This window comes from Helcococcus sp. SA-HE-C1 (assembly GCF_985670335.1).
In genome coordinates this window covers 921373-1036715 of record NZ_OZ484652.1, presented here as the reverse complement: position 1 = coordinate 1036715, position 115343 = coordinate 921373, and the positions used below count along the sequence as shown (strand labels likewise).

At 28.3% G+C, this 115343-nt stretch carries 98 protein-coding genes, 2 tRNA genes, 8 pseudogenes and 1 other annotated feature (2 of these 109 only partly in view); of the genes and pseudogenes, 89 read left to right on the top strand and 19 right to left on the bottom strand.

Features of this window, described 5'->3' with window-relative positions; all coding sequences use genetic code 11:
- Window positions 1–789 carry the 5' portion of a ribonuclease H-like domain-containing protein gene (locus AC4KN9_RS05405; RefSeq protein ID WP_491017601.1) on the bottom strand. The gene continues 18 nt to the left of window position 1, outside the view, so only the first 789 of its 807 coding nucleotides appear in the window; its start codon is at window positions 787–789; its stop codon lies beyond the left edge, outside the window.
- A 59-nt stretch (window positions 790–848) separates the two neighbouring features.
- On the opposite strand from AC4KN9_RS05405, the pseudogene AC4KN9_RS05400 reads away from it, so the two are divergent.
- From AC4KN9_RS05400 to AC4KN9_RS05310, 19 genes and pseudogenes are all read left to right on the top strand, one after another.
- Window positions 849–1948: pseudogene (locus tag AC4KN9_RS05400) on the top strand (cysteine desulfurase family protein).
- Window positions 1945–3117 carry a tRNA uracil 4-sulfurtransferase ThiI gene (gene thiI, locus AC4KN9_RS05395; protein WP_491017600.1) on the top strand — a complete coding sequence of 391 codons (1173 nt, stop codon included), beginning with the start codon at window positions 1945–1947 and terminating at the stop codon, window positions 3115–3117. Before AC4KN9_RS05400 ends, thiI begins: the two are co-directional and overlap by 4 nt.
- A 21-nt stretch (window positions 3118–3138) precedes the next feature.
- Complete coding sequence (locus AC4KN9_RS05390; protein ID WP_491017599.1) at window positions 3139–4107, top strand: ABC transporter transmembrane domain-containing protein; 969 nt, start codon at window positions 3139–3141, stop codon at window positions 4105–4107.
- Window positions 4082–4879 carry an ABC transporter ATP-binding protein gene (locus tag AC4KN9_RS05385; protein WP_491017950.1) on the top strand — a complete coding sequence of 266 codons (798 nt, stop codon included), beginning with the start codon at window positions 4082–4084 and terminating at the stop codon, window positions 4877–4879. Before AC4KN9_RS05390 ends, AC4KN9_RS05385 begins: the two co-directional genes overlap by 26 nt.
- Entirely contained in the window at window positions 4872–6659 is a 1788-nt protein-coding gene (locus AC4KN9_RS05380; RefSeq protein ID WP_491017598.1) for an ABC transporter ATP-binding protein, read from the top strand. Before AC4KN9_RS05385 ends, AC4KN9_RS05380 begins: the two co-directional genes overlap by 8 nt.
- A 178-nt stretch (window positions 6660–6837) precedes the next feature.
- Window positions 6838–7317, top strand: a complete 480-nt coding sequence (locus AC4KN9_RS05375; protein WP_491017597.1) for a helix-turn-helix domain-containing protein — start codon at window positions 6838–6840, stop codon at window positions 7315–7317.
- Window positions 7318–7325: 8 nt separating this feature from the next.
- Complete coding sequence (locus tag AC4KN9_RS05370; RefSeq protein ID WP_491017596.1) at window positions 7326–8360, top strand: ABC transporter ATP-binding protein; 1035 nt, start codon at window positions 7326–7328, stop codon at window positions 8358–8360.
- Window position 8361: 1 nt separating this feature from the next.
- Window positions 8362–8724, top strand: a complete 363-nt coding sequence (locus AC4KN9_RS05365) for a hypothetical protein (RefSeq protein ID WP_491017595.1) — start codon at window positions 8362–8364, stop codon at window positions 8722–8724.
- Window positions 8690–9169: an ABC transporter permease gene (locus AC4KN9_RS05360; protein WP_491017594.1), complete on the top strand. Its 480-nt coding sequence runs from the start codon at window positions 8690–8692 to the stop codon at window positions 9167–9169. The genes AC4KN9_RS05365 and AC4KN9_RS05360 overlap by 35 nt, the downstream gene beginning before the upstream one ends.
- A gap of 35 nt (window positions 9170–9204) precedes the next feature.
- Complete coding sequence (locus AC4KN9_RS05355) at window positions 9205–9954, top strand: ABC transporter permease (protein ID WP_491017949.1); 750 nt, start codon at window positions 9205–9207, stop codon at window positions 9952–9954.
- A 2-nt stretch (window positions 9955–9956) separates the two neighbouring features.
- On the top strand, window positions 9957–10997 hold the full coding sequence (locus tag AC4KN9_RS05350) for an ABC transporter substrate-binding protein (protein WP_491017593.1): 1041 nt from the start codon (window positions 9957–9959) through the stop codon (window positions 10995–10997).
- Window positions 10998–11013: 16 nt separating this feature from the next.
- Window positions 11014–12051 (top strand): ABC transporter substrate-binding protein, encoded by a 1038-nt coding sequence (locus AC4KN9_RS05345; RefSeq protein ID WP_491017592.1) that lies wholly within the window; start codon window positions 11014–11016, stop codon window positions 12049–12051.
- A gap of 121 nt (window positions 12052–12172) precedes the next feature.
- Entirely contained in the window at window positions 12173–13000 is an 828-nt protein-coding gene (locus AC4KN9_RS05340; protein WP_491017591.1) for a tetrahydrofolate dehydrogenase/cyclohydrolase catalytic domain-containing protein, read from the top strand.
- The gene (trpS, locus tag AC4KN9_RS05335; RefSeq protein ID WP_491017590.1) at window positions 12990–13991 is read left to right on the top strand and encodes a tryptophan--tRNA ligase; all 1002 of its coding nucleotides are present in this window, start codon (window positions 12990–12992) and stop codon (window positions 13989–13991) included. Before AC4KN9_RS05340 ends, trpS begins: the two co-directional genes overlap by 11 nt.
- Before the next feature lie 8 nt (window positions 13992–13999).
- The gene (locus AC4KN9_RS05330) at window positions 14000–14473 is read left to right on the top strand and encodes a glutathione peroxidase (protein ID WP_491017589.1); all 474 of its coding nucleotides are present in this window, start codon (window positions 14000–14002) and stop codon (window positions 14471–14473) included.
- Complete coding sequence (locus tag AC4KN9_RS05325) at window positions 14473–14826, top strand: hypothetical protein (protein WP_491017588.1); 354 nt, start codon at window positions 14473–14475, stop codon at window positions 14824–14826. Before AC4KN9_RS05330 ends, AC4KN9_RS05325 begins: the two co-directional genes overlap by 1 nt.
- A 37-nt stretch (window positions 14827–14863) precedes the next feature.
- Window positions 14864–16555: a CAP domain-containing protein gene (locus AC4KN9_RS05320; RefSeq protein WP_491017587.1), complete on the top strand. Its 1692-nt coding sequence runs from the start codon at window positions 14864–14866 to the stop codon at window positions 16553–16555.
- A 544-nt stretch (window positions 16556–17099) separates the two neighbouring features.
- On the top strand, window positions 17100–19046 hold the full coding sequence (locus AC4KN9_RS05315) for a glycoside hydrolase family 73 protein (RefSeq protein ID WP_491017586.1): 1947 nt from the start codon (window positions 17100–17102) through the stop codon (window positions 19044–19046).
- A 263-nt stretch (window positions 19047–19309) separates the two neighbouring features.
- Complete coding sequence (locus tag AC4KN9_RS05310; RefSeq protein ID WP_491017585.1) at window positions 19310–19933, top strand: superoxide dismutase; 624 nt, start codon at window positions 19310–19312, stop codon at window positions 19931–19933.
- A gap of 65 nt (window positions 19934–19998) precedes the next feature.
- On the opposite strand, the gene AC4KN9_RS05305 is transcribed toward AC4KN9_RS05310, so the two are convergent.
- The 3 genes and pseudogenes from AC4KN9_RS05305 to AC4KN9_RS05295 form a co-directional block, all read right to left on the bottom strand.
- On the bottom strand, window positions 19999–21465 hold the full coding sequence (locus tag AC4KN9_RS05305) for a carbon starvation CstA family protein (protein WP_491017584.1): 1467 nt from the start codon (window positions 21463–21465) through the stop codon (window positions 19999–20001).
- A 141-nt stretch (window positions 21466–21606) separates the two neighbouring features.
- A pseudogene (gene ppdK, locus AC4KN9_RS05300) lies at window positions 21607–24260 on the bottom strand (pyruvate, phosphate dikinase).
- Entirely contained in the window at window positions 24253–25056 is an 804-nt protein-coding gene (locus AC4KN9_RS05295; protein WP_491017583.1) for a kinase/pyrophosphorylase, read from the bottom strand. Before AC4KN9_RS05295 ends, ppdK begins: the two are co-directional and overlap by 8 nt.
- 269 nt (window positions 25057–25325) lie before the next feature.
- Here AC4KN9_RS05295 and AC4KN9_RS05290 point away from each other — a divergent pair.
- The 9 genes and pseudogenes from AC4KN9_RS05290 to AC4KN9_RS05250 all read left to right on the top strand — a co-directional run bounded on the left by AC4KN9_RS05290 (window position 25326) and on the right by AC4KN9_RS05250 (window position 34060).
- Window positions 25326–27959, top strand: a pseudogene (locus AC4KN9_RS05290) (valine--tRNA ligase).
- Between the two features lie 33 nt (window positions 27960–27992).
- The gene (gene hpt / locus AC4KN9_RS05285; RefSeq protein WP_491017582.1) at window positions 27993–28532 is read left to right on the top strand and encodes a hypoxanthine phosphoribosyltransferase; all 540 of its coding nucleotides are present in this window, start codon (window positions 27993–27995) and stop codon (window positions 28530–28532) included.
- Window positions 28522–29265 (top strand): class I SAM-dependent DNA methyltransferase, encoded by a 744-nt coding sequence (locus AC4KN9_RS05280; RefSeq protein WP_491017581.1) that lies wholly within the window; start codon window positions 28522–28524, stop codon window positions 29263–29265. The genes hpt and AC4KN9_RS05280 overlap by 11 nt, the downstream gene beginning before the upstream one ends.
- A gap of 62 nt (window positions 29266–29327) precedes the next feature.
- Window positions 29328–29531 carry a cold-shock protein gene (locus AC4KN9_RS05275; RefSeq protein WP_491017580.1) on the top strand — a complete coding sequence of 68 codons (204 nt, stop codon included), beginning with the start codon at window positions 29328–29330 and terminating at the stop codon, window positions 29529–29531.
- A gap of 145 nt (window positions 29532–29676) precedes the next feature.
- On the top strand, window positions 29677–30558 hold the full coding sequence (hslO, locus tag AC4KN9_RS05270; protein ID WP_491017579.1) for an Hsp33 family molecular chaperone HslO: 882 nt from the start codon (window positions 29677–29679) through the stop codon (window positions 30556–30558).
- A gap of 1 nt (window position 30559) precedes the next feature.
- The gene (locus AC4KN9_RS05265) at window positions 30560–31216 is read left to right on the top strand and encodes a trimeric intracellular cation channel family protein (protein WP_491017578.1); all 657 of its coding nucleotides are present in this window, start codon (window positions 30560–30562) and stop codon (window positions 31214–31216) included.
- Window positions 31217–31260: 44 nt separating this feature from the next.
- Window positions 31261–31495: a binding site (T-box leader), on the top strand.
- Window positions 31496–31540: 45 nt separating this feature from the next.
- A complete protein-coding gene (locus tag AC4KN9_RS05260) occupies window positions 31541–32548 on the top strand; it encodes a methionine ABC transporter ATP-binding protein (RefSeq protein ID WP_491017577.1) in 1008 nt (335 codons plus the stop codon).
- On the top strand, window positions 32545–33198 hold the full coding sequence (locus AC4KN9_RS05255) for a methionine ABC transporter permease (protein ID WP_491017576.1): 654 nt from the start codon (window positions 32545–32547) through the stop codon (window positions 33196–33198). The genes AC4KN9_RS05260 and AC4KN9_RS05255 overlap by 4 nt, the downstream gene beginning before the upstream one ends.
- Before the next feature lie 10 nt (window positions 33199–33208).
- Window positions 33209–34060: a MetQ/NlpA family ABC transporter substrate-binding protein gene (locus AC4KN9_RS05250; protein ID WP_491017575.1), complete on the top strand. Its 852-nt coding sequence runs from the start codon at window positions 33209–33211 to the stop codon at window positions 34058–34060.
- A 68-nt stretch (window positions 34061–34128) separates the two neighbouring features.
- Here the strand turns inward: AC4KN9_RS05250 and uraA are convergent.
- From uraA to pepT, 3 genes and pseudogenes are all read right to left on the bottom strand, one after another.
- Window positions 34129–35396, bottom strand: a pseudogene (gene uraA / locus AC4KN9_RS05245) (uracil permease).
- A gap of 99 nt (window positions 35397–35495) precedes the next feature.
- Complete coding sequence (gene hemW / locus AC4KN9_RS05240) at window positions 35496–36635, bottom strand: radical SAM family heme chaperone HemW (protein WP_491017574.1); 1140 nt, start codon at window positions 36633–36635, stop codon at window positions 35496–35498.
- On the bottom strand, window positions 36628–37869 hold the full coding sequence (pepT, locus tag AC4KN9_RS05235) for a peptidase T (RefSeq protein WP_491017573.1): 1242 nt from the start codon (window positions 37867–37869) through the stop codon (window positions 36628–36630). Before pepT ends, hemW begins: the two co-directional genes overlap by 8 nt.
- A gap of 435 nt (window positions 37870–38304) precedes the next feature.
- Here pepT and AC4KN9_RS05230 point away from each other — a divergent pair, with 435 nt between their 5' ends.
- The 6 genes from AC4KN9_RS05230 to AC4KN9_RS05205 all read left to right on the top strand — a co-directional run bounded on the left by AC4KN9_RS05230 (window position 38305) and on the right by AC4KN9_RS05205 (window position 44502).
- Window positions 38305–38865, top strand: coding sequence for a hypothetical protein (locus AC4KN9_RS05230; RefSeq protein ID WP_491017572.1), 561 nt, complete (start codon window positions 38305–38307; stop codon window positions 38863–38865).
- 211 nt (window positions 38866–39076) lie between these two features.
- Window positions 39077–40375: an ABC transporter permease gene (locus AC4KN9_RS05225; protein WP_491017571.1), complete on the top strand. Its 1299-nt coding sequence runs from the start codon at window positions 39077–39079 to the stop codon at window positions 40373–40375.
- 9 nt (window positions 40376–40384) lie between these two features.
- Window positions 40385–41023 (top strand): ABC transporter ATP-binding protein, encoded by a 639-nt coding sequence (locus AC4KN9_RS05220; RefSeq protein ID WP_491017570.1) that lies wholly within the window; start codon window positions 40385–40387, stop codon window positions 41021–41023.
- 11 nt (window positions 41024–41034) lie between these two features.
- Window positions 41035–42411, top strand: a complete 1377-nt coding sequence (locus AC4KN9_RS05215) for an ABC transporter permease (protein WP_491017569.1) — start codon at window positions 41035–41037, stop codon at window positions 42409–42411.
- Window positions 42412–42523: 112 nt separating this feature from the next.
- Window positions 42524–43180, top strand: a complete 657-nt coding sequence (locus AC4KN9_RS05210) for a response regulator transcription factor (protein WP_491017568.1) — start codon at window positions 42524–42526, stop codon at window positions 43178–43180.
- On the top strand, window positions 43177–44502 hold the full coding sequence (locus AC4KN9_RS05205; protein ID WP_491017567.1) for a histidine kinase dimerization/phospho-acceptor domain-containing protein: 1326 nt from the start codon (window positions 43177–43179) through the stop codon (window positions 44500–44502). Before AC4KN9_RS05210 ends, AC4KN9_RS05205 begins: the two co-directional genes overlap by 4 nt.
- Before the next feature lie 82 nt (window positions 44503–44584).
- Here AC4KN9_RS05205 and AC4KN9_RS05200 read toward each other — a convergent pair whose 3' ends face one another.
- Both AC4KN9_RS05200 and AC4KN9_RS05195 read right to left on the bottom strand, forming a co-directional pair.
- Entirely contained in the window at window positions 44585–45337 is a 753-nt protein-coding gene (locus AC4KN9_RS05200) for an exodeoxyribonuclease III (RefSeq protein ID WP_491017566.1), read from the bottom strand.
- A complete protein-coding gene (locus tag AC4KN9_RS05195) occupies window positions 45334–46533 on the bottom strand; it encodes a glycosyltransferase (RefSeq protein ID WP_491017565.1) in 1200 nt (399 codons plus the stop codon). Before AC4KN9_RS05195 ends, AC4KN9_RS05200 begins: the two co-directional genes overlap by 4 nt.
- A 185-nt stretch (window positions 46534–46718) precedes the next feature.
- Here AC4KN9_RS05195 and AC4KN9_RS05190 point away from each other — a divergent pair, with 185 nt between their 5' ends.
- Window positions 46719–48488 (top strand): NPXTG-anchored protein, encoded by a 1770-nt coding sequence (locus AC4KN9_RS05190; protein ID WP_491017564.1) that lies wholly within the window; start codon window positions 46719–46721, stop codon window positions 48486–48488.
- Between the two features lie 307 nt (window positions 48489–48795).
- A complete protein-coding gene (locus AC4KN9_RS05185; RefSeq protein WP_491017563.1) occupies window positions 48796–49491 on the top strand; it encodes an aldose epimerase family protein in 696 nt (231 codons plus the stop codon).
- A 35-nt stretch (window positions 49492–49526) separates the two neighbouring features.
- On the opposite strand, the gene murC is transcribed toward AC4KN9_RS05185, so the two are convergent.
- Window positions 49527–50909 (bottom strand): UDP-N-acetylmuramate--L-alanine ligase, encoded by a 1383-nt coding sequence (gene murC, locus AC4KN9_RS05180; protein WP_491017562.1) that lies wholly within the window; start codon window positions 50907–50909, stop codon window positions 49527–49529.
- Between the two features lie 460 nt (window positions 50910–51369).
- Here murC and glmU point away from each other — a divergent pair, with 460 nt between their 5' ends.
- The 12 genes and pseudogenes from glmU to AC4KN9_RS05120 all read left to right on the top strand — a co-directional run bounded on the left by glmU (window position 51370) and on the right by AC4KN9_RS05120 (window position 68217).
- Window positions 51370–52743 (top strand): bifunctional UDP-N-acetylglucosamine diphosphorylase/glucosamine-1-phosphate N-acetyltransferase GlmU, encoded by a 1374-nt coding sequence (gene glmU, locus AC4KN9_RS05175; protein ID WP_491017561.1) that lies wholly within the window; start codon window positions 51370–51372, stop codon window positions 52741–52743.
- A 14-nt stretch (window positions 52744–52757) separates the two neighbouring features.
- Window positions 52758–53726: a ribose-phosphate diphosphokinase gene (locus tag AC4KN9_RS05170; protein WP_491017560.1), complete on the top strand. Its 969-nt coding sequence runs from the start codon at window positions 52758–52760 to the stop codon at window positions 53724–53726.
- Entirely contained in the window at window positions 53726–54301 is a 576-nt protein-coding gene (gene pth / locus AC4KN9_RS05165; RefSeq protein ID WP_491017559.1) for an aminoacyl-tRNA hydrolase, read from the top strand. The genes AC4KN9_RS05170 and pth overlap by 1 nt, the downstream gene beginning before the upstream one ends.
- A gap of 1 nt (window position 54302) precedes the next feature.
- Complete coding sequence (gene mfd, locus AC4KN9_RS05160) at window positions 54303–57779, top strand: transcription-repair coupling factor (protein ID WP_491017558.1); 3477 nt, start codon at window positions 54303–54305, stop codon at window positions 57777–57779.
- A complete protein-coding gene (locus tag AC4KN9_RS05155) occupies window positions 57766–58770 on the top strand; it encodes a peptidylprolyl isomerase (protein WP_491017557.1) in 1005 nt (334 codons plus the stop codon). Before mfd ends, AC4KN9_RS05155 begins: the two co-directional genes overlap by 14 nt.
- 102 nt (window positions 58771–58872) lie before the next feature.
- Window positions 58873–59154, top strand: a pseudogene (locus tag AC4KN9_RS05150) (HU family DNA-binding protein); the annotation flags it as partial.
- A gap of 562 nt (window positions 59155–59716) precedes the next feature.
- Window positions 59717–60970, top strand: coding sequence for a group II intron reverse transcriptase/maturase (gene ltrA, locus AC4KN9_RS05145; RefSeq protein ID WP_491017113.1), 1254 nt, complete (start codon window positions 59717–59719; stop codon window positions 60968–60970).
- 219 nt (window positions 60971–61189) lie between these two features.
- Window positions 61190–61462, top strand: a complete 273-nt coding sequence (locus tag AC4KN9_RS05140) for an ArsR/SmtB family transcription factor (RefSeq protein ID WP_491017948.1) — start codon at window positions 61190–61192, stop codon at window positions 61460–61462.
- A complete protein-coding gene (locus AC4KN9_RS05135; RefSeq protein WP_491017556.1) occupies window positions 61446–63500 on the top strand; it encodes an efflux RND transporter permease subunit in 2055 nt (684 codons plus the stop codon). Before AC4KN9_RS05140 ends, AC4KN9_RS05135 begins: the two co-directional genes overlap by 17 nt.
- Window positions 63497–65896 (top strand): hypothetical protein, encoded by a 2400-nt coding sequence (locus tag AC4KN9_RS05130; RefSeq protein WP_491017555.1) that lies wholly within the window; start codon window positions 63497–63499, stop codon window positions 65894–65896. The genes AC4KN9_RS05135 and AC4KN9_RS05130 overlap by 4 nt, the downstream gene beginning before the upstream one ends.
- A 212-nt stretch (window positions 65897–66108) precedes the next feature.
- Window positions 66109–67324: pseudogene (locus AC4KN9_RS05125) on the top strand (IS256 family transposase).
- Between the two features lie 491 nt (window positions 67325–67815).
- Window positions 67816–68217, top strand: coding sequence for a DUF3021 family protein (locus tag AC4KN9_RS05120; protein WP_491017554.1), 402 nt, complete (start codon window positions 67816–67818; stop codon window positions 68215–68217).
- A 381-nt stretch (window positions 68218–68598) separates the two neighbouring features.
- On the opposite strand, the gene AC4KN9_RS05115 is transcribed toward AC4KN9_RS05120, so the two are convergent.
- Both AC4KN9_RS05115 and AC4KN9_RS05110 read right to left on the bottom strand, forming a co-directional pair.
- Window positions 68599–69804 carry a MalY/PatB family protein gene (locus AC4KN9_RS05115; protein WP_491017553.1) on the bottom strand — a complete coding sequence of 402 codons (1206 nt, stop codon included), beginning with the start codon at window positions 69802–69804 and terminating at the stop codon, window positions 68599–68601.
- Window positions 69805–69825: 21 nt separating this feature from the next.
- Window positions 69826–71655, bottom strand: a complete 1830-nt coding sequence (locus AC4KN9_RS05110) for an ATP-dependent helicase (RefSeq protein ID WP_491017552.1) — start codon at window positions 71653–71655, stop codon at window positions 69826–69828.
- A 95-nt stretch (window positions 71656–71750) separates the two neighbouring features.
- Between AC4KN9_RS05110 and AC4KN9_RS05105 the strand changes: the two genes are divergently transcribed.
- The 9 genes and pseudogenes from AC4KN9_RS05105 (at window position 71751) to AC4KN9_RS05065 (ending at window position 80244) form a co-directional block, all read left to right on the top strand.
- Complete coding sequence (locus tag AC4KN9_RS05105; protein WP_491017551.1) at window positions 71751–72101, top strand: DUF722 domain-containing protein; 351 nt, start codon at window positions 71751–71753, stop codon at window positions 72099–72101.
- Between the two features lie 356 nt (window positions 72102–72457).
- Entirely contained in the window at window positions 72458–72808 is a 351-nt protein-coding gene (locus tag AC4KN9_RS05100) for a PRD domain-containing protein (protein ID WP_491017550.1), read from the top strand.
- Between the two features lie 4 nt (window positions 72809–72812).
- The gene (locus tag AC4KN9_RS05095) at window positions 72813–73175 is read left to right on the top strand and encodes a DUF2620 domain-containing protein (protein WP_491017549.1); all 363 of its coding nucleotides are present in this window, start codon (window positions 72813–72815) and stop codon (window positions 73173–73175) included.
- Between the two features lie 8 nt (window positions 73176–73183).
- Window positions 73184–74476, top strand: a pseudogene (locus tag AC4KN9_RS05090) (YhfT family protein).
- Between the two features lie 43 nt (window positions 74477–74519).
- The gene (locus AC4KN9_RS05085; protein ID WP_491017548.1) at window positions 74520–75401 is read left to right on the top strand and encodes a phosphotriesterase family protein; all 882 of its coding nucleotides are present in this window, start codon (window positions 74520–74522) and stop codon (window positions 75399–75401) included.
- A gap of 2 nt (window positions 75402–75403) precedes the next feature.
- Entirely contained in the window at window positions 75404–76498 is a 1095-nt protein-coding gene (locus tag AC4KN9_RS05080) for an aminotransferase class V-fold PLP-dependent enzyme (protein WP_491017547.1), read from the top strand.
- Between the two features lies 1 nt (window position 76499).
- Entirely contained in the window at window positions 76500–77654 is a 1155-nt protein-coding gene (locus AC4KN9_RS05075; protein WP_491017546.1) for an alanine racemase, read from the top strand.
- Window positions 77647–78861 carry a phosphopentomutase gene (locus tag AC4KN9_RS05070; protein WP_491017545.1) on the top strand — a complete coding sequence of 405 codons (1215 nt, stop codon included), beginning with the start codon at window positions 77647–77649 and terminating at the stop codon, window positions 78859–78861. Before AC4KN9_RS05075 ends, AC4KN9_RS05070 begins: the two co-directional genes overlap by 8 nt.
- A 42-nt stretch (window positions 78862–78903) precedes the next feature.
- Window positions 78904–80244, top strand: coding sequence for a serine hydrolase domain-containing protein (locus AC4KN9_RS05065; protein WP_491017544.1), 1341 nt, complete (start codon window positions 78904–78906; stop codon window positions 80242–80244).
- 41 nt (window positions 80245–80285) lie between these two features.
- Here the strand turns inward: AC4KN9_RS05065 and yhfZ are convergent, their stop codons facing one another.
- Both yhfZ and AC4KN9_RS05055 read right to left on the bottom strand, forming a co-directional pair.
- Window positions 80286–81206: a GntR family transcriptional regulator YhfZ gene (gene yhfZ, locus AC4KN9_RS05060; RefSeq protein WP_491017543.1), complete on the bottom strand. Its 921-nt coding sequence runs from the start codon at window positions 81204–81206 to the stop codon at window positions 80286–80288.
- A gap of 116 nt (window positions 81207–81322) precedes the next feature.
- A tRNA-Lys gene (locus tag AC4KN9_RS05055) sits at window positions 81323–81398 on the bottom strand.
- A 169-nt stretch (window positions 81399–81567) separates the two neighbouring features.
- Between AC4KN9_RS05055 and AC4KN9_RS05050 the strand changes: the two genes are divergently transcribed.
- The 13 genes and pseudogenes from AC4KN9_RS05050 to AC4KN9_RS04990 all read left to right on the top strand — a co-directional run bounded on the left by AC4KN9_RS05050 (window position 81568) and on the right by AC4KN9_RS04990 (window position 92196).
- A tRNA-Gly gene (locus tag AC4KN9_RS05050) sits at window positions 81568–81642 on the top strand.
- A gap of 123 nt (window positions 81643–81765) precedes the next feature.
- The gene (locus AC4KN9_RS05045) at window positions 81766–82395 is read left to right on the top strand and encodes a hypothetical protein (protein ID WP_491017542.1); all 630 of its coding nucleotides are present in this window, start codon (window positions 81766–81768) and stop codon (window positions 82393–82395) included.
- A gap of 79 nt (window positions 82396–82474) precedes the next feature.
- Window positions 82475–83797 (top strand): histidine--tRNA ligase, encoded by a 1323-nt coding sequence (gene hisS, locus AC4KN9_RS05040; protein ID WP_491017541.1) that lies wholly within the window; start codon window positions 82475–82477, stop codon window positions 83795–83797.
- A pseudogene (gene thrS, locus AC4KN9_RS05035) lies at window positions 83794–85711 on the top strand (threonine--tRNA ligase). Before hisS ends, thrS begins: the two are co-directional and overlap by 4 nt.
- Window positions 85712–85865: 154 nt before the next feature.
- A complete protein-coding gene (infC, locus tag AC4KN9_RS05030) occupies window positions 85866–86399 on the top strand; it encodes a translation initiation factor IF-3 (RefSeq protein WP_491017947.1) in 534 nt (177 codons plus the stop codon).
- A 9-nt stretch (window positions 86400–86408) separates the two neighbouring features.
- Window positions 86409–86600, top strand: a complete 192-nt coding sequence (gene rpmI / locus AC4KN9_RS05025; RefSeq protein ID WP_491017540.1) for a 50S ribosomal protein L35 — start codon at window positions 86409–86411, stop codon at window positions 86598–86600.
- 9 nt (window positions 86601–86609) lie between these two features.
- Window positions 86610–86960, top strand: a complete 351-nt coding sequence (rplT, locus tag AC4KN9_RS05020) for a 50S ribosomal protein L20 (protein ID WP_491017539.1) — start codon at window positions 86610–86612, stop codon at window positions 86958–86960.
- 114 nt (window positions 86961–87074) lie between these two features.
- Complete coding sequence (locus AC4KN9_RS05015) at window positions 87075–88430, top strand: TrkH family potassium uptake protein (protein ID WP_491017538.1); 1356 nt, start codon at window positions 87075–87077, stop codon at window positions 88428–88430.
- A gap of 8 nt (window positions 88431–88438) precedes the next feature.
- Window positions 88439–89089 (top strand): potassium channel family protein, encoded by a 651-nt coding sequence (locus AC4KN9_RS05010; RefSeq protein ID WP_491017537.1) that lies wholly within the window; start codon window positions 88439–88441, stop codon window positions 89087–89089.
- Window positions 89090–89275: 186 nt separating this feature from the next.
- Window positions 89276–89902, top strand: coding sequence for a TrmH family RNA methyltransferase (locus tag AC4KN9_RS05005; RefSeq protein ID WP_491017536.1), 627 nt, complete (start codon window positions 89276–89278; stop codon window positions 89900–89902).
- Window positions 89903–89910: 8 nt separating this feature from the next.
- The gene (locus AC4KN9_RS05000; RefSeq protein ID WP_491017535.1) at window positions 89911–90639 is read left to right on the top strand and encodes an ATP-binding cassette domain-containing protein; all 729 of its coding nucleotides are present in this window, start codon (window positions 89911–89913) and stop codon (window positions 90637–90639) included.
- Entirely contained in the window at window positions 90632–91306 is a 675-nt protein-coding gene (locus tag AC4KN9_RS04995; RefSeq protein WP_491017534.1) for a methionine ABC transporter permease, read from the top strand. The genes AC4KN9_RS05000 and AC4KN9_RS04995 overlap by 8 nt, the downstream gene beginning before the upstream one ends.
- Window positions 91306–92196, top strand: a complete 891-nt coding sequence (locus tag AC4KN9_RS04990) for a MetQ/NlpA family ABC transporter substrate-binding protein (protein WP_491017533.1) — start codon at window positions 91306–91308, stop codon at window positions 92194–92196. Before AC4KN9_RS04995 ends, AC4KN9_RS04990 begins: the two co-directional genes overlap by 1 nt.
- 45 nt (window positions 92197–92241) lie before the next feature.
- Here AC4KN9_RS04990 and AC4KN9_RS04985 read toward each other — a convergent pair whose 3' ends face one another.
- Window positions 92242–92721, bottom strand: a complete 480-nt coding sequence (locus AC4KN9_RS04985; RefSeq protein WP_491017532.1) for a methylglyoxal synthase — start codon at window positions 92719–92721, stop codon at window positions 92242–92244.
- 104 nt (window positions 92722–92825) lie between these two features.
- Here AC4KN9_RS04985 and AC4KN9_RS04980 point away from each other — a divergent pair, with 104 nt between their 5' ends.
- The 11 genes from AC4KN9_RS04980 (at window position 92826) to AC4KN9_RS04930 (ending at window position 106038) form a co-directional block, all read left to right on the top strand.
- The gene (locus AC4KN9_RS04980) at window positions 92826–94310 is read left to right on the top strand and encodes a DUF1846 domain-containing protein (protein WP_491017531.1); all 1485 of its coding nucleotides are present in this window, start codon (window positions 92826–92828) and stop codon (window positions 94308–94310) included.
- Window positions 94310–95125: a diacylglycerol/lipid kinase family protein gene (locus AC4KN9_RS04975; protein WP_491017530.1), complete on the top strand. Its 816-nt coding sequence runs from the start codon at window positions 94310–94312 to the stop codon at window positions 95123–95125. Before AC4KN9_RS04980 ends, AC4KN9_RS04975 begins: the two co-directional genes overlap by 1 nt.
- A gap of 288 nt (window positions 95126–95413) precedes the next feature.
- Window positions 95414–96226, top strand: coding sequence for a F0F1 ATP synthase subunit A (locus AC4KN9_RS04970; RefSeq protein ID WP_491017529.1), 813 nt, complete (start codon window positions 95414–95416; stop codon window positions 96224–96226).
- 45 nt (window positions 96227–96271) lie between these two features.
- Window positions 96272–96634, top strand: coding sequence for an ATP synthase F0 subunit C (gene atpE / locus AC4KN9_RS04965; RefSeq protein ID WP_491017528.1), 363 nt, complete (start codon window positions 96272–96274; stop codon window positions 96632–96634).
- 18 nt (window positions 96635–96652) lie between these two features.
- Window positions 96653–97129, top strand: coding sequence for a F0F1 ATP synthase subunit B (locus AC4KN9_RS04960; RefSeq protein WP_491017527.1), 477 nt, complete (start codon window positions 96653–96655; stop codon window positions 97127–97129).
- Entirely contained in the window at window positions 97122–98855 is a 1734-nt protein-coding gene (atpA, locus tag AC4KN9_RS04955; RefSeq protein WP_491017526.1) for a F0F1 ATP synthase subunit alpha, read from the top strand. The genes AC4KN9_RS04960 and atpA overlap by 8 nt, the downstream gene beginning before the upstream one ends.
- A 4-nt stretch (window positions 98856–98859) precedes the next feature.
- Window positions 98860–99789, top strand: a complete 930-nt coding sequence (atpG, locus tag AC4KN9_RS04950) for an ATP synthase F1 subunit gamma (RefSeq protein WP_491017525.1) — start codon at window positions 98860–98862, stop codon at window positions 99787–99789.
- A complete protein-coding gene (locus tag AC4KN9_RS04945) occupies window positions 99773–100165 on the top strand; it encodes a hypothetical protein (RefSeq protein ID WP_491017524.1) in 393 nt (130 codons plus the stop codon). The genes atpG and AC4KN9_RS04945 overlap by 17 nt, the downstream gene beginning before the upstream one ends.
- A complete protein-coding gene (gene atpD / locus AC4KN9_RS04940; RefSeq protein WP_491017523.1) occupies window positions 100131–101180 on the top strand; it encodes a F0F1 ATP synthase subunit beta in 1050 nt (349 codons plus the stop codon). The genes AC4KN9_RS04945 and atpD overlap by 35 nt, the downstream gene beginning before the upstream one ends.
- A complete protein-coding gene (gene atpC / locus AC4KN9_RS04935) occupies window positions 101180–101593 on the top strand; it encodes an ATP synthase F1 subunit epsilon (RefSeq protein WP_491017522.1) in 414 nt (137 codons plus the stop codon). The genes atpD and atpC overlap by 1 nt, the downstream gene beginning before the upstream one ends.
- A gap of 467 nt (window positions 101594–102060) precedes the next feature.
- On the top strand, window positions 102061–106038 hold the full coding sequence (locus AC4KN9_RS04930) for a beta-N-acetylglucosaminidase domain-containing protein (RefSeq protein WP_491017521.1): 3978 nt from the start codon (window positions 102061–102063) through the stop codon (window positions 106036–106038).
- Between the two features lie 121 nt (window positions 106039–106159).
- Here the strand turns inward: AC4KN9_RS04930 and AC4KN9_RS04925 are convergent, their stop codons facing one another.
- Window positions 106160–107824: a hypothetical protein gene (locus AC4KN9_RS04925; protein WP_491017520.1), complete on the bottom strand. Its 1665-nt coding sequence runs from the start codon at window positions 107822–107824 to the stop codon at window positions 106160–106162.
- 136 nt (window positions 107825–107960) lie between these two features.
- Between AC4KN9_RS04925 and AC4KN9_RS04920 the strand changes: the two genes are divergently transcribed.
- From AC4KN9_RS04920 to AC4KN9_RS04910, 3 genes are all read left to right on the top strand, one after another.
- Window positions 107961–108200 carry a pro-sigmaK processing inhibitor BofA family protein gene (locus tag AC4KN9_RS04920; RefSeq protein WP_491017519.1) on the top strand — a complete coding sequence of 80 codons (240 nt, stop codon included), beginning with the start codon at window positions 107961–107963 and terminating at the stop codon, window positions 108198–108200.
- A 26-nt stretch (window positions 108201–108226) separates the two neighbouring features.
- A complete protein-coding gene (locus AC4KN9_RS04915; RefSeq protein WP_491017518.1) occupies window positions 108227–108496 on the top strand; it encodes a GNAT family N-acetyltransferase in 270 nt (89 codons plus the stop codon).
- A 138-nt stretch (window positions 108497–108634) separates the two neighbouring features.
- A complete protein-coding gene (locus tag AC4KN9_RS04910; RefSeq protein ID WP_491017517.1) occupies window positions 108635–108889 on the top strand; it encodes an HPr family phosphocarrier protein in 255 nt (84 codons plus the stop codon).
- 90 nt (window positions 108890–108979) lie between these two features.
- Here the strand turns inward: AC4KN9_RS04910 and AC4KN9_RS04905 are convergent, their stop codons facing one another.
- A complete protein-coding gene (locus AC4KN9_RS04905; RefSeq protein WP_491017516.1) occupies window positions 108980–109972 on the bottom strand; it encodes a polysaccharide deacetylase family protein in 993 nt (330 codons plus the stop codon).
- Window positions 109973–109993: 21 nt separating this feature from the next.
- Complete coding sequence (locus AC4KN9_RS04900; RefSeq protein WP_491017515.1) at window positions 109994–110434, bottom strand: PTS mannitol transporter subunit IIA; 441 nt, start codon at window positions 110432–110434, stop codon at window positions 109994–109996.
- Window positions 110435–110534: 100 nt separating this feature from the next.
- Here AC4KN9_RS04900 and AC4KN9_RS04895 point away from each other — a divergent pair, with 100 nt between their 5' ends.
- Window positions 110535–111263, top strand: a complete 729-nt coding sequence (locus AC4KN9_RS04895) for a copper homeostasis protein CutC (protein ID WP_491017514.1) — start codon at window positions 110535–110537, stop codon at window positions 111261–111263.
- A 66-nt stretch (window positions 111264–111329) separates the two neighbouring features.
- Here AC4KN9_RS04895 and AC4KN9_RS04890 read toward each other — a convergent pair whose 3' ends face one another.
- Complete coding sequence (locus tag AC4KN9_RS04890; protein ID WP_491017513.1) at window positions 111330–111800, bottom strand: PTS sugar transporter subunit IIA; 471 nt, start codon at window positions 111798–111800, stop codon at window positions 111330–111332.
- A gap of 209 nt (window positions 111801–112009) precedes the next feature.
- On the opposite strand from AC4KN9_RS04890, the gene nagE reads away from it, so the two are divergent.
- The 4 genes from nagE to tilS form a co-directional block, all read left to right on the top strand.
- Window positions 112010–113479 carry an N-acetylglucosamine-specific PTS transporter subunit IIBC gene (gene nagE / locus AC4KN9_RS04885; protein WP_491017512.1) on the top strand — a complete coding sequence of 490 codons (1470 nt, stop codon included), beginning with the start codon at window positions 112010–112012 and terminating at the stop codon, window positions 113477–113479.
- Window positions 113480–113616: 137 nt separating this feature from the next.
- Complete coding sequence (locus AC4KN9_RS04880; protein WP_491017511.1) at window positions 113617–113859, top strand: RNA-binding S4 domain-containing protein; 243 nt, start codon at window positions 113617–113619, stop codon at window positions 113857–113859.
- 2 nt (window positions 113860–113861) lie between these two features.
- Window positions 113862–114206 carry an FtsB family cell division protein gene (locus AC4KN9_RS04875; RefSeq protein WP_491017510.1) on the top strand — a complete coding sequence of 115 codons (345 nt, stop codon included), beginning with the start codon at window positions 113862–113864 and terminating at the stop codon, window positions 114204–114206.
- Window positions 114207–114212: 6 nt separating this feature from the next.
- Window positions 114213–115343, top strand: partial view of a tRNA lysidine(34) synthetase TilS gene (gene tilS, locus AC4KN9_RS04870; protein WP_491017509.1) — the 5' portion only. It continues 147 nt past the right edge of the window; 1131 of the gene's 1278 nt are visible here — the first part of the coding sequence; its start codon is at window positions 114213–114215; its stop codon lies off the right edge, out of view.

Here is a 115343-nt window from a genome sequence, read left to right as displayed (position 1 = left end):
TTCTGTTGGCACTTCAATATCAGAGATATATACATATCCTAATGTTTGATTGTCTATATATCCATTTTCTATTTTTATTTTTAGATCTATTTTATCTGAATTCCAGATTAATTCGTGATTAACGGAGGTGTAGTATTGGTCAATTTTTAATTTAGGAGCAGATAAATTAATTTTTAGATAGTTTTTATCTATATAAAGTTTATCAATTTTAAGAGTATAATCATATAGATAAATTATTTTGTTTTTTTCTATTGCCTCAACTATTCCTAGTAATTTTTCTGTATTTATAACATCGTATTTATTGTGAATTAATATTTTTGAAAGTTCAATATTATGAAGGTTATTATAAATGTGTTGATTTTCAAAATATTCAAAATTTTCAAATCTTTCAATTTCACCATATTTTTCAATTTCCTGAAGTGAAAAATTATTTATATCGGTTAAAAGTTTATTCTTAATTAAATATCTATAGATATCAAATTGGCTATTTTCAGTAAAACTATTTAGACCAAAAAACGCATATCTTGATTTTAAAAAAGGTATATCAAAGTTTTTTCCATTAAAACTTATTATATGTTTATTTTCTAAATACGGCTTGACTTTTTCTAATAATTTTTTTTCTTCAGAAATATTATCTATTGAAAATTGTAAAAAATTACCAATGTGATCTACTATACCTATAACAATAACATTTGAATTAATCCTAGAAACTCCTGTAGTTTCAATATCTAAAACTATTGAATTGTCATCTAAATATTTTATATCAATTTTTTCACTAAAAAAATGCATTTGGTGGCCTTTCGTATGTGCTATAATATATAAATATAATAACATAAGAAGGAGAAAAAATGATATATTTTGATAATGCATCGACAACAAAAATTGATGAAATGGTTAAAGTAAAGCTGTTAGAAGCTTATGAAAATTTTTGGGGAAATCCTTCTTCATTGCATAGCATGGGATTTAGTGCTGAAAAAAAGATTAAAGAATCTAGAAAGATAATCTCTAAAAAACTAGGTATAAATGATAAAAATATATATTTTGTACCGAGTGGTACTATAGCAAACAATGCAGTTTTAAATTCTTTTGATATTAAAGAAAAAAATATAGTTATTTCCGAAGTAGAGCATGCTAGTATTTACTATAAAAGCTTAAATATGAAGTATTGTCAAGTAAGGTATGTCAAGGTGGATAGTCATGGATTTATAGATGAGATGAATTTCTTAATAATATAGATGATAATACTGTGCTTGTTTCTATAATACATGTAAATAATGAGATTGGAACCATTAATGATATTAACCACTTAGCTAAAATTTCAAAAGAAAAAAATAAAGATTTGTTTTTCCATTCAGATGGGGTGCAGGCCTTTAACAAGATTGAAACTATATTAAATAATATAGATTTTTATACGATATCATCACATAAAATAAATGGGCCAAAAGGAATTGCAGCTTTATATATAAAAAATCCCCAACAATTTAAGCCTTTATATTTTGGTGGTAAGCAAGAACAAAGTTTATTTTCAGGTACTGAAAATAGTCAATCAATTATGGCTTTTGCAGAAGCTGTTAAACTGGAAAATAAATATTCAGAAATAGAAAAAATAAATAGATTTATTAGAAAAGAAGTTGAAAATATAAGAGATTCTCAGATATTTAGTCCAGAATCGTCTTGTTCTCCTTATATTTTAAATATAGGATTTGAGAGGATAGGTGGTGAGATATTGCTTCATTATCTAGAAATGGAGAATATATACATATCAACTGGTTCAGCATGTAATAAAGGAGAGAAAAGTAGAGTATTAAATGCAATAAATGTTTCTGATGAATACATAAATGGATGTATAAGGGTATCTTTATCAAAGGACAGTACAATGGAAGAGGCAGAAGTCTTTGTAAAAAAACTAAAAGAAAAAATAGAAGAAATTAGAAGGATAGTAAGATGAAATGGATGTTAGGGATAAGCTTTGGTGAGCTTATGTTAAAAGGTAAAAATAGAAAAGTATTTATAAATAAATCAAAAAAACAAATTCTAAAAGCCTTAAAAGATTTTCAATTGGGTCAAATAATCTTAGATCACGAAAAATTATTTATTGAAGTAATAAATAATAACGATATACCCAAAATGATAGAAAAAGTGAAGATGGTGTTTGGTTTATCATATGTATATCCATGTATCAGAATAGATAGGGATATGGAAAGTATAGAAAAAGCAATCATTAAAATTATAAAGGATGCAAATATAACTAAAGAAGTTACATTTAAGGCATTTTGTAATAGAGCAGATAAAACATTCCCATTAAACTCCATGCAGCTTGCGAGAGAAATTGGAGGAATGGTTTTAAGAAATTTTAATAATTTCAGTGTAAATCTTACAAAATATGATATAGAAGTAAATGTAGACATTAGAAAGCATGCATATGTTTATCTAGTTAAAACCCCCACAATTGGTGGATTACCAATTGGTACAGGAGGGAGAGCTTTATTGTTATTATCGGGAGGTATAGATTCTCCAGTTGCAGCATTTGAAATGGCATCTAGAGGTGTGGAAGTCGGTTGTTTGCATTTTCATTCTTATCCATTTACTTCGGAGAGAGCAAAAGATAAAGCAAGAAGATTGGCAGAACAACTATCTATATATATTGGAGATATTAATTACTATGAAATAAATTTATTAGAAATATATACTTCAATAAATAAAAATTGTTCTCCTAAATTTATAACAATTTTATCAAGAAGATTTATGATGAGAATTGCAGAAAAACTAGCTGAAAAATACAGATTCGATGGATTTATTACTGGAGAAGCACTAGGACAGGTTGCAAGTCAGACAATTCAATCAATTTCAGTTATAAATGAAGCAACAAGTTTACCGATTTTTAGGCCGTTAATTAATATGGATAAATCTGATATTATTGAAAAAGCTCAATGGATAGAAACTTATGACATATCAATAGAACCTTATGATGATTGTTGCTCGTTTTTTGCCCCAGATAAACCGATCACAAAACCGAAATTATCAGATATTTTGTTAGAAGAAAAAAAATTAGATGTTGAGTATTTAGTAGAAAAAGCAATAAAAACACTAGAAGGTGGCAAAATCACCTCAGAATAGTAAAGAAAATGAGAGGGCATTATGAAAAATATAAAATATATTTTTTGGTATATAAAAAGATATAAACTTCAATACATTATAGGGGTTTTGGCTATGATTCTAAGCTATATTTTTGTTCCAATTCCTATGTGGGTATTCGGGAGAGTAATAGATGCGGTAAAATCAGAAATATTAACAAAAGAAATTCTAATCAAATATATAGCTTTAATGGGGGGATCTTTAGTAATTTTATATATACTTGAGTATATATGGCACTATTTTATATTTGGTTATTCATTTCAATCTGCAAGAGATAGTAGAAGAAGACTTTTTAGTAAAATATTAAAACAAAATCCAGTTTTTTATCACAAAAATTCAGTAGGCTCTTTAATGAGTAAAGCAACACAGGATATATCCACAATACAGAGGTTAACAGGATATGGGATACTGACTATATTTGATGGTGTTTTATATCCAATAATATTAATACTAATTATGGGTATAACAGTATCTTGGAAAATGACACTATTTTCAATAATATTTTTACCTCTTTTAATTTTAGTTGTAGATAAGTTTGGTAAAATTTTGCATATATCATTCTTAAAATCACAAAAATTATTTGAAAGTCTTAACGATTCAGTAATGGAAAATATAACTGCGATTAGGGTTGTAAAAGGATTTTCAACACAAGAAGCAACACAAAAAAGGTTTGATAAAGCTGCAACAAATCTATATAATGAGCAAATGTTTCAAGGTAAGCTATTTGCTATAAATAGACCGGCATCCATAATAATTCCATCAACAACATTTGTAATAGCATTATTGTTGGGAGAAAAATTATTAGGAGATTCTCAATTAACTATCGGTCAAATGACATCATTTTTCCTGTATCTAAATATGTTAGTATGGCCAATGTATGCAATGGGGGATTTAATTAATATCCTGCAAGAATCAAGTGCCTCTTTAAAGAGATTAGAAAAGGTATATAGTTACAAAGAAGATTCTAGTTAATCGAGAGGGAGCTATCGAATATGATGGAGAAGGAGATATTGAATTTATAAATTTTGGATTTAAATATCCTGATGAAAACACATATTCACTACAAAATATAAATATAAGAATAAAAAAAGGTGAAACATTAGGTATTGTAGGGAAAATAGGTTCTGGTAAAACTACATTTGTAAAGCAATTATTGAGATTTTATGAAGTTAGAGAAGGATTGATTAAATTCGGAGATCGACCTGTTGAAGATTATACTATTTCATCAATTAGAGATAAGATGGGATATGTACCCCAGCAACATTTACTTTTCTCTAAATCAGTGTACGATAATATAAAATTTGGTAAAAAAAATGCAACACGAGAAGAGATAATGGAAGCTATTGATTTTGCTGATTTTACAAAAGATTTAGATACATTACCAAATGGATTAGAAACTATGATAGGAGAAAAAGGAATTTCAATATCAGGTGGACAAAAGCAAAGAGTATCAATTTCAAGAGCAATCATTAAAAAACCAGAAATTTTAATACTTGATGACTCTCTTTCAGCTGTTGATTCACTTACAGAACAAAACATTATAAAGAATATAGTAAGTAAAAGACAAGATAAGACAACTATTATAGTAGCACACAGATTATCAGGTCTTAAACATGCCGATAACATAATTGTACTAGATAAGGGGAAAATAATTGAAACAGGAACACATAATGAGTTAATGGAAAATAAAGGCTGGTACTATGAACAATATGAAGCTCAAAAGTCAGGAGGTTCAGATGAGTAAAAATGATAACGAAAAATTACAAGGTAGTTTTATAAAAGAAGATTATAAGACTAAGGCGAAATATAGAAATAAAAAGTTTTTAGAATATGTACTAAAATTTAAGGGGTTATTATTTTTAGTTATTTGTATAAGCTTGATAGCATCGATTGCTGATACTATCGGGCCGTATATAATTGGTCAAATTATCGATGGAGCATTATTTGACGGTATTGGAGCAAAAAACTATAGGTACTTCCTCACTTTAATTGGATTATTTGTATTAACTATAATAGCAAATTCGATTTTTTCGTATTTTGGAACGAAGCTATATTCGCAGTTAGCAAACTCGCTTGCAAGAATAATAAGAAAAGATACATTTAAGCATGTGTTATCACTTCCTGTTCAATTCTTTGATAAATACGCAATAGGTAAAGTTGTCAACAGAATTACAAATGATACTAATGATGTAAGGGAATTATTCAATTTATTATTTTCACAAATTTTAACGACAATACTTAGGATGATTGTTATATTAATCGGACTATTTACTCTAGATTTAAAAATAGCAATTCTTATTTTAGCAATCACTCCAATAGCGTATTTTGTGTTTTATGATTATTTTAAAAAAACAACAAAGTATCAAAGAGACCTAAAAAGGCATAGGTCAGACTTAAACGGAAATTTAGCTGAAACTATTTCCACAATGGAAGTAGTTCAAGCCTTCAATAAAGAGGAAGAAATTTATGAAGAATTTTCAATAATTAATGATGAAATCAACAAACAAGGTTGGAATTTAGCTACTCTATGGTCATATTCAGGATACAATGCTACAAATACGTTAGGGCATCTTATATCGATGATAGTTTTATTAGTTTTTGGTTTTACTTACTTAGATGGAAATCCAATTATATCAGCGGGATTAGTATTTATAGCATCACAATATATTCAAAGAGTATTTGGTTCATTAAATATGTTAATGAATCAAATGGGAAATCTTGAGGGGATGAAATCGGCCGCTAATCAATTATTTGAACTTTTAAGAATACAATCATATGAAGAAGGAACAGAAATTATTCAAGATATGAAAGGTCATATAAAATTTCAAGATGTAACTTTCGCATACAATGAAGATGAAAATGTGATACATAATTTAAGTTTTGAAATAGAGACGGGAACATCAGCAGCTTTTGTAGGTCATACAGGCTCTGGAAAATCTACAATTATGAATTTAATTTATAAGTTTTATCATATCAATGAAGGAGAAATTAGTATTGATGGACATAATATTGAAAAACTTAATATGGAGGAAATACGTAAGCAAATGGCAATAGTATTTCAAAATCCATATATATTCAAGGGTACAGTGTACGAAAATATTGCATTATTTGATGAAAAAATTTCAAGAAGTGATGCTGAGTTAGCCTTAATATCAGTTGGAGGAGAAAATATTCTTCAAAAAGAAGGAGGTATTGACGCTATAGTTAGAGAGTCGGGGGAAGGATTTTCAGCTGGAGAAAAACAAATAATATCATTTGCAAGAGCAATGGTTAGAAACCCTAAAATATTAGTGCTAGATGAAGCTACAGCAAATGTTGATACTGAAACCGAGACATTAATACAGTTTGGATTAAATAGACTCAAAAAAGGAAGAACAACCTTAATAATTGCACACAGACTTTCAACAATTAAAGATGTGGATAAAATATATCTACTTGAAAAAGGTAGATTGATAGAATCTGGAAATCATGATGAATTAGTAAAACTTGGTGGGGTTTATGCCAATATGAGTAAAAACTCTTAAAAAACATTAAAAATAACACTATATTTAACTTTTAGATGTTGTTTTTAGTGTTTTTTTTGATATAATAATAAATGTGTTTAATATATTAAGATTTTTATTTAATAAAGAAGGAGGGAAATATGGAAATAGGAGATAAAATAAAAAGCCTGCGAAAAAAAATGGATCTACTCAAGAAGAGTTGGCATCAAGAAGTGAATTAACAAAAGGCTTTATTTCTCAACTTGAAAGGAACCTAAATTCGCCTTCAGTAGATACGCTTAAAGATGTCTTAGAGGCTTTAGGAACTAATTTAGGTGATTTCTTCCAAGAAAAAGAAGATGAACAAATAGTTTTTACAAGTGATGATTATTTTGTTGGGGTAAATGAAAAAATGGGTCATTCAATGGAGTGGATAGTACCAAATTCGGTTAAAAATAATATGGAGCCTGTATTATTAACACTGGAACCAGAAGGTGAAAGTAAAATATATTCACCAAATGAAGGGGAAGAATTCGGATATGTATTGAAAGGTGAAATTAAGATTTTCTATGGTGGTAAAGAGTTTAAAGTGAAAAAAGGTGAAACATTTTACATATTTTCTGATGAAGAAAGATATATTAAAAATAGTAGTAAAGGAAAATCAAAAGTATTGTGGATATCAAATCCACCAAATTTTTAGGAGGTATTATGAAAATTATTGAAATAAATAATCTATATAAAGCATTTGGTGATAATGTGGTGCTTGATCATATAAATCTTTTCGTAAAAGAAAATGAATTTTTAACATTATTAGGGCCTTCAGGGTGTGGAAAAACAACAACTCTTAGAATACTTGGTGGATTTGAAGAGGCCGATTCCGGAAAAGTTATAATTGATGGTAAAGATATAAAAGGAATCCCCGCATATAAAAGAAATATTAATACAGTTTTTCAAAAATATTCTCTATTCAAACATTTAAGCATCGCTGATAATATTGCATTTGGCCTTAAATTAAAAGGTGTAGATAAAGCGATAATAAAAAAAGAAGTAGCTGAAATGTTGAGACTTGTAAACTTAGAAGGATTTGAAAATAGATCTATAGATTCTCTATCTGGTGGACAACAACAAAGAATAGCAATAGCGAGAGCCTTGATCAATAAACCCAAAGTTCTTTTACTAGATGAACCTCTTGGTGCTTTAGATTTAAAGCTAAGAAAGTCAATGCAAACAGAGTTAAAGAGAATACAGAGAAAAGTAGGCATAACATTTATCTATGTCACACATGATCAAGAAGAAGCGTTAACAATGAGTGACACAGTTGTTGTTATGAATGAAGGAAAAATCCAACAAATAGGAACTCCAATAGATATCTATAATGAACCAGAAAATAGATTTGTTGCTAAATTTATTGGAGAATCAAACATTTTAGATGCAATTGCAGTGGATGATTATAGAGTAAGATTTTTAGATACAGATTTTATATCTATAGATAAAGGTTTTGAAAAATATGAAAATGTAGATGTAGTTATTAGACCCGAGGATATTGTACTAGTGGATGCTAGCGAAGGAATGATTAAAGGAATCGTTACTGAACTAACATTTAAGGGTGTTCATTGGGAGATGATAATAGACGTCAATGGATATAGTTTTAAGGTACATTCAATCGAAAATAGAAGGATTGGAGAAGAAGTAGGATTTAATATTATACCAGATGCTATTCATGTAATGAAGAAAGGAGAATAATGTGAAGAAAACTAAAGAACTTGCATATCCATATTTATTATGGCTTGGGATTTTTATTGTCATTCCATTATTCTTGATACTATATTATGCATTTACAAATAATACTGGGGTTACATTTGAACATTTTGGAAAAATATTACAGCCTTCTACTGTAAAGTCACTCATAACATCATTTAAGATAGCTCTTATAACTTCGATAGTTGCGTTGTTATTAGGATATCCATTTGCATATTTTATATCAAAGCTAAATATGAATTATAGAACGGTAGCTATAATGCTGATCATGGTTCCAATGTGGATGAACTTTCTTTTAAGATTCATATGCTTGGGTGACTATTTTAGCTCAAAACGGTGTTTTAGATAATTTCTTAAAAATATTTGGAATAAAATATAAAAGTTTTCTATATACAGAGTATTCAGTAATTTTAGGTATGGTATACAATTTTATACCATTTATGATTTTACCAATATATACATCTTTAGAAAAAATAGACAATAATTTAATTGAAGCAGCACATGATTTAGGTGCAAATAATAGACAAACTTTTTGGAAAGTAATATTTCCAATGTCATTACCAGGAATATTTTCTGGGCTAACAATGACCTTCGTGCCTGTTATTTCAACATTTGAAGTTTCACAGCTTTTAGGTGGTGGTAAAGTTAATATGGTAGGTAATGTAATAGAAAGACAATTTACTAAAACAGGTGACTGGGGTTATGGATTGGCTATGGCATCTGTATTAATGTTAATAATTTTAATAACAATGTTATTTGATAAAGAATCTGTAGAAAGAGGAGGTGCAAAGTGAAAAAAAATAAGTCAAATGGTTTAGAGAAATTGTATATGACATTAATATTTTTATTTCTTTATGCACCTATAGTTGTTCTTATAGTATTTTCTTTTAATGATTCAAGAATTTTTGGTGCATGGACAGGGTTTTCATTTAAATGGTATGAGGCACTTTTCAAAAATACAGTAATATTAAATGCTGTAAAGACCACATTGATTGTAGCAGGGATTACAACGGTAGTATCTACAATAATAGGAACACTTGCAGCAGTTGGAATAATGGAGTTTAGAAGTAAAACAAGAAGAGTTTTATTAGGATTAAATGATTTGCCAGTTCTTAATCCTGATATAGTAATTGCGATATCTTTAATGGTATTGTATGGAATGCTAAATTTACAAAAAGGAATGTTGACATTAATACTTGCCCATATTGCATTTACAATACCTTATGTAGTTTTATCAGTAATTCCAAAAATTAAAATGATGGATAGAAATCTTGTAGATGCAGCAATGGATTTAGGAGCTACACCTTTACAAGCATTTTTTAAGGTTGTTATTCCTGAAATAAAATCGGGAATATTGGCAGGAGCTATGATGGCATTTACATTGTCATTAGATGATTTTGTAGTATCGTTTTTCACAACTGCACCAGGAATAAATACAATTTCAACAACAGTTTTTGCTATGACTAAAAAAGGTGTAAATCCATCAATAAATGCATTATCAGCAATAATGTTTATAGTAGTTTTAACATTATTAATATTGGCAAATATGCCTAAAAAATCTAAAAAAATTGGGGAATAATTATGAAAAAAAGAATATTAACATTACTATTATCTATATTTACAATAGTTTTAGCAGCGTGTGGTAATAATAAAAAAGAAAATAGCCTAGTTTTTTATAACTGGGGTGGCACGATGCATCAAGAAATCTTGGATGAATTTACAAAAGAAACAGGTATAAAAGTTACACTTGCAGAATTTGATGAAAATGAAAAACTTTATACACAGATAAAAAATGATAAAAAAGCATATGACGTAATAGTTCCATCCGATTATATGTTATCAAAAATGATTAGTGAAGGTATGCTAGAAGAATTAGAACTAGATAAAATTGATAATTTTAAGTATATCAATCCCGCTTTTAAAAATAAGGATTTTGATCCTGGAAATAAATACTCAGTACCAATGTATTACGGAACTTTAGGTATTTTATATAATAAAACAAAAGTAGATCCAGCTGATATGAATGGATGGAATGCTATTTTTAATAAAAAATATGAAAAACAAATTTGGATGTTAGACTCCTCAAGAGATACATTGGGTCCGGGATTCTGGCATTTGGGATATAGCTCTAATTCAAGAAATAAAAAAGAATTAGAAGAAGTTAAAAAACTAATGATTGAGCAAGGTAAATTAGTAAATGGATATCTTCAAGATGAAATAAAAACACATATGATTAATAATAATGGTGCTTTAGCAGTAACATATTCAGGTAAAGCAGCTGAAGCTATGGAATCAAACAAAGATTTAGCGTGGTATTTACCTAAAAATGCAAATTTATGGATTGATAATTTTGCTATTGTAAAAGGTTCTGATAAAAAAGAAGAAGCACAAAAATTAATCAATTTCTTAACAAGGCCAGAAATTTCAGCTAGATTGGCTAATTTACAGGGTTCACCTTCTGAAGAAGGGAAAAAACATGAGCCATTAAAGACACTTTCAAATAATCCAGTAAACTATCCTGATCCAAAAACATTGGAAAATCAAGAAGTATATAAAGATTTAGGAGATTTTTATTCTACATTTGAGCAAGCATGGGAAGATGTTAAGGCAAGTCAAAATTAAAAAAGGAGAAAAATAATTGAAAAAGAGATTATTATTGAGTTTAGCAGTATTATCAATTTTAGTACTAACATTAGTTGGATGTGGTAAAAAGAATGATGAAAAAGTTGTATTTTACAATTGGGGAAGTTTATTAAAACCGGAAGTATTAAAAAAATTTACAGATGAAACAGGAATAAAAGTAGTCTATGAAGAATTTGATGAAAATGAAAAAATGGATACAAAAGTTAAAAACTCACCAGGAGTTTATGATGTGATTGTACCTTCTGAATATATGGTAGAAAAAATGATAAAAGAGGGAAGATTAAAAGAAATTGATTACTCAAAAGTTGAAAATTTCAAAAATATTGGTGATGTATACAAAAATAAACCTTTTGATCCAAATAATAAATACTCAATACCAATGTATTACGGAACTTTAGGTATTTTATATAATAAGAAAAAAGTTGATGAAGCTGACTTAAAAGGTTGGGATGCACTATTTAACGAAAAATACAAAAAACAAATATGGATGCTAGAATCCTCAAGAGATTCTCTAGGCGTTGCATTATGGAAATTAGGATATAGTTCGAATACTAAAAATTTAGACGAATTAAATCAGGCGAAAGAACTTTTAATCAAACAAAAGCCATTAGTTTCTGGATATCTAAATGATGAAATCAAACAACACATGGTAAATGGAAATGGTGCATTAGGAGTTGTATATTCTTCAGAAGCTGGGGATGCAGTTGAAGAAAATGAAGATTTAGGATACTATGTACCAGAAAAATCAAACTTTTGGATTGATAATTTAGCAATATTAAAAGATTCTCCTAATTATGAAAATGCTCTCAAATTAATTAACTTCTTATTAAGACCGGATATTGCAGCTATGTCTGGGGATATTATGGGAACACCCAATATGTCTGCTAGGAAAATAGAACCAGCAAAATCTAAAGTAGATAATAAAATAATGTATCCAGAAAATTCATTATTAGAAAAATTAGAAGTATATAAAAACTTAGGAGATTTTACAGAAAAATTTGAACAAATATGGGAAGATGTAAAAGCTCATTAAGAATTAATATAAATATTAAAAAAAGATAAGATTTTAACTCTTATCTTTTTTTTAAGGGATTATATTATACTTTTTTAATTAAGGATTTTATATATGTTATAATATTAGAAATGAGGTGAAAATGATATTAAGCATAGATAGTCTATTAGAACAATTAAATATGGATTTAGGTAAAAAGGTGAAAAAATTAGAAAAAAAGCCTACTCTTAGTACGATTAGAATTGGTAATAATTCTGGTGTTATTTCGTATGAAAAATCAATATTAAAAAGTGCAAAAAATTTAGGTTTTGATATTGACACAAATGTTTTTGATGAAAATGATTCAGAAGAAAAAATAAGAAAATTAATTATTTCTAAAAATGAAGATAACAAAGTAAATGGTATATTAATATTTTCTCCAGCAAAAAATCATGATATAGATGAATATTTTAATCTTATAAGTCTGGAAAAAGATGTTGATGGACAAAATAGTAAAAGTATAATCAATTTGTTTAATCTGGACTATATAAACGTTGCAACTACAGCATTAGCAACATTAGAATATTTACAAAGTATAACAGATTTGAACTCAAAAGATATTTTAGTTATAAATAGATCAAAAATTATTGGTATTCCACTATCATTCATGTTGCAAAAAGAAAATGCTACAGTAACAATTGCTCATTCTAAAACTAAAAATATTTATGAAAAAATAAAAAATTCAGATATAGTGATAAGTGCAATAGGTAAGCCGGAAATATTGAAAATAGAAGATTTTAAGGAAAATGCTATAGTAATAGATATTGGGTATTCAATTGATAAAAACGGCAATGTAAGAGGAGATTTTGATTCAAGTAATTTTAAGGAATTAAATATAAAATATTTACCACCAATAGATGGGATAGGTAGAATAAATTCTAATATTATTTTAAGAAATACATATATTAATGAGGTGCGAAATGCAAAATAGAAAAACAGTTCTAAGCTTAATACAGCCAAGTGGAAATATAACATTAGGAAATTATCTAGGAGCTATAAAAAATTTTATACCATTACAAGATGAATATGACTGTTATATTGGAGTAGCTGATTTACATAGTATTACAGTTTCTCAAGTTCCAGCAGAGTTAAGAAAAAGAAGCAGAGAAGTTATAGCTATTTATTTAGCTTTAGGGCTAAATCCAGAAAAAGTTACACTATTTATTCAATCTCATAATGATGATCATTTAAAGTTATATTGGATATTAAACACTATGTCATATATGGGACAATTATCAAGAATGACACAGTTTAAGGAAAAATCAGAAAAGCAAGAAGAAAATAAAAATGCAGGACTATTTACATATCCAACATTAATGGCAGCAGATATTTTAATTTATAACGCTGACGTCGTGCCAGTTGGATTAGACCAGAAGCAACATTTAGAGCTAGCAAGAGATTTAGCAATAAGATTTAATAGCAGGTATTCTGATACATTTACTGTACCAGAACCCAAAATCAATTTGGAAACTCAAAAAATAATGTCATTAAGAAATCCTAAAAAGAAAATGAGCAAATCTGATGAAGATATTAACGCATCAATATTATTATTAGATGATATAAAAGTAGCTAAAAAGAAAATAATGTCAGCAGTGACAGATTCTAGAAATAATTTTGCATATAGTGATGAACAAGAAGGTTTAAAAAATCTTATAAATATATATGCTGCATTTTCAAGTTTATCAATAGAAGAAATTGTTGAAAAATATAAAGGTCAAGGATATGGAATCTTTAAGTCAGACTTAGCAGATATTATTGGAAATTTTCTTGAAGATTTCCAAAAAAAATATTATGAATTTTATAACGATAAGGAAAAGATTGATGATATTTTAAGACAAGGAGTTGAGAAGTCAAGAAGAAAAACTAGGAGAGTTATGAACAAAGTATATAGAAAAGTTGGATTTTTACAATTAGATAAATAGGAGAATATATGAAATTTTACGATTTTAATGCATTGAGTATAGATGGAAAAGATATTTCAATGAGTGAATTTAAGAATAAAATTGTTCTTATTGTTAACACAGCATCAAAATGTGGATTTACACCTCAATTTGAAGGTTTAGAAAAACTATATAATCAATATAAAGATGAAGGATTTGTTATATTAGGATTTCCTTGTAATCAATTTGGAAATCAAGATCCAGGAAAAGACAATGAAATTAAAAGTTTTTGTGAAATAAATTATGGTGTTACATTTCCTATGTTCTCAAAAGTAGAAGTAAACGGTGATGATGCTCATCCTATATTTAAATGGTTGAAAGATGAAAAATCAGGGCTTATAGTAGATGCAATAAAATGGAATTTTACAAAATTTTTATTAAATAGAAGTGGTGAAGTTGTTGATAGATTTGGATCAAATAAAAAACCTGAAAATATTAGGAAAGATATAGAGAAGTTATTGTAATGCTAACATATAAGCTAATTAAAAAAGATGATGATATCCTCACATATAAATATTTTCCTTATGGCAAAGATATAAAAGTTAATGGAGGAGTTGTTGAAATTAATATTAAAACAAAAAAATATAAAATTTTAGAAATTGCTGAATTAGAAGAAAAAAATATTTTAAGTGAGAAAGAAAAGCAACAAATATTAGAGCATATTAATAAACTTAGAAGAGAAAAAAAATCCCCTGAAGTATCTGATGATGAAAAAGAATTAATTTTCATTCCATACAAATTTTTAGAGAAATTTATAAATGAAATATTTAATAAAATAAAAATTAAAAATAATTTTGAAAAAGGGATAATATTATAATACAATAGAAAAAATTAAAATTGATTGGAGAAAAAAAATGAATAAAAGAATATTAACAATATTAATTATTGCATCATTGTTAACCGTAGGAAATGGAGTTGTTAAAGCAGAAAAAGGCACATATGTAAAAGGGTATTTAAGTGAAACTACTAACTTGAGAGATAAACCTTCAGGAAAGTTAATTGGTAGATTACATAGAAATAGTTATGTAGAAGGATATAAAACTGGAGATTGGATAAAATTATCCACTGGAAGATATGTATATGATTTTGGTTTGATAAAAGCAAATAGAATATTAGGATATATTTCTAGACCAACATACATTAGAGACTACAAAACCAATGAAATAGTTGGAGTGTATCAACTACTAGAAAAAGTTGAGGGAGTTAAAGAAGGGAACTGGATTCAATTTGAAAAAGATGGAAAACGTCTTAAAGTGTATGATTTCGGACTATTAAAAGGAGAAAAAGTAAGTGGATATTTATCAGAATCTACAAATATAAGAGAATATTCAACAGGAAAACTTGTAGATAGATATCCAACATTTACAAAAGTATCGGGTATCAAGGTTGGAAACTGGATTCACTTTGAAAAAGATGGAAAACTCTTAAAGGTATACGATTTTGGATTATTAAAAGGCGAACATGTAAGTGGATATCTATCAGAATCTACAAATATAAGAGAATATTCAACAGGAAAACTTGTAGATAGATATCCAACATTTACAAAAGTATCAGGTATAAAAGACGGAAACTGGATTCACTTTGAAAAAGATGGAAAACTTCTTAAAGTGTATGATTTCGGATTATTAAAAGGAGAACATGTAAGTGGATATCTATCAGAATCTACAAATATAAGAGAATATTCAACAGGAAAACTTGTAGATAGATATCCAACATTTACAAAAGTATCAGGTATAAAAGACGGAAACTGGATTCACTTTGAAAAAGATGGAAAACTCTTAAAGGTATACGATTTTGGATTATTAAAAGGAGAAAAAGTAGAAGGTTACTTAATTTATAGTACAAATGTTAGAACTAAACCAAATGGTAAACTAATTACAAAATATAGTGCAGGTTCATTTGTATCAGGTATCAAAGACGGAAACTGGATTCGATTTATTCATGAAGGAGAATTTGCATCTATATATGATTTTGGTCTAACTAAAAACAAGTTGGAATTAAAAAAACCTAAAGAAACACAAAAGGAAGCTGAAAAAGAAGTAGAAAAACCATCTACACCAAAAGAAACTCAAAAAGAAACACAAAGAGAAACTCAAAAAGAAACTGAAAAAGAAGCAGAAAAAGAAAAAGAACAGATAAGACAAGAATTTTTAGAGGAATTAAATAAATATAGAAGGAGTAAAGGTCTTGTTCCAGTTCAATATCACCCACAATTTCAAGCAATAGCTGATCTTAGGGCAAAAGAATTAGTGGAACATAACTACTTTGAACACATAAGACCGGATATGAAAACAAGCATATTTGATGCTAAGGCATATAATGGCTTAATTGATGGAAATAAATACTTCATAAACACTGAGAACTTAAGTAGATTAGGTGCAAGAGCAACGGCTGACCATACATTCAGTTTATGGAAAGCATCCCCTGGTCATAATGCTAACTTATTAAATCCACAAGCAAGATTATTTGGTTTAGGTATAGCAGTACATCCAGGTAAGGGTGTAGTATTCGTTTATATTAGTGGTTATGATCAATCAAAAATTTGATAAGTTTAAAATAAAATAAAAGATTAGTAAATATAAAAGTGGAGTTTACACTCCACTTTTACTTTAATATAAAGGATACTATGTATGAAACTATTTAGAAAAATTAAAAGAAAATAAAAAAAGTTAAAAGGTGGATATTTCACCCAATTAGATCAAGTAAATCTTATGCTAATAGAACAGTTAAGAAAACAAGTAGAAATTATTTAAAAGCAGTTATTATAGCTTATGTAATTACATTAATACCTCTGAACTACATTAATATTGCAAATGAGATAGAAAAATTTTAACCCTTAAAATAATAAATTAATCTTAGCTGTCTACACTCCATTCAAACACTTACTAACCCACATACCCTATCCAATTTAATATACTCCTACACACTCTATTTTAACTTCTAAGGCACTTTAATAGGATTAGATATACAAATAACATACCTAACACTATAAAAGCTCTTATAAAGTCAAATATGGTGTGATAAGATAAACAAATAAAAACCAATGACAAAAAAGAAAAAATATTATATAGTAAATTTAGGAGGAAAGAAATGAATAAAAGAATATTAACAATATTAATTATTGCATCATTGTTAACTGTAGGAAATGGAGCTGTTAAAGCGGAAAAAGGCACATATGTAAAAGGATATTTAAGTGAAACTACTAACTTAAGAGATAAACCTTCAGGAAAGTTAATTGGTAGATTACATAGAAATAGTTATGTAGAAGGATATAAAATTGGAGATTGGATAAAATTATCTACCGGAAGATATGTATATGATTTTGGTCTGATAAAAGCGAATACAATATCAGGATATATTTCTAGACCAACATACATTAGAGACTACAAAACCAATGAAATAGTTGGAGTGTATCAACTACTAGAAAAAGTTGAGGGAGTTAAAGACGGAAACTGGATTCACTTTGAAAAAGATGGAAAACTCTTAAAGGTATACGATTTCGGATTATTAAAAGGCGAACATGTAAGTGGATATCTATCAGAATCTACAAATATAAGGGAATATTCAACAGGAAAACTTGTAGATATATATCCAACATTTACAAAAGTATCAGGTATCAAAGACGGAAACTGGATTCACTTTGAAAAAGATGGAAAACTTCTTAAAGTGTATGATTTCGGATTATTAAAAGGCGAACATGTAAGTGGATATCTATCAGAATCTACAAATATAAGAGAATATTCAACAGGAAAACTTGTAGATATATATCCAACATTTACAAAAGTATCAGGTATCAAGGACGGAAACTGGATTCACTTTGAAAAAGATGGAAAACTTCTTAAAGTGTATGATTTCGGATTATTAAAAGGCGAACATGTAAGTGGATATCTATCAGAATCTACAAATATAAGAGAATACTCAACAGGAAAACTTGTAGATATATATCCAACATTTACAAAAGTATCAGGTATCAAAGACGGAAACTGGATTCACTTTATGAAAAATGGAAAACTTCTTAAAGTGTATGATTTCGGATTATTAAAAGGGGAGAAAGTAGAAGGTTATTTAATTTATAGTACAAATGTTAGAACTAAACCAAATGGTAAACTAATTACAAAATATAGTGCAGGTTCATTTGTATCAGGTATCAAAGACGGAAACTGGATTCGATTTATTCATGAAGGAGAATTTGCGTCTATATATGATTTTGGTCTAACTAAAAATAAGTTGGAATTAAAAAAACCTGAAGTAAAAAAAACTGAAAAATTAAAAAAAGATAAACCTATTAGAATTGAAAAAAATATTACTAAAGGAACATATTATCCAGTTTTTGAAAAAATTAAAGGATTCCTTACAGCTGAAGATGCATATGATCAAAAAAATCCAGTTACAGTATATGAACCTGGAAATTATTATGTATATAAAACAGAAGGAGATTTAATAAATATTTCAAAGGATAAAAATACTCCAGGTGTTTGGGTTAACTCGTTTTATAATAGAAGAGAAAAAAGAGTAAATAAAAAAAGTAATCCTAAAGAATTTATTAATAAAATAGCTCCTATAGCTAAAGTTATAGCAGATAAAAATGATTTATTCCCATCAGTTATGATTGCACAAGCAATTTTAGAATCAGGATATGGAACAACAGTTTTAGGCGAAACTCCCTATAATAATTTATTTGGGATAAAGGGCATTAACAATGGAGAATCAGTTGCTATTCCAACATATGAATTCACACCAAAAGGAGAAAAGTATCTTGTAATAGCTCCATTTAAAAGATACGAAACTTATTATGAATCAATTTTAGATTATGCCAACTTATTGACGGGTAAACATGATGTAAATTCATGGAGATATAAATTTTACTTCAAGGCTAGAAGATCTCAAAACACATCATATGAGGGAGCTACAGCACATTTATCTGGTAGATATGCAACTTCACCATATTATGGAGATAGCTTAAATGAATTAATTAGACAATATAATCTAGATAAGTATGATTCAGATAATTCAGTTGAAGTTCCAATAAAAGAATGAAAAAATCAAGATAATTATATAAAAACTGTAATCCTCAAGTAGTTTTAGGTTCAATTTGAGGAGAGCGGTTTTTCATGATAAAGAGGTCCTATGAGTAAAATATTATCTTATATAAATTTAGATAGAATAAAATAAAAATAAATGCTTAATTTAAAATTGCCTTGGATAGTTTTTTGTTTAATATTATATAATTGGGTATATGTATAATATATGTATTATAAATACATAAGAACAAATTATAAAAATATTCTAGGGAGGAATATATGACTTTTGAATTACCAAAACTACCATACGAGTATGATGCTTTAGAACCTCACTTTGATGCTCAAACAATGGAAATACATCATTCAAAGCACCATGCAGGATATGTAAGCAAATTAAATGATGCATTAAAAAAATATCCTGATTTAGATTATGATTGCCCAGTTGCTTTATTAAAAGATTTTAATAAGTTACCTGATGATATTAAAACAGCAGTTAGAAATAATGGTGGTGGACACGCAAATCACTCATTTTTCTGGGAAACATTAAGTAATGATGGTGGAGAATTACACGGAAAATTAAAAGAAGCTATCGAAGAAAAATTTGGATCATATGAAAAATTTAAGGAAGAGTTTTCAAATGCTGCAGCAACAAGATTTGGTTCAGGTTGGGCTTGGTTAGTAGTAAATGCAGATGACGAATTAGAAATTTATTCAACAGCAAACCAAGATTCTCCATACATGGATGATAAAAAACCAATCTTAGGACTAGATGTTTGGGAACATGCATATTACTTAAAGTTCCAAAATAGAAGACCTGAATATATTGAAGAATATTTTAATGTAATTGATTGGGAGAGAGCAGAAAAAACATTTGTAGAAAAATGTGATTGCTGTGACTTATAAAATATAATATAAATTGAAAAAAGTTGTCTAGTTTAAACTAGACAACTTTTTAATTTAGATGGTAATTATTTTTCGTAAGGTAAAATTTCATCTTTTTTAACCTTAACAACTTTATAAACAAACCAGATTACAGCTACTGTAATTATAGCAGCAAGAGGGTATGATGCGGTATATCCGCTTAATCCTAATCTTGCATCAAGTGATAAACCAATTTCTGCATGAAGAATATATGATGCAACTATAAAAGCGTAAAAGGCTGTTGGAATTAATCCTATTAAATAATTTTTACCGTGCATTTTCAAGTATATCGTAATCAATATTAAAGCAAATACAGCAGTTGTTTGATTCATAAAACCAAAATATCTCCATAATAAATTGAAACCATTAGCATTTGATTTAGCAAATATTAGTATAGCAATTGCTGGTACATAAAGTATACATGAAAGAATAATTCTTTTAATTGGTGATTTTTGATTAATATTGAATTGTTCAGAAACCATTAATCTTAAAGATTTAAAAGCAGTATCTCCACTTGTTATAGGTAGAATTATAACTGCAGCAACTGCAAATAATCCACCGATTGATCCCATAAATCTTCTTGATATTTCACCAACCATTAATGTAGCTTTTGTGTCTGCTCCAATTGTGTTATATACAACCATAGCTCCTGCAGCCCAAGCCATAGCGATAAAACCTTCAGCAATCATCATGTTATAGAAAGTAGATCTTCCTTCTCTTTCAGAAGTAACAGTTCTAGAAATAAGTGTTACCTGTGATCCGTGAAAACCTGACATAATACCACATGAAACTGTAATAAAGAAAACAGGTATAAATGAAGAGCCTAAAGGGTGCTTTGAAATAAAGTTACCTTCTGTAATAGCTACTAATTTATCTCCACCAGTAAAGATAACTCCAAAAAATATTCCGATAGCGGAAATTAAAAGTAAAGCACCAAAAATAGGATATATCCTACCAATAATTTTATCGATTGGGAATATTGTTGCTACTATATAATAAAGAATGATTGCTGCGTATACATAATATATAACATTCCCGTTTATGTCCATTCCAAGTAAATCTTTAACGATTAAGTCACCAGGTGTATATATGAATACAACACCCACTAGAAGTAAAAGAATCCAATTTACAAAATTATAAACTGTATTTGTTCCTTTTCCTATGTATTTTCTAATTAATTTTGGTACTTGAGCTCCTTTATTTCTCATAGAAATCATTCCTAAAAAATAATCGTGTGCTGCACCTGCAAGTACACACCCCAACGGAATAGTAATAAATGCGATGGGTCCAAATAAAATACCTTGAATAGGTCCTAAAACAGGACCTGTACCTGCTATGTTTAGTAATTCTATAAGTTGATTTTTCCATTTTTTCATACCAACGAAATCAACACCGTCAGCCTCTGTTATAGCAGGAGTTGGTCTATCATCAGGACCAAATACTTTTTCACAGTATTTTCCATATAAATAGCCCCCAGCTAATAAAATAATAATACCAATAATAAATAATATCATTGTATCCTCCTTGTTAATAATTAGTCACATATATATTTTAATACTATAAGCATAAAAAAGCAATACATTTTGTAAAAAAATTAACAATTACGTTAAAATGACAAAAGTGTCAAATTTACATTTGACACTTTGCTAATTATACTAATTTAATTCTAATATTTTAGTGATTTTTTCTTGTCTATTTTTAATTGATTTTTGTGCTGCAGCTAATCTTGAAATAGGAACTCTAAATGGAGAACATGAAACATAGTCTAATCCTAAATCGTCACAAAATGCTACTGAAGCAGGTTCACCACCGTGTTCACCACAAATCCCCAATTTAATATCTGGTCTAGTTTGTCTACCAAGTTTTACGGCACTTCTCATTAATTTACCAACACCTTTTTGATCAATAACTTGGAATGGATCTTTTTCGAAAATTCCATCATCTAGATATTGTGTTAAGAATTTGCCGGCATCATCTCTAGAAAATCCGTATGTCATTTGAGTTAAATCATTTGTACCAAATGAGAAAAATTCAGCAATTTCAGCAATTTCGTCAGCTATTAATGTAGCTCTTGGTATTTCAATCATTGTACCAATATGGTAGTCCAGAGTTTGTCCTTTTTCGTCAAATAATTTTTTAATTTCTTCCTTAATAGAGTTTGCAACTACTTCAAGTTCTTTTGCATCACCAGCAAGTGGTATCATAATTTCAGGAACTATTTCAATACCCTCATCTTTAAGTCTTAATGCAGCCTTCATAATAGCTCTAGCTTGCATTTGGTAGATTTCAGGGAATGTTATAGCAAGTCTTAAACCTCTGTGTCCAAGCATTGGATTCACTTCGTGTAACTCATCAATAACCTTTTTTTGTTCCAATATTGTTACACCCAATTCATTAGCAACGATAGCAATATCTTCATCTGTATGAGGAACAAATTCGTGCAAAGGTGGATCCAATAGACGAACTGTAACAGGCAAGCCTTCCATAACTTTGTAAATATCGTAAAAATCTTTTTCTTGAATAGGTTCAATTTTACCTAATGCTTTTACTCTTTGTTCTAATGATTTTGCAAGAATCATTTCTCTTACTGCGTTGATTCTATCTTCTGCAAAAAACATATGTTCTGTTCTACATAAACCAATACCTTGTGCACCTAAATCTAGTGCTTGTTTAGCATCGTGAGGAGTATCAGCATTTGCTCTTACATCAAGTCTTCTATATTCATCTGCCCATTGCATAAATGTAGCAAATTTACCTGATAATTCTGGATCTCTAGTTTCAACATGACCTAAATAAACTTTACCTGTAGAACCGTCTAAGGATATAAAATCATTTTCGCCTAGAATATGTTCTCCAATTTTAACTGTTTTTTCTTTTTCGTTTACAAATACCTCATGAGCACCAGATACACAACATTTACCCATACCACGAGCAACTACAGCTGCGTGTGATGTCATACCACCACGAGATGTAAGTATACCTTTTGCAGCATCCATACCTTGTAAATCTTCAGGAGAAGTTTCTGTTCTAACAAGTATAATTGGTTCTTCTTTAGCATTTCTAAGCATTGCGTCAGTTGCTGTAAATGAAATATATCCAGATGAAGCTCCTGGTGAAGCAGCTAACCCTTTTGTTAATAATTCAGCTTTTTCTAAGGAATCTTGATCAAAAGTAGGATGCAGCAATTGATCTAATTGAGTAGGTTCAATCATTTGTAATGCTTCTTCTTTTGTTCTCAACCCTTCATTTACTAAATCAACTGCAATATTTATTGCAGCTTCAGCTGTTCTTTTACCATTTCTTGTTTGTAAAATATATAAAGTTCCTTCATCAATAGTAAACTCTAAATCTTGCATATCTCTATAATGTTTTTCTAAAGTTTGTCCAGTATTGTAAAATTGATCATAAATTTCTGGCATTTGATTTTTTAATTCAGATATTTCTGAAGGAGTTCTTACTCCGGCAACCACGTCCTCACCTTGAGCATTAATTAAATATTCACCAAATAAGGCTTTTTCTCCTGTTGCAGGATTTCTTGTAAAGGCAACACCAGTACCAGAATTATCGCCACTATTACCAAACACCATAGTTTGAACGTTTACCGCTGTTCCTAAATCATGAGGGATATCATTAAGTTTTCTATATAGTTTAGCTCTTTCATTATTCCATGATGTGAAAACAGCTATTATAGCATCCAATAGTTGTTTTTTTGGATCTTGTGGAAACTCTTCTCCAACTTCTCTTTTATATATTTCTTTATATTTTTTTATAACTTCTTTTAAGTGTTCAGCAGGAATATCTTTATCTAATTGAACACCTGCTTTTTCTCTTCTTCCTCTAATACATCTTCAAAAAATTGTTTATTAACGCCTTTTGATACATCAGAGAACATTTGTATAAATCTTCTATATGAGTCATAAGCAAATCTAGGATTATTTGTTGTCTTAGCAAAAGCTTCAACGGATTCATCAGTTAGACCTAAATTTAATACAGTATCCATCATACCTGGCATTGAGATAACTGCACCAGAACGAACAGAAAATAGAAGTGGATTTTGTTTGTCGCCAAATTTTTTTCCGATTTTTTCTTCAGTTTTCTTTACATTTTTCTCTATTTCTACAATTAAATCATCCCAAAGGGTCTTTCCTTCTTCGTAATATCTTGTACATGCTTCTGTACTTACTGTAAAACCAAATGGTACGTTTATTCCAAGTCTTGTCATTTCTGCTAGATTGGCTCCTTTACCACCAAGAAGACTTTTCATCTCTTTTTTGCCTTCATCAAAGCTATAAACATATTTCTTATTCATTCTTAAATTCCTCCTTAGATTTTATATGATTTACAATTTTTTCAGATGTTTCTTCAATAGATATATGAGTAATGTCGATTTCTAAGCAATTAAGCTCTCTTGAAATAGAACTAGAGTATTCAAGTTCATGTATTACTCTTTCTCTTGTAGCATAGCTAGAATCATTAGCTATACCAAGAGATTTAATCCTTTCCTTTCTAATTTTAACTAGAACATCAGGATCCATAGTTAGTGCAAATACTCGACAGGAATTAATATTATATAACTCCTTTGGAATATCAATTTCTGGAACGAGAGGGATATTTGTCACCTTAAAACCAAGATTAGACATGTACATAGAAAGGGGAGTCTTTGAAGTTCTCGACACTCCAATTATAACAATGTCCGATTCGCAAATTGATTTTGGATTAGAACCGTCATCATTTGATAGGGCAAAATGCAATAGGTCATCATTAATAAATCTTTCTATAACTTTTCTAATATTTTCCCCATTGGAAATCTTAGAATATACCCCACCAAGAAACTTATAAATAACTGAGTACATATCAAAATATTCAATACGATTCTCAATGCAATATTCCTTTATGAAATCACTCATTTTAAGATTATCGAAAGCATAATAAATAACCTGATTATCTGCAAAAATATTTAATTTATTTAAGTCGTCAAAATTGTTTATTTGATCATATACTTTAATCTCATTTTGTTTTTCTTGTGAAAAATATATATTTATAAGAATATGAGTTAATGTTTTCGATTTCTCATTGGAAATAATCCAAACCTTTTCATTACGCATCTTTTTTCTCCAAAAATTAATTTACTATACATTTATTATATCAAGAATATTTTAATTGTCTAGTAAAATAGACGAATATATATAATACATAATCAATTATTTTTTTTTGTACTTCATCATATATTAAAAAAATCACAATATCAATGAAATTGATTTCAAAAAAAATCTTAAAATATAAAATCTTAAATATGAGATTTATGTATTTCTTGACTATAAATAGCCTAGATACTATAATTAATAGATAAATAAAATGATATGCAGGAGGAGAGATGAGAAATTTAGATAAAAATTATAATCCTAAATCATTCGAGGAAAGGATTTATAAAAAATGGGAAGAGGGGAATTATTTCAAAGCGAAAGTTGATAGAAATAAAGAACCTTTTACAATAGTTATGCCGCCGCCAAATGTAACGGGTAAACTTCATATGGGTCATGCTCTCGTAACAACCCTTCAAGATATCATAATAAGAACAAAGAGAATGAAAGGATTTGAAACTCTTTGGGTACCAGGAACAGATTATGCATCAATTTCTACAGAGGCAAAAGTTGTTGAAAAAATCAGAAATGACGGTCATACTAAAGAAGAACTAGGTAGAGATAAATTTCTTGAAGAAGCGTGGGATTGGACTAAAAAATATGGTGGGACAATCAATAAGCAGTTAAGACTGATTGGAGCATCTGCCGATTGGTCACGCTCAGCATTTACACTAGATGATAATTTATCAAAAGCTGTAGAAGAAGTTTTTGTTAAAATGTATGATGATGGTCATATATATAAGGGTGAAAGAATTGTAAATTATTGCCCGAGTTGTAAAACAACAATTTCCGATGCAGAAGTAGACCATATAGACAAACAATCTCATCTTTGGTATTTTGATTACCAATTTACAGGCGAAAGTGAAAAAATAACTATAGCTACAACAAGACCAGAAACTATTTTAGGTGACTTAGCTGTTGCTGTTGACCCAACAGATGAAAGATATATTGATAAAGTGGGAAAAACAGTTACATTACCATTTGTAGGTAGAGAAATACCTATCATTGCAGACGATTATGTAGATAAAGAATTTGGTACAGGAGCCGTGAAAATAACTCCATCACATGATCCCAATGACTTTGAAGTGGGAAAAAGACATAACTTAGGGCAATGTATAATCATGGAAGATGATGGAAAAATTTCTGAAGGTTATGGTGAATATTCTGGATTGGATAGATTTGAGGCTAGAAAATTAATAATTGAAAATGCTAAAAAAGAAGGTATATTAAATAATATTAAAGATTATAATCATGCAGTAGGTCATTGTGAAAGATGTGGAACTGTAATAGAACCATTAGTATCGGATTAATGGTTTGTTGCAATGAAGGATTTAGCAAAACCAGCTTTAGAAGCATATAAAAATGGAGAACTAAAAATAATTCCTGAAAGATTTGGGAAAATTTATGTTAATTGGTTGGAAAATATAAGAGATTGGAATATTTCAAGACAACTATATTGGGGACATAGATTACCTGTTTACTATAAAGAAAATGGTGAGGTCATAGTATCGAAAGAATACCCAGATGAAAGTATTCACGGTAAAGTTACTCAAGATGAAGGTACATTAGATACATGGTTTTCATCAGCTTTATGGCCGTTTTCAACACTTGGTTGGCGTGACGAAAATAGTGAAGATTTTAAATATTTTTTCCCAACAAATACATTAATTACAGGTTATGATATAATATTCTTTTGGGTAATAAGAATGGTATTTTCTTCAATATATAATACAGGTAAATTACCATTTGATACTGTATATTTAAATGGCATTGTAAGAGACTCAAATGGTCTAAAAATGTCTAAATCATTAGGAAATGGAATTGACCCTATTGATGAAATAGAAAAATTTGGTACGGATGCACTAAGATTTAATCTTGTAAGTGGAAATTCTCCAGGAAATGATATGAGATATATCGAAAAAGATGTTGAGGATAAGAGAAACTTCGCAAATAAATTATGGAATGCATCAAGATTTATTTTTATGAATATTGAAGAAGATAAAATTTATAAAATAGATAGGACAAAATTAACAATAGAAGATAAATGGATCATTTCAAGAATTAATACATTATCAAAAGATATCGATAGACTATTAGATCAATATGAAATTGGTATAATTGCATCAAATCTATATTCATTTATATGGTTTGAATTTTGTGATTGGTATATTGAATTTGTTAAGACTAGATTGTATGGAGAAGGTAAGGATAAAGATAATGTAATAGCGGTGTTATTACACGTACTTGATGAAATTTTAAGATTATTACACCCATATATGCCATTTATTACTGAAGAAATTTACTCATATTTACCAGATAAAAACGATTTAATCATAAAAGCTAAATATCCTGAATACAGTAAAGATAATAATTATGATTGGGAAGAAAATGCGATTTCTAAATTGATTGATGCGATAACTGCGATAAGATCACAAAAGAAAGAACTAGATGTTCCAAACAAATCAAGGTCAAAATTATTTATATATTCAGCGAATAATGAAACCAAAGAAGTGTTCAAAAAATTATCAGAAAATTTAATATCATTAGCCATGTTAAGTGAAGTAGAAATAATTGATGAAGATAAAGAAATTGAAAATGTTGCCATTATTATCCTAGATGATTTTAAGCTTTATTTATCACTTGAAGGTTTGATTGATTATGAAAAAGAATTAAAAAGACTGCAAGATGAAAAGAAAAATACCCTTTCAGAAATAAAAAGAGCTGAAGGGAAATTGAGTAATGAAAAATTTGTTTCAAAAGCTCCAGAGAAATTAGTGAATGAAGAAAAAGAGAAATTAGAAAAATATAAACAAATGCTTGAAGAGATTGAAAAGAGTATTAAAGATATCGAGGAAAAAATAAAATAAATTTGAATATTTTAATTGAAAGGTGAGAGAACGATGAATAAAAAGAAAGTGGTTTTATTTGATGCTGAAAAAATAAAAGAAACAGTAAAAAGACTTGGTGAAGAAATCACAGCAAAATATGACGAACCAATCGTTGCAATTTCATTATTAAAAGGCTCTTTTGTATTTGCTGCAGATTTGGTTAGAGAAATTAAAACGCCTACAATAGTAGATTTTATGACAACTTCCAGTTATGGAAACGATATGGAAACAACAGGTAAAGTAAAAATTTTACATGATGTTAGAACTGATTTGCAAGGGAAAAATGTATTAATTATAGATGATATTTGTGATTCAGGTTTTACACTTAAGGCGATAGTAGATCATGTAAAAGAAATGAATCCAAAGTCTATAAAGACAGTTGTGTTTTTAGATAAGCCTAGCAGAAGACAGACTGACCTTTATCCTGATTTTACTGGCCACGAAATTGACGACTTATTTGTGGTAGGTTATGGATTAAATTACGGTGACTATTACAGAAATTGCCCATATATTTTTGCATTTGTAAATTCAGAAGAAGAAAATGTACAATAAATTTTCAACTCTTTATGATACCCTTGTATTTGATATAGATTATGATAAATATGCAAACAATATTTTAGAAATATTAAAAAATAACAATATAGAAAGAGGACAAATACTTGAAATAGCTTGTGGTACAGGAAATATTACAAAATATCTTGCAAAATCAAAACATAATATTTTAGCGTTTGATTTTTCAGAAGATATGTTGAATCAAGCATATCCAAAACTTATTGATTATGAAAATATTAATTTAATTAAATATGATATGTATAAATTCCCTTATGAAATGTATGAATTTGATGCAATAATCACTTTGTTGGACGTTATAAATTACATAATAAATCCTAAAAAAATTAAAGAACTTTTTTTTAATATTTTTAATGGATTAAAAGATGGGGGAGTGTTTATATTTGATTTAAATTCTAAAAATAAATTGTTTAATGTTCTTGGAGATAATCATTTTATATATGAAAAGGAAAATATTTTTTACACATGGGAGTCTAGTAGGGATAGAAACTTAATAAATTTTGAATTAAATTTTTTTGTTAAAGATATTAAAACGGGTTTATATGAAAGAATTACAGAAAGACAAGTTGAAAGATACTACTCGATAGAATTTATAATTGGTCTACTTGAAGAAGTTGGATTTACTAATATTGAATATAAAGATGAAGATAAAGACATATATAATCCCAAAAAAACACAAAGAATATTATTTTCTTGTTTAAAACATTGTAATTAATTGTTTTTTATGTTATCCTTAGTTAATAGCAAGAGAAATTGCTAAAAGATATGGAGGAAAAAATGGCAAAAGGAACAGTTAAATGGTTTAACGCAACTAAGGGATTTGGTTTCCTTTCAACTGAAGAAGGACAAGATGTTTTTGTACACTTTTCTGCTTTAGAAGATAACGGCGACTTTAGAACTTTAGACGAAGGTCAAGCAGTTGAGTTTGAAATCGTAGAAGGCGAAAAGGGTCCACAAGCTTCTAATGTAGTAAAATTATAATTATATTTGAATTTTTGGAAGTATCCCCTCGAAAGAGGGGTTTTTAATTTTAAATATTTTTTAAATAGAAGTTTCCTCTTTATACATATAACTGATATTTATGATATACTTTTTTAAGATACAATGTAAATTATAGGAGAAAACTATGAAAAGTTATTTAACTAAAGCAATTGATAGAGAAAAGACTATGAGAATATATATTGCTGATACTACCGAAATTGTGAGAGAGATACGAAATATTCATAAATCTTCAGCAACAGGATCAGCGGCACTGGGAAGACTAGCAACTATTGCTGTAATACTAGGACTAACAACTAAAAACGAAAATGAAAAAATAACAATTAGATTTGACGGTAAAGGAGTTGGTGGTAGATTAACAGCAGTAGCAAATTCAAAGGGAGATGTAAAAGTCACAGCAACAAATCCACAAGCTGATGCACCTTCAAAATACCCGGGGAAATTAGATGTAAGTGCATTTGTTGGTACAGATGGGAATTTAGCAATTATAAGAGATTATGGATTAAAAGAACCATACACAGGATTTTCAAAAATTGTAACTGGAGAAATAGCTGAAGATATTGCTTCATATTTTTATTATTCAGAACAAACACCAACTGTAGTTTCACTTGGAGTACTGGTAGATACAGATTTAAGCATTAAGGCGGCGGGAGGTATCTTTATTCAAGCTCTCCCATCAATTTCTGAAAAAGAAATAACGAGATTGGAAGAAATAATAGCTAAATTACCACCAGTTTCAAAATTATTTGATGAAGGTCTTTCTCCAGAGAATATTTTAGATAAATATTTTAACTCTTTAGATGTTGAAATTATAGAAAAAGTAGAAATAAAATATAATTGTGATTGTTCAAATGCAAGAATTGAAGCGGGATTAATTTCGATAGGCTCAAAAGAATTAAAAGAAATCATAAAAGAAGATGGAGAAGCTGAAGTTATTTGTGATTTTTGTAAAACAAGATATCACTTTGATAAAGAACAATTAGAGAAATTATTAGAGGAAAGTAAATAAGATGCCAACTTTTATGTATGCTATTGAACTTATGGGAATAATTTCATTTGCTATTTCTGGAGCTTTAGAAGGTATAAAAAGCAAAACTGATATATTAGGTATTACCATACTTGCTGTTGTTACGTCGACCGGTGGTGGTATTATAAGAGATGTTATATTAGGTATTCATCCACCTTTATCTTTGGTAAATGGAGAGCCGGTAATTATTGCAATCATAACAGCATTTATAGTTTTCATTTTGCATAAGATAAATATGGCAGAAAGAATATTTTCTAGAAAGCAATATATAGATTTTTTAGTTTATGTAGATGCAATAGGCCTTGCTTTTTTCACAATAAACGGAATTAATTACGCACAACTACACAATCCAGAATATAGAAGTTTTTTATTGATTTTCATAGGTCTACTAACTGGTATAGGTGGTGGTGTGATTAGAGATACTCTAGTAAACAAGATACCCTTTATTATGGATAGACACATATATGCCTCAGCAGCAATATTTGGAGCGGTGGTATATAGATTATTAACAAGATATAATTTTATGCAAAGAAAAATTGCTATGATTATTTCGGTAATAATAATATTTTTAATAAGATATTTATCTTATAAAAAAGAGTGGAATTTACCTAAAGTTAATTTACCAAAAATAGAAAAATAAAAAGCTTGACAAAATACAATTAACAATATATTATTATTAGAAATAATATAACGTTGAATAGATGAGTAAGTAAGTATGCTTTTACAGAGAGTCTCAGTTTGGTGTGATGAGATAAAGAGGAATTACTGAATATGGTCTAGGAGTTAGAAAGGTCGAACGATATTTCTTTAAACCTTTCCGGTGACATCCGTTATCTAGTGTAAGATATGAATACGTATCGTAATGAAGGAAGCTTTTTGCTTTAAATTAAGGTGGTAACGCGGATTTTTCGCCCTTATGTGATGAACTCACATAAGGGCTTTTTTAATTTTTTGGAGTTAAAAGATGATAGAAGTAAAAAATTTAAGAAAAATATATAAAAATAAAAACAAAGAACTCTCGGCGGTAGATGATGTTAGTTTTAAGGTCGAGAAGGGAGAAATTTACGGAGTTATTGGTTTGTCTGGTGCAGGGAAATCTACATTGATTAGATTATTAAATAGACTTGAAGAACCTACATCTGGAAAAATAATTATTGACGGGATAGATATTACTAAGCTAAAAAATAAAGAGTTATTAGAAACTAGAAAATCAATTGGAATGATATTTCAACATTTTAACTTATTTAATCAAAAAACAGTTTTTGAAAATATTGCATATCCATTATACCTCATAAATTATAATAAATCAGAGATAAAAAATAGAGTTGAAGAATTACTAGAATTTACTGGTTTGAGTGATAAAAAAAATTCTTATCCTTCACAATTATCGGGTGGACAAAAGCAGAGAGTTGCGATAGCTAGAGCATTATCAACAAATCCAAAAGTGATATTATCTGATGAATCAACATCTGCACTTAATCCAAAAAATACAGAGCAGATATTAGATTTATTGAAGAAATCGGTAGAAAAATACAAAACTACTATTGTTATGATTACACATCAAATGGAAGTAGCAAAGGATATTTGTGATAGAATAGCTGTTATCGAAAAAGGGAAAATAATTGAAGAAGATACAGTTGAAAATTTATTTAAGAAACCTAAAACACAGACCACTAAAAATTTTATAAGAAAAATAGTTGAAGCAGAAGAAGACGAAGAAATTATACTTGATAATTTTATGGGTAGAGTATTTAGAATTACTTATTCTCAAGAAACATATAACAAGCCGATATTATCAGAATTATCGAAAGAATTCAACATTAATTTTAGTATAATATCGGGAAATATAAATAGACTTCAATCTACTGGAATTGGACATACGGTGGTGGAGTTTATAGGTGATGATGAAAAGCTTAAAAAAGCACTTGCAAGGTTAGAAAAATATGGAGTAGAAGTGGAGGAAGTTAAATGAGTGAAATACAAAGTTTGATTTTAGAGGCTACTGGTGAAACAGTGTATATGATAGTATTAAGTACATTTTTCACGTTATTAGTTGGCTTACCACTATCATTGATATTATTTTCAACTAGCAAAAATGGATTAGGTAAAAATTCAAAACTTTATACAGTTTTAGATTTTATAGTAAATATATTAAGATCTTTTCCATTCATCATATTAATAATTCTATTATTACCACTTTCTAAAATTATAGTGGGAACAAGACTTGGTACAACTGCCGCCATAGTTCCATTGACTATTGGTGCGATACCATTTCTAGCAAGGCTGTTCGAACAAGCTTATCTTACAGTAGATAAAGGAATAATAGAGGCGTGTAAATCAATGGGAGCGAGTGATTTTAATATTTTGACAAGAGTTATAATATCAGAGTCACTTCCACAACTAATAGCATCAGTTACAAACTTAATAATTACACTTATAGGATATTCTGCGATGGCAGGTGTCGTTGGGGGAGGTGGATTAGGTTCTGTTGCAAAAAGATTTGGATATGACAGAATAAATAACGAAGTTTTATTTTTATCGGTCATTGTAATTATTGCTCTTGTACAAATAATTCAATTTACTGGAACAAGACTAGCAAAAAAAGTAGATAAAAGAAAATAAGGAGAAAATTATGAAAAAAACTATTACATTATTATTGGCATTAACATTAGCATTTTTACTTGTTGCATGTGGAAATACTAAAAAAGAAGAAACTAAGAATGAATCAAAAACTGAAACAAAGTTAAAAGATAAAAAAGAAAACAAAAAAGTTGTTATTGGTGTGTCGCCAGTACCGCATAAAGAAATAGCTGAAGTAGCTAAGAAGATTCTGGAAAAAGATGGGATAGAATTGGAAATAAAAGAATTTGACGATTATGTAATACCGAACACAGCACTTGAAGAAAAATCATTAGATTTAAATTTTTTCCAACACATACCATACTTAGAAAACTTTAATAAAGATAGAGGAACACATATTGCGTTTTTAGGTGGAGTTCATATTGAGCCAATGGGAATATATTCAAAGACATTAAAGTCTCTAGACCAACTTAAAAATGGTGATACAGTAGTATTTCCAAATGATGCCTCAAATGGAGCAAGATCTTTACGTATCTTAGAAGATAATGGATTGATTAAGTTAAAAGATGGTATAGGATTAAATGCAACAGAGAAAGATATTGTTGAAAATAAAAAGAATTTAAAGTTTTTACCAGTAGAGGCGGCAACAATACCTAGAGCTTATGAAGATGCAGCTATAGCTATAATAAATTCAAACTATGCTTTAACTGCAGGATTATCACCTAAGAATGATTCACTAGCAATTGAAAAAACGAATAAAAACCCATTTGCAAATGGTATAGCAGTAAGAGAAGCGGATAAAGATAATGAAACTTATAAAAAAGTCCTAAAGGCTTTTCAATCAGATGAAGTAAAAAAATATATAGAAGATAAATTTAAGGGCGAAATTATTCCTGCTAAATAACAAAAATATTTTATCCCCCATAAAAATATAAAGAGTTGTCTATATTTAGACAACTCTTTATATTTTTTTTAGTTTATATCATTTGTTAATTTTAATTTTTTTAATATTGCTAATAAAGAAGATAATAAGACGGCGACAACAGACGCAAGTACCATTCCGCTTAATTGTATTGTCCCAAATTGAATGCTTAATCCAGACAAACCAGATACAAAAATTACTGATGTAAGTACTAGATTTTCAGATTTGTTATAATCAACTTTTTGGTCAACTAAGAGTCTTATACCTGAAGCTCCAATCATTCCATATAGTAAAAATGTAACTCCGCCTATTACATTTCCTGGTATAGTTTGAATTAACGCTGAAAGTCGCCAAAAAACGCCATTAGTATTGATATGACAGCGGCCCCTGCAATTACTTGTACGGAGTAAACTCCAGTAATCGCCATTACACCTATATTTTCACCGTATGTGGTTGTTGGTACACCGCCTACAAGTCCAGAAATAGCTGAAGAAAAATTATCGGCAAAAATGGATCTATGTAATCCGGGATCTTTTAATAAGTTTTTATTCACTATATTTGAAGTAACAACTTGATGAGATATGTGTTCGGAAGTTATTACGAGTATTACTGGGAGCATAGCAAGTATAGACTCCACAGAAAATTGTGGTATTTGAAATTGTGGCATAGTAAATAACGAAGCTTCTTGCACTTTAGTAAAATCAACCATTCCAAAAAATATTGCTGTAATATATCCTATTACTATCGCTACTAAAATTGGAATAGTTGATAAAAATCCTCTAAATACAACGGAACCTATCACTGCTGTTAATAAGGTTACAGCAAAAACTATCCAGTCAGCTTTTACAGAAGTTTCGGTCATTAAATTTGCACCTATTGCCCCTCCTTTTACGGTTATCCCTGCCAGTTCTAGTCCTATTAAGGCTACGACGGCACCCATTGCAGCAGGAGGTAGAACTACATCTATCCATTTTACTCCAAATTTATAAATAACAAATGCCAGTAAACATCCAATCAATCCGACCACTAAAAAAGCACCTTGAGCATATCTAAATCCTTGTGAAGCAATAATAGCAGTACCGGATGCTAAAAATGCAAAACTTGAACCTAAATAAGCAGGTGCTTTTTTCTTAGTTATCAAAATAAATAAAAGTGTTCCAATACCATTCATTAAAAGAACAATACCAGGGTTAATATTAAATAAAATAGGAACTAAAACCGATGCTCCAAACATGGCAAATGTATGTTGCAAAGATAAAGGTAATAGTAACTTTAGTGGGACTTTCTCATCAACTTTGTAGATTTTTTTGTTTTCCATTTTGACCTCCAATTTTTTTTCACTGAGAGATACTTTACTATAAAAAAATATGAATGTCAACATATATTTTAAGAAAAAAAAGAGAGAAAATAAATTCTCTCAATCTAAATCATACAAATCTCTAAACATTAAATTCCCATTATCTACGCCAGTTTCAGTAAATCTAATACTATCACCAACTTTTTCAATAACACCTAAATCTAAATATTTATCTAATATTTTCTTATATTTATTTTCAAAATCAATATTAAATTTTTTGTTAATATTTAAAACATTAAAACCTTTTAACATTCTTAGATTCAGCATTAAATATTCCTTCTCTCTAGTGTCGAGACTTAGAACTTCTTTTTCTTCAATGGGGAATCTCCCAGAATCAATCATTTCATAGTATGTCTTAAATCTTCTAGTATTCGTAGTTCTAATTAGATCTATATTGGCAGATGCCCCCATACCAACTCCTAGATAATTTTTTAGATTCCAATATTTTTGATTATGAATGGATTCATATCCTTCCTTAGAAAAGGAGGAGATTTCATATTGATTAAATCCATGTGATTTTAAGGTTTTGGTGACTAAATGATACATTTTCCGTTCTTCTATCGGGTCAAAAAGTTCAAATTTGCCCTCGTTTACCCACCATTCAAAGTGCGTTTTTTCTTTTAAAATTAATGAATAGTAAGAAATATGATTTACATCTAGATTTACAGCAATGGATAAATCATTTTTTAAAACATTAATATCTTGTTTAGGATTAGCCATCATTAAATCGATACTGATGTTTTTACAGCCAAGTTCTTTCATGATTTGCAATTTTTCAAAAACGGTTTCTTTTCTGTGAATTCTACCCATAATCCTTAAAACTTGATTATCAAAACTTTGTACCCCCATAGAAAATCTATTTATACCACTTTTTAGATAGGTTATAATCTTTTTTTTATTAACAGACTCGGGATTCAATTCAATTGTAATTTCACAATCTTCTTCAAGTATAAATACTTCTTTTATTGTGGAAATAATTTTAGACATTAAATTAGCATCAAGATATGAAGGAGTACCACCACCGATATATATAGTATCTAGTATATAGCCTTTTCCTTCGTACATTTGTATTTCTTTAATTAAATAATTTACATAGTCTAGTATTTCATCATTTTGATCTGTAAATGTTAGAAAATCACAATAGTGGCACTTCTTTTCACAAAAAGGAATATGGACGTACAGACCTACTATTTTATTCATTTTTTTCAAGCGTAGTACTTAACTTTGCGATTTCAATAATGACTTTAGCAGCTTTTTCCATAGATTCTATCGCAACAAACTCATATCTTCCGTGGAAATTTTCGCCACCGGCAAAAATATTTGGAGTAGGCAATCCCATAAATGAAATTTTTAATCCATCGGTTCCTCCACGAATAGGAGTAATATTTGGGGTTATACCAAGATTTTTCATTGCTTTTTTTGCTATATCAACACAGGTGAAATCATTTTCGATTATTTCGCCCATATTATGATAAGAATCTTCAATTTTGAAAGTAATTCTTTCTTTTCCGTATTTATTATTAATTCTTTTAGTGATAAGTTCAATATATTTTTTCTTATCTTCAAAAAGATTTTTATCGTGATCACGAATGATATAGATCATCTTTGCTGCTTCTTCATTACCATTTATTTCAGATAAATGATAAAAACCTTCATATCCTTCAGTATGTTCTGGTGAAGAATATTCAGGAAGTGCATTTTGAAATTCAATAGCAATTTTCAAGGCATTTACCATTTTATCTTTTGCAGAACCTGGATGAACGTTTTTACCTTGAATATTTACAATAAGTGAAGCGGCATTAAAGCATTCATATTCTAAGTCGCCAACAATACTACCGTCCATAGTATAAGCAAAATCACAATCAAAATCTTTCACATCAAATAAATCAGCACCTCTACCTATTTCTTCATCAGGACCAAAAGCTACACGTATTTTACCGTGTTCAATTTCAGGGTGCTGTAAAAGATAATGTCCAGCAGTAACAATCTCGGCAACACCAGCTTTATCATCAGCTCCTAAAAGGGTAAATCCATCAGTTGTTATTAGTGTCTGTCCTATGTATCTATTTAAACTTGGAAAATCTTTTGGTGAAAGTATATATTTACCTTCTTTGTCTAATTTAATATCTGATCCGTCATAATTTTCGTGAAACTGTGGATTAATATTTTCGCTTTCAAAATCAGCAGTATCTATATGGGAAATAAACCCAATTGTTGGAAGTTTCTTACTTGAAGTAGATGGAATAGTAGCTGTAACAAAATAGTTTTCGGTATTTAATTTAACATTTTCATAACCAAGCTCCTTTAGTTCTTCTACTAAATCGTTTTGAAAATGAATTTGATTATTAGAGCTAGGCACACTAGAGCTTTCTGGATTTGATTTAGTATCTTTTTTTACGTATTTTATAAATCTATCTATTAATTGGTTTGACATAGTTACTCCTTTATTTTTTATTTTATATTATATCACTAATCATATAATCTATAAAAATATTGTATTTTAATATAATTATAGTTTATAATTAATCTAACAAAATAATAAGTGGAAAATTTGTAAAAAAATTATTTTTTTTGTTATCGATAAATACGTTTTCCTTAAATAATGGAATATATTATAAATTTATTTTAAAATAAAAAATAGCAAATCGAAGATTTGCTAAATTATTCGCCAATGCGAGTCCATAAGGACGACATGAATAAATTTTTATTTGAACTCATGATGTAATTTCATATAGCTATTAAGCTGAAACCATTTAAATTTTTACTGATAATATTAAAAAGCTTTTTTATTCTATATTTTTATATTTAAGTACATACAAATTATATATTTCAAATAAAATCAATTATAAAGAACTATAAAGGAGTTAATATGTATATATTAGAACTAAATCAAGCAGGAATATCTACAGAAATAGCTTTGTTTGATAGTATCGAGCAGGGTCGAGAGTTTATATCTAGATTAAAAGGATATAATTGTGAAGAAATAGACGGTTTCTTATATGAAACTATATCATTAGAAGAATTTCCTAACTATCTAGAATTAGAATTTAACGATCATATTATCCCATTTTCAAAATTTATGTTTACTGAAAACTCTCAAATTGATGTAATTTGGAAAGAAATACCTAATTTGTCAACTAAAGGAAATGGTATGGTATCGAATGTAACAAGGATAGATGCGTATTCTATTGAAAACGAAGATGTTAAAATATACATAGAAAATCGTGAGCAAAGATATAAAAAAGTAAAAAAATATTTAGAAGACAAAGGATTTGAAGTGAGTAGAGCGTTTTTTGGTTCAGAAGATGGTGAAGCTATTTTATATAAAAGAAAAGACTCTGAAAATTGGCATTTTTTAATTCATTTAGATCCGAATTTTACTGAAATACTTGATATTGAAAAATTTGTTAAAGAAATAATATTAAAATAAGATAATTTTAAATCGATTCATTATACATATATAAACAAACAAGTAGTGATAATTATTTAGAAACGAGTTATAAACTGGCACCTAAATTCAATTTTTTAGGATGCCAGTTTTTTATTCCAAAATAAAATTCCATTTCATAAACATTTCATAAATCTGTTATAAGATGTCTAATATAAACAAATAAAAAATAAAGTTTAGGAAAGGAGTTATAATGAAAGTAATAGAAAATGCATTAGCATATGTTACACGAAAAAAGAATAGAACATTAATAGTTTTTATAATTCTATCATTGGTTCTTTCGAGTTTATACGCATGCTTAAATGTATTAAAATCAAGTGATGATTTAGAAAAATCTTTATATAAGTCATCAAATTCATCAATATCTATAACAAAAAAGGCTAAAGGAAATGAGAATGGCTATTTTAATCTAAGTGAGTTCAAGGGATTGGATAAAATAAAAGAAATAGATCATAACATTCCTCAATATAATTCTATAGCAAAACTAATTAGTGGAAAAGTAGTTGATGCAGAAGAAAAGATAAAAAGGGACGATATACCAGAAAATATGAAAAATGTAGTTGAAATAGAGGCTACAAGTGAAACTAAAAAGAACATTTTATTTAATAGTGGTGTTTTTTCATTAAAAGAAGGAAGAAATATTGAAAAAAATGATGTTAATAAAATTTTAGTTCATGAAGAATTTGCTAAAAAAAATAATCTAAAATTAAATGATAAAGTTAGCTTAGAACTAGTAAATAATAGTGATAGCTCAAAGAAAATACAAAAACAAGATTATCAAATTGTAGGTATCTTTAGTGGTAAGAAACAAGAAAAATTTACAGGATTGTCATCTGATTTTAGTGAAAATATGATGTTTACAGATTATGCATCAAGTCAGAAAGCTTTAAATATTTCTGATCAAAATAAAATAGTAAATAAAATAAGTATATTTACAGAAAGTCCAGAAAAAATGGATGAAGTAATAAGTAAGATTAAAAAGTTAGATTTTGATTCATCTAAATATAATATAGAGAAAGATAGCAACTCATTTAAGGAAGCTTTAGAATCATTAGATGGAGTTAAACATATCATAAAAATCATGACATATGCAATAGTTGTAGCAGGTGCGAGTGTTCTTTCATTGATACTTGTATTGTGGCTGAGAGAGAGAATATATGAAATAGGAATATTATTATCAATAGGCGTAAGTAAAATTAAAATTATAAGTCAATTTATTATAGAATTAATATTTATATCTATACCGACAATTATTGTATCCTTAGTTTTAGGAAATGTGATAGTTAAACAAATTATTAGTGGGATGATAAGTTCTGAAAATACAGAATCATTACCAAGCAACTTTATAAGTGGAGGATATAGTTTAGATACGTTAACTACATTTGTGAAAAGTTATGGATTGTTAGTGTTTATAATACTTGTATCAGTAATCATTGCTTCATCAATGATTTTAATAAAAAAACCGAAAGAAATTTTATCAAAAATAAGTTAGGAGAAAATCATGAATATATTAGAAATAAAAAATGTAACATACAGTTATGAGTCAAAAGAGAAAATATTATCTCTAGTAAATGAAAGTTTTGAATTAGGAAAATTTTATGCGATTATAGGTAAATCAGGGACAGGTAAATCAACATTACTTTCTTTACTTGCAGGATTAGATAAACCAAACAGTGGATCAATTTTATTTAATAACGAAAATATTGAAAAAAAGGGATATAGTTATCATAGAAAAAATAATATTTCTCTTGTATTCCAAAATTATAATTTAATAGATTATTTATCACCATTAGAAAATATTAGATTGGTAAATAGCAAAGCATCTGAGCAAATATTGCTTGAGTTAGGACTTGATAAAACTCAAATAAAAAGAAATGTTATGAAATTATCAGGGGGGCAACAACAAAGAGTTGCTATTGCAAGAGCTTTAGTTTCAGAAGCTCCTGTTATATTGGCAGATGAGCCTACAGGTAATTTGGATGATGCAACTGCTGGAGAAATAATTGAAGTATTAAAAAAACTTGCTAAAGAGAGAAATAAATGTGTTATTGTAGTGACTCATAGTAAAGAAGTGGCAAGTGCCGCAGATACAATATTAGAATTAAATAATAAGAAAATTAAAAAGACAAATAATATTTAAGGGGGACAGAAATGTTTAAAAATGCTTTTGCGTATGTCACAAGAAAAAGCTTAAAATCATTAATCATACTATTAATCATTTTATCAATGTCAGCACTTAGTTTAATAAGTTTATCAATAAAGGATGCAACTAATAAAGCTGCTGCAGAAACTTTCGGAAACATCACTAATAGTTTTACTATGGAAATAAATAGAAGAGTAAATCCAGGTACTCCAAGAGGTGGTGGAAATGTCAAAGGTGAAGATATAAAAAAAATAGTTGATTCTGGACATATTGATAACTATATAAAGAGAATAGGTAGTGTGGCAGATTTAGTAGATCACGATATTATAGAAACGCCAGAAACTAAAGCTAACCAATCAGCAGAAAGAGCTAAAAACTTCAAAAGAACAGTAATGTTAACAGGGGTTAATCAATCCGAGAAAGAAACTAAATTTGTTTCTGGAGCATATAAATTAGTTGAAGGAAAACACTTAGAAAATAACGATAAAAATAAGATTTTAATGCATAAAGATTTAGCTGCTAAAAATAATTTAAAAGTAGGGGATAAATTAAAATTAAAATCAAATTTATTTGATGCTGATAATGAAAAAGGTGCAAATGAAACAGTAGAAGTAGAAATTAAAGGTTTATTTGATGGACACAATAGTGGTGGTGTAAGTGCTGCACAAGAGCTTTACGAAAATACTTTAATGACAGATGTTCACACTGCAGCTAAAGTTTATGGTAATACTGAAGATACAGCAGTATATCAAGATGCAACATTCTTTGTAAAGGGTAATAGAAGTTTAGAAGATGTAATGAAAGGGCTTGGAAAGCTTGATATCAACTGGAAATCATACAGCTTAATTAAGAGCTCTTCTAACTATCCAGCATTACAAAAATCTATTTCAGGAATATACTCAATAGCAAATCAATTATTTGCAGGTTCAATAATATTTGCAGGATTGGTAGTAACATTACTATTATTCTTATGGATGAACTCTAGAAAAAAAGAAATTGCTGTATTACTATCATTAGGTATATCTAAGGCTAAAATATTTGGGCAATTTGCAATGGAATTACTTTTAGTATCTATACCAGCATATATAGGTTCATACTTCCTAGCGGTTTATACTGGTAAAATACTTGGAAATAGTATTTTGAAAAATGTTACTGGAGGTATTGCAAAACAATTATCAAAACAATCATCTTCTCAAAACTTAGGTGGTGGTGCTGAAGCTGAAGGATTTAATAAAACATTATCAAAATTAGATGTAATTATAAATCCTAAAACACTAATTTACGTAATATTATTTATGACATTAGTATTAGGAATCGCATTATTAATTTCTTCTTCAAATATTTTAAGAAAGAAACCAAAAGAATTATTAATAGATACAAAATAATATAAAAATATCGGTGTATATACACCGATATTTTTATATATTTGAGATAAATATAGGTTATAATTGAATATATAAAATAAAAGTTTTACTATCAATGTGTAAAGGAGGAATAATGAAAATACTTATAGTTGAAGATGACCCTATGATAAGAGAAGGGGTTTGTGAATATCTATCTGAATTTGGATATGAAATGATTGAAGCTAAGGATGGCAAAGAGGCCATTTTAAATTTTAATGCAGATGAATTTAATTTAGTTATATTAGATATTCAAATACCTATATTAAATGGACTTGAAGTACTAAAAAAAATAAGAGAAAAAAGTAAATTACCAATACTTATGTTAACTGCATTTAACGATGAAGAATATAAGATAGAAGCTTTTACTGGTTTAGCAGATGGATATATTGAAAAACCTTTTTCTTTACCAGTCTTAAAGGCGAGAGTAGATTCTTTAATTAAAAAGTACTTTGGAGATATAGAAATATTTAAGTACAAAGATACAGTAGTAAATTTCACTAGTTATACAGCTAAATATAATAATAAAAATATAGACGTGAATGCTAAAGAATTAGAAATACTAAAATATTTAATCAAAAATGAAGGTCAGGCACTAACCAGATCTCAGATTATAGACAATGTTTGGAAAGAAACTGAGGAGATACCATTTGATCGAGTAATTGACGTATATATAAAAGAGTTACGAAAAAAACTAGGATTAGACTGTATAACTACAATTAGAAATGTTGGATATAAATTGGAGAGAAGATGAAGAATTTAAGAGTGTTTCCAAAAATGTTTTTGCAAACATTTAGTATTTTAGCGAGTTTAATTATTTTAATACATTTACTTGTTTTCTTTATTTTTCCAAAAACATATTTAGAAACAAGAAAACAAGAAATTCAAGCTAAAGCAAATGAAATTTCTAATAATATTCAAGGTAAAGATTTAAAATTTATAGAAGAGTCTTTGGAATTTTATTCTAAAAGTAGTGAAATAACTGCGTTTATTAAAGGTAAAAAGAACGAAAATGAATTACACATAAAAAATAATAATAGTATAGATTTAAGAAGTTCTAATAATTCTTTAATAATAGAAGAGAGAAAAATAAAGCTAAATACTGGACAAGATATATTTGTACAATTTATATCGACTACAGATATGCAAAAAGATGCAAAAGATCTTAGTTTTAAGTTTCTCCCATTTTCATTATCTATTTCATTTTTATTTTCTATAGTTATATCGCTTATTTATGCTAAAGCTATAAAAAATAATATTCAAGAAATTAAAGATGTTACAGATAAAATGATGAGATTGGATAAAACCGCAATTTTAGATGTTAATTCAAAAAATGAAGTTGGGCAACTCAAGGGTCAAATTAATGATCTTTATAAAACTTTATTAAAACTAATTGATGATTTAGAAATTAAAAACAAGGAAGTATTAAAATTAGAAAAATTAAAATATGATTTTTTTAGGGGAGCTTCTCATGAGTTAAAAACACCACTTGCAAGCCTTAAAATTATATTAGAAAACATGAAATATAATATTGGAAAATATAAAAATAAAGAGCTGTACATTGGAAATTGTATTGATATAGTAGACGATTTATCGCAAAATATTTCTCAAATCCTGTCTATATCATCTTTAGAAAATTTAAAAAATGATGAAGAAATTGTTAAAATAAATGATGTATTGCAAGAAGTATTGAACAAGTATAGTTTAATAGCAACACAAAAAAATATAAAGTTTAATAATAATCTAGAAGATGAAAATATTTATATTGGTAAAACAGCAATTAAAATTGTTCTTTCTAATTTAATTAGTAATGCAGTGAAGTATACTGAAAATAATGGAATTATAAATATTGGTGTTGTAAATAATTTCTTATATATAGAAAATTCATTTGATAATGATTTAGATTTAGATAATATTTTTGAAGTTAATTTTGATCTAAACAAAGAAAATAGCAATGGTTTAGGGCTTTATATTGTAAGAAATATACTATTAAATTATGGTGTAAAATATCGAGTTGATAGAAGTGACATCGGAATAATTTTTTTTATTGAATTAAATACTAAAGGTTTAGATTGATTTATTAGAATAAATTATAATACTTATATAATTAACATAAGATAAATATAAAAAGACTCTAGGATGTCCTAGAGTCTTAATTTCATTTTAAATGCAATACAACTGGACAATGATCAGATCCGTGTTGTTCCATGTGTATACTTGCGTCAAGTATATTATCCTTAAAATCTTCTGAAACAACAAAATAGTCAATTCTCCATCCAACATTTCTTTCACGTGCTTTTGTTATATATGACCACCAAGTGTACATATCAGGAATTTCAGGATAAAAATATCTATAAGTGTCGATAAATCCTGCGTCTAATAGTTCGCTAAATTTACCACGTTCTTCATCTGTAAATCCTGCATTTCTTCTATTTGATGAAGGATTTGCTAAGTCAATTTCATTATGTGCAACATTTAGATCACCACATAAAACTACAGGTTTTTTTGTGTTCAACTTAAGTAAATAATCTCTAAAATCGTCTTCCCATACTTGTCTATAATCAAGTCTTTTCAATCCCCTCTTAGAATTGGGAGTATAACATGTTACTAGATAAAATTTTTCAAATTCGAGTGTGATTACACGACCTTCATTATCGTGTTCTTCCATATCAATACCATAATATACATTTAATGGTTCGTGTTTAGTAAATATCGCAGTACCAGAATATCCTTTTTTATTTGCATAATTAAAATATTGATAGTATCCTGGAAGTTCCAATTCCAGTTGGCCTTCAGACATTTTAATTTCTTGTAAACACATCATATTTGGTTCTTCTTGGTTGAAATAGTCCATAAAGCCTTTTTTCATAACAGCTCTTAGTCCATTTACATTCCATGAAATAAGTTTCATTTATTCTCCTTATTATCTATTTTTTGTTTATTAATATCGATAGCATCTCTATAAATAGCTAAAAGTTTTTCTGCTTGTTTCTTAAAATCATTTTCTTTTGAATATTCAATAACATTTTCTTTAAGTTTTGCTTGTTCCTCTTCTGAAAGATTTAAAACTTTATTAAATAATTCCTTAAAATCTTCCTTAGTTTCCCATTGATATCCATTTTTACCAGGTATTATTTGTTTTTCATTCGGTTTATCTAATTTGATAAGAGCAAATAAACCAGATGCCATTGCTTCAAGCATTGAAATAGAATGCATCTCAGATAGAGAAGCGGTGGTATAGTAATCCATTGCAAATAGATGTTTCGATATTTCTGTATTTGGAACAGGTCCAGTCAAAATAATTCTATCATCAAAACCATTTGTGCTAATTAAATCTCGTAGTTCATCTAACATAGGACCACCACCCACTATGAAAAGAACCGCCTTTTCCTCAGGTAAGTCTGTATAAATCCAATTTTCAACTAATTCCTGTATATTTTTTTCTTTACCAATTCTTCCAACAAAAACAAAAGCCTTTGTTTTCTCATCTAGATTATATTTTTTTCTAAATTCTTTTCTGAATTCTTCTTTTTCAGGGGAAGGTCTAAATTCTTCAAAATTAACGGCATTATCTAGTATTACTACACGCTTATCAAGACCTTGTCTTTCTATATATTCTTGTGCTTTAGGTGACGGACTTGTAATTATGGTTGCTCTTCTAGAAAATCTACCAAAATAATTTGCTGAAATATTTTGTGAAAATTCTTCAAAATATTTTAATCCAACATAGAATAAAAATTTATCATATTCACTATGTAGTGTATAAACTACTGGAATATTTCTTTTTTTTGCTACTCTTAAAGCTAAATTTCCAATACCAAATTCATTTTGAATATGGATTATATCCGGATTAAATTTAATAGGTATTTTTTTTCTCATGTTCCCAGCAGGTATAGCCAATCTGTAGTTATATATTTTTTTTAGTAATATACCAGGAACATAAACTACATTGTCAATTAATGTAGTTTCATCTAACTTTTCTGCTCCAACAGTAACTACTAAAACTTCATGTCCCATTTCTTCATATATTTTTTTTAATGAGGCTGTTTGTGTTGCTATACCATTTATATATGGTGGATATGTCTCTGTAAAAATCGCAATTCGCATATATTCCTCCTTGTTTAATTATTATATCATATCAAAACTTTATATAAAAAGTTTGTAAAAAAATTATAAAATTATAGTTTTATTAGATTATTCAGAAAATTTATTTAAAAATTGTAAAATACGGAAAAATATTATATAATTATCTAGACTAATGTCGAAATGTAAAATATACAAAGGAGAAAATTATGAAGAAAAATAAAGTATTAGCAATAACACTTACTGCTGGACTGCTGTTAAGTGGAAGTTATTTAGTTGATTCATCTAAAATTTCATACGCTGCAAAAACTGTACAAGAACTTGAAGCTGAAATTAATATATGGGAAACAACAATTAAAACTTACGAAAAAAATATTAAAGAAAATGAAAAAAAAATAAATTCATTAGAAGAGGAATTAAAAAATTCTGCTGATGATAAAAAGCAAGAGTTACAAAAGCAAATTGATAGATTAAAAGATAGAAATGAAAAAATAAAAGCATCTCTTGAGAGTGCAAAAGAAAATTTACCTAAAGCAAAAAAAGAAAAGGAAGACTTTTCTGATAATTTAGAATCAGCAAAATCAAGAGCGGTAGCAGAACTTGGTAATAAAAAAGGCTTGACTAATGAACAAAGAAAAGATGCAATAAAAGATGTAACAGATGCAACAACGATAGAGGATATTAGTAATACATTATATCAGGCAAGAGAAATTGAAAAAGTATTTGAAAAAGAATTGCAAGATGCAAGAGCAAAAGCGAATTATATTATAGAAGAAAACTTTAATGCAAACAATATTACAAAAGCTCAAAGAGATGATTTTAATAATAAAATTGAAGATGCTCAAACTAAACATCAAATAAATACTATATTAAGAGAAATTTATACAATATATCAAGAAAAAGAAAATGTATTACAAAAAGTAAAAAAACAAGCTAAAGTCATTGTAGATAGCAATATTGATGCAAAGAATATAACTACTGCACAAGGTGATACATTTAAGACAAGAATTGATAATGCGACATCTAAAGAAGAAGTAAATAAAGTATTATCAGACATTTATAAAGTATATCAAGCAGCAGAAAAAACATTACAAGAAATTAAAGAAAAAGCAAAAGTAATTGTAGATAGCAATATCAAAGAGAGCAATATAACAGAATCTGAAAGTAAAGCATTTAAGACAAGAATTGATATCGCTCTATCTAAAGATGAAATAAATAAAGTATTATCAGAAATTCATGAAAAATATGTAGCAGATCAATTAGCAGAAAAAACATTATCAGACGCAAAAGCAAAAGCTAAAGAAATTGTGGAAAATAATGTAGCAGCAAAAAATATAACATCTGCACAAGGAGATGCTTATAAAAATAGAATTGATAACGCTCCATCTAAAAATGAAATAAATAAAGTATTATCAGAAGTTCATAAAAAATATGTAGCAGATCAATTAGCAGAAAAAACATTACCAGACGCAAAAGTAAAAGCTAAAGAAATTGTAGGAAATAATGTAGCAGCAAAGAATATAACATCTGTACAAGGAGATGCTTATAATAAGAGAATTGATGATGCTAAATCAGTTGATGAAATTAATGAAATCTTAAAAGAAATTCATGAAAAATATGTAGCAGATCAATTAGCAGAAAAAACATTATCAGACGCAAAAGCTAAAGCTAAAGAAATTGTAGAAAATAATGTAGCAGCAAAAAATATAACACCTGCACAAGGAGATGCTTATAATAAGAGAATTGATAATGCTAAATCAGTTGATGAAATTAATAAAATCTTAAAAGAAATTTATGATATCTATAAAGCTGATAAAAAGGATAATAATGTTGTGAAACCTACTCCAGAAAAACAAAACTCATCACAAGGAAAAACCGAAAATCCTAAAACAGGCGTTTCTGGTATATCATTAACAGTAGGAGCTCTTGCGATGTCAGTGGCAGGTATATTAGGTTTAAGAAAGAAAAAAAATAAATAAATAAAATATAAATAGTTATATATATTATAATAGAGACTATATAAAATTTTATGTATAGAAACCTCCTGATTTGGGTAAAGAAAAACTAATCAGGAGGAATTTTTATGCCAAGAAGGAGATCAGAAACAGTATTAAAAAATTATTGGTATATTATTGTTGATGTATTAGGTCTTTAATACTAAGGAGAATTCTATAATTTTCTAATTATAAAGTTCATACAGTCCACAAAATTATATGTTTAAATATGCGAATAGATAATTTATAAGAATAAAAATAATTTAACATTTAATAAGTTGAAGGAGAGAAAATGCAAAAGATAATCAAAAATGAAAGTATAGAAATAGAAATTAATTCACTTGGAGCGTATATTGAAAGCTTAACATTTAAAAATATTCCAATAATTTTTTCAAGAAAAGAAATTAAAGAGAATGGAATATTAAAAGATAGGGGAGGTTCTCATATTTGTTTACCATTTTTTGGATTAAATGATAATTATGATCTACCAAGGCACGGTTTTGGTAGAGAAAGTAAATGGGAATTGATACATGAAAATGAAAATGAAGTTACATATGAATTAAAAAACTCTACATATGGGTATGAACATTTAGTTTCAAGATTAAGTTATATTATTCACGAAAATACAGTGATTACTAAATTGGTATTAAAAAATATTGGAAATAAAGAATTAGAAGTTAGCCCAGCGTTTCACCCATATTTTAAATTTGAAGATATGAAAAATGTGAAAATAAATAAAAATAAAATTTTATTTTCAAAAGAAGAATTAGAAGAATCTGTTTTTATAGAAGAAGTTTATGAATTAGAAACAGAAAAATATATTGTTAATTTCAGAAATAAAGATTTAAATAGGTTTGTGCTTTGGTCCAGTTTTTCAGAAAATTTTCTATGCGTGGAACCTACATATAATTTGCTTGAAAAAACATATATCTTAAAATCTGGAGAATCTAAGGAATTTAATTTTGCAATGATAATAAAATTAAAATAAAAAGAGGATTTAGTTTTAAAAACTAAATCCTCTTTTTATTTGATTAACATTTTTGCTAAAATATGAGGTTTTCCTGCACCTATTGTTATAACTAAATCATCTGAAGTAATTCTTTTTTGTAATTCTTTCTTTACTGTTTCAAAATCTGAAATATATTTTGCATTTACTCCATTTTTAACGATTTTATCTACTAAATCTCTAGAGTGAATATTTGGATTAAATTCTTCTCTAGCACCATAAATATCAGTGATAATAACTTCATCTGCACTAGAAAAAGCTTTTGAAAATTCGTTTAAGAATGATAATGTTCTTGAATACTGATGTGGCTCAAAAACAGTTATTATATTTTTATCAGTAAATGACTTTGCAGCTCTTAAAGTTGTATCGATTTCTACTGGATGATGAGCATAGTCTGTTATTATTTTTGCTCCATTATATTCTCCAATTGTTTCAAATCTCCTATGAAGTGCTTTATATTCTCTTAAAGCAGACTTAATAGTTTCTATATCTATACCGTTTTCATAAGATGCAATGATTGCAGCTATAGAATTATATACATTATGCATACCGATAATTTGTAATTGAAAATCTTCTACATTACCGTTTTTCATTTTTAAGGTAAAGGTTGGATATCCATTTTTATCAAATTCTAGACTTTTTATATGATAATTAGCATCTTTATTTTCGATACCAAAAGTAATTACTTCTCCAGGAATATAGTCTAAAAGTTTATGAGTATTTGTATTGTCAATATTAATAATAGCTTTTGAGTTTTCATCTAAATTTTTCATATATCCAATAAATGTATCAACAATATGATTTAAGTCCTTAAAATAATCTAAATGATCAGCATCAATATTCAATACGATAGCAGTAGTGGGATAGAAATTTAGTATATTACCCTTAAATTCGCAAGCTTCTGTCAAAAGTATATCTTCCTTACCAATATTTACATTTCCATCCATTTCATCTAAATCGCCACCTAAAAGAATTGAAGGTTCTTTCTCAGTTGATAACAAAATTTTAGCAATCATTGATGTTGTTGTTGATTTCCCATGTGAGCCGGATACTGCAATAGCTTTATCGTAATTTTTCATTAGGGCACCTAAAAATACTCCTCTAGTAATTACAGGATTTCCAGTTTCTTTTGCTTTTATAAGTTCTTCGTTAGATTCAGGGATTGCATCAGTATATACAAATAAATCTTGATCTGTAATATTCTCTTTTACTTGTTTGCTAAATACTTTAATTCCCTTTTCTTTAAGTACGGTCAATAATTCTGAATCCCCCATATCTGATCCAGATACATCATACCCTTGTGCATTAATAAGCATTGCAATACCACTCATACTCACTCCTCCAATGCCAATGAAGTGAATTTTTTTATATTTTTTTTCATTTAAAATAAAGTTAAACATCTCGAGTCCTTTCAATAATTTGCCCTAAAATTATATCATAAATAAATGTAAATATAAAATGAAAAAAATATTCGTTAAAAAGTATAAAACATAAAAATATACGATTTAAGTTATTTTCATGTACAACTTAAATGGAATCTATTTAGTAACTTTTACAAATATTTAGGATTAATAAAATAGTATTTTATTATTTTTATTCATACTAAGCTCTTTTCAATATACAATGTATACTATTTTTTAAATGATTATAAATATTTCTAGAATATTTGTAAGATTTTATCAAAAAGAAAGTTTGACAGTTAAATAGAAAAAATTATAGCGATTAGGTTTATTTTATTATCCTTGCAATTATAGTATAGTATATCGTATAATTTAGATGAAAATTAAGTATATAAAATTTATATCAATATAAAATTCATTGTGTGAATTTGTGTACAAAGAGATATGATAAGGGGTTATAATGAATAAAGTTATAATATTAGCTGCCGGAGAAGGAACGAGGATGAAGTCCAGGATTTCAAAGGTTTTACATAAAATATGCAATAAAACTATACTTTCATATATAATCGATGCTTCTAAAGATGCAAGTATTGAAGAAGTTATTGTTATAGTTGGTGAAAATCAAAAAGAAGTAGAAAAAGAATTTGGTAATGATATCACTACAGTTAAACAAGAGATTGGAAAAGATATTCCTTATGGGACAGGATATGCGATAAAATTAGCAAAAGAATATATTGGAGATGATGATAATATATTAGTTATAGTAGGCGATGTACCATTGATTAGAAGTGAAACAATATCTGGATTAATAGAGTATCATAATAAAAAGAGAAACGATGCTACCGTACTATCAGCAAAACTTGAGAATCCTTTTGGATATGGTAGAATTATAACTGATGAAGTTGGAAAGCTTATTAAGATTGTCGAACATAAGGATTGTAATGATGATGAATTATTAGTAAATGAAATCAACTCTGGTATTTTTATGTTTAAGGGTGATAAATTAAAATTTGCGTTGAGTAAATTAGACACCAATAACTCACAAGGTGAGATGTATCTTACAGATGCTATGGAAATTTTAAGGAATGAAAATTCCAATATTTCATCATATATAGTAGAAGATAGTAATGAAATAAACGGTATAAATACAAAAATTCAGCTATCTGAAGTAGAAAAATTAATGAGAAAAAGAATAAACGAATCATTTATGAACAGTGGAGTTATAATGGAAAATCCAGAAACTATAACCATTCAAAAAGATGTGAAAATAGGAATTGATACATATATTGAATCAAATGTAAAAATTATAGGTGATACAGAAATAGGTGAAAATTGCTATATTGGTATGAATTCAAAAATTATTGATTCGAAAATTGGAAATGATGTAAAAATAGAATCATCATTTATTGAAGGAGCAATAATGGAAGATGGCTCAGATATAGGACCATTCTCTCGATTAAGAAAGAAATCACATCTGAAGAAAAATGTACACATTGGCAATTTTGTAGAAGTGAAAAATTCAACAATTGGTAAAAATACAAAAGCAGGACATTTAGCATATATAGGAGATGCTGATTTAGGAGAGAGAATAAATGTATCATGTGGTGTAATATTTGCAAATTATGATGGACAAAATAAATTTAGAGCGATTGTTGGAGACGATTCATTTATAGGTTCTAATGTAAATATTGTGGCACCTATAAAAATAGAAAATAAATCCTTTTTAGCTGCGGGATCCACTATAACAAATGACGTAAAAGAAGGTTCTTTGGTTATTGAAAGATTAGATGAAAAGACAATTGAAGGTTATTACGATAAAAAATTTAGCAAATAATTTCTGGAGGAGAAATGAAAAGTTCATTTAACGAGGTAAAGTTAATTAGTGGTACATCAAATAGAAAGTTAGCAGAAGATATTAGTGAAATTTTAGATATGGATCTTGCAGATATTTCTATTAATAAATTTGCAGATGGGGAAATTGCAATTAAAGTTAATGAAACTGTTAGAGGTAGAGATATATTTTTAATTCAACCAACTTCAAAACCAGCAAATGAAAACCTTATGGAAGCTTTAATAATTATCGATGCATTAAAAAGGGCATCGGCTCATATAATAAATTTAGTGGTACCATATTATGGTTATGCTAGACAAGAAAGAAAATCTTCAGGAAGAGAGCCTATTACAGCAAAATTAGTTTCAGATTTAATTGAAAAAGCAGGAGCTGATAGAGTTGTAGCTATCGACTTACATGCCGCTGCTATACAAGGTTTCTTTGACGTTCCTTTAGACCATTTAACTGCTAGACCGGTAATCGCAGAATATTTAAGAAATGTAATTGAAAAAAGTGGAGATAAAAATTGGGTGGTAGTGTCACCTGATTTAGGAGGTGTGACAAGAGCAAGAAAACTTGCAGACGTATTAAAATTACCTATTGCTATAATTGAAAAATCAAGACCTAGGCCAAATGAATCAGAAATATTGAATGTAATCGGAGAATTTAAGGGTAAATCATGTATTATTATAGATGATATAATAGATACAGCTGGTACAATTACTAATGCAGCAGATACTTTATTAAAAGAAGGTGCTACAGAGGTATATATAGCTGCTACACATGGTGTGTTTTCAGGACCAGCAATTGAAAGAATTAAAAATTCCGGTGTTACGGAATGTATAATCACAGACACTATAGAACAACCAGAAGAAAATAGAATAGATAAGATTAAAGTTCTTTCAATGGCACCTTTATTAGCAGAAACAATTAAGAGTATTACAAATTATACATCTGTTTCAGATATTATGAAGGACTGGAAATAATGTATTTAGTAGTAGGCTTAGGAAATCCAGGTAGACGATATGAAAAAACTCGTCACAATGTAGGTTTTGACACTATCGATGTTCTTGCAAAATATTTTGGAGTAGAACTTAATAAGGCAAAATTTAGTGGAATATATGTAGAAACTAGATTTAACAATAAAAAAATAATTTTAGTGAAACCACAAACATTCATGAATATTTCGGGCGATTGTGTTTACCAATTTATGAATTATTATGGAATAGATACTCAAAATTTAATTGTTTTAGTGGATGATATAGATATTAAGTTTGGTACTGTTAAATTGAAAAAAAATGGATCTGCAGGGACGCATAATGGATTAAAATCTATTATTCAAAGACTTGAAGGCGACAATAATTTTCCGAGAGTTAAAATTGCAGTCGGAAAAAAACCAGATTACATGGATTTAGCAGATTTTGTAATGTCAAAATTTACTGATAAAGAGAGAAAAATCATAGATAAAGAAATAGAAATTGCAAAAGATGCAGTTATTCATATTATAGAATCGGGTGTTGATTTTTCAATGAATAGGATCAATCCTTTAGAAGTGGTATAAAATGAAAATTAATTCACATAAAAAACTTTTTGATTCAATAAATCAAAACTTTAAAACTATATATGCCTATGGAATAATAGAAGAAGCTACAGGTCATTTAATTTATAGTATATTCAATAAATTAGATAGACCTGTGTTTGTCTTGCTTGAAAATGATAGGAAAGCATTAGAATTGTACGAAAAATTAGAAAATCTTGATATAAATATAAACTATTTTCCAGCCTTACAAAGCAATTATCATTTAATAGAAGATTTTGATTATACAAATAAAACACATCGAATAAAGACGCTCATTTCTTTAGCCGAAAATAAAAATAGTGTAATAATCACGTCTTTATCGGCCATTTCTAGAAAATTAATGAATTTAGAAAAATTGAAATCAAAAAAAATAGAAATATCTATTAATTCTAAAATAAATTTAGCTGATTTTATCAAAGAAATTAGTGAAATGGGATACCAAAGGCGAAATATTATTGAATCAAAAGGTGAATTTGCGATTAGGGGAGACATTATAGATATCTATCAAGTTCATCAAGATAATCCTACTAGAATCGAGTTATTTGATGAGGATGTAGATTCTATAAGAAAATTTGATGTTAATACACAAATGTCTGTTGAAAGTATAAAGCAAATATTGATTTATCCTAATATAGAGGACTTTGTAGAGAAAAAAGATATTAAAGAAATAATAAAAAGAATTGATGATGATTTAGAGTTTTCTAGTTCCAAAATATCCGTAGAAAATTATAAAAAAATATCAAAAAAATTTGAAAGACTAAAAGAAGAACTAATTCTAGATAACAAAGTAGAAAATATAGATTTGCTGACTCCGTATTTAAATGACCGTAAAGAATTAATTTTTGATTATATGAGAAATGATTCTTTAATTATTTTTGATGATTTTAACAATATTGAAAATGTTTATAAAACATTTGAAGATTTAAGACTTCAAGAGATAATCGATAGATTTGAAAATGGACAGCTTTTGAATAGTCACGAAAATATTTTTTTTAAATTAAGTGAAATGATATCAAAAATAAAAAATTTTCAAAAAATTAATTTCACCCCATTATTAAAGACTATGAAAACCTTTAAGCCGAATAAAATTATAGAGTTTAAGATAAGAGAAACTCAATCTTACTTTGGGAAATTTAATGATTTCATTTTAGATCTTAAATTTAATGTTGAACAAGGATATAGTTATAATATTTTTATCGAAGATATAGAAAATGCAAAAGCATTTAAGAAAAGGCTTATTGAAGAGAAAATTGATTCTGAAATAATTGATAATGATTTCGACAAATTAAAAATAGTAAGCATAGTCACAAAATACCTCGATAAAGGTTTTGACTATTATGAAGATAGATTAAACTTTATTAGTTATTCTCAAATATTTAAAAAAGTTCATAAAAAGAAATCTAAGATTGTTAAAAATAAAGATATAATAAATTATTCTGATTTAGAATATGGAGATTTACTTGTTCATAATAACCATGGTATAGGAAAATATTTAGGAATAAAAAATATTGAATTGAACAATATAAAAAGTGATTATATTGAAATTCAGTATAGAGATGGTGGAAAACTTTTTGTACCAACTAGTGATATGGATATGATATCTAAATTTGTGGGTAATGCCGATAAAAAACCACAATTATCAAAGCTTGGTGGGAGTGAATGGAAAAAAGCTAAGCATAAAGCTAAAAAAGAAATTGAAGAAATAGCTGATGATTTGGTAGAGTTATATGCTAAAAGATCACAAATAGAGGGGCACAGTTTTTCGAAGGATACTGTATGGCAACGTGAATTTGAAGATGATTTTAAATATCAGGAAACAAACGCACAATTAAGAGCGATAAAAGAAATTAAAGAAGATATGGAATCTAATAAAGTAATGGATAGATTACTTTGTGGTGATGTCGGATATGGAAAAACTGAGGTAGCAATAAGAGCAGCATTTAAATCGGTAATGGATGGTAAGCAAGCAGTTATGATTGCTCCTACAACTATTTTAGTGAAACAACATTTTTTAACGATTAAAGAAAGATTTAAAAATTTTCCAATAAATATTGACTATTTATCAAGGTTTAAGACACCAGCACAAAAGAAAAAGACTATAGAAGGATTAAAAAGTGGAAAAATAGACTTCGTAGTGGGTACACATTCTTTGATTGCAAAAGACATTGAATTTAACAACTTAGGACTTTTAATTGTTGATGAAGAGCAAAGATTTGGTGTTAGACAAAAGGAAAAAATAAAAGAACTTACTCAAGATATAGATGTTCTAACTCTGTCTGCGACACCTATACCAAGGACTTTACAAATGTCTTTATCTGGAATTAGAGATATGTCTATATTGGATGAGTATCCAAAAAACAGATTACCAGTAAATACATTTGTTATTGAGTACGATCCAGTTTATATTAGAGAAGCTATTCTAAAGGAAATGTCGAGAAGTGGTCAAATATATTTCGTTTATAACAGAGTTAAGAGTATTCATAGGATGTATGAAAAATTAGTGAAATTAGTTCCCGAGGCTAGCATAGCACTGGCGCATGGTCAAATGAGTACTAGAGAACTTGAAAATGTACTAGAGGATTTTAATAATAATAAGTATGATATTTTACTTTCAACCACAATTATTGAAACAGGAATAGATATACATAATGTAAACACAATTATCATTTATAATGCGGATAGAATGGGTTTGTCGCAGTTATATCAATTAAAAGGAAGAATTGGTAGATTGGATAGAAATTCATTTGCTTACTTTACGTATAAAAAGGATAAAGTCTTGACAGAAATTGCTGAAAAGAGATTGAAAGCCATTAAGGATTTTAATGAATTAGGATCTGGTTATAAGGTTGCTATGAGAGATTTAGAATTAAGGGGAGCAGGAAATCTTTTAGGGGAGAACCAAAGTGGACACATTGAATCTATAGGATATGATTTATTTATACGGTTGCTAAAAGAAACAATAAATGAAATTAAAGGTATAAAAGCGAAAAAAGTAGATGTTAATGTAAAAATCGATTTAAATCTCGATGTATTTATTCCAAGTGCATATATTAAAGATTCAAATGAAAAAATTAATATATACAAAAAAATATCATCAATTGAAACAAAAGATAATCATTATGATATAATAGATGAGTTGATCGATAGATTTGGTGATATTCCAATACCAGTTCAAAATATTATTGATATAGCATATATCAAAAGTATGATGATTGAAAATGATATGGATTCTTTAATTGAAAAAGATGGATATGTAGAATTATCGTATAGTGATATTGAAATTTTTGATTTTGAAAAATTAAAAATTCTTTCGGCAGAATATAGGGGAGAGATGAAATTTAACCTAATTGGAAATCCTGTTATATATATTCCGTGTAATAAGAGGTATACATTCAAGTTGATGGAATTATTACAAATCATTACAAAAATAAACAAAGGAGAATTTAATGAAAAAAATTAAATTATTAAGTATTATAGTAGCATGTTCTTTATTTTTAGTAGCATGTGGCAACAAAGGTTCAGATAAAGAAGATAATAACCAGGGACCAACTTTAGAATCAAGTAAAGAGGAAAAGGAAAAAGAAAAGAAAAAAGATGAAAAACCAGTTAAAAGAACTGATTTAAGATCTAAAAAAACAAAATATCTTTCAGTAAATGGAAAAGAAGTTTCTTATGAACAATTTTTCAAATATTATGATTTTTACTCAGGAGTTCTTGCAATGAGAGAGAGATTAGGTAGTAACTTAGCTGACTTAATGATTAGAAATATTGTTATAGATAAAGCTTTAGCAGATAAAAATGTTAAAGTAACTGAACAAGAAATTAACGATGAAATCGATAAATTTAAGAAATCAATTGGTAGTGAAAATGACTTCAAAAAATACCTAAACTTATTAGGCATAAGCGATGAAGTATTTAAGGAAAATATGGCGAATAATGTTAAGACTCAAAAGCATAGACAATTATTTGAGAAAGAAACAAAAATTTCAGATGATGAAATAAAACAAGCTTATGAATCACAAAAAGATAAGTATGATTATGTAAATGCAAAACATATTCTAGTTGAAAATGAAGAAAAAGCAAAAGAAATATCAAAAAAATTAAAAGATGGTGAAGACTTCAAAAAATTATCAGATGAACATTCTACTGATAAAGCAGCAAAAGCCAAAGGTGGTGTATTAGGAAAGGTAACAAAAGATAAATTTGATAAAACCTTTGCAGAGGCTGCATTTAAGTTAAAAGCGAATGAAGTTTCTGATCCTGTTAAGACAAAGCACGGTTATCACATAATTGTTGTTACAGAAACAGGCGTTGGATTAGAAAAACATAAAGAAGATGTTAAAAAAGCATTAGTAAATCAAAAATATGAAAATAGCATTAATGAAATAGTTAAATCATCTGATGTGAAATTATATGATTATGATGGAAAAGAAATAAAAAATAACAACTAATAAGAGAATACACACGATTTTTTACTAAAATTCTTGAAATAATACGTATATATGATATAATGATGTTACAGTTAAAAAGCTGAAAATTATAAGGAGAAAAAAACAATGAACAAATCAGAATTAATTGCAAAAATTGCTGAAAAAAGTCAATTAACAAAAGTTGACTCTACAAAAGCATTAGATGCTTTATTAGAAACAGTTGAAGAAACATTAGTAGCTGGGGATAAAGTACAATTAGTAGGTTTTGGTACTTTTGAAGTTAGAGATAGAAAAGCTAGAGAAGGTAGAAATCCAAGAAACCCAGAGGAAAAAATTCATATTCCAGCATCTAAAGCACCTGTATTTAAAGCTGGTAAAACACTAAAAGAAGCGGTTAATAAATAATTATAATATTTAGAAGAGAAAAACGGTATTGAAATCAATATCGTTTTTTTTTTGGTATGACGGGCATGTCATCAATCTGTGGTGAAAGTCCACTAAGGGCGTAGTTGCCAACGAACCTCACAGTAATTCCCAAGGTTTGCACCGTGAGATGCAGGCGAGAAGAAGGGATAGCAAAATTGTAGCCTGACGAACAGAAACCTAATACTAAGGCTTGCACGGTGGACAAGCGGACCAAAAGTCGTGAAGTCCAAAAGGCAACCGTAAACCATGCAAGTAGATTAGGCAGGTAGACAAGGAAAGATTGATGGCTTATCCCGTGAGGTCTCACTAGCGAATAAGTAGTAACAACGAATAGTGAGAAGTCAGCAAAAGCCATAGTAGTATTGAAGCCTTTGTAATAGAGGTGGAGCGAAGGGCTGAATAATTCAAAGTCAAATGGACTTGCAAAAGTCTGTATCCATATCCGACGAGAAAATCGTACCAAAGACGTAACGGCGGAAAATTTTCACAGGAGTTAGGAGTAAGAGGATACAGAGCATAACAAAGAAAGGAGACAATCCAAATGTCAGAACTGCTAGAACAAATACTCAGTAGAGAAAACATGTTTGCAGCATTAAACAAAGTGAAAGCAAACAAAGGAGCAGGAGGAATAGATGGAATATCCACCGAAGAAATAGACCAACATCTCAAAAACAACTGGGTAGAAATTAGAGACAAAATTCGAAGAAGAAAGTATAAACCAAAACCGGTCAGAAGGGTAGAAATACCAAAACCAAATGGAGGTGTACGCAATCTAGGAATACCAACAGTAGTAGACAGAGTAATAGAACAAGCAATTGCACAAGTTCTAACACCAATAGCAGAACCACACTTTAGTGATAAAAGTTACGGTTTTAGACCAAATCGCAAAGCACAACAAGCGATAGTGAAACTTCTTGAATACTTTAACGACGGATACAGCTATATTGTAGACATAGACCTAGAGAAATTCTTTGATAACGTCCCACAAGACAAACTTATGACCTTGGTTCATAACCTCATAAATGACCCAAACACAGAATCCTTAATTAGGAAATATCTTAATGCGGGAGTAATGATAAAAGGAAATTATGAAGAAACACCCAAGGGAACACCACAAGGAGGAAATCTATCGCCCCTTCTAAGTAACATAATGCTAAACGAATTAGACAAAGAACTAGAAGCAAGAGGACTACACTTTGTAAGATATGCAGACGACTGCATAATAGCCGTAGGAAGTAGCGCAGCAGCTAACAGAGTAATGGCAACAGTAACAAAGTGGATAGAAAAGAAACTAGGACTAAAAGTAAATGCAACAAAATCCAAAGTTACAAAACCAATAAAACTAAAATATTTAGGATATGGTTTTTGGAAAGACAAAGCAGGATGGAAAGCAAGACCACACAAAGAATCAATCCGAAGGTTTCAAAGAAAGTTGAAACAGTTGACAAAGAGGAGTTGGTCAGTACCAATGACCTATAGAATCAACAGACTGAACCAAGTAATTAGAGGGTGGATAAACTATTTTAGACTAGGAGATATGAAGACGGTCCTTAGAAAGATAGATGAACGACTTAGAACAAGAATGAGAATAGTCATATGGAAGCAGTGGAAGACGAGTGGGAAACGCCTATGGGGACTTCGAAAGTTAGGAGTTCCGATGTGGATGGCAAAACAGTCAGTAGGATTTGGAGACCACTATCAAGCGGTTGCCAAAACCACAGGACTACATCACATAAACAAAGAAATCCTCGCAAAGCGAGGACTTCAAAGTTGTTTGGATTATTATTTGAATTAAACCGCTGTATGCCGAACGGCACGTACAGTGGTGTGAGAGGGGCTACATGTTAGCTCCTACTCAATCGTTTAAAAGTAAATTAATCTATGTGTATCGATAAAAATATGATATAATTATTTTTAAAGGTTTAAGAGTTTAAACATAAAAAAATATTAAGTACGGAGAACAAATGACAAAAGTATTAAAATTATTTAGAGATGGAATACCACTATTTGAAACATTGAGAGAAAAAAAAGACAGCAAATATTAAATGATTTAATATTAAAAGGGCCGATGATGGTAAATGAAATTACAGAACTATCCTCACTATCTAGGCCAGCAGTATCTCATCATTTAAAGCTCTTAAAACAGGTAAATCTTGTTAAAGTTGAAGAAGATGGAACAAAGAGAATTTATTCTGCTAATATTAGTTTAATTATTCCATATTTACGAGATTTACTAGCTGAACTAGAAAGCAAAATAGAGGAAGATGGTAATGGAAAAAATATCTAATTTTATAGTAAAGAAATATAAATTTGTAATTATATTTTTTTCTATATTAACAATTATTTCAGCAATACTTTTTCTAGGTCTGGAAGTCAACTTTACTTTATCGGACTATATGCCTAAAGATACAGTTTCTATGAAATCAATAGATAAGATGTCTAAAGAGTTCAAGGAACCAATTCCAAACTTAAGGGTAGTATTAAAAAATACCACAGTCGCTGAAACATTAAAATATAAGAGAGAAATAGAGAAACTTGAAGATGTAAAAACAGTAATTTGGTTAGATTGTTTAGAGAACACATCAAAACCATTAGAAGTAATAAATAAAGATATTCGAGAAACATTTTTTAAGGATAACAATTCACTAATACAAGTTGCCGTTAAAACTGATAATGCTAAAAAATCCTTAAATAGAATCAAGGAAATTTTACCTACAGATACAGCCTATACAGGAGAATTAGTTACAGAAGCCTCATCACAGGATGCAGTTTCAAGTGAAATAACAACTATTACGATGTTTTCTTTACCAGTTGCACTAATAATTTTGTTGTTTGCAACAAACTCATGGCTGGACCCAATAATTTTACTTATAACAATTGGTATTGCGATAGTTATAAATATGGGAACAAACATATTTTTAGGAAAAATCTCATTTATAACACAATCAGTAAGTAGTATATTACAATTATCGGTATCACTGGATTATGCGATATTTTTACTACATGAATACAGACATCAAAGACAATTTTATGAAGATGATGATATAGCACTTGCAAAGGCGATAAAAATATCATCGTCAGCGGTTGTATCTTCAGCACTTACGACAGTATTTGGTTTTATTGTTCTTGTTGCTATGAGATTTGGTATAGGTAAAGATTTAGGATTAGTATTGGCTAAGGGAGTATTTTTTAGTCTTGTATCCGTTGTTTTTTTAATGCCAGCATTAATGAAAATCACTAGAAAATGGCTAGATAAAACAACTCATAGAGATTTCTTGCCCAAATTCACAAGAGCCGCAAAACTTGTATTAAAATCTCGAGTTATTATAGTAATAGTTCTAGTTTTAGCTCCGTTGTTCTATATTGGACAAGCAAAGAATGATTTCACTTATGGAATGGATGAATTTAGAGAAGGCTCAAAGGAACAAATAGATAAAAAATACATTGAAAATATATTTGGAGAAAATCGACAAATAGTAATTTTAGTTAAAAGAGGAGATATTGGTAAAGAAAAAAAACTAATTGAAGAGTTAAAAACTAATCCTCTTGTTAGAAATGTACAAGCCTATACTGAACAGGTAAATTCAAGTATACCAACAGAAATTCCTCCAAAAGAGGAGATAAAAACACTCTTAAGTAAAAATTATTCTAGGATAATATTAAATACAAAAAGTAAGTCGGAAGGTGATGAGGCATTTAAATTTATAAATTATATTAGAAATACAGTCTCGAAATATTATGATGACTATGAATTAATAGGGGAGCCAGTAGTTTTAGAAGATATGAGTAATATAATTAAAAAGGATAATAGCCTTGTTAATTTACTTGCAATAATTTCTGTTGCATTAGTAATACTATTTAATTTTAAATCACTATCTATTCCTATAATATTAGTATTAGCAATTCAAATATCAATATGGATAAATTTGTCGATACCATATTTTACAAATACAAAATTGAGTTTCATAGGATATCTTGTAATTTCATCGATTCAATTGGGAGCTACAGTAGATTATGCGATACTTTATACAAATGAATATATGTTTTTGAGACAAACGAACAATAAAAAAGAAGCAGTAATAAAATCGGGAGAGAAGGTATATCGCTCAATAATACCTCCAGCACTTATTCTTATGAGTGCAGGAATTATATTATCTATAATTTCATCAATTACACTAGTTAGTGAATTAGGTACAGTTTTAGCTAGAGGGGCGTTATTATCTTTATTGATGGTAATTATAGTGTTGCCAATATTACTCCTTTTCTTAGATAAAATCATAGAAAAGACAACTCTATTAACGAAGTTTAAAAAGGAGGAAAAATGAAAATAAATAAAATAATTTCTACAATTTTAGCGAGTATATTAATATTTTTACCAATTATTTCAACATTTGCAAATGAAGACTTAAATACATTAAAAGAAGAAGTTGTATACGTTTCAACATCTCCAACAGGAGAGATTAAAGGTGTTCACGTGGTAAATGGGTTTGAATTAGAAAAAAAACAAAAAATAAAAGACTATGGAAAATATGATAATGTAAAGAATCTAACTTCTTTAGAAAAAATAAATAAAGATAAAGATAGAATTACAGTAGAGGCAGAAAGTGGTAAGTTTTTTTATCAAGGAGATAATCCTTCTAAAGAACTTCCATGGAATATTTTGATAGAGTATTATTTGAATGGCGAAAAAAAAAGTGAAAAAGAAATTATTGGTAAAAAAGGAAATATAAAAATAGTAGGAAAAATAAGTAAAAACTCTAAAGCAAATCCCGTATATAGTGAATATTACTTGGGACAATTAGCTATAAATTTAGATTCCGATAAAGTTATCGTAAAAGAAGCCAAAAATGCAACGATAGCATATCAAGGTAGTGTTCAGATATTAAACTATACAATACTTCCTGAAAAAGAATTAGAATTTGAAATATTGACTGAAAGCAAAGATTTTGAAATGCAACCTTTTAATTTTTCTGCTATACCATTTAATATGAATTTTGATTTACCAGACACATCAGAGTTAACAAACAATTTAAAAATACTTGAAGAAGGAATATCAAAATTAAACAGTGGAACTACCGACTTAACATTAGGCATTAAAGAAGTAAATAAAAACACACATATTTTATATAATCATCTTAAAGAGTTAAATTCCGGTTTAAACCAATCAGCATCTGGACAATTACTATTAACAGAAGGAAGCTTAAAGTTTCAAAAAGGATTATATCAATATTCACAAGGAATTAGAGAATTAGTTAATAAAATAGAAGAGATGGGAAACGGGCTAGGTTCACTAAAGACGGGGTTAGTTCAACTTCGTGATGGTAGTAGTCAACTAAGTGATGGTCTATTAGAATATTCAAAAGGTGTAGATCAATATGTAGATGGTGTAACAAAAGTTAGCGAAGGGCATAAAGAACTTACAAATGGTATTAAAAAAATGTCGGAAAAATCACAACCTTTAAAAGAAGGGGGATTGAAATTAGTAAATGGTTCACAGCAAATTTATGATGGACTTGAAATATTGGATAAACTGGATCTTGAAGAGCTTACCAATATTGAAGATTTAGAAAATTTAGAAAAGATTATTAATGTCACTCTTGAATTTTGGGATAAATCAGAGAAGTATGTGGATCAAATTGATTTAGATAAATTATTAGATGCATTAGTTAAAATAAATAAGAAAAATGCAGAAGCACTAGTCGAGTTGGAGAAATTAATTAAGGCAACTGATATAGATAATATACTTAAAAAGCTAAATATTACAGACGTTGAAAATGAAGATGTAAAAAAACTCTTAAAAGAAATAAAAGAAATACAGAACAAGATTTTGTTAGTAAGAAATAAAATTGAAGAAATAGCAAAAAATATAGAAGAGTCAGCGGATACAAAAGAAAAGTTAGAAAAACTTAAATATCAAATTATTGGAAAAAACGAAGAAATCAGAAGAAAATTAGAGTCATTAAAGAAAGCATTAAAAGAGTATGATAAAGATAAAGTGTACACAATACTTAAGGGACTTTCAGGATTTAGATTTAATTATAAAGAGTTTCATGACGGATTAGTTTCCTACACACAAGGTACCAATCAATTAATTAACTCAATATCAAGGGAATTACTTTCTGGTAGTGAGGAAATTGATGATGGACTTTCAAAATTATCATTAAATGGTAGTGTTTTAGAAAGTGGTATTGGTGAAATTATAAATGGAAGTGAAAAATTTACAGAGGCTCTAAATTTAATAATTTCACAATTAAATTTCAATAAACTAGATCAAGTTAATCGTTTAGAAAATGGTATAGAACAACTTGTATCAAACTATGCACTAATACATGATGGTCAAAAATCATTAAATTACGGATTAAATAGATTGAGTAATGGAATGAATTCCTATGTATCAGGTTTTTCACAATTTGATAAAGGAGTTGATAAATTAAAAAATGGAGCAGTTCAGTTAAATGAGGGAACTTCAAGACTAGAGTCAGAAACAAGTGGTATGAGCGAGGAAGCAAAAAAACAAATAGATGAAGCTATGAAGGCTTTTAAGAAAGAAAATTTCAAGTTGAAATCATTTGTTGATGAAAAAAATCAAAATATTAAACTTGTACAATTTGTATATGTATCAGATGCTTTGGTAAAAGAAAAAGAAGTACAAGAAGTACCTATGAAAAAAGAAATGACATTCTGGGAAAAAGTTTGGAATATTATATCTTTTTGGGATTAGGTTAAAATAAAACGGATTGTTAACTAACAAAAAAGTTAACAATATCCGTGGGTCTGTAAATAATTTTGTGTATCAACCTATTTCCTGATATTAAAGGGTATGGGTTGATACATTTTTGTGTCAATAGATATTCATTTCGAGACTGTAATAAATTTTGTGTATAAAAATCTTTCTGATTAAGGTAATATAAACTTAATCAGGAGGATTTTTTTATGGGAAGAAAAAGACCAGAAACAGCAAAAAGTAGATTAGCAAAACAATTAATAGAGTCGTACGATATAAAAAATGCACAAGATATACAAGAAGCATTAAAAGACTTGCTAGGAGAAACGATAGAAAGTATGTTAAAAGCAGAACTTGATGAACATTTGGATTATGAATATGGACAAACACAACTTTCAATAAATACAAGAAATGGAAGTAGTAAAAAAACAGTTAAATCCAGCATTGGAGAACTAGAAATAAATATACCAAGAGATAGAGATGCAAGTTTTGAGCCACAAATATTAAAAAAAATATAATAGAGATATTTCAAATATTGAAGCACAAATAATATCAATGTATTCTAAAGGTATGACAACAAGAGATATTTCATCACACATTAAAGATATATATGGTTTTGGAGTATCAGCAGGACTTGTAAGCAGCATTACAAATAAAATATTACCAACTATTGATGAGTGGCAAAATAGACCTTTAGATAAAGTTTATCCTTTTGTATTCATAGATGCAATACACTATCATGTAAGAGAAAATGGACCAATAGTAAAAAAAGCTGTATACATAGCTTTAGGATATAACATAAATGGGTTTAAGGAAATATTAGGAATGTGGATTGGAGAAAATGAAACATCTAAATATTGGCTAATGGTTCTAAATCAAATGAAAGATATAGGTTTGGAAGATATTTTAATAATATCAAGTGACAATCTACCAGGAATAAGTCAAGCAATAGAAGCAGTATTTCCAAAAACAGAAATACAAAAATGTATAATTCATCAAATAAGAAATTCAACAAAATTTGTATCATACAAAGATTTAAAAGACTTAATGAAAGACTTAAAAATGGTATACCAAGCAAAAAATGAGAAAACAGCATTACAAAATTTGGAAAACTTTGAAGAAAAATGGGCAAAAAAATATCCTGGATGTGTAAAAAGTTGGAAGAATAATTGGGCTGAACTTTCAACATATTTTAAGTATCCGCAAGATATAAGAAGATTAATATATACAACAAACTCAATAGAAAATTTTAATAGACAGTTAAGAAAAGTAACTAAAAATAAATCAATATTTACAAATGCTTATGCACTAGCTAAAAGTCTGTATTTAGCAATGGTAGATGCATCAAATAAATGGACAAGTAGAATGAATCATTGGGATTTAATAATATCTCAATTATCTATTTATTTTGAAGGTAGAATTTAATTTTCTTTGTTAAAAAATAACAAAACAAAAGGCAAAGTCAAGGGTTCGCTTCGCCGAAAATTCGCCCTTGACTGTGTCTTTAGTTTTGTATACCTAAAATTAGGAAAATTAAATTTGATAAATTTAAAATTTTATGTAACAATCAAATTGAAAAATAAAATATCTGATCAGAATTAATTTTTCAAAAAATATAAATATATCTTAATCAGTATTAGACTGATACACAAAACTATTTACATAACCAAAAATATTTGCATTTTAGCAAGTTTTTTTGTTATAATTATTAGTAAAATAAAGGCACAAAATAAAAATATTTTAGTGATTTAATTTTTTTGCACCTTATGAGTTTTGGTGCTGTGCTTTGTTTTCTTGCGGAACTTGCGTTCGGTGTAAAAGGATGGGATAATATTATTCTTCCTGGTAAAGCGGTTTTCGGAGCAATCTTTCTTTATGCTTCTTTCAATATATAGTTTGTGGGGGGAATTTAAAATATGCTACTAAAGAAATCAATAATACGAGGGATTATTCCCTTTCTAATCATGACGACTTTATCAATAGTCATGAAGTTCCAGGGTATCGACGTCTTTCAAGTGAGAAGTACCTTCATAGTAGGATTAATTATCACCTTTTTGGCTGCAACATCAGTCATATATGAATATGAAAAGTGGTCTATAAGAAAGCAGGCAATTGTTCACTTTCTAATCATGCTGGGGACTGTATTTCCATGCCTGCTCATTAGCGGGTGGTATGAGTTAAACAATACGCTGGATTACTTGAAGGTTTTTAGCAACTTCTTATTAACGGGTGTTGTACTCTTTTGTGTTATGTATTTTGTATTTACGAAGATTGTAGACAGAAAGAAAAAATCCTCTGATGATTATGAGGAAAAATAAGTTTAGCACAAGCAAGATATGATTATATAACGGTTCAGAAAAGAGCAAATCAACTATTTAAAAAAAATTATGCCTGTTAGATTTCTGATTTAGAAGTTAATCAGGCTTTTTATTAGGAAAATTAAATTTGATAAATTTAAAATATTATGTAACAATCAAATTGAAAAATAAAATATCTGATCAGAATTAATTTTTCAAAAAATATAAATATATCTTAATCAGTATTAGACTGATACACAAAACTATTTACATAACCTTCATTTCTTAAGAAATGAATATCTATTGATACAAAAAATGTATCAACCCATACCCTTTAATATCAGGAAATAGGTTGATACACAAAATTATTTACAGACCCAAAAAAGCTAACAATCCGTTTTTCTAGGCGTTAAATACAAATTCATCCATTCTTTTAACAGCTTCTTTTATTTTTTCAAATGGCAATCCTAAGTTTAGTCTTATCCCATGTGGAGCATTAAATGGTCGACCATCAGACCAACCTATACCATGATCATATCCCAATTTAAGTAATTGATCCATGTTTTTATGATTGTTTTTTAACCATTCTTTACAGTCCATAAATACAAGATAAGTACCCTGTGGTCTGGTGTATTCCACACCGTCAAAATGTTTTTCAATATAGTCACATACATAATTTATATTTTTTGATAATACATTATTCAATTCAAGATTCCATTCTAAGCCCTCTTCTGAATATGCTCCAAATAGAGCGTGCATTGAAAGTATATTCGGTGCGTTATAGAAGGAATCTAAGGAATTTCTTTCATACTCTTTTTTTATTTCTTGATTATAAATAATGCTATAAGCTATATTAAATCCAGCTAAATTAAAGCTCTTATTTGGAGAAAAAAGCCCTATCGTATTTTGTTTTAAGTATTTAAATCCATTAGCAGTCGGAATATGTTCAGTACCATTTATCATAATATCTGACCATATTTCATCACTAATAGCTTTACATTCATTTTTTTCTAAAACATCGGAAAGTTTTTCTAGTTCATCTTTATCCCATACACGTCCCATTGGATTGTGTGGTGAACAGATGATAGTTGTTTTAATTTTATGTTCTTTTATTTTTTTGTCCATATCTTCATAATCCATACGATATATACCGTTTTGATCTGCAACCAAATCACTTAATACTATTTCATATCCCAAAGATGATAAAATATCAATAAATCCAATAAAGGTTGGTCTATGCAATAATATCGAATCTCCTTTTTTATTAAGAGTTTTCAATGCGGATACTAGTCCTCCTAAAAGTTCATTATCATGAGTGATATGTTTTTTTTCTATATCATTAGTATTTTTTCTTGCTTTATGCCAATATATAATTGAATCATAAAATTTATCAGGGATATTAAAATATCCATAAATCGGATGACTAATTCTATCTTCTAATGACTTTTGAATACTAGGGGATACTGCGAAATCCATATCAGAAACCCACATCGGTATAGTTTCAAAGCCATCTTTAGGTTTATCTGGAGCTCCCGAATTGCCTATTCCATCATAGGACTTAGAATCTTTTCCTTTTCTATCAATAATTGTTGTAAAATCAAATTTCATATTCACCTCTTTTTATTAATTTTATACATTTTTAATTATTTCATCTATAAAAATAGACCTGTCTACATCTAAAGTATGTAATTTATTGGGAGAAAATAAAGTTAATTTGTGTTTGGCACGAGTTATACCAACATAAAATAATCGTCGTTCTTCCTCTAAATATTCATCTTGTAAAGACAAGCTACCGGCTTGTGAAGGAAACTCTTTATTAATCAAATCAATTATATACACATTATCAAATTCTAGTCCCTTTGAACCGTGTATGGTAGAAAAAGTTAAATTTTCACTTTTAAAACTATGTTTTTTTTGAGTTTGAATTAATTTATTTATTTTTGATTGAAAATCTAAAATGGTTTTTACTCCTTCGGATATACTCATTATCGTATCAATTATTCTATTTATAGAAATAATAGAATTAGAACCTTTTCTTGAAAATTCTTTTAAATATTCGTAATACTCCATTCGATAAAAAATATATTTTACGGATTTTTCAAAATCCATAGATGAAATTTTGTTTATATGATATTCCAGAAGATAAATTTTTTCTAAAAAGAAATTATTTACACCTTCACAGTTTTCAAGCTTTTCAATTACAGAAAGCCTTTCGGGCATCATCTTTATTTCCCGAATAAAATCTTTTTTTATAAAAAGATTTAGCTTATAATAAATTTTCTCAAATAAAAAAATATCATAAGGATCTACTGCAAATTCAATGATATTAATAATATCCTGAATAATCTGATGAGAGTAAAAAGCCATTTTACCATCTTTTAGATAATAATCTATATCCTCAATTTTATTAATGAATGGAATAGCAGAAATATTATTTCTATAAAGTATTGCAACATTTTCACCTCTACTCAAATCTAATTTAACCATTTCTAAAATATGATTAATTTGAGAAGTTGTATTTTTAACCGTGTTAAAACTGACAATAGGACCATTTTCCTTAACGGACTTTATTGATTTATTGTATCTTAATTTATTATTATCAATTAATATATTTGCCACATCAGTAATAGATTTCGTAAATCTATAATTCTCTTGCATATAGTACAAACTAGCATCAGGATAATTATCCTTAAAACTCAGTAATTCTTTTGAACTAGCTCCTCTAAATCCATAGATGGATTGATCATCATCTGCAACAATAAATAAGTTGTTTTCAGGTTTAGCTACAAGATTAAGAATTTTTAGTTGTATAAATGAAGTATCTTGACCTTCATCAATTTGGATATACTTAAAACGTCTTTGTAAATATGATAATGCTGATCTATTATTTTGTAATATCTCTAGAGCTATAAGGAGCATATCATCAAAATCAATTAAATTAGCATTTTTCTTAAATCGCTCATATTGAAAATATATTTTTTCAAAATTATAAAATACTGAGCCGTACATTTTTTTGTACTCATCATAATCCATTAATGTATTTTTAAGATATCCTGAAACGCTAAAGAAACTTTCAAGTTGTTCATCATTGATATATTTTTTGTTAAATTGAAAATATATTTGTCGGACAATATTATACTTATTATATTTTTCATTTGTCTCGATTAATTTCACATTTTTGTGATAAAACGATCGAATAATTTTATAAGCAAAAGAATGAATAGTCAAAAATAGAACATTATCTATATTATATTTTTCCCTAAATCTGACTTCCATATCGAGAGCTTGAGTTTTAGAAAAAGTTAGGGATAAAATACTCTCTGGACGAACACCATTGTCAAGTAATTGCTTTATGCGAGCTAATAAAACAGTTGTTTTACCGGAACCGGGTACAGCTAAAACAAGGGCAGGACCCGTATTATGATTTATTGCATTTATCTGACTCTTAGAATACTTCATTTTTCACCTCGTATATATTTTATATTATTACATAGAGATATTCAAATTATAGTATTCTTATTGTATATGAAAGGGGGATATAGGATGAAATAATAATGAAAATAAATAAAATAAATGAAATAAAGAGACTCTTTAGTAAATATTATAATATTTATGAAACGGAAATTGTTTTGGAAAAAGAAATAAAATATGAAGTGCATAAAATTAAATTTACTGAAGAGAATGTAGAAAAGCTAAAAAAAAGTATATTGATGATAGATTTACTTTGCTTACAATTAAGTAAAAATGAAAGAGATTTATTGGAGTTAAGATATAAAAATAAATTGTCATCAAGTCAAATAGCAAGAAGGCTATTTATGTCGGAATCCACATATTTTAGAGAAATGAGAAAAATATATAAGAAGATGGAAAAATATTACATAATATTTGAAGATTTATTAAAATAAAAACGATAAATATTAAACCAATACAATAAAATATATAAAAATATAAAAAGGAGGAAATCCTAAATAATGTCGATTAGACATTTCTCCCTTTTATATAATACTTAAAAGCTTTTCTGCTATTTATTTTGTTTAATTTGAAGGCTAAATATTAAAATGAATTTATTAATAGTTTATAAAAAAAATAATTAAAGATAACAAATATTCAGGTAGATAAAAATAAAGAAAATATATAACAAATTAATTTTATAATAAAATGAAAACGTAAACAATTCTTGTTGACATAATAAATTTTAAGGAGTATAATTCATTTATAGCAATATACAAAAAAAAATATATTCAATGGAGAATCTATAATTATGACAGAAAAAAGATTAAAAATACTATTAAACTCGGAAGTAATCACAAAAGACATTTATAATAAAAGTTGTTTAATTTATAAAAAATATTTTTATAAGGAGGATTTCAATGAAGATAAAGTAAATGTATTCATGACACATCTTGCAATGGCTCTTAAGAGAGTAAAAGAAAATAATATAATTGATAAATTTGATGAAGACATCTATAGACAAGTAAAAGAATCTGATGTTTACAATCAAGCTTTAGAATTAAATAAAAGACTTATAAGTGATTTATGTATGGATATACCTAAAAATGAAGAAGAATATTTTGTACTACATCTTGGAAATATCTTATTGGAAAGGAAATAAAATTATGAAAATTGTAGTTGGTGGACAAATAGATAAGGATAAAATTTATGAAGAAATTCTGAAATTAGTTGATTCAGATGTAAAAGTGGATGTTAAAAGTGACTTAGATGCAGCTATGGCTGTAAAAAATAATGAATATGATTATTACATAGGAGCTTGTAATACTGGAGGAGGTGGAGCTTTAGCAATGGCTATTGCGCTTTTGGGAAATGATAACTGTTCCACAATTTCTATGCCAGGATCAATTAAGTCAGATTCTTTTATTTCTGATGAAGTAAAAAAAGGAAAACGAGCATTTGGATTCACGGCTCAACATATTGAGCAAGTTTTGCCTGTATTAATAAATGAAATACTAAAAAATAAATAGGAGAAAATATGAATTACATTATTATAATGGCGATAGGTGCATTAGCGGCATTACTCGCAAATAAAGGAATAGCTGTATTTAATGACGGATTTAGACCGGTTATACCACAATATTTTGAAGGAAAATTAAGTAGAAAAGAGTTAGCAGCTACATCATTTGCTATAAGCTTTGGTTTAGTGATAGGTTTTGGTATACCAACATCAATTGCAGCTTCAATAATATTAATCCACTCAATATTGTTGACTACAGATATTATAGGAGTTTTTTTTAAGGATGATTTAGTAGGTATGATAGGATCATTAGTTGTAGGTGCCTTATATGGTCTAGGTATACTAGTAGGTCTGCAATTTGTTGTAGATTTATTTGCAAAATTACCATTTAATTTTTTAGGTTAACTAGGTCAAGTGAGTGCTCCAGTCGTTGCTTCTTTTGCTATCTTCCCAGCAGTTGCTGTTGCAAATCAACATGGTTTTAAGAAGGGGGCGATAATTGGAACGATTTCTTTTCTAGTATGGTTTTTAGTTAAAAAATTTGGGGTGTTTACAATAGGTCAAGCAAAGGTAACACTCAATGCAGAGGGAATTTCTATGTTAGTTGGCACAATTATGATGATTATTTTTGCCATACAAGTGAAGTCCGATATGAGTACAAAAAATCAAGATTTAACCTCAATGTTTGCTGATAAAGTTTCAAAAATACAAAATAACTGGTGGTTATTAGCTTTAATAGGAGGTTTAATTTCAATGGGAACCAGTCAATTAATTATTGCTGGAGACCCAATATCCTTATCATTATTATCAAAAGGTCAAATGACTAATGCTGCAATGGCTGCTTTTGCAAGATCAATTGGATTTTTACCATTAGTGTTTACTACAGCTATTGTAACAGGAGTGTATGGACCAGCAGGAGCCACTTTTGTATTTGTTACAGGTATTTTATTAAATGGTAATCCTATTTTTGCGTTTATAGCAGGTTCAGCTGTAATGGTAGCAGAAATATTATTAATTAATATTTTCGCAAAAAGTATGGATAGATTCCCCGGTGTAAGAGAAATGGGAGAACATATAAGAACATCTATGAGTAGAGTTTTAGAACTTGCATTGTTAGTTGGAGGTGTAAGTGCGGCTAATAGTATGGCCGCAAATATTGGATCACTATTTGTGATTGGATTTTATTTATTAAATAAAAAATCAAAAAAACCAATAGTAGATTTAGCTGTTGGTCCAGTAGCTGCAATTCTATTTGGTTTATTGTTAAATATATTGATGTTACTAGGTATATGGATTCCACCTCAAGCATAGTATAAATAACAATTAGAGTAGGTAATTTAAGTAAGGAGCAATGATGCTAATAGACGGAATAACTTTAATTCATGAACATACAACTATAGATTTATCTAGGATTAAGAATATAGATGATACAAATTTAAATTGTAAAGATGAAACAATAGAAGAATTTAAGGAACTATACGATTTAGGGGTAAGAAATATTATTGATGTTACAGCTTGTGGTATGGGAAGAAATGTAAAATATGTAAACGAAGTTTCTGAAAAGTCAAAAATTAATATATTACAAGCAACAGGATTTTATAAAGAACCATTTTTACCGGATTTTGTTTATGATTTATCTGTAGATGAGTTAAAAGATTTTATGATTAATGAAATAAAAGAAGGGATTGATAATACAAATACGAGAGCCAAAATTATTGGAGAAATTGGAACTAGTAAAGATTCGTTTGAAGAGATGGAAATGAAAGTATTTGAAGCTGCAATAAAGGCTCATTTGGAAACGGGAACTATTATTTCTACGCATACATCGCTAGGAACAATGGCAAAGGAACAGGCAAATCTATTTAAGAAAAGAGGTGTAAATCCTAAAAAAGTAATAATAGGACATCAAGATTTATCTCAAGATTTAGAACAGATAAAATATTTAATAAATGAAGGATTTTGGGTTGCGTTTGATACTATAGGAAAAAATAATTATGTACCAGATGCTGAAAAAATTAATTTTTTATTAAATTTACAAGAAAATCAAATGATAGATTCTATTGTTTTATCTATGGATATTACTAGAAAATCAAATATGAAATATAAGGGTGGAATAGGTTACACATACCTATTTACAGATTTTATTCCTATGATGAGAGAAGCAGGGATTACTGAAGAGTCAATTATGAAAATGTTAGTTGATAATCCAAAAAAAATATTTGAAGTGGAGAAATAAAGATGAAAGTATATCCATTAAAAAATATAACATTGGAAGAGGCTATTAAAAAGCAATATAGATTAGTTGATTGCATTACAAAAGAATTTAATGGTATTGAAAGTTTACAATCAGGAGACTACGGAATAAATCCAACCAGAAATCAACCAATAGTAACAGGAAAAGTTGAAAAAGTTTTGGCAAACTTTTTCGATGTAGAAGATACAGTGTTTGTTAGAGGAAGCGGAACTGGAGCTATTAGAGAAGCCCTTGCAAGTTCAATGAAATCAGGAGAAAAAATATTAGTGCATACTTCTGAGATATATTCTACAACAATGACAACTTTTAAGATGATGGGATATAAACCAATAAGTGCAGACTATAATAACTTAAATTCGGTGAAAAAAATATTGTTATCTAATAAAGATATTTCAACTTGCTTAATACAGTACACAAGACAGGAGTTGCATGATTCATATAATATTTCAGAGGTGATAGAGTTTATTAAAAAACTTGATAAAAATATAAAAATTATAACTGATGATAATTATGCGGTTATGAAAGTAGATAAAACAGGTGCAGAGCTAGGAGCTGATTTATCTTGCTTTTCATTATTTAAATTATTAGGACCAGAAAGAATTGGATTAGTAATAGGTAAAAAATACTTGATTGACAAAATAAGAAAATTTCATTATTCAGGCGGGAGTCAAATACAAGGACCAGAAGCTATGGATGTTCTCAGAACAATTATTTATTCTCCTGTACAATTTGCATTACAGTCTAAACAAATTGAAGAAATTTATGAAAGAATAAATTCAGGTGAAATACCAAATATAGATAAAGTTATTATAGCAAATGCACAATCAAAAGTTCTTTTGATTAAATTTAATAAACCAATTGCTAAAAAAATAATAGATATTGTTGGTGAATTTGGAGCAATTCAGTACCCTGTAGGATCCGAAAGTAGATATGAAATTGTACCAATGTTCTATAGAGTTTCAGGTACGATGAGATTTAAAAATAAAGAATATGAAGATTATTGGATAAGGATTAATCCTATGAAAGCAGGAGCTGATACAGTGTTAAGAATACTTAAAAATTCGATAAAAAAGGTGTAAAATGTTTCTAAATAAATTAAAAGAAAGAAATGAAAAATTAATAGATATAGCTATAAAACTCCATCAAAATGGTAATATTCTTCCTGATTCCTATGTCATAAATCTAAATATTTTGCTTGAAAATGCTAAAAAAATGCTTTCTGTGGCAAATGAAAAAGGAGTTAAATTATTATTTATGTTGAAGCAGCTAGGTAGAAATCCTTATATTGCTAAAAAATTAGTTGAGATAGGATATGAGGGAGCTGTAGTTGTAGATTTTAATGAAGCAAAAATTATGATGAATAATAATATTCCTATTGGTAATGTTGGTAATTTGGTACAGATACCAAAAGCAATGATTAGAGAATTAATAGAGTATGGAGTAGGAGTAATAACGGTTTTTTCAATTGAGAAATTAGAACAAATTAATTCAATTGCTAAATCATTAGGAATAACTCAGAATGTAATAATAAAAGTATACAAAAAAGAAGATGTATTTTATAGTGGTCAGGAATCAGGAATAAATTTAAATAAATTTGATGATTTTGTTAAAAAATCTAAAAGTTTTAAGAATATAAAAATTATTGGTGTCACATCATTCCCAGCTTTTTTATATAGTAAGGAGACAAATGAAATTGAAAAAAAAGAAAATTATTATACGATATATGATGCTAAAAATATATTAGAAAAAAACAACATTAAAGTAAGTCATATAAATTTACCGTCAGTTACATGTATTAATAATATAAATAAAAATTTTTTAGGAAATAATATTTATGGAGAACCTGGGCATGGATTTTCTGGAAGTACCCCTGCTCATGCATACAATAATTTAGAAGAAAAACCATGTGTTTTATATTTAAGTGAAGTATCTCATAATTTTGAAAAAAATGCATATGTTTATGGTGGTGGACACTATAGAAGATCGAATGTTGAAAATGCCATAGTTAGTAATGGCAAAAAAAATAAATGTGATAAAGTCTTAAAAATGAATTCTGATAGTATTGATTATTATTTTAAGTTAAAAAATAATCATAATGTTGGTGATACAGTGATTATGTCTTTTCGATTTCAGATTTTTGTAACTAGAAGCAGAGTAGTGCTTTTAGATAAAATTAATGATGAGTACTCTATAGTTGGGACATATGATTCTCTAGGAAGGAAATATAATGAATAATGGAAGATTTATTATTATTGTATTAGATAGTTTTGCAGTAGGTGCAATGGACGATGTATATGAGGTTAGACCTGAGGATGTAGGAGCTAATACTTGTTTACATTTAATGGAATTTAACAAAGAAAAAAATTGGAATAATCTATTAAATTTAGGTTTAGTTAATAGCTTGGGTGAAGAAGTAAATAGGAAATTTAAAAAATCTAAAAAAGCAATATTTGGAAAGAGTAAACTTTTCCATTTTGGTGCAGATTCTTATTTTGGTCATCAAGAAATTATGGGGTCAATGCCTAAAAAACCTAAGTTTCAGAAGTTATCAGAATTTATTAATGATTTAGAAAAAGATTTATTCGAACAGGGATATAAAGTCGATAGAATAAAAAAGAATGGATTAGAATTATTAAAAGTAGATAATGTTATTTGTATAGGTGATAATATGGAAACAAATCTAGGACAAGCTATTAATGTTGTAGGTGCATTAGATTATTGTGGATTTTCACTTATAAAAAAAATTGGAAATATTGTTAGAAAGCACGTAGAGGTTCCAAGAGTAATTGCATTTGGAGGCTCAAATGTAACAATTGAAAAAATTGAAGATAATATTATTACAAAAAAAGGATATATAGGAGTTGATGCACCTAATTCTGGAGTTTATGACAAAAATTATAATGTAGTACATCTGGGATATGGTGTAGATGTAAATGAACAATTACCGGTTGCATTAGATAAAAAAGGAGTAGATATCCATTTGTATGGTAAAGCAGAAAATATAATTTATTCTCCTAATGGCACAAGGTTCCCATGTGTAGATACAAATGAAACTTTTGATGGATTGATATCAGATTTAAGAAAATACAATTATGGGCTTTTTGTTGTTAATATTCAAGAAACTGATTTAGCTGGACATGCCATGGATCCAGAAAGATATATCGATGTATTGAATATCTGTGATACAAGAATTGCTAATGTAATTAAAATGTTAAATGAAAAAGATATTCTTGTGATTATGGCTGATCATGGAAATAATCCAACGATTGGACATACAAGGCATACTCGAGAAAATGTACCAATTTTAGTATATAGGAAAAATAATAGAGACTTGATAGATATTGGTCATAGAGATACTATGGCTGATGTTGGACAAACAGCAGCTGATTATTTTGGAACAAAGATAAAAAATGGAAAATCATTTTTGAAACAAATAATTTAGTTAGAGATATATCATTACTGGTTAAAATTTTATGGAGGAATTTTGATAAACAAAACTGTTAAAATTATTTGTGTTATGTCAATTCTTTTATTTTCTATCATATCATGCACAAGTGAAAATAAAAAAAACAAACTTGAAAGTGATACTAAAAATGAAACGAAATCAATTTTAAAAGAAGAATTGGATAAAAAAATTGAAAAAAATATTGATGAGATTGTAGATGCTAATCTAGATAAAAAATTAGTTCCAGGAGTAGTCATACTAGCAACTAAAAATAATAAAATAATTTTTGAAAAAGCTTATGGATACGCTCACTTAAATAATTATAAAGATTTTAATAATATTGCAAATCCTAAAATTGAAAAATTAGATAATCCAAGAAAAATGAGTACTGAAACAATATTTGATTTAGCATCGGTTACAAAAGTGGTATCAACTACACAGGCTATTATGAAATTAAGTTATGAAGGTAAGCTTAGTGTAAATGATTTAGTTACGAAATATATTCCAGAATTTGGTGCAAATGGTAAAGAATCAATAACAATAAAAGAATTATTAACTCATACATCTGGAATGCCTCAATGGGTACCTTCATTTCTTTATGTAGATAATAATAGAGATGAGTTATTAAAGTATATAAATAATATGAGGCCTATATTTGAAAAAGGAGATTATAAATATAGTGATTTTGGCTATATGACATTAGGATATGTAGTGGAAAAAATATCAGGAAAATCTTTAGATAAGTATGTTGAAGAGGAAATATATAAACCACTAGGTATGGTTAATACATTTTATAAACCTTTAGAACATGGAGTTTCAAAAGATAAAATCGCCGCAACATCTTTAGGAAATCCATTTGAATACAGAATGATAGACGAAAGTAATTATCCAAATTTTGGTTATGATACAACATCAAATCAAAATGCTTTTAAGAGATTTAATAACTGGAGAAAATATACACTAATTGGAGAAGTAAATGATGGTAATGCTGGTATGGCAGCAAATGGAATTGCTGGACATGCAGGGGTATTTTCTAAAGCAAAAGACTTAGCTATTTTATCACAGATGATGTTAAATGGTGGAGAAATAGAGGGTGTTAGAATTTATGATCAAAAAACTATAGATGAATTTACTGAAAATCATTTAGGCAAGAATAGTAGAGGATATGGATTTGAACTAAATTCTAAGTATATGGGAGATAATTCGAAAAAATCCTATGGACACAATGGTTTTACTGGGACGCACTTTGTGGTTAATCCGGAAAAAAATATGTCATTTATAATTTTAACAAATAAACAAAATCTTGGATTGAATGAAAAAGGGACTTATAATGGAACCTTCAAGTTTGTTAATGAGATTATAAATGAATTCTTAAAATAAATAATTTAAGTCTAATTAAACTCGAAGAATTTTCTTCGAGTTTAATATTTCGGAATTATTTTATTTTCAACTACTTTTTTTTGTATATCTTTTACAAAATTAACATCTATGTAATCTTCAATGATTTTTTTTATTTCTATTCTTTTTTTATCGATAATAATTACGGCAATTGTATTAATAGAGTCATTTACATCTAATTGTTTAGTCATGATATTAGAATGTTTATTTTTTAGTTCATCTCCGTTCCAAATAGCAAAATCAATTTTAGACGTTTCTAAATTTTTAGTTAATTGACTATATGTAGTATAAATAAAATCGATTTTCTTCTCTTTACATGCTAACATAGTTAATCTTTCTTGATCTACAGAATCACTATCTATAGCAGCAACCATCCCATCTTCTATTTCTACGAAATTTTTATCAATATACATTAATACGTGTCCACTTAAATAACTATAAAGCCCAAACTCTTTTACAATTTCTAATTCGCTGTTATCATTTATAGCATCTAAGGCGGCAAATTTTGAAGTTATAGCAAAATCATATCTGCCACTTAGAAGCATTTCTATCCTATTTTTGGAACCTCGCATGTATGACATATTTATTGGAATATCTAAATTATTCTCAATAGATTGAATAATAGCTGTGCTTAGGCCTTCGTATCTTTTTGAGTAAGGAAGAGGCATGGCTCCTATTATGTAATTAAGTCCAGATATCTGTAGCAATTTCATAACATCTTTTTCTATAATGTATGTTCCAAGGTGTCCACGAGATTCTAGTTTAATAGCATCTAAATCTGTCAAAAATCTTATAGAGTTTTGGATTGTACCTCTTGAGACTTTCAGTTGTTTTGAAAACTCTGTTACGGTCTTGATCTTATCCATAGGATCAAGGCATATAAATAGTCTAGATAATGTAGCTGTTGTTGATCCTACTTTAGATAATAAATTTCTTGTTTTCATTATTTTTCCTTATATAACTTATCTTAAATTTTTAATTTTTTTCATTTTAATTATAAGACCAAATATTACAAAAAAAGAGAACATTTATATCAAAACTGTTCTCTTTTTATATTCATTGGTGCTCAATCAGGGGCTCGAACCCTGGACCCACGGATTAAGAGTCCGCTGCTCTACCAACTGAGCTAATCAAGCTTGTATCAAATATTATACTCCTATAAAATTTACTTGTCAAGAAATTCGGATTGTATATTTTAATTTTAAGAATTATATGATAAACTCATATAATTCTAATAAGTTTTTTAAAAAAAGTTGACATTTATATTCTGAAAGTATATAATTATTTGGTAACTCAATAAAATATGCGGAAGTGGCTCAGAGGTAGAGCATCGCCTTGCCAAGGCGAGGGTCGCGAGTTCGAATCTCGTCTTCCGCTCCAAAGTAAACTCGGTGAAAACCGAGTTTTATTTTTTACATAGTATTAGTGAATAACTAAAATAAATATTGAAATTTAAGAGATTTTGTACTAATATATATGATATAGAAAATGAAAGAGGTAATTATGAATAACGATAATAGACGAAGAAAAAGAAGAAATGATGACTGGTTGAATTATGTGCTGGTAGGACTGGTTATTTTACTATTAATATTATTAGTTTTTTATTTTGTTAAGGCGTTCACTGGAAAGGGAAGCACTTCTAACAAAAATGAATCCAAGAATGAAACAAGTATAGAAAGTTCAAAAGATACTACATCAGAAAGAGAAACAACTAAAGAAACAGAGTCTGAAAAGGAAACAACAAGAGAAACAGAGTCTGAAAAAGAAAACAGAGTTCTGAAAAAGAAACAACTAAAGAAACAACCAAAGAAACAGAGTTCTGAAAAAGAAACAACTAAAGAAACAGAACGCGAGACTAAGAAGGAAACTGAAAGAGAATCAAACTCAAGTTCAAGCAATTCTACAGATGGTTTACCATCAAGCTCAAGTTTTGCACCAAGAAGTGAAAAAAATCCATATAATGCTATTGTAAAACCTTCTGATATCAAAGGAATGGATTTAGATAAATTAGCTGATTTGATCATTAAAGGGGATGTTGGATACGGAGTACAGAGAAAAGTAATTATTCTTGAAGCAGGATTTAATTACGATAAAGTTCAAGAAGCAGTATCTAAAAGACTTAAAGAAAGATAATATTTAGTCAGCTAGATTTTCTAGCTGATTTTTATTTAGGAATCATCTATATTTTAATATAATGAGCAAAGGAGATATGATGAGTTTAATTAACCCCTCAATTTTACCGGGTTTTATGGAATTATTACCAGAAGATCAAAGGGTATTTGATATTATAAAAAATATTATAGAAAAAAATTTTACAGAATACGGATTTGTAAATTTAGATACTTCATTAATTGAGAAAGAAGAAATATTACTCTCAAAAGGTGGCGGAGAAACATCTAAACAAATATATAGAATTGACAAGGAATCCACGCCACAAGCTTTAAGATTTGATTCTACAGTAAGTTTAGCTAGATATATTTCTATGAATTCAAACGAATTAAATTTTCCTTTTAAGAGGTATCAAATTGGAAAAGTCTATAGAGGCGAGAGAAATCAAAAAGGAAGATATAGAGAATTTTATCAATGTGATATAGATATTGTAGGTAGTGAATCCCTTTCTATTGTAAATGACGCTCAATTACCTGCTGTCATTTTTAATATCTTTAAGGAGTTAAATATTTCCGGAATTTTATTTAGAATTAGTAATAGAAAATTGCTTGAGGGATATTTACAACATATTGGGTTAAATAGTTTTGAAAATATACTTAGAGCTATTGATAAGATTGAAAAGATTGGCAGAGAAAAAACAGAACAAGAATTATTAAAATTAAATATTTCTATTGATGATATATCGAAAATTTTTAGTTTTATTGAATCAGATAAATCTAACACATCTATATTAGAAAAACTTGCAAAAGTTGATATAGATAATGAGACATTTTTAACAGGTGTAGATGAATTGAAACAAGTTTATTATTATATGAAAAAATTTGGAGTAAATGAGGAAAATATCAAAATAGATTTAACAATAACTAGGGGGCTAGATTACTATACTGGAACTGTTTTTGAAACTTTTTTAGTAGGTTACGATAATATCGGCTCTGTATGTAGCGGAGGGAGATACGACAACCTAGCTAATAATTTTAGCAAAAGAAATTTTCCTGGTGTTGGACTATCTATTGGCTTAACCAGATTATTTTATCAATTAAATGAAGCGGGATTACTTGAAAAAATAAAAAAAGAAAACAAGAAAAAAATATTGATTTTACCTATGGAACAAGAAAATATAGGATATAGTATAGATGTATTAAAAATACTGAGAAAGAATAATATTAAGTCAGACATTTATTTGGAAAAGGGAAAGGCTAAAAAGAAGTTTTCATATGCAGATAAATTGGGCGTTGATTATACTATAATAATAGGTTCCAAAGAAGAAGAAGAGAAATTGGTTACTTTTAAGGATTTTGAAACTGGGAAACAAGACTTATATAAAATTGAAGAAGTTATTCAAATGATAAATGGGAGAAAATTATGATTATTACATTTCCAGATGGAAACCAAAAAGAATTTGACAAAGATACAACTTTATTAGATATTGCAAAATCTATATCAGAAGGCTTAGCTAGAGCAGTTGTTGGAGCAAAAGTCAACAACGATAAATTAATGGGATTACAAGAAAAATTAAGTGAAGATAGTTCGGTTGATTTTTTCAAGTATGAGTCAGAAGAAGGAAAACATTTATTTTGGCATACAAGCTCACATTTGATGGCTGCTGCTATAAAAAAGTTATACCCTGATACATTATTTGCCATAGGACCAGCTATTGAAAATGGTTTTTACTATGATATTGATAGCGAACACCAATTTACTCCGGAAGATTTAGAGAAAATAGAAGGAGAAATGCTCAAAATCGCTAGAGAAAAACATAATTTGATTAGATCAGAAATTTCTAGGGAAGATGCACTTAAAAAATTTGGTGATAATGGAGATAGATACAAAGTTGAATTAATCAATGATTTAGCAGAAGATTCTGAATTATCACTTTACGAATTGGGAGATTTTATAGATTTGTGTAAAGGTCCTCATTTAGAGAACACAAAGGATATTAAAGCAGTAAAACTTCTTTCTGTGGCAGGTGCTTATTGGAGAGGTGATGTAAACAATAAGATGCTTCAGAGAATTTATGGTATTTCATTTAAGAAACAAGCAGAACTTGATGATTATTTACATATGATTGAAGAAGCTAAGAAACGTGATCACAGAATTTTAGGTAAGGAAATGGACTTATTTATGCTTACAGAAGAAGGTCCAGGATTTCCATTCTTCTTACCAAAGGGTATGGTAATTAAGAATAATATTAAAAAATACTTAAATTCGTTATTAGACAAAGAAGGATATGGTCAAATTGAGACTCCTATGATTTTAAATAAACAGCTATGGTTAACTTCTGGTCATTGGGATCATTACAAAGATAATATGTACTTTACTGAAATTGATGAAGAAGAGTATGCTATTAAACCTATGAATTGTCCAGGATCAAATTCTAGTATTTAAATCAAAACCCCATTCATACAGAGATTTACCAATAAGGTTAGCTGAATTGGGTCTTGTTCATAGACATGAATTATCTGGAGCATTACATGGATTATTTAGAGTTAGAGCATTTACACAAGATGATGGCCATATTTACTGTTTAAGAGATCAAATAAAAGATGAAATAAAAGGAATTATGAGATTGATGGGAGAAATATATTCAAAATTTGGTTTTGAGTATAAAGTCATGATTTCAACAAAGCCTGAAGATTCAATGGGGGCTCAAGAAGATTGGGATGCTGCTGAGAAAGCATTAATTGAGACTGTTGAAGAATTAGGTATTTCATATAAGATAAATGAAGGTGACGGAGCTTTCTATGGACCAAAAATTGATATTCAATTATTAGATTCAATGAAAAGAACATGGCAATGTGGTACTATTCAATTAGATTTCCAAATGCCAGAGAGATTTGATATTTCATATATTAATGAAGAAAATGAAAAATCAAGACCCGTTATGATTCATAGAGCAATTTATGGATCTCTTGAAAGATTTATGGGAATATTAATTGAACATTATGGCGGTAATTTCCCATTATGGTTAAGTCCGGTACAAGCTACAATTATACCTGTAAGTGTGGAACATCATGGAGAATTTACGAGAAAGTTACACGAAAGATGTTTACAACTAGGATTAAGAATTGAGTTAGATGATAGAAATGAATCTATGGGTAAAAAAATTAGAGATTCACAAACCTCTAAGATACCATACCAATTAGTAATTGGTGATAGTGAAATTGAGAAAAATACAGTTTCAGTAAGAAAATATGGGGAAAAGAAATCAAAAGATGTGGATATCGATGAATTTATTAAAAAATTGCTTGAGGACGTAAAACAAAGAAAAAATAATAAATAATAGTTGACAAAATAGAGAGATTAGGATATACTTGCTTAGTACAAGCAGAGATACCTACTCTCACCTTATCGTAAAACGCATAAGGTCAAACTTAATCGAATTTTATTTGATAGTAACGTAGGTACCTGCGTTACTATTTTTTATTTAAACTAATATTATATACTTTAGGAGGTATGTTATTAAAGAACTTCAAATCAATGATCAAATCCGTTTTCCAAAAGTAAGATTAATAGGGGATGATGGAGAACAAGTAGGTATTTTTACTTCTCAAGATGCACAAAAGAGAGCTGATGAGAAAGGTTTAGACCTAGTACTACTTTCACCTAATGCGAAGCCACCGGTTTGTAAAATCATGAACTATGGAAAATATAGATATGAGCAGATGAAAAAACAAAAAGAAGCTAGAAAAAATGCCAAAACTGTTAATGTTAAAGAGATAAGATTATCTCCTTCAATTGAAACACATGATCTTGAAACTAAAGCAGCACATGCTAGAAAATTTATTAACAATGATGACAAAGTTAAGATTAGTATTAGATTTAAAGGTAGAGAAATGGCATATAAAGGACAAGGTGCCGAAGTTTTAGAAGAATTTTTTGATATGGTAAAAGATATTTCAAAAATTGCTTCAAAACCAAAAATGGAAGGTAGAAGTCTTGTTATGTTTATAGAAAAGAAATCTGAATAGGAGGATGACATGGGTAAAATGAAAACACATAGAGGTTCAGCTAAAAGATTTAAGAGAACCGGTACAGGTAAATTAAAGAGATTTAAGGCTTATAAAAGACATATTACAGCTAAAAAATCACCAAAAAGAAAGAGAAATCTAAGACAATCAACCTTAGTAAGTAAAGCGGATATGAGAAGAATTGGAAATATGATTCCTTAGGAGGTAAAAATGGCAAGAGTAAAACGTGCAGTAAATTCTAAAAAAACACACAAAAAATATTTAAGACAAGCTAAGGGATACTTTGGTGGAAAGTCAAGATTATTTAGAACAGCAAAACAAGCTGTAATGAAATCCTTACAATATGCTTATATTGGTAGAAAAAATAGAAAAAGAGAATTTAGACAATTATGGATTGCTAGAATCAATGCAGCTTCAAGAGCTAATGGTTTGAGCTACTCAAAATTCATGGGAGGATTAAAGAAAGCAAATATTGACATCAATAGAAAGATGTTATCTGAAATTGCAATTAACAATCCAAAAGCATTTTCTAATCTAGTAGAAACTGCAAAAAATGCATAATTATATTAATTGAACTGTTATAGAAATATTTTTTATAACAGTTTTTTATTTTCAAAAAGTAAATAGATATGAGTTGGATTTTTTGATATAATGTATTTTATATAAGGAGAAAATATGAAAAAACAAAACTTATTTAACAAAATATTTTCAACAAAAAATCCAGCAAGAATAATTTTAACAATATATCTTATTATTATTTTTATTGGAACAATATTGTTGACTTTACCAATTTCGACAGCATATCGAACTTGGACAGCACCAATAGATGCATTTTTTACCACAGTTTCAGCGGTCTGTGTTACAGGATTAACTACTGTGACAACGGCTGTACATTGGAATTTATTTGGTAAAATAATACTAATTTCATTGATTCAATTAGGTGGACTTGGAGTTATGACTGCTGCATCTATATTGGCATTAGTATTTAATAAAAAAATGACTGTATCAAATAGACTACAGCTTTCAGAAGAAAATAATATGATTTCCTTAAAGGGATTGATGAGATTAATTAAATTTATTATTATTTCTACATTTATAATTGAGGGGATTGGAGCTTTATTGCTAATGACATCTTTTATACCTAAATATGGGGTTTTAAAAGGGATAGGAATGTCTTTTTTTCATGCTATTTCAGCATTTTGTAATGCTGGTTTTGATATTATAGGTGAAACATCCATATCACCATTTGCTTTAGATGTTAGCTTTACGATAGTAATATCAGCATTAATTATAATTGGTGGTATCGGTCATAAAGTAATAAGTGAATTATTAGAAAAAAAATTGAACTATAAAAAATATTCATTACATACAAAAATCGTTCTGCTCGCTACAGGTGCGCTTATACTAGTGCCTACAATATTATTTTTAATATTTGAATGGAATAATCCAGAAACTTTAGGAAATCATAATGTGTTTAATAAAATATTATTAGCATTTTTTGAGTCGGTAACATTAAGGACCGCAGGTTTCTTTACTGTCAATCAAGGCTCATTAATGAATTCATCTATACTACTTACATTACCACTAATGTTTGTAGGTGGATTTCCAGCAGGTACAGCAGGTGGATTTAAGACAACAACTGCAGCAAGTTTATATTTAATTACGAAATCAAATCTGAGAAAAGAAAAAGATATAACTATTTTTAATAGAAGACTTCCAGAAGAAGTCACTAAAAAAACCGTTGCACTTTTCACTATATCTGTAATGTGGATGTTTTTAGCAATATTGTTTTTAGCTATAACCAATCCGGAAGTTGAAATACTGGATATTTTATTTGAAGTCTTTTCAGCTTATGGTACAGTAGGTCTAACTAGAGGAATTACATCAGGTTTGTCAATTTTAGGAAAAATTATAATATCATTGACGATGATTTTTGGGAAAATCGGACCAATATCATTAGTACTTGCATTCATAAAAGTTGATAAACCTAAGATATATAGAGAAAGAGAAGAAGCAATTATCATTGGATAGGAGAATATATGAAACAGTTTGGAGTAATAGGGTTAGGAAGATTTGGGAAATCAGTAACAGAAACACTATATACATTAGGACACGAAGTAATTGTTATTGATTCAGAAGAAGAAAATATAAATGAAATGGCAGATTTTGCATCGCATACGTTAATTGGAGATGCGACACAAAAAGCAGTTTTGGAGGCTGCAGGATTGGCAGAGTTAGATGTTGTAATTGTTGGTATAACAGATTTTGAAAGCTCAATTATGACATGTATTCTATGCCAAGAGTTAGGCGTGAAAAAGATAATAGCAAAAGCTAGAAATGATCAACATGCTGAAATCTTAAAAAAAATAGGTGTTCAGGATGCTATAATTCCTGAAAAGGATTTAGGTAGAAAATTAGCAAATAACTTAGCTACAAAGAATGTTATAGAGTCTATTTCATTATCTGCAAACTATGAAATTGTTGAATTTACAGTTCCACACTCATGGATGGGAGAAACAATAGCGCAATTGGATATCAGAAAAAGATATGGTTTGAGTATATTGGGGATTAATAGAGGTGAAAATGAGTTTATAGGAAACCCAAAGCCTTCTACTGATCTGAAAACTACAGATACGCTTTTAATGCTTGGCTCTACAGAGCAATTGAAGGCTTTACAGGACTTGGAATAGATATTAACAAAAATTATAACGTGAAGATAATCACTGTAAGTATATTAATAATTGCATATAATAGTTTTAAGTAAATTTACATTTACTAGAAGGATATAAAATGGATATAGTAATTAATGGTTCAAGTAACAGCTCCATAAAAGAAATTAAAAAACTATCAAAAAAAAATATCGAAATAAGACTTCATTGTTTATTATTGAAACAAGAAAGATGATTGAAGAAGCTATTAAATCCAATATGAAAATCGAAAAAATTTTTATAAGAGATGGTGAAGAAGAAATTTTTGAAAAAAGTACAAAGATTACTCCAGATCTTTTTAATGAAATATCTTCTTTAGTAACACCAGATGGATATATGGCAATAGTCAAAAAAAATAATGCTTCAACATATGGGGATAGAGTCTTGATTTTAGATAATTTACAAGATCCGGGTAATGTTGGAACACTGATTAAATTGGCAGAAGCCTTTGGATATGATTCTATCATAGCGATAAATTCTTGTGACTTTTACAATGAAAAAGTTTTGAGAGCTAGTATGGGCTCAATTTTTAGGTTAAATTTAGTAGATATGACTTACAAAGATTTATCTACACTTGATGGATATAAATTCTTAATTGCTGATATGTCTGGTATGGACTATAATTTTATAACTTTAGAAGAAAAAATAGCTATTGTCATAGGAAATGAAGGTAATGGTATATCTAAAGATATACGTAAACTAGAACATATTCTGGTAAAGATACCGATGAAAGGAAAAATAGAGTCATTAAATGCCGGTGTAAGTGGATCTATTTTAATGTCTAAATTTAGTTAGGAGTTAGTATGATTTTAGAATTTAAAAATGTTAAAAAAGAATATTCAGATTCTAATTTCAAACTTGAAGATTTAAGTTTTCAATTATCAAAAAATGAAGTTCTTGGCATAATTGGTAAAAATGGAACAGGAAAATCGACAATACTAAAAATGGCAAATAGACTTGTTGAAATTGATAACGGTGATATTATTTATCAAGGTAAATCAATACTTAGTATGAGTGAAAATGAATTAAGAAATTTTAGAAAAGAAGTAGTATATATATTTCAAAATTCAAATCTTTTAGAAAATAAAACTGTATATTATCATTTAAAATTAATATATAAGTTAAATAAAATTAAGGTTGATGAAAAAGAAATAGATGATATTCTTGATTTTATGGAAATAAAAAGATTAAAAAACTCGTATTGTAATCAATTAAGTGGTGGTCAGAAACAAAAAGTTGCTATTGCGATGGCGATACTTCAAAAGCCCAAAATTTTACTTTGTGATGAAATATCATCTGCGCTTGATCAAGATGCTGAAAGAGAGGTATATGAGCTATTACAAAAAATAATAAAGCAATCTGAAGTATCTATAATTATGATATCTCATAATTTAAGTGTATTAAAAAACTTTTGTGATAGGGTTCTTTACATTGAAAAGGGAAATGTATTTGATATAATTAAGCCTAAAAAGACAAAAGTAGAATATGAAGATGATTATTATCAAAATGTTTTGGAGGTGCTAAATGCTTGATTTACTAATTCAAAACAAAGAAGGGATATATAAGGCGTTTATAGAAACGAATATCATGATGATAGTTTCGATTATCCTTTCACTAATAATTTCTATACCCTTAGGAACATTGCTATTTTCATTAAATAGAAAATTTTTAATCAGAAATAAAGTCGTATATGAAGTATTAAGTTTTATGCTAAACACACTTAAATCTGTACCATTTCTACTTTTTATTTTTGTATTGATACCAGTAAATAGATTTATTTTTGGAACATCTTTTGGAGTAATAGCATCAATAATTCCTCTAACACTTGTTACTACAAGTATTTACACGAGATTTGTTGAACAAGCCTATATAAATGTTAGTGATGATATTATCAATCGTGCTATCAGTATGGGTGCTACAAAATTTCAAATAATTTACTACTTTTTGTTTCCTTCGGTTTTTAACGACCTAATACTTTCATTGACCTCTGTTGTAATAAGTACATTATCTTATTCTACAGTAATGGGAGTGATAGGTGCAGGAGGTTTAGGAGATTACGCATTTAGATATGGTTATCAAGAATACAACTATAAGCTAATGTATTTAATAATAATAATTTTTGTGATATATGTATTTGTAATACAATCAATTGGATATTATTTAGCAAGAAAAATAAATAAACATAGGGAGAAAAAATAATGAAAAGATTATTAATTTTAGTATTAGTATTAATGATGGCAATCGTAGGTTGCTCAAATGGAAAAAATAAAGATACAAAAAATGAAACTAAAGCTGAATCAACTAAAGAAACAGCAACAGAAACAAAGAAAGAAGAGAAAACTGAAACTAAAACTGAAGCAAAAAAAGATGATAAAAAAATCCTTGTAGCTTCACATACATCACCAATGACAGATATGTTAGAATTAGTAAAAGATGACTTGAAATCTGAAGGATACGAATTAGAATTAATGAAAGTATCGGATAATGTACAAGCAAATGTTGCAGTAAACAATAAAGAAGCAGATGCTAACTTCTTCCAACATGCACCATTTATGGAACAATTCAACAAAGGTAACAATGCTAAACTAGTAAAAGTTGCTGATGTATATAACGCAAATGTTTCATTATACTCAAAAACAGTTAAAAATTTGAAAGATTTAAAAGAGGGAGCTACAATAGCTATTCCTAACAATCCAACAAATGCAGCAAGAGCTTTACTATTATTAAATAAAGCTGGATTAATTGAACTTGATAAAACAAGCTTTGATGTAACTATGGAAAATATTAAAAATAATCCAAAGAAATTTAAGATTAAGCAATGGGGCTTATTAAATCTAAACGAAGCATATCAAGAATCAGATTTAATTTTTAACTACCCAACATATATAGCTAAATTAGGTTTAAAACCTGAAAAAGATGGATTAGCTTTTGAAGAAGCAAATGATAAGACATTTGCTATTGGATTAGTATCAAGAGAAGAAAACAAAGATTCAGAAAAAATTAAAGCACTAAAGAAAGCATTAAACAGTGAAAAAATAAAAAAATTCATTGAAGAAAAACTAAAAGGACATGCTAAACCAGCATTTTAAAAAGAAAATAGCAGTTATTCTTATAATAAGAATAACTGCTATTTTTTATATTGTATTAATTAAATTAGATTTATCATTTAAATCTATGTTATTATTTGGAACATATTTAGTATATGCTTCATTTAATAAAGGGGAAGAAATTAAATAATTCGAATCAATTGGAGACATTGCAACAGGTATATTATATAATACAGCAATTCTTAGAAGTGCTTTTACATCTGGATTATGAGGCTGTGCAGACATAGGATCCCAAAAGAAGAACATTACATCTATTTCGTTTTGTGTAATTGCAGCACCAATTTGTTGATCTCCACCAAGAGGACCACTATAATATGAATAAATTTCTAAATCAAAGTTTTCTCGAATTATACTAGAAGTTGTCCCAGTACCACATAAATGATGGGTTTTAAGTATATCCAAGTGATTATACATCCACGCAAATAATTCATCTTTTTTATCATCGTGTGCAATTAATGCAATTCTTTTCTTTTTAGGAACATTAACTTTCGTATATAGTTTTTGCATAGATCTTCTCCTTTCACATATAATTATTATATCATAGATAAAAATATAGAGAAATTTTCTTGAACTAATGGTATAATATCGAGTAGAAAAATAAAGGAGTGATAATGAATATTTCGTTTGACAATGATAAATATATTAAAATGCAATCGGAAAAAATTTTAGAGAGAATTAATAAATTTGATAATAAATTGTATCTAGAATTTGGAGGGAAACTATTCGATGACGAGCATGCATCTAGAGTTTTACCTGGTTTTGAGGTAAATTCAAAATTAAAAATGTTATTAGAATTAAAAGATAAAGTAGAAATATTGATTGTAATAAATGCCTTAGATATTCAAAGTCACAAGGTTAGAGGTGATTCTGAAATAGGATATGATAGTGAAACATTAAGATTGATAGATTCTTTTAATAATGTAGGATTAAATGTATCATCAGTAGTTATCAATCAATATGACAATCAACCAAGTGCAAAAAAATTTAAGGAATATCTTGATAAAATGGGAATAAGTACATATTTTTCTTATACAATAGCTGGATATCCAAACAACACACAATACATTGTAAGTGAAGAGGGATTTGGAAAAAATGAATACATAAAAACTACAAAGCCATTAGTTGTTGTTACGGCACCAGGGCCAGGAAGTGGAAAACTTTCAATCTGTATGTCGCAAATGTATCATGAATACAAAAAAGGAATAAAGGCAGGTTATGCTAAATTTGAAACTTTTCCAGTGTGGAATCTACCTTTAAAACATCCAGTAAATATCGCTTATGAAGCAGCTACTGCAGACTTAAATGACGTAAATATGATAAATCCATTTCATCTAGAGGCGTATGGTAAAACTACTATAAATTATAATCGTGATGTAGAAGCATTTCCAATATTAAAATCAATGTTTGAAAGAATTATTGGAAAATGCCCATACAAATCGCCGACTGATATGGGAGTAAATATGGTTGGATATTGCATTATTGATGAAATTGGCGTAGAAGTAGCTAGCAAAAATGAAGTAATTAGAAGATATTACAATGCCATGTGTGACTATAAAATTGGTAAAATAGATCGATTTGTAATCGACAAAATTGAAATGTTGATGAGTCAATTAAATATTTCTCCGGAGGATAGAAAAGTTGTTAAGGCAGCACAGGAAAAATCAGAAAAATGTGATGAGCCTGCATTTGCTATTGAATTAGAAAGTGGAGAAATAATTCAAGGAAGAAGAACAGACCTTTTGAATGCTTCCTCGGCTTGTATCTTAAATATCCTTAAAGTATTAGGAGGAATAAATGATAAAATACCTCTTATTTCACCGCATATACTAGAACCCATCATTAAGTTAAAAATAAATCAATTAAAAGATAATTATTCAAGATTGAATTTAGATGAAGTATTAATAGCCCTAGCTATGTCCGCTACAACAAATCCAGTTTCACATTTGGCTCTTAGTCAAATAGAAAAATTAAATAAATTAGAAGCACATTCAACAGTAATGCTTAGTTCTAATGATAAAGATATATTAAGAAAATTGGGATTAAGATTTACTGCAACACCAAAATTTAGAGATAAAGGACTATATAGGAATTACTAATGAAAAATATAATGGTTATAATAAATCCAAAATCAGGAAAATCTGAAGGCGAAGCACTTAAAGATATCATAAAAGAAGACTTAAAACTTATTTTTGATAAAATTGATATTGAAATCACTAAAGAAGCTGGAGATGGAACAAAACTTGCTAAAAAGGCTTGTGATGAGGGTTATCATTCTGTATGTTCAGTAGGAGGAGATGGTACTTTAGCTGAAGTACTTACAGGTCTTATAGATGCAAAAGAGCCACCTAAATTACTAATATTTCCGGCAGGAACTGGGAATATTATGTCTAAATCTTTGGATATAGAACAGAAAAAGGAAAAAGCACTTAAAAACATTGATTTTGAAAATCCTAAATTTATTGACATCGGTATAGCGAATGGGAAATGTTTCAGTTTTATGTTGAGTATTGGACAATTACCAGAGTCGCTGCATGAAGTTGAAAATGAAGAAAAAGATAAGTTAGGTATGCTTGCGTATGTACGTAGTGCTATAAAGAATTTAGTAAAAAATATTGATTATAATTTAGAAGTAGAAGTTGATGAAAAAATATATAGTGGAACTGTAGACCACTTATTTATTACACTTTCTGAAAAGTATGGTACGATAAAAATACCTAGTATCAAATCAACAAATGATGATGGAAATCTAAATGTTCTTATATTAAAAAATAAGAGTATATTCACTAAAGCAAAGATTGGATATGATATGTTATTTGGGGATAAATTCAATGAGGAAGATATTGAAATTATGCAGGGGAAAAGTGTTAAAATTAAAAATCTAACAGATAATGAAGTTGTTGTAAATCTCTGATGGTGATAAGGGACCTAAATTACCAATAGAAGTTAAAGTTATAAATAACAAGATAAAAGTATATGTACCTTTGAAAAAAGGAAATAAATAAAGTGTTAAATAATTTACTTATTTATAAAATGAAAACAATGTCAAACTATATAAATTAAAAAAAATATAAAAATCCTTGAAATCTTAAAATTTGAGGAGTAAAATTATAAGTGAATATCGAACGAATACAAGTACTTCATAGTCCTTGTATTTTTTACGTAAAATTATTTGATAAAAAGATATTTAGGAAGGGGGAAAATGCAAAAGAGAAGAAAGGTCACATACATATTAATTTTTATTGTTCTAGCCAGTTTTATTGGAAGTATACTTTTAAACAGGGGGACAGTCGAGCATGGTATGACATTGAAAGAAGCCATGAGGGAAGCTGTTCTCCATGAAAAAGAAAAAGTATCTTTTTTTGGAATAATGAATGTTAATCCGGGTGTGATAGCAGCTTATACAGTAACAGCTATAATTGCATTTTTTGCACTTTTAGTTAGAGTCTTTGCAATACCTAAATTTAAGAAAGTGCCTGGTAAGTTTCAATTACTTATTGAACAATCGGTTATGTTATTTGATAATTTAGCAAAATCAAATAGTCCACATAGAAACAGACTATTGGGATCATACATATTCGCAGCTGGTATATATATTTTTATTGGTACATTGTTTGAACTTGTCGGAATACAAGTTGTTGCAATAACAGGTTCTCCAGTTACATTACCAGCACCATTGTCAGATATAAATGCAGCTATAGCAATGGGTGGATTGTCCTATTTATTTATAATGATTGGTGGGCTTACATCTAATGGGGTGAAAGGTATATTTATGACATTAAAAGATTTTTCATTACCTATTTCCATGAGTTTTAGGCTTTTTGGAGCTTTGGTAAGTGGGCTTTTAGTTATGGATTTAGTATATCACTCAATTGCACTTAGCTATGGATTACCAGTTGTAGTAGCGGTATTATTTTCATGTTTACATGCAGTAATACAAGCATATGTTCTAACACTGTTAACTTCTATATATTATGGTGAAGTTACAGAAGTTCATCATAAAGTAAAAAAATAAAATATAAAAACGCAAATACAAAATAAGAAATATTAAGGAGTATATATGAAAAAATTATTTAGAATATCAGCATTTATGCTAGCAATTTTATTATTTTCAGGATCAGCATTTTTGGGAAATTCTGCAAAAGCAGCTAACGATCATGATACAAAAACTACAGTTGTAGAAAAAACAGCCGATAACTCAACAAGTGCAAAAGCTATGGCGTCAGCATTAGCAATTGGTCTTGCTGGTGTTGGTGGTACTATTGGTATGGGACTTGCAATATCAAAAGCTTCAGATGCGATCTCAAGACAACCAGAAGCAGAAGGTAAAATTAGATCTGCATTAATGATAGGTTTAGTATTTATAGAAACAGTTGTAATTTATGCATTAATTGTAGCTATTTTAGTTATATTTGTATTATAAAAAAGAAGGAGGAAAAGTATGCTTGGAATAGACTGGCAACAAATACTTTTACATCTTTTTAATTTTGCTTTATTAGCTTTAATAGTTAATATACTTTTATACTTACCGGTAAAATCTTTCATAGAAAAAAGACAACAATATTATAAAGATTTAGATGATCAAACTAAAAATAATTTGGTAGCCTCAGAAGAGTCTGTTAAACTTCATGATCAAAAATTAAGAGAAATTCATGAAGAAATTAAACAAATAAAATTAGATGCCTTGAAAGAGGCTAAGAAAATTTCCGATAAAGAAATAAGACTTGCAAAAGAAGAAGGTAAGAAAATCATTCAAGATTCTAAAATTGAGTCACAAAGAGAAAGAGAAAAGCTTATTAGAAAAACAAAGCTTGAGCTTAAACAAGTTGTTATTGAAACAGCTACTAAACTCGCTTTGTTTAATGGTGATGTCTATGATGATTTTATAGAATATGCAAAAGAGGATGAAGATGAGTGATTTATTAGTTAAATTAAAAAGTGGTGAAAAACCAACAAGAAAACAAATGAAACAGCTTGAGGATTTTCTTCATAAAAAATATGATATTGATGATTTAGCATGGGTTGAAATAGACTATGAAAATAATAATTATTTTGATGAAATGGAGCTTATAGTAGGTTCAGAAGTATACAATTGGTCAACTGTTGCAAAAGCTACACAATTAGTTGAAAAATTAGAAGATATCGAAGTAGATATAGATGATTCTATAGACCTATTAAAGAGCAGTTTAGAAAATTGGAAGCCGGAAGTAAAGGCTCAAGAATTAGGTTATATTGACGAAGTGGGTGACGGAATAGCCATAATAAAAGGATTAAACAAAGTTACTTATGGAGAGATAGTAGTATTTGAAAGTGGAGAAAAAGGTCTTGTATTAGATATACAACCTGATTCAGTCGGGTGTATTTTATTTGGTAAAGATAGTGAATTACTAGAAGGAGATCAAGTAAGACGTACAATGAAAACAGCCGGTATAGGAGTTACAGATAAATTATTAGGTAGAACAATAGATTCACTTGGTCAAGCAATTGATGGATTTGGTGATATTTCTGCCGATGAATACTTTCCTATAGAAAGACCAGCTCCTGAAATATTAGAAAGAAAGTCCGTTTCAAGACCTATGGAAACAGGACTTTTAGCTATTGATTCAATGTTTCCAATTGGGAAAGGTCAGCGAGAATTGATTATTGGTGATAGACAAACTGGTAAAACAGCGATAGCTATTGATACAATATTAAATCAAAAAGGAAAAGATACAATTTGCATATATGTTGCAATTGGACAAAAAGCTAGCTCGGTAGTTCATATTAGTCAGCAGTTAAAGAAATTTGGTGCGGATGAATACTCTATAATAGTTGCTGCTACTGCAAGTCAACCTGCTTCCATGCAATACATTGCACCATACTCTGCAACTGCAATTGCTGAATATTTTATGCAAAAGGGCAGAGATGTTCTAATTGTTTATGATGATTTGTCAAAACATGCAATAGCATATAGAACAATTTCACTGTTATTAGGTAAATCTCCAGGTCGTGAAGCTTATCCAGGTGATGTATTCTACTTACATTCAAGATTATTAGAAAGATCGGCACAACTATCAGATGAAAATGGTGGAGGTAGCATTACAGCTTTACCAATAGTTGAAACACAAGCAGGAGATGTATCTGCATATATTCCTACTAATATTATCTCTATTACAGATGGTCAAATATTTTTAGAAAGTGAATTATTCTTTGCTGGACAAAGACCAGCGGTAAATGTTGGATTATCAGTATCTCGTGTTGGTGGAGCAGCCCAAACTAAAGCGATAAAAAAATCAGCATCCACATTGAGATTAGAATTAGCACAATATAGAGAAATGGAAATATTTACACAATTTTCAAGCGATTTAGATGAAACCACAAAAAATCAATTAAAATTTGGTAAAGGATTGATGCAATTATTGAAGCAACATCAATATTCACCAATGTCGCAAGCAGAGCAAGTTATAACACTAGTTGTTGCTCTTGAAAGACTTTTAATTAAGATTGATCCCAAAAATATAAAAGAAGTAATGAATAATATTTATTCTCATATACGCAATAATCATGAGTCAATAATTAGACAAATAACTCTTGAAGAAAATCTGACAGATGAATTGAAGGAAGAAATAATTTCAATTTCAAGAGATTTCCTAAAGGGAAGGTAATCATATGAAAAGTGCAAAAGAGATTAAATCAAGAATAAAAAGTATAAGAGATACAAGAAAAATAACAAATGCTATGTATTTAATTTCTTCTACCAAGATAAAAAAGGCTAAAAAAGCACTAGAAGATACTAGACCATATTTTTATGCATTGAGAAGAGAAATAAAAAGAATTTTTAGAACAATACAAGATATTGAAAGTGCTTTTTTATATCCAGTGAATAGAAATGAATTTATTGAAGGTTCCTATGGATATTTAATTATAACTGCCGACAAAGGTTTAGCTGGAGCTTATAATTCAAATGTAATTCATTTAGCTATGGAAGAATTTAATAAATCAGAACTACACAAGCTATATGTAGTAGGGGAATATGGTAGACATTATTTTACAAGACATGGTATAGAGATTGAGCAGGATTTTACTTATAGTGCACAACAACCCACCATGGAAGAAGCAAGTTATATTGCAAAAGAATTGTTGGATGAATATTTAGAAGGTAATATTAAGAAAATATTTATAGTATATACAGATTTTCAAGATGCAGGTATAAAAGAGGCTAAAATAACTAGACTTTTACCATTTCATCGTGATTATCTACCTAATCAGCTCGAGCAAAAAGAAGAAGAAAGTTTCAAGCATAATATTGAATTTGCCACAGATGTAAAAAAAATCTTAGAAGATCTTGCAATTAATTATGTTATCGGATTTATATATGGTGCTTTAGTAGATAGTTACTGTAGTGAACTTGATTTTAGGATGAATGCTATGCAATCGGCAAATCAAAATGCAGATAATATTTTAGACAATCTAACATTACAATATAATAGAGTTAGACAAGCTACAATAACACAAGAAATTACAGAAGTAAGTGCTGGAGCAAAAGGAATGAGAGAAAAAAGAAAGAGAAAGAAGGCTAACAATGAAGCAGATAGGTAAAATAATAGCTATTTCTGGTCCAGTTGTAGACGTGGATTTTGGTGAATATCAAACAATACCTAGAATAAAAGAAGCCTTAACCGTTAAGCTAAATGATGATATAAAAGTTATGGAAGTTGCACAATTATTAGGAGATAATATTGTAAGATGTATTATGTTATCGGGTAGTGAGGGACTTCATAAAGAAATGAGGGTAGAAAGAGATGGTTTCGGCATTAGAGTTCCAGTAGGTTCTCCTACTTTAGGGAGAATGTTTAATGTTTTAGGACAACCAATTGATAAAAAAGAAGATGTTGATCCCGACACTAAGAAATGGGTAATTCACAGAGATGCACCTAAATTTGAAAGATCAAAGTCCTGCGATAGAAATACTTGAAACAGGTATTAAAGTGATAGACTTATTAGAGCCCTATCCAAAAGGCGGTAAAATCGGATTATTTGGTGGAGCTGGTGTAGGTAAAACAGTTTTAATACAAGAGTTAATAAACAATGTTGCTCTTGAACATGGTGGATATTCAATTTTTACTGGAGTAGGTGAAAGATCGAGAGAAGGTAATGACTTATGGCAAGAAATGAACGAGTCAGGAGTTATAGAAAAAACTGCTTTAGTATTTGGACAAATGAATGAATCTCCAGGTGTTAGAATGAGAGTTGCTCTAACAGGTTTAACGATGGCTGAATATTTTAGAGATGTAGAAAACAAAGATGTTCTTTTATTTATAGATAATATTTTTAGGTTTGTTCAAGCAGGATCAGAGGTTTCAACATTATTAGGACGTATGCCTTCAGCGGTAGGTTATCAACCAACATTAGCTGAAGAAATGGGGCAATTACAAGAAAGAATAACATCAACAAAGAATGGTTCTGTAACATCAGTTCAAGCGGTTTACGTTCCAGCTGATGACTTGACGGATCCTGCCCCAGCAACTACATTTTCTCACCTTGATGCGACAACAGTATTATCAAGAAAAGTTGCGGAACAAGGACTATACCCATCAGTTGATCCACTAGATTCAACGTCAAGAATCTTAGAGCCTGAAATTGTAGGTAAAGAACATTATGAAACAGCTAGACGTGTTCAAGAAGCTCTACAAAAATACAACGAACTTCAAGATATAATTGCAATTTTAGGTATGGATGAACTAAGTGAAGAAGATAGAGCGATTGTTTATAGAGCCAGAAGAATTCAAAGATTTTTATCACAGCCCATGCATGTTGCAAAGAAGTTTACAGGTATGGATGGAAAATACGTTAAATTAAAGGATACAATTAGAGGATTTAAAATGATACTCGATGGTGAAATGGATCAATATCCTGAAGCGGCATTTTTTAACGTGGGCTCGATAGAAGAAGTAATAGAAAAGGCTAAAAAACTAGAGGAAGTTAAATAATGAAATCTTTTAATTTAAGGATATATGCAGCAGAGCACATATATTTTAACGGAAAATGCGAGCATATTCAAATTCCAACAGTAGATGGGCAGTATGGTATACTTGCAAATCATAGTAATGTAATAGCTGAAGTAGAGCCAGGAGTTTTAACATTTACACCTGCAGGTAAAAAATCACAAAAAGCAGTTGTAACAAGGGGAATGATTAAAGTAGAAGATAATGATGTTTTAATTTTAGTTCATAGATGTGAAGATCCAGAATTTGTAGATGTTAATGCTGTTAAAAGAGCAGAAGCTGAATTAAAAAGGAAGATTAAAGAAAAAAGAAGTAAAAAAGAATATCATATGGCACAAGCAAACCTTTCAAGAGCATTTAATAAACTAAAAACACATAAAACTGATCTAAAGTTTTAATTTTGATAAAATTTAAAAGCTTAGAAAAAATAGAAGAATATAAATTACAAATGAGTGTTTTAAGAATGTGTATTCTATATTACGGTATTAATACAGCCCTTATAAACAGAGACATTTTATAGTTGTCTCTGTTTTTTTTATTTAAGAATTACAATTCTTGTTGTTTAGACATTTGATTTATAGTAATATACTTAATTTTAATTTAAATGTATTAGTAAATACAAGATATTTATTAAATTGTTTTTATATAAAATATTAAGCGGTTGATTACTTTACTAATAAATTTATTAAAAAAAATTAATAAACTAGTGTATTAATGATTAGTATTATAAAAAATTAAATTTTTATGGTCGTTTATACCAAATTAATAATATAAGAAATTGATTTAAAATGAAAATAACGTTATCATATAAATATATGGTTATTATAGTTGAAATCTTAAATAAAAAGGAGGAGAAGAAACAACTATGAAAAAGATATTAAGTTTAATAGTATTACTATTTGGTATATTCTTGCTAAATGGTGCTAAAACAGAGGCAAATAAGCAATATAAGATTTATCCTGTTCCTAAATCTATTGACTATTTAGATGGAGAGACAGTTATAAATGAAAAAGTAAACATTATATATTCTAATGAAGTTAAGAAAGAAACTATATCTAAAATTAGAGAAATGTTTTCAGGAAAACAGATAGTTGAAAATGAAACTGTTTCAGCAGAAATGACAAATGTATATCTTAGTATAAAAGATAACAATGAATCTGTTAATAAAATGATTGCAGAGAAAAAAATTGTTTATCCAGAAAAAGGATATGATCATTATATTCTTATAATCGATAAGGGGAATATTTATATTAACTCGAAAAAAGAAAGCGATTTATTTTATGGTGTCTTATCATTACAAGAAATTTTAAATCAAAGCAAAAATAACATTAGAAATCTACAAATAAACGACTATGCTGATGTTCAATATAGAGGCTTTATAGAAGGTTATTATGGTATACCATGGAGTCATGAAAATAGAAAATCACTTATGGAATTTGCAGGTCAATTTAAGGCTAACACATATATTTTTGCACCAAAAGATGATCCATATCACTCAAGTAATTGGAGAAACAAATATCCAGAAGAAGAACTAAAGAAAATAAAAGAATTAGTTGAAACAGGTAAAAGAACTAATAATAAATTTGTTTGGACGATACATCCATTTATGTCAAGTAGAAAATTTAATTTTAACAACTACGATAACGATCTACAAGAATTAAAAAATAAGTTTAATCAGTTGTATGAAAATGGAGTAAGGCAGTTTGGTATTCTTGCTGATGATGTTGGTAGTTTAGATAGAAATCTTCTGTTAAAACTCTTAAACGATATGAGTGATTGGGTTAAAGAAAAAGGAGATGTAGAAGACTTATTATTCTGTCCTGCAGGGTATAATCACTCATGGCAAGGAAATTATCAAGAACTTAAAGTGTTAAACAAAGCTCCGTCTAATGTACAAATTTTTTGGACTGGTAACACAGTAGTTAATAAAGTATCACAAGATACAATTAATAAATTTATGAATGGTTCTACAACTGAAGGAAATCCTGGAAGAAGTCCTTTCTTTTGGTTGAATTGGCCTGTAAATGACTATCATCAACAAAGATTATTGATGGGACCTGGATATATGCTAGACAAAGGAATTAAAAATCTAGGCGGTTTAGTAACAAATCCGATGCAACAAGCACAAGCAAGTAAAGTAGCGATATTTTCTGTCGTGAACTATGCTTGGAATGTAGATGATTACAATGCTGACAAAGTTTGGGAAGATTCATTTGAATATGTATCTCCAAATGCTTCAGCGGAATTAAGAAACATTTCTCGTCATTTACAAGATATGAGTCCGAGTGGGCATGGATATGTTCTACCAGAGTCTCAAAATATTAAAGAATTAGTAGATGAATTAAAATCTTCATTAGAAAATGATAATACTTCAGAAATTAATGTTAAATCAGAAAAATTAGTAAAAGAATTTGATGAAATTCTAGATTCAATAAAATCATTTAGAAATAAAAATGATAACGAAGGACTTTTAGAAGAAATGAAACCTTGGTTAGATTCTTTTGAAGAATTATTACAAGCAGGTAAATTACTTATTAAAGGAATCACTTCAGAATCTGTTTCTGAAAAATGGGACTCATATGCATTAGCTAATGAACTATTAGAAAAATCTAAAAAACATAAAGCACCTCACGTTACAAACAAGCTTATATTAGCAGAACCAGCTGGAAAAATATTAAATCCATTAATTTCTAAAACATTAAAAGAAAAATTAGGCTCACAAATTAAAACTGATGAAAATGAAAATGATCAACAAGAGAAATTGATAAAAAATGGATTTTATTCAAGTGAACTTTCAAGAACATATAATCCAAATAATGGAGATATGACAAAACTTACTGACGGAAATAATAGCACAGCTGTAACAATCTATAGTAAAAAAGGAAATCATTTAGATGTTGATTCATTTGTTGGTGTTGAATTAAACTCACCACAACTAATTGGAAATATAACAATAAAACAAGGTCGTGATGGAGCTGTTAGAGATACGTTTGGAAGATTGGTTGTTGAATATTCTATGGATGGTAAAAATTACACAGCTATTAAAAAGGTTAGAAAAGGTGAAGATGTAAACATTACTATTGAAGACAATATTACGGCAAAATATATTAGATTTAGAAATCTTGAAAATGTTCCAGTGTGGGCAAGTATTAGAGAATTTAGTGTAACAAAGAAAAATATATCTAAAATATTTACAAATATTGAAGAGTTGAAGGATGAATTGGTAAAACTTTCAGGTGGATCATTTACATTAGAAAATATCTCACATAAAGTTAAAAAAGGAGAATATTTAGGTGTAGACTTAGGAAAAATTAGAACTATAAAAAATATTGAAAATACTTCAAATTTGAAAGTTCAATATTCTAAGAATAATGTTAATTTCAAAGATAAATTAGAAAATGATATGGCTACAAGATATATAAGATTAATAAATAGTAACGAAGAGGATGTAAATTTTGATGGTAAATTAAAAATTGAAACAAAAGAATTTATGCCAACAAAATTAGTAGATACAAACTTCGCAAAATTTGAGAATGAGTTATCAGCTTTCGATCAAAATTATGGGTCTCAGGCATGGTTTAAAAATTCTCAAACTAAAGGTAAATATGCAATCTATGACATAGGCTCAACTATTTCTCTTAAAAATATTTCAATGATAGTAAATGATAGTGAACGTGATTTTATTAGGTTTGGTAAAATCAGTGTAAGTGAAGATGGTAAAGAATTTGAAGATGTAATGACAATAGAGACAGATGATTCAGATAATATTGTATCAGCATTTCCAAATAGGGATGTATCTATAAACTATAAAAAAGCCTCTTTTGAACCTAAAAAAGTAAGATTTATTAAATTTGAGTTAACTAAAGATAAGCCAGGGGATGATAGATGGATAAGATTTAATGAAATCGTCTTAAATGACGGTGAATATATCCCAAGTATAGATAAATCTCATATAAAAATAAACACTTTAGAGGAAAAAAATAATAATAAAACATTTATTGATGACCGAAATATTTTAACATCATACAAAGCGAGAAATAAAGGTGAATTGATTTACTATATAGATAAACCAACAGACTTTAAATCAATTAAAATTTTAACTTCTGGTAAAGAAAATATGAAACTAGCATTATTAAATGAAAAAGAAGATTGGATTGATCATGGAGATTTAAAGGAAACATACGCACGCATAAATGTTAGAGATTATAAGAATGTTTTAGCAGTTAAGTTAACATGGGAAGGTGAATCAAGGAATATACATGAAATTTCTTTAAGTAATGAAATTGTTGAAAATTCAACACGAGCAAATAAAACAGAGTTAGAAGAATTAATAGAACAAATACTTTCTATCTTAGAAGATGTGAAAAAAATTTCAACTCAAAAATCATTTAATAATTTAGAAGAAAAATTAAACTCTGCAAAAGCAATAATAGAAAAAGAAGATGCAACACAAGAAAAAGTTAATAAGGCTATAACAGAATTGCAAGCGGCATACAATTCTTTAGAAGAAAAACCAAAAGAAACAGAAACAGAAAAGGAAACACCAAAAGAAACAGAAACAGAGAAGGAAACTTCAAAAGAAACAGAAACAGAAAAGGAAACTTCAAAAGAAATAGAAAAAGAAAAGGAAACTTCAAAAGAAATAGAAAGAGAGGAGGAAACACCAAAAGAAACAGAAACAGAGAAGGAAACACATGAAGAAACAGAAATAGAAGTAAAACCAGGTGATTCACAAAAACCAAATCCTGAAACTGGAGATAGTGGAATTGGAATTGCAATAGCAATATTTGTTGTTGCTAGTGTAGGTGCAGGTTTACTGATGTTTAAGAATAGAAGAAAATAGTAATATAAACATAATTTTTGAAAAATTTTGTGAACATAAATCTCCTGATTAGAAAAAGAACTAACTTATAAAATTAGGTCTAAAACTAATCAGGAGTAATTTTTATCTTATTTTAGTATAGTTATTCTATATTATCTATTAAAATAACTTCATTTACTTGTTTTTTATAGTATTTAAATTTAATATTTTTACCTTTTTCTAAAAATGGTAATTTATCTGATAAATTTATATTTGTAACATAAATGGTATTCTCGCCATTAAGAGTGAAGTAATAATGAGTGTTTCCATTTATTACCACTGATTTAAAATCACTGACCACTCCTTGTTTATCAAAAGTTTCATAATTATTATCAGAATCTTCTTTTGAAGACACATTGCTTCCTATAAATTTTGACATTGCAATTTCCACAGAACTACCAATTGCGACTTTTTGATAATTTTTTGCATCAATAAATGCATACAGTTTAATTAATCCAGCGTTATCTTTTAGGGATAAGAAATAAGTTGGTTGTCCTTTTATATTTAGTAATAATGGAAATGTTGCCTTATATTGCTTTTCTTGAACGGCACCTTCGGCGGATTTCATTGCTGAAAACTCTTCTGCTGAAGAAACAGGATAAAATTTTGTTTCTTTTGTTCTTAGATTAGATAATAAAAATCCAACATTAGATTCATCAGCTGCTACAGATGTGTATCCAGTATATAAGTATAAATCATCTTTAAGTGCAAGATAATTATAACCTTTAGTTGTGTTTAATACATTTTTTTGTGCGAAAATTGAATTAAAAAAACCACCCTTATATTTTCCATTCCAATTTAGTTGTTTAATAATTTCATCTGAATTATAAATCCTATCTATCCAACTAGGAATTTCGTTTAATGAATATTTTTTATGTTCACCAGTAGATGCATTTATAATAATTGCTCCATTTATATCCATAGCTGAGAAAAATGAAATTTTTGGTTTATAGGTTGGTATAATCCAATATGGTTTAGAATCATCATCAACTTCAAAGTTTATATCATTAAATATTTCACTTGGATATTTTAGTCTAGCGTATCTTTTTATATCTCTAAAAAAATAATCCTCTTTTGAAAATTTTATTTTATCCTTAAGTTTTACAAGTTCAGAATCACCATTAACTATATCGATTTTTATAAATCCAGGAAGACCTTCACCACTATTAAAAATATACTTTAAGAATCCGTTGTACTTTAAGGGGGTTACTCGAACAGGTTTATTTCTATAGTTAATTTGAGTATAGGTATCTTCATCAATGTTAAATTGTGATACTAAATCTAAAAGTTCACCCATTTTTCTTGCACCAACATTTATACTTGAGTCTCTGTCTAGTGTAGGTATTTTAGAAATAGGTAATTCATCAATATCTTCTGCAAAATTTCCATCTTTAATATTGATAATATCAGCATAAGATTTCGATCTAAAAATTGTTAATCCTGTTATAACTAGTATTACACAAGCTAAAATCATTAGTCTATATGCCCATCTAAATATTAAAAAAATCTTATTTTTACTATCACCTAATTCACCAAGTAAGGCTAAAATAACACCAATATAAAACCATGTATGTATCGAGTGAATATTAAGTGGTGGAAGTAAAAAATAGTAATAAACTATTGCAAATATAAATGCTGTTATGATAGCAAATTTATTATTTCTTAAACTATTAAAATTAAAATCTACACTCGTTTTAGTACTCTTATTATTGAATGAAGATTTTGTATCGGTATTAAAAAAACCGTTATTATTTCTATTATCGTTCATTTTATCCTCCTGTATCATTGTAAATATTATATCATATATACTTAATTATTATCAAAATATCAAAAATATTATAACATTATATTTATAATGTTATAATATTTTAATAACTGGGTAACTATAAAATACGGAGGAAATTATGGAAATTATTTTAGCAGTAATTGTAGTAGCATTAATTTTTGGTGGTCTAAGATTTATTGTTGGATTTGCAAAAATTATAGGTAAATTAGTTTGGAATGGAGTTGTAGGTCTAGTTTTGCTTTTTCTATTTAACTTGATAGGCGGAGCGATAGGATTAAGTATTGAACCAACATTCATTAACGCATTAATTGCAGGTGTGTTTGGAATTCCAGGAATAATAGTACTACTTTTAATGTAATATATTTATAATAAAAAGGAGAAAATATGGAAATATTAAGAAAAGATAATTTATTTTACGTAGGTGATGAAAGTAGCCCTGATGCATATTTAAGATTTTCATTTAGAGATGAAAAAACAGTTTCTGTAGACTCTACATTTGTAGATCCAAAATTAAGAGGGCAGGGAGTAGCCAAAAAATTAACTGAAAAAGTAGCAGAATTAGCAAGAGAAGAAGGATACAAAGTTATGCCTGTTTGCTCATATGCAGTTAAGTTTTTTTCAGATGAAGAATATAAAGATTTGATAAAAGAATAGCATTAAATTTATTTTTAATTTCTTATGAAAGCAATAATATATTGGATTTTATAAATTGATAAGGTTTACAATTATCTAGAAAATTTTTAATCAATGTGATATAATCAATCTAATAGAATTTACTATTTAGGAGGTTGTATGTATGAATTGGTTGTAAAGGTAAAGAATGAGATAGGTTTACACGCGAGACCGGCGTCACTATTTATTCAAGAGGCAATAAAATACTCGTCAATAATTGAAGTTGAAAAGAATGGTAAAGTTTATAATGGTAAATCTATAATGAGTATATTAAGCATGAGTGCATTAAAAGATGAAGAAATTATCATCAAAGCAGATGGTGAAGATGAAGAGAAAGCGGTAAAATCTCTCGTTAACCTAGTTAATAATTTATAAAATAAAAACTGTGCTGATTTGAAATACTTCAAAAATCTGGTATTTAAAACCAAATTTTTGAAGTTAAGTCAAATAAATCGGTACAGTTTTTTATTCTAATAGCTCAAATTTATAGCCTTGAGATTTAGTTTTCTTGATATACTCATCTAAAATTTTTGAATTGGTTTCGGATATAGCGTGAAGTAATACAATAGAACCATCTCTATTAAATTTTAATGCTTTTTGTAGGGCTTTATCAGCATCAGGTTGATTGTCCACTTCATAATCTCTATATGCATAGTGCCAAAATACAGTTTTATATCCTAGCTCTGATGCGATTTTTAGACTCGTTTCACTATATGATCCAGCAGGTGGACGCATCAGTTTTGAAGTAGGATTGTGTCCTATTACTTTCTTAAAATCTCTTTCCCATCCAAGTATATCTTCTTTTATTTTTTCATTAGAAATTTTACCTTGATGTAGATGTTTATCTGTATGGTTAGAAACATTATGCCCTTCTGAAAGCATTCTTTTTACTGTTGAAGCATTATTTTTAATATATGACGATGTTACAAAAAAAGTAGATTTAACATTATTATTCTTTAATGTATCTAATATTTTTGGAGTTAAATTTTTATATTCATATCCATTGTCAAATGTGAGATAAATAGTATTCTTTGTACCTAAATTATATATTCCATTATATTTTTTTAATAATTCTAAATTTGCTGGATAACCCCAGCTCCATGAGTAAGCTTTTGTAGATAAATTATTAGTTTTAGAGTTGTTATTCCTTTTTGTTTTATCAGAACTAGATGAAGACTTATTATTTATTTTAGCCTTTGTTTCTTTAATAGTTTCCTTTGGAGTTTCTTTAACTGTTTCACTAATGGTTTCTTTAGTTGTTTCAATTTTTGTTTCTTTAATAGTTTCTTTAGTTGTTTCTTTAGTTGTTTCAACATTCAATTCATTTGAACTTTCGGAAATTGATTCTTTAACACTTTCATCTATTTGCTTATTTTCATTTTTAGAAAATAAAGAACATGCTGATAAAAATAAGGTACATGAGACAATTAAAGAGTAATATTTTAATTTATTTTGCATAAACACCTCAAATTTTTAGTATTATTTGATATATTTTTTTATTTCACTGTAAACTTCGTCTATATCATTAGAAGTTTTTAATTTTTCAACTAAACCATTTTGTTGTGCAACTTTAGCGATTACAGCTAAAATTCTTAAATGGTTATTTCCTTTGCCAGCAGATGCGACAAGGATGTTTGCTATATTTCCGTGCCCAAAATCAATTCCATTTTTAAATTGTAAGAAACAGATACCTGATTGAATGATTAATTGTTCGGATTCTCTATCCCCATGAGGGATAGCAATACCATAATCCATGTAGGTCGTTGCAAGTTTTTCTCTTAACAACATTGATTCAACGTAACCTTCAGAAACATATCCAGCTTCAATTAATTTATTTCCAGCAAGTTTAATTGCCTCTTCTTTACTGGTGGAATCTAAATTTAAAAAAATATTTTCTTTTTCTATTAAAATTTTTGACATATTTCCTCCATTTTGTGTTTATTTTGTATTATATCATTAAATAAAGTAGAATAAAAATATAAGCTTTAATTATATTAAAGTATGAGAATAGAGGTGAAAAATGAATATAAAAAAAGAGTTGTGTGTAGATAGTTATAAAGGAGCAATGCTTGCAGAAAAATATAGATTTGATTCCGTTGAGTTAAACTCATCACTTTATGTAGGTGGGTTAACTCCCAGAATTGGATTAGTAAAAAAAGTTGTACAAAATCTTGATATTGAAATTGTTTGTATGTTAAGAAATAGAGAAGCTGGATTTATGTACACAAATGAAGAATTTGAAGATCTATTAGATGAATTGGATATTTTATTAAATGAAGATATAGATGCCATAGCCTTTGGAGTACTTACTAAAAATTATGAAATAGATGTTGAAAAGACCAAAATTATAATAGAAAAAATCCATAATAAAAATAAAATTGCTGTATTTCATAGAGCCTTCGATAATGTTTATGATTATAAAAGTGCGATTAAGCTCTTAATAGAATTAAAATGTGATAGAGTACTTACTAGTGGTCAAGCAGTTTCTGCAATTGAAGGAATAGATACAATTATAGACATTTTAAGCATTGCTAACGACAAAATTGAAATTGTTGCAGGTGCCGGTATAAATAGTATAAATGTCGAAGATTTTGTGAAAAAAACTGGAGTAAGATATATCCATACTTCTTGTAAAGGATACGAAGAAGATAATACAACTTTCTTGAATGTATCCTATAGAATTTTTAATAATAATAGATATCAAATTACAGATGAGGAAGAAGTAAAAAAATTTACGAAGAAAATTTAATGTTTATTATAAAAAATATAAAAATGTCAAGAAACAGCAAATGCTATCTCTTGACATTTTAATTTATTATTTTTTTACTTCAAAAATTAAATCTTTACCTGAAGCAACCAATCCATTTTGTTTTTTATTTATAGATTTGATATCATCCATATTTGTTACAACTATAGCTGTATCAGTTTGGTACCCTTTTTCTCTTATTAAATCTAGATCAACCTTAACTAGTAAATCTCCAGCTTTGACTTTATCACCTTCTTCTACATATACTTCGAAACCTTCACCTTTTAATTCAACAGTGTTAATTCCTATATGCATTAATAGTTCAACACCTTTAGATTCAATCCCTAGAGCATGCTTTGTATGGAAAACTTGAATAATTTTTCCATCTACCGGTGCAACAACATTTCCGTTAGTTGGTCTTATAGCAACTCCATCACCTAGATATTTTTCTGCAAAAGTAACGTCATCTACTTCTGTAATATCAATTAATTCACCTGACATTGGTGCTAAATATTCTACTTTTGTACTAAATAATCCCATTATATCCTCCAATAATTTTTTTAGATTTCAAATAAACCATAATTAGTTTATACTGATAAACTCTATATACCCATTCTATCATATTTTACAAAAATTTCATTTTTTTTTGTGCTTTATAAGAAAACGTAAACTTTTTTTTTGAATATACATATTTTGTGATATAATCAATGTGATAGTAAAATATCAAAAAAATTAATAGGAGGGTAAATATGAAATATTTACAAAAATTAGGTAGATTTTTCATGCAAGTAGTTGCGGTTATGCCTTTAGCAGCTATTTTATTGGGGATTGGTTATTATATTGATCCAGATGCATGGGGTGGAGATAGCCAAATTGCAGGATTTTTAATAAAAGCTGGTGACGCTGTATTAGGTAATTTAGGTATTATATTTGCTGTAGGTGTAGCTTTTGGATTAACAAAAGACAATCACGGTGCAGCAGCTGTAGCTGGTTTAGTTTCATTCTTAACTATAATAACATTATTAAATCCAGAATCAGTAGCTAATTTAAAACATATTAAATTAGATGCATGGAAAGAAGCAAATGCATTTGAGGTAACTGCATTTAAGGCTGTGGGAAATGGTAATGTGTTTATCGGTATATTAGCTGGTATTATAGGATCACAAGCGTATGATAAGTTTCATGCAGTTAAATTACCTGATTTCTTAGCATTTTTCTCAGGTAGAAGATTAGTTCCAATTATGGCATCATTGATTTCATTGATAGCAGCATTAATATTATTGTTCGTATGGCCAGTAATTTATGTTGTATTAGTAAATACTGGACAATCATTATTAAAAATGGGTCCAATAGGTGCAGGTATATACGGTTTCTTTAATAGACTTTTAATACCAACAGGTTTACATCATGCGTTAAATCAAGTATTCTGGTTTGACTTAGTGGGTATAGCAGATATTAATAACTTCTTGAAAAATATACAAGAATCAATCACAGCTACATACCATCCAGGTATGTACCAAGCTGGTTTCTTCCCAATTATGATGTTTGGTTTACCAGCGGCAGCAGTTGCTATGTTTACTGAAGCAAGACCTGAAAGAAAGAAATATGCTAAATCATTATTACTTGCAGGTGCATTGGCTTCATTATTAACTGGTGTTACAGAACCATTAGAATTTTCATTTATGTTCTTAGCTCCTGGACTTTATTTAGTACACGCACTATTAACAGGAGTATCTGTATTTTTATCAGCTCAATTGGGTTGGTATGCAGGATTTGGTTTCTCAGCTGGATTAACAGATATGATTTTAAGTGCTAAGAACCCAATGGCTAAAAATTGGTATATGCTAATCGTACAAGGTTTAGTATTTGCTGTAATTTACTTTGTAATATTTAAGGGAGCTGTTAAAGCATTAAACTTAAAAACACCAGGTAGAGAAGATTTAGTTGAAGGTGAAAATGAAGGATTCAAATCTAACGCATCTGATAGAGAATTGGCAGAAAAAATCTTAGTTGGTTTAGGTGGAAGTTCTAATATTGAAGATCACACATATTGTACAACAAGATTAAGATTAACAGTTAAAGATGATAGCAAAGTTGATGAAGCAGTTATTAAATCAACAGGAGTTCCAGGAGTTACAAGACCTGGTAAAAAGAATGTACAAGTTATTATTGGACCACAAGTTGAAGCGATTCACAATGAATTCGAAAAATTATTATAAAAATTAAATCGTTATAGTAATTAGAAAAAAGATTCCCGAGGGAATCTTTTTTTGTTTTAAGACATATCAAATCAACATTTTTATGATATTAAAAATATGATATAATAATTATATTGCAATAATCAGAAAGGGTAAAAATGAGAATAGATAAATTTTTGAAAAATTCGAGAATAATAAAGAGAAGAACAATTGCAAAGTCAGCATGTGATTCGGGAAGAGTTAAAATAAATGAAAAAGAAGCTAAGGCGGGTACTGATGTTCAAATAGGTGATAAGGTTTCTGTTGAGTTTGGTGATAAAGTTATTAAATTTGAAGTATTAAACACTAGAGATAATTCACATAAATCAGGTGCAGAAGAAATGTATAAGATATTGAGTTAAGTATGAAAAAAAGAGAAATAAATAAAAGAAAAAAAGAAAATAGAAGGGTAAATGTTTTACTTCTACTATCGTCGGTGATATTTTTAATTTTTGCATTTCAATACTTTATGCAAAGACGAAAAATAACCGATTTAAAAAATGAGTATACTGAGATGAAAAGAGAAAGAAAAGATTTAGTAGACAAAATAAGTGACTTAAAAAATGAAATTAACAAATCAAACGATTTAGAATATATTGAAAAACAAGCAAGAGAAAAGCTTGGGATGATAAAAAAAGATGAAAAAATTTATTCTAGTCAAAAAAAGAAATCTACAGAATCAGAAAGTGAAAAAGAAACGTCGGAGTAGATATACATGGATGATTTAAATTTAGAGTTAATTAGAAATAAAAATGTATTAGCATCAATTTCTGGTGGTGTAGATTCAATGGCTATGCTTGATATACTCATTAAAAATAAAGAAAAGTATAATTACAGTTTAGAAGTTTTTCACTTCAATCATTTGACTAGAAACGGTAAATCAGATGAAGATTCTAATTTTGTAAAAAAAATATGTTATTCACTTGATTTAACCTGTTATATATATAAAGGATCAATGAAAGAATATTCTAAAAAACATAAAATTTCTGAAGAAGAATCTGGTAGAATACTAAGAAAAAAAGCTGTTTCAGAAATTTTAAGTACAAAAAAAGATTCATGGATATTGGCAACAGCTCATAATCTCGATGATCAAGTAGAAACAATCCTCATGAGAATAATTAGAGGAACTGGAATTGATGGTCTTATTGGTATGCAAATGCTTGAAAATAATATTTTTAGGCCGTTATTAAATTTTACGAAAGATGAAATTTTTAAATATCAAGAAAAAAATAGTATTAAATTTGTTCAAGATGACAGTAATTTTGAAAATGAGTACACAAGAAATTCGATTAGAAATGAATTGATACCACTTATAAAAGAAAGGTATAATCAAAATTTTGATTTAGCACTTATTAAACTTTCACAATTAGCTAGAGAAGATAGAAAATATATTGATGAAAATATAGTGCAATTAAACTCAAATATTATAACAGAATCCGATAAAAATAAATTTGTATACAAGAAATCTAGTTTAAGAAAACTATCTAAATTTGAAATTACTGAAATTTTAAGAAAAAATATTAGCAAAATTAATAATAGTAATTATCAATTTGAGAAAAGTCATTATGAGGAGATCTTAAAAGTACTATATTCAGATAGATCAGTTGATATTATGCTCAACGGTATAATATTTTATAATTCATTTGATAAATTTATTATTAGGAAAAATTTATCAAATGAATTACATAAATCAATCAATTTAAATCAAAAAAAAGAAGAATTACAGATAAATGGTTATAGAATAAAGATAAATACAGATTTGGTTAATGCTAAAAATAATGATATAATTATCCGTAGCCGAAAAAATGGAGATAGACTATCTATAGAAGGTAAAAATATTAAGATC

Coding starts and splice junctions, on each gene's coding strand:
- AC4KN9_RS04880 (WP_491017511.1), top strand. CDS start 113,617: ATGAGAATAGATAAATTTTTGAAAAATTCGAGAATAATAAAGAGAAGA.
- AC4KN9_RS04980 (WP_491017531.1), top strand. CDS start 92,826: ATGAATATTTCGTTTGACAATGATAAATATATTAAAATGCAATCGGAA.
- AC4KN9_RS05095 (WP_491017549.1), top strand. CDS start 72,813: ATGAAAATTGTAGTTGGTGGACAAATAGATAAGGATAAAATTTATGAA.
- AC4KN9_RS05265 (WP_491017578.1), top strand. CDS start 30,560: ATGCCAACTTTTATGTATGCTATTGAACTTATGGGAATAATTTCATTT.
- AC4KN9_RS05250 (WP_491017575.1), top strand. CDS start 33,209: ATGAAAAAAACTATTACATTATTATTGGCATTAACATTAGCATTTTTA.
- AC4KN9_RS05230 (WP_491017572.1), top strand. CDS start 38,305: ATGTATATATTAGAACTAAATCAAGCAGGAATATCTACAGAAATAGCT.
- AC4KN9_RS04900 (WP_491017515.1), bottom strand. CDS start 110,434: ATGTCAAAAATTTTAATAGAAAAAGAAAATATTTTTTTAAATTTAGAT.
- glmU (WP_491017561.1), top strand. CDS start 51,370: ATGAATAAAGTTATAATATTAGCTGCCGGAGAAGGAACGAGGATGAAG.
- AC4KN9_RS05185 (WP_491017563.1), top strand. CDS start 48,796: ATGCAAAAGATAATCAAAAATGAAAGTATAGAAATAGAAATTAATTCA.
- nagE (WP_491017512.1), top strand. CDS start 112,010: ATGAAATATTTACAAAAATTAGGTAGATTTTTCATGCAAGTAGTTGCG.
- hisS (WP_491017541.1), top strand. CDS start 82,475: ATGAGTTTAATTAACCCCTCAATTTTACCGGGTTTTATGGAATTATTA.
- AC4KN9_RS05000 (WP_491017535.1), top strand. CDS start 89,911: ATGATTTTAGAATTTAAAAATGTTAAAAAAGAATATTCAGATTCTAAT.
- AC4KN9_RS05275 (WP_491017580.1), top strand. CDS start 29,328: ATGGCAAAAGGAACAGTTAAATGGTTTAACGCAACTAAGGGATTTGGT.
- AC4KN9_RS04970 (WP_491017529.1), top strand. CDS start 95,414: ATGCAAAAGAGAAGAAAGGTCACATACATATTAATTTTTATTGTTCTA.
- hemW (WP_491017574.1), bottom strand. CDS start 36,635: ATGAATAAAATAGTAGGTCTGTACGTCCATATTCCTTTTTGTGAAAAG.
- AC4KN9_RS05205 (WP_491017567.1), top strand. CDS start 43,177: ATGAAGAATTTAAGAGTGTTTCCAAAAATGTTTTTGCAAACATTTAGT.
- AC4KN9_RS05130 (WP_491017555.1), top strand. CDS start 63,497: ATGAAAATAAATAAAATAATTTCTACAATTTTAGCGAGTATATTAATA.
- AC4KN9_RS05330 (WP_491017589.1), top strand. CDS start 14,000: ATGAAATTTTACGATTTTAATGCATTGAGTATAGATGGAAAAGATATT.
- AC4KN9_RS05255 (WP_491017576.1), top strand. CDS start 32,545: ATGAGTGAAATACAAAGTTTGATTTTAGAGGCTACTGGTGAAACAGTG.
- pth (WP_491017559.1), top strand. CDS start 53,726: ATGTATTTAGTAGTAGGCTTAGGAAATCCAGGTAGACGATATGAAAAA.
- AC4KN9_RS04895 (WP_491017514.1), top strand. CDS start 110,535: ATGAATATAAAAAAAGAGTTGTGTGTAGATAGTTATAAAGGAGCAATG.
- AC4KN9_RS05295 (WP_491017583.1), bottom strand. CDS start 25,056: ATGCGTAATGAAAAGGTTTGGATTATTTCCAATGAGAAATCGAAAACA.
- trpS (WP_491017590.1), top strand. CDS start 12,990: ATGCAAAATAGAAAAACAGTTCTAAGCTTAATACAGCCAAGTGGAAAT.
- AC4KN9_RS05115 (WP_491017553.1), bottom strand. CDS start 69,804: ATGAAATTTGATTTTACAACAATTATTGATAGAAAAGGAAAAGATTCT.
- AC4KN9_RS05280 (WP_491017581.1), top strand. CDS start 28,522: ATGTACAATAAATTTTCAACTCTTTATGATACCCTTGTATTTGATATA.
- AC4KN9_RS05170 (WP_491017560.1), top strand. CDS start 52,758: ATGAAAAGTTCATTTAACGAGGTAAAGTTAATTAGTGGTACATCAAAT.
- AC4KN9_RS05320 (WP_491017587.1), top strand. CDS start 14,864: ATGAATAAAAGAATATTAACAATATTAATTATTGCATCATTGTTAACC.
- pepT (WP_491017573.1), bottom strand. CDS start 37,869: ATGTCAAACCAATTAATAGATAGATTTATAAAATACGTAAAAAAAGAT.
- atpE (WP_491017528.1), top strand. CDS start 96,272: ATGAAAAAATTATTTAGAATATCAGCATTTATGCTAGCAATTTTATTA.
- AC4KN9_RS05045 (WP_491017542.1), top strand. CDS start 81,766: ATGAATAACGATAATAGACGAAGAAAAAGAAGAAATGATGACTGGTTG.
- AC4KN9_RS05340 (WP_491017591.1), top strand. CDS start 12,173: ATGATATTAAGCATAGATAGTCTATTAGAACAATTAAATATGGATTTA.
- AC4KN9_RS04920 (WP_491017519.1), top strand. CDS start 107,961: ATGGAAATTATTTTAGCAGTAATTGTAGTAGCATTAATTTTTGGTGGT.
- AC4KN9_RS04945 (WP_491017524.1), top strand. CDS start 99,773: ATGAAGCAGATAGGTAAAATAATAGCTATTTCTGGTCCAGTTGTAGAC.
- AC4KN9_RS04890 (WP_491017513.1), bottom strand. CDS start 111,800: ATGGGATTATTTAGTACAAAAGTAGAATATTTAGCACCAATGTCAGGT.
- AC4KN9_RS05215 (WP_491017569.1), top strand. CDS start 41,035: ATGTTTAAAAATGCTTTTGCGTATGTCACAAGAAAAAGCTTAAAATCA.
- AC4KN9_RS04990 (WP_491017533.1), top strand. CDS start 91,306: ATGAAAAGATTATTAATTTTAGTATTAGTATTAATGATGGCAATCGTA.
- AC4KN9_RS05110 (WP_491017552.1), bottom strand. CDS start 71,655: ATGAAGTATTCTAAGAGTCAGATAAATGCAATAAATCATAATACGGGT.
- AC4KN9_RS04905 (WP_491017516.1), bottom strand. CDS start 109,972: ATGCAAAATAAATTAAAATATTACTCTTTAATTGTCTCATGTACCTTA.
- AC4KN9_RS04995 (WP_491017534.1), top strand. CDS start 90,632: ATGCTTGATTTACTAATTCAAAACAAAGAAGGGATATATAAGGCGTTT.
- AC4KN9_RS05085 (WP_491017548.1), top strand. CDS start 74,520: ATGCTAATAGACGGAATAACTTTAATTCATGAACATACAACTATAGAT.
- atpG (WP_491017525.1), top strand. CDS start 98,860: ATGAAAAGTGCAAAAGAGATTAAATCAAGAATAAAAAGTATAAGAGAT.
- AC4KN9_RS05075 (WP_491017546.1), top strand. CDS start 76,500: ATGTTTCTAAATAAATTAAAAGAAAGAAATGAAAAATTAATAGATATA.
- AC4KN9_RS05315 (WP_491017586.1), top strand. CDS start 17,100: ATGAATAAAAGAATATTAACAATATTAATTATTGCATCATTGTTAACT.
- AC4KN9_RS04875 (WP_491017510.1), top strand. CDS start 113,862: ATGAAAAAAAGAGAAATAAATAAAAGAAAAAAAGAAAATAGAAGGGTA.
- hpt (WP_491017582.1), top strand. CDS start 27,993: ATGAATAAAAAGAAAGTGGTTTTATTTGATGCTGAAAAAATAAAAGAA.
- AC4KN9_RS05305 (WP_491017584.1), bottom strand. CDS start 21,465: ATGATATTATTTATTATTGGTATTATTATTTTATTAGCTGGGGGCTAT.
- AC4KN9_RS04960 (WP_491017527.1), top strand. CDS start 96,653: ATGCTTGGAATAGACTGGCAACAAATACTTTTACATCTTTTTAATTTT.
- mfd (WP_491017558.1), top strand. CDS start 54,303: ATGAAAATTAATTCACATAAAAAACTTTTTGATTCAATAAATCAAAAC.
- AC4KN9_RS04985 (WP_491017532.1), bottom strand. CDS start 92,721: ATGCAAAAACTATATACGAAAGTTAATGTTCCTAAAAAGAAAAGAATT.
- AC4KN9_RS05325 (WP_491017588.1), top strand. CDS start 14,473: ATGCTAACATATAAGCTAATTAAAAAAGATGATGATATCCTCACATAT.
- rpmI (WP_491017540.1), top strand. CDS start 86,409: ATGGGTAAAATGAAAACACATAGAGGTTCAGCTAAAAGATTTAAGAGA.
- thiI (WP_491017600.1), top strand. CDS start 1,945: ATGAAATGGATGTTAGGGATAAGCTTTGGTGAGCTTATGTTAAAAGGT.
- rplT (WP_491017539.1), top strand. CDS start 86,610: ATGGCAAGAGTAAAACGTGCAGTAAATTCTAAAAAAACACACAAAAAA.
- ltrA (WP_491017113.1), top strand. CDS start 59,717: ATGTCAGAACTGCTAGAACAAATACTCAGTAGAGAAAACATGTTTGCA.
- AC4KN9_RS05210 (WP_491017568.1), top strand. CDS start 42,524: ATGAAAATACTTATAGTTGAAGATGACCCTATGATAAGAGAAGGGGTT.
- yhfZ (WP_491017543.1), bottom strand. CDS start 81,206: ATGAAAACAAGAAATTTATTATCTAAAGTAGGATCAACAACAGCTACA.
- AC4KN9_RS05390 (WP_491017599.1), top strand. CDS start 3,139: ATGAAAAATATAAAATATATTTTTTGGTATATAAAAAGATATAAACTT.
- AC4KN9_RS05155 (WP_491017557.1), top strand. CDS start 57,766: ATGAAAAAAATTAAATTATTAAGTATTATAGTAGCATGTTCTTTATTT.
- AC4KN9_RS05080 (WP_491017547.1), top strand. CDS start 75,404: ATGAAAGTATATCCATTAAAAAATATAACATTGGAAGAGGCTATTAAA.
- AC4KN9_RS05010 (WP_491017537.1), top strand. CDS start 88,439: ATGAAACAGTTTGGAGTAATAGGGTTAGGAAGATTTGGGAAATCAGTA.
- AC4KN9_RS05370 (WP_491017596.1), top strand. CDS start 7,326: ATGAAAATTATTGAAATAAATAATCTATATAAAGCATTTGGTGATAAT.
- AC4KN9_RS04975 (WP_491017530.1), top strand. CDS start 94,310: ATGAAAAATATAATGGTTATAATAAATCCAAAATCAGGAAAATCTGAA.
- AC4KN9_RS05380 (WP_491017598.1), top strand. CDS start 4,872: ATGAGTAAAAATGATAACGAAAAATTACAAGGTAGTTTTATAAAAGAA.
- atpA (WP_491017526.1), top strand. CDS start 97,122: ATGAGTGATTTATTAGTTAAATTAAAAAGTGGTGAAAAACCAACAAGA.
- atpC (WP_491017522.1), top strand. CDS start 101,180: ATGAAATCTTTTAATTTAAGGATATATGCAGCAGAGCACATATATTTT.
- AC4KN9_RS05260 (WP_491017577.1), top strand. CDS start 31,541: ATGATAGAAGTAAAAAATTTAAGAAAAATATATAAAAATAAAAACAAA.
- AC4KN9_RS05120 (WP_491017554.1), top strand. CDS start 67,816: ATGCTACTAAAGAAATCAATAATACGAGGGATTATTCCCTTTCTAATC.
- murC (WP_491017562.1), bottom strand. CDS start 50,909: ATGTTTAACTTTATTTTAAATGAAAAAAAATATAAAAAAATTCACTTC.
- AC4KN9_RS05015 (WP_491017538.1), top strand. CDS start 87,075: ATGAAAAAACAAAACTTATTTAACAAAATATTTTCAACAAAAAATCCA.
- AC4KN9_RS05200 (WP_491017566.1), bottom strand. CDS start 45,337: ATGAAACTTATTTCATGGAATGTAAATGGACTAAGAGCTGTTATGAAA.
- AC4KN9_RS05100 (WP_491017550.1), top strand. CDS start 72,458: ATGACAGAAAAAAGATTAAAAATACTATTAAACTCGGAAGTAATCACA.
- AC4KN9_RS05220 (WP_491017570.1), top strand. CDS start 40,385: ATGAATATATTAGAAATAAAAAATGTAACATACAGTTATGAGTCAAAA.
- hslO (WP_491017579.1), top strand. CDS start 29,677: ATGAAAAGTTATTTAACTAAAGCAATTGATAGAGAAAAGACTATGAGA.
- AC4KN9_RS05350 (WP_491017593.1), top strand. CDS start 9,957: ATGAAAAAAAGAATATTAACATTACTATTATCTATATTTACAATAGTT.
- AC4KN9_RS05190 (WP_491017564.1), top strand. CDS start 46,719: ATGAAGAAAAATAAAGTATTAGCAATAACACTTACTGCTGGACTGCTG.
- AC4KN9_RS04930 (WP_491017521.1), top strand. CDS start 102,061: ATGAAAAAGATATTAAGTTTAATAGTATTACTATTTGGTATATTCTTG.
- AC4KN9_RS05105 (WP_491017551.1), top strand. CDS start 71,751: ATGAAAATAAATAAAATAAATGAAATAAAGAGACTCTTTAGTAAATAT.
- AC4KN9_RS04910 (WP_491017517.1), top strand. CDS start 108,635: ATGTATGAATTGGTTGTAAAGGTAAAGAATGAGATAGGTTTACACGCG.
- AC4KN9_RS05135 (WP_491017556.1), top strand. CDS start 61,446: ATGGAAAAAATATCTAATTTTATAGTAAAGAAATATAAATTTGTAATT.
- AC4KN9_RS05070 (WP_491017545.1), top strand. CDS start 77,647: ATGAATAATGGAAGATTTATTATTATTGTATTAGATAGTTTTGCAGTA.
- AC4KN9_RS05195 (WP_491017565.1), bottom strand. CDS start 46,533: ATGCGAATTGCGATTTTTACAGAGACATATCCACCATATATAAATGGT.
- AC4KN9_RS05225 (WP_491017571.1), top strand. CDS start 39,077: ATGAAAGTAATAGAAAATGCATTAGCATATGTTACACGAAAAAAGAAT.
- AC4KN9_RS04915 (WP_491017518.1), top strand. CDS start 108,227: ATGGAAATATTAAGAAAAGATAATTTATTTTACGTAGGTGATGAAAGT.
- AC4KN9_RS05355 (WP_491017949.1), top strand. CDS start 9,205: ATGACATTAATATTTTTATTTCTTTATGCACCTATAGTTGTTCTTATA.
- AC4KN9_RS05310 (WP_491017585.1), top strand. CDS start 19,310: ATGACTTTTGAATTACCAAAACTACCATACGAGTATGATGCTTTAGAA.
- AC4KN9_RS04925 (WP_491017520.1), bottom strand. CDS start 107,824: ATGAACGATAATAGAAATAATAACGGTTTTTTTAATACCGATACAAAA.